Below are 96,169 nucleotides of genomic sequence, written 5' to 3'. Positions count from 1 at the left end.
ATAGATAGTCTAGATGGAAGCTCATAACGGTAAATGTATTAGTAGGTACATTTTACACCATAAACTCAGGAGAGCCAGCCATACTTCGTTCAATCCCGCAGATTCAGCAAAAAACCCGGTGGTTGAGCGCAGCCGAAACCCGCTTTCTTGGGTCGGAGTGCGATCGCGAACTGTAAGTTTGTAAGTAGGTCATCGCAAAATAACCATAGTATCTTATCAGGGAGGGTTGAGTTAAGATCCACGATCAAAGCGAGTAGATGAGTCCTCTCACCTGCCCGAACCATGTAAGGTTTATTTGCACCTATTTAGTGACGACGGAAGTCTTCAAAACTCTTAAAGGTCGATCGCAAACACTTTGACCATGAGTGATGAACCAGATTTTATATTACTCGCTCGTCTCTCGCTCCAAGATTTTAACATCTACTAATTTCAACTGCCAATTTTAATTACTTTTAGGATGAATATGTTTCCTAAACCCCTCAATGATTTAGCTACAAAATTTATCGGCAAAGTTCGATTACAAACTGTGCTTGTAGTTCCTTTTTTAGTGCAAATGGTCGGCACCGTAGGAGTTGTAGGTTGGCTATCGTTCCAAAACGGTCAGCGGGCAGTCAACGATGTTGCGGCTCAGTTGCGGGGAGAAATTAGCGATCGCATCAAAGACCGCATGGAACATTATATGTCAATTCCCCACATTGTAAATTACCTGAACCTTCAATCGATAAAATTGGGACAGTTGAACTTAGAAGACAAGCAAAGACTCGAACATCATTTCCTAGAACAAATTCAATATTTTGATTCTATCAGCATCATTTACACAGGCCAAGAAAATGGAGAACATTCGGGAGCAATCCGCACTAAAGATGGGATTTTGATATCGGCGGCTGACAGCTCTACTGGCAATAAATTAGCTCGATATACTGGGGACTCTCAGGGAAACCGCGTTCAATTAGTGCAAATTTCACCCAATATTTACGACCCGCGAACTCGCCCTTGGTACATAGCTGCGGCTGCGGGCAAAAAACCTATTTGGACTCCAATTTATACAGATTTTTTGACTAGGGAACTGGCAATTACTGCTGCTTTGCCTATCTACGACGACGCTGGCAAATTGTTAGGAGTAGCGGGCAGCGATTTGCTGTTTTCCCGCATCAAAGAATTTCTCGTTAGCCTCAAAATTGGCAAATCAGGACAAACTTTTGTCATGGAGCGATCGGGGATGTTGATTGCTACTTCAACGGCGAGTCAAGAATTCGTAGTGGAAGGTAAAGAAACAAGACGCATTAAAGCTTCAGAAAGCGAGAATCCGGTAATTCGCCAAACTGCACAGCATTTAGATAAATCCTACGATAGCTTAGCTAAAATCAATAATTCTCAACAACTTACTTTTGATGTTGATGGCCAGCGAAATTTTATTCAGGTAGCTCCTTTTAAAGACGATCGAGGGTTGGATTGGCTGATTGTAGTAGTTGTACCAGAGTCTGACTTTATGGAGCAAATTAACCTCAACACGCGCACGACTTTTTTACTGTCGCTTGCAGCATTGATGGGGGCGACAATTCTGGGGATTCTTACTGCTAAATGGGTAGTTCAGCCGATTTTAAGATTGAATGCGGCGGCGAAAGCTTTGGCGCGGAATGAATGGGATACAAAGCTCACTCTGAATCGCGAAGATGAACTCGGAGAGCTTGCCACTGCTTTTAACAGTATGGCCGAGCAATTGCAGCATTCATTTACTTCTCTGTCGGAAAGCGAAAACCGAGTAAAACAATTTTTTAATGCAGTACCGCTAGGGATTTTTATTGCAGAGCCAAACGGTAAACCTCACTACATTAATCCTACTGGAGAGCAACTTTTATCTCAAGGAATTGTACCAGCAGATTCCGAAACTTTACGTCAATGCTACCGAGTTTATTTAGCTGGTACTCAGGAAATTTACCCGGCGGAACGCGACCCAATTTTAAATGCTTTGCAGGGAAAAAGTGTAACTGTTGATGACATTGAAATCGCCTCGGCTGACAAAACTATTCCCCTGCAAGTTTGGGGAACTCCTATTTATGACGCTCAAGGAAATATTATTTACGGGATGTGCGCTTTTCAAGATATTACAGAACGCAAACTAGCGGAGAAAGTATTAAAGGAATACAACGACAATTTAGCAGTGCAAGTTGCAGAACGTACCGCCGATCTTGCCAAGGCAAAAGAAAAGTTTTCTAAAGCTTTTCGTTTAAGTCCTAATGCGATTACCCTGACTAGAATCAGCGATGGTCGCCACATAGAAGCCAATGAGAGCTTTTGTCGGATGATGGGGTACAGTCACGAAGAAATTATTGGAAAAACAGCGGTAGAACTCAATTTTTGGGCGAGTTTGGGAGAGCGCGATCGCATGATTCAAATGTTAAAAAATAAGACGGCTCTTCACAATTATGAGCTGAGGTTTCGCAATAAAAATGGTACAGAAAGAACGGCACTGCTGTCTATAGAAACCATCGATATTGAGGGAGAAGCTTGTTTTTTGTCGATTTCTAGCGATATTACCGAGCGGCAAAAAGCAGAAACTGCCCTCCGGCAAGCAGAAGAAAAGTACCGCAACATTTATGAAAATGCTTTGAATGGAATTTTTCAAACTGCTATTAACGGAAAATACATCAGCGCTAATCCCGCTTTAGCTAATATCTACGGTTACGACTCGCCTGCAGAATTAATAGCTGCCCAGCCGAATTTCAATAACCAGCTTTACGTGAAACCCAACCGCCGCGATGAATTTGCAGCCCTGATGAACGAGTACGGGATACTATCAAACTTTGAATCAGAAATTTACCGCAAAGATGGCAGCGTAATCTGGATTTCGGAAAATTGTCGAGCTGTCTGCGATGAAGCAGGAAATCTACTTTACTACGAAGGTTTTATTAAAGACATTACTGATAACAAACAAGCGGAAATCAAAATGCAGCAGGCGAAAGAAGCGGCCGAAGCAGCAAACAAAGCGAAGAGTACCTTTCTCGCCAATATGAGCCACGAATTGCGATCGCCCCTGAACGCGGTCATTGGCTTTGCTCAAGTCATGATCCGCAGTAAAACTCTGTCTCCTGAAAATCAAGAAGATGTTGCAATTATCCTGCGGAGTGGCGAACATTTACTGGCTTTAATTAACCAAGTTTTAGACTTGTCAAAAATCGAAGCAGGACGCACGACGATTAATGAAAAAAGCTTCGATCTGTACCAACTAATCGACGATTTAGAAGATATGTTTGCTCTCAAAGCTGAGCAAAAAGGTTTGCAATTAATTTTCGACAGAGACGCCGAAGTTCCCCATTATATTTGTACTGATGAAGTTAAATTGCGGCAAGTTTTAATTAATTTGCTCAATAATGCAATTAAATTTACTTCAGAAGGGGGAGTGTCGGTGCAAGTCAAAGCAGGAAGGCGGAATATACATAAAAACAGCACTGACAAATTGCCCGGCCACTACTGGCTGCATTTTGAAGTTCAAGATACTGGTGCAGGCATTGCTGCTGAGGAAATTCATCAGTTGTTTGAAGCATTCGTGCAGACAAAAACAGGTAAAGATTCTCAGGAAGGAACGGGTTTAGGTTTAGCTATTAGCCGCCAGTTCGTGCAATTAATGGGAGGTGAAATTACGGTTGGCAGCGAGATGGGAAAGGGTGCAGTATTTCAGTTTGACATCCAAGTTCATCTGGTTGAAGCTAGTGATATTGAAAGCAAAAAAACTCAACGTCGAGTTGTTGCCCTCGAACCGAATCAGCCGAGTTATCGCTTGCTAATTGTGGACGACAAACCTTTGAACCGCCAACTGTTAGTAAAACTTCTCAGTCCACTTGGATTTGAGTTGAGAGAAGCGAATAACGGTAAAGAAGCGGTTGATATTTTTATGGAGTGGGAACCGCATCTGATTTGGATGGATATGAGAATGCCTGTTATGGACGGCTATGAGGCAACGAAACAGATTAAAACTACAACTGGCGGGCAAGCAACGGCGATTGTGGCCCTAACTGCTAGCGTTTTGGAGGAAGAACGGGCGGTGATTCTTTCCGCGGGTTGCGATGATTTTATGCGGAAACCGTTCCGAGAGGAGGATATCTTTGTGGCAATGGGAAAACATTTAGGAGTACGCTATATTTATGAAGATCCAGCCGCAGTAAGTGCCACAGGTGTAGAGGAGTCAAGTCAAGAGGTGCTGACCCCGGAGGCTTTCGCCTCTCTTTCTCCAGACTGGATGGCCCAATTCAAGCAAAGTATTTTGAGTGTGGACATGGAGGCGATCGCCAGTTCGATCGTACAAATCGGCACTGTCAATCCCTCTCTTGCTAGCAAGCTTCAAGATTGCATTAATAATTTTGAATATGACAGAATTTTGAACATAATCGAACTCAGCGAGAAACAGTAAATACCAGATGACTTCAACTTCACTTAAAACCAATCGAGCTAATATTTTAGTAGTGGACGATACGCCAGAAAACCTGCGGCTGCTGGCAGGAATTTTGAGCGAAAAAGGCTATCAAGTTCGCCCCGTACCCAATGGCAAGCTAGCATTGTCTGCAGCTCAAAAAATACCTCCGGATCTAGTGCTGCTGGATATTATGATGCCGGAAATGGATGGCTATCAAGTTTGCCAGCAACTCAAAGCTTCTGAAATTACCAAAGACATTCCTGTTATTTTTATTAGTGCGATTAATGACGTGCTGGATAAAGTTAAAGCTTTTGCAGTTGGCGGAGTTGACTTTATTACTAAACCGTTTCAGGTTGAAGAAGTTTTAGCCCGGATAGAAACTCATTTAAAAATTTGTTCACTGCAACAAACTTTGCAAGAAAAAAATCAAGATTTAGCAACGGCGCTGCACCAACTGCAAGCCACCCAAGAGCATTTGATTCAATCAGAAAAAATGGCAGCCCTGGGACAACTGATTGCCGGCATTGCTCACGAAATCAATACCCCCCTGGGAATTATCGGTTCCTCTATTAATAATATAGCTAATTTTTCTGACGAGTTTTTAGAAAAATTTCCTGAAAGTTATCAACAACTTTCTGACGAAAGCAAAGCTTATTTTTTAGCTTTACTATACAGAGCAACCCATCAAGAAGTTTTATTCACAAGCAGAGAGAAACGCAAATTTAAGCAGCAGTTGGCGGCGTATTTGATGGCAGAAGCTGTTGAAAACTCTGAGGAAATTGCGGATACTTTAGTTGACATGGAAATCTACGAAAAAATAGAAGAGTTTTTGCCGCTTTTTAAATCACCGGATTGGGAAGTAGTGTTAAATAGTGCTTACCAGTTTGCAAGCTTTAAAAAAAGTATTAGCCTGATCCAAAGAGCGACAGCGAAGTCGGGAAAAGTAGTATTTGCCTTAAAAACCTACGCTCATTTTAATAGCACACCAGAAAAAGTCCAGGCGAACTTGCATGATGGCATTGAAACGGTATTAACCCTTTATCAAAATCAACTGAAACACGGTATAGAAGTAGTTAAAAACTATGGAGATTTACCCCAAATTATGTGCTATCCCGATGACTTAAATCAAGTTTGGACTAATCTCGTTCATAATGCCCTGCAAGCAATGGATTATAAAGGTATTTTGACAATTGAAACTCGGCAGCAAGAGGCAAATATTTTCCTCAAGTTTACTGATAACGGCAAAGGTATTCCCTCAGAAGTTATTCCCAAAATTTTTCAGCCGTTCTTTACGACTAAATCTGCCGGCGAAGGTAGCGGTTTGGGATTGGATATTGTGAGAAAAATTGTGGCAAAACACGGAGGCACAATTACTGTAGATTCTGTACCGGGGCAGACAACTTTTACAGTCTCGCTGCCAATTTATTAAACAAAACTTACCTGCAGGGGGCTGATTCCCGCTGACCGAAAGCATCCAAGATGCAAGCCCCCGGATTCATCCATCCAGAAATAAAAAATCTGTATCTGATAAACAAGCGCCCGAATTTATCCGTGGGGTCAATGCTTCAATTCTTTAATCTCAAATCTCAAATCTCAAATCTCAAATCGATTGACACTCGTCGCTGTCTCGCTGACAAATAAAAGATTTATTACAAGAAACCGGGTTTATCTTCGGAAGTCATATTAAAATAAGATAGGGGCCAGATATCCTGCATCCTTGCCCGAAATCAATAATGTAAAAGCAATGTAAAAGCAAGTCATGTCGGTAAACCTACTAAAATTTAAGCAGAGAGGAAAAGATGAATAAGCCTATAATTCTTTGCGTTGATGATGAACCGGATATCTTGAATACTCTCAAAATTCAGCTAAAGAAGGAATTTAAAAATGATTACTTTTATGAATTAGCTGAAAGCGGTGATGAAGCTTTAGATTTACTGGAGGACTTTCAAGAAAAAACTCAGGTAATTGTCGTTGTTTCTGATTGGCTGATGCCGGGAATTAAAGGTGACGAACTTTTAATTAAAGTTCACCAAAAATATCCTAAAATTATTAAAGTGATGTTGACTGGACAAGCGGATGCAGCGGCTGTTCAACGGGCAGTAGAAGAAGCAGATTTATACTGTTGTTTGTACAAACCCTGGCAAAGCAAAGACTTAATAGAGACTATAAAATCTGGGCTGGCTAAGTTATGAAAAAACCTGTGATTGTTTGTATTGATGATGAACCTGATGTTTTGAATAGTTTAAAGATTGAACTGAAAAAGGCGATCGGCGATCGGTGTATAATTGAAACCGCTGAAGGTGGGGCTGATGCTTTAGAGTTGCTGGCCGATTTGCAGGCAGATGAATACGAAATTGCTTTGGTGCTTTCCGATTATATCATGCCCGATATTAAAGGGGATGAACTGCTCAGAAGAATTCACGAAAGCTCGCCGGAGACGCTGACTATTATGCTAACGGGGCAAGCAGATTTGGAAGCCCTAAGTAATGCTATTAAGTATGCTAAACTGTACCGTTATATCCCTAAACCTTGGCAAGATGAAGACTTAAAATTAACGGTAGTAGAAGCTGTTCACAGTTATTTACAAGATCAAAAATTAACTGATGAAATTCATAAGCGCCAAGAAGTAAACGAGGAGTTAAAGCTAGTAAATGAGGCGCTGTCTGCGAGTGAAAGCCGCCTGAGTCAATTTTTAGAAGCTTTGCCAGTGGGGGTATCTGTTTATCATCCTGATGGTTCGATCGCCTATTTCAACCAGGCAGCGCGGGATTTGCTGGGTGCAGACACTATCCCGGAAAGCACTGCGGAACAATTAGCTGCCACTTATCAACTTTATGTTGCCAATACAGATGAGCTGTACCCGCCGGATAATCTGCCAATTTTGCGGGCACTGAAAGGAGAATCTGTCAAGGTTGACGATGTAGAAATCTGTCAAGATGGCAAAAGAATTGCGATCGAGATCAATACGACGCCGATTTTTGACGCTAGCGGAAATATTGTTTATGCGATCGCAGCTTTTCAAGATATTAGCGATCGCAAACAAGCCGAAAAAATACTAGCAGAATACCACCATACCTTAGAAGCCCAAATTGACGAACGTACAGAACAACTGCAACAAGCCGCCTTAGCTGCTGAAGCAGCAAACAAAGCTAAAAGCACGTTTATTGCCAATATGAGCCACGAGTTACGCACCCCTCTCAATTCTATACTCGGCTTTGCACAAATCATGGAACCCAGCCCGGATCTGACTGTCGAAAACCGAGAAAATATGAGAATTATTCGCCGTAGTGGCGAACACTTGCTAACCTTGATCAATGAAGTCTTAGACTTGTCAAAAATCGAAGCGGGGCGGATGACACTCAACCCGAAAAACTTCGACCTCTACCGCTTGCTTGACGATTTGCAAGATATGTTTCAACTGCGGGTACATAATGAAGAATTGCAGTTGCATTTCCAGCGTGATGCTGACGTTCCTCAGTACGTGCGAACCGATGATATTAAACTGCGGCAAGTGCTGATTAATCTTCTGAGTAATGCGATTAAGTTTACCCAAATTGGCGAAATCATCTTAAGAGTTAGAAAGTTAGAAAAATCGGGATTTCTGGATTTATTGGAGAGTCCCACAGCTTGCTTTGATACCACAAGAAGTATTCGGGATTTTTCGCGAACTAGCAGTGATTTTGCCAAGGTTGAATGCAGCGATGAGGCTGAGGATTCAAAAGTGCCGGTTTTTTTCCTTTTATTTGAAATAGAAGATACAGGAGTTGGCATTGCTCCCGAAGAATTGGGCAATATTTTTAAGGCGTTTGTGCAAACAGCTTCCGGTCAAAAAAATCAGAAAGGCACGGGTTTAGGATTGAAGATCAGCCGTCAATTTGTCCGCCTGATGGGAGGAGAAATTGTCGTAGAAAGTCAACTGGAACTCGGTACCACTTTTAAATTTGAAATTCCCGTCGGTGCAGTTGATGCTGCTGAGCTTCCCGATCCGCAACTTAACCGCGAAGTTAGTGGGTTGGAACCCAATCAACCCTGCTACCGGATTTTAATTGTGGACGATCGCGAAGACAACCGCCAACTTTTAGTCAAAATGCTTTCTCCTTTGGGTTTCGGGGTGGAACAAGCCACCAACGGCCAGGAAGCAATAGAAATGTGGGAAAAGTGGCATCCGCACTTAATTTTGATGGATGTGCGAATGCCAGTGATGGACGGCTACGAAGCTACTAAACAAATTAAGGCTAGAATCAAGCAGAGAGAGCAAGAGGGGGAAATGAATATTTCCCATCCCGACTCCCCGATTCCAAAGATTATTGCTTTGACAGCTAGTACAATTGAAGGGAGGCAAGCGTTTGCTTTATTGGTCGGCTGCGACGATTTTATTAGCAAACCTTTCCGCAAAACAGATATATTTGATGCCATCAACAAACATTTGGGCGTGAAGTATCTCTACTCTAACTCAAGGGACTTTATCTCAATAGGCGATCGCAATAATTTATCTGACTCGCTCCCTAATGCTGCGCTTGCTTATTTACCTACACTTCCCGCAGAATGGATAGACAAAATGAAGCAGGTAATCCGCAGTGCTGATTTTGACTTAATTGTCAGGACAATCGACGAAATAAGGGAGCCTCATCCTGAATTGGCGGAAATCCTCCAGGGTCATCTCGATAATTTTGATTACCAGAAAATTCTCAATTTAATTGCCGAGGCGGAGGAATCAGATCATGCAGATGAAGGCGGAACAAACTGAAAACTATCAAGCAGATATTTTAGTAGTTGACGATACGCCAGATAATCTGCGTTTGTTGATTAGAATTTTGCAAAAAAATGGCTATAAAGTTCGACCAGTTACTAATGGTTTTTCGGCTTTAGATGCAATTCAATCCAGCCCACCCGATTTGATTTTACTCGATATTATGATGCCGGATATTGACGGCTACGAACTATGTAAAAAATTAAAAGCACAATCGCAATTTAGGGAAATTCCCATCATTTTTCTGAGCGCGCTAGAAGAAGGAATAAATAAAGCCAAAGCTTTTGAAGTGGGCGGAGCCGATTATATAACTAAACCTTTTCAGGTGAAAGAAGTATTGGCGCGAGTGAGCAATCAACTTACTGTGCGTTCATTGCAAATACAATTGCAAGAAAAAAATCAAAAGTTGACCGCTCAAAATATCCAGTTGCACCAGGAAATCGCTGAACGCCACCAGGTGGAAATGGAAACAAGATTGCTGCTGCAGGCAACTCAAGCTATTAGCAAATCTGAGGATTTTGAGTCTGCTATAGATGTGATTTTAGGTTTAATTTGCAAAACTATTGAATGGAATCTGGGCGAAGCTTGGATTCCTTGCAGTGAGGGCTTTTTAAAATGTGCTACAGGCAGGTACGTCAGTGACTCCAGTTTTGCCCAATTCCGACAAACAAGTTGGCAGTTGATTTTTGCTCCCGGTGTGGGACTCCCAGGTAGGATTTGGCAGTCGCAGCAGTCAGAATGGATTGAGGATGTTTCTACTGCACCGGAACAAGTTTTCTTACGAGGGGAAATTGCGGTGAGTGTGGGATTGAAAGCGGCTTTTGGGGTGCCAATTTTGGCAGACAATCAAGTGTTAGCTATTTTGATTTTTTATCGCGAAAAAGTTCTGAAATGTCAGCCGCGATTGTTGGAGTTAGTGAGCGCGGTTGCTACGCAACTAGGTTCGTTGATTCAGCGGAAACAAGCTGAAGCAGCGCTGAAAGTGCAGCAAGGACAAACAGAGAAATTGCTGCTGAATATTTTACCAAAACCTATTGCAGATCGCTTGCAAAAAGAGCAAAAGTTGATAGCGGAGCATTTTGATGAGGTGAGCGTCTTGTTTGCTGATTTGGTGGGTTTTACAGAGTTTTCTGCTCACAAAAGTCCGACGCAGTTGGTAGAAATTTTGAATGGAATTTTTTCGGAGTTCGATAGGTTGTCTGAATTGCACGGGTTGGAAAAGATTAAGACGATTGGGGATGCTTACATGGTGGTTGGGGGTTTGCCGACGCCGCGGCAGGATCACTCTGAGGCGATCGCACTTTTGGCTTTGGAGATGCAGGCAGCTTTGAGGAGGTTTAATGCCAAAATGGGAGAAAATTTTCAATTGCGACTCGGAATTCACAGCGGTTCGGTGGTGGCTGGAATTATTGGGATTAGTAAATTTAGCTATGATTTGTGGGGGGATACTGTTAATGTTGCTTCACGCATGGAGTCGAACGGATTGCCTGGTAAAATTCAAGTGACGGAGGCGACTTACGAGCGTTTGAAAGAGCAGTTTGTTTTGGAAGAACGGGGGCATATCCCGATTAAAGGTAAAGGAAGAATGCTGACGTACTGGTTAATTGAAGAACAAAAGAAATTTTTTTAATTTTTTGATGTAAATTTCAATTAATATGAAACGTAGACCGCATTTATACTTTCATGAGGGCTAATCCTTTGCAAACAGTTGAAACAAAATCGCCGACAGTATGGAAAAAAGTCCTGGTTATTTTAATATCACTGCTAGCAGTAGCGGTACTGTCGATCGCTACTTTTATCGCTATACCCGGAGAAAAAACAATGTTTGCTGGAACCAGACCTGCCAATATCGGGATTCAGTCAGGAAAACTCGCAGCGTGCCCGAATTCCCCCAACTGCGTCAGCAGCTTCAGTCAAGATGCCCAACACAAAATTGAGCCTTTGGCATACACTTCGTCCCAGAGTGAAGCGATGGTAAAGCTCAAAGGGGTAATCGAGTCTTATGGAAAAACTAAAGTTATCACGGCAACTGATAATTACCTGTATGCGGAGTTCACCAGTGCTTTGATGGGGTTTGTTGATGACGTTGAATTTTTGGTAGATGATGGAGCAAAAGTCATTCATGTGCGATCGGCTTCCCGTCTGGGACAGTCGGATTTAGGAGTTAACCGCAGTCGGATAGAAGCTATCAGAACTCAATTCAATCAACTCTGAACTTAAAATTTCTAGCTTTCCTGAAGCCCCTCTCCTACAGGGCGGTTTCATTATCCGTAGGGGCAAACCCCCCGTGGTTGCCCCGATATTTGAAACACCGATTCCCGGATTCCGTGGAGGGGGTAGGCACGGGGGCGCTACCCCTACAAAACCATGATTTCCCCACGTCCGTGGAGGGGGTAGGCACGGGGGCGCTACCCCTACAAAACCATGATTTCCCTGAGAATAAAACAGCCCTGCCCTCTCCTACAAGATGAGGGGATTTGATTTTTGTCTATTACTATGTAATGTTGATTTGTCACTACCTAGTTAACAATTATTAACAGTAGGCACAGAGCAAAGGAGTCTCCTGCAAGGGGAGTAGGACACCGCAATGCCTTGTCCCTACGGTTGGCTTTGAGTTTTAATACTTGTTATAAGATTGACGATTGTAGAGTTTTACAATCTTTAAAATAGCTGAGCGCGCTAGCACAGAAAAAGAGATGCCGTAGTATTCCTATAGTATTAAACAACCTAAATTATACACTTCTGACTTTAGGGAGAGGGAAGTTAGCGAATTAATTTCTACTATTAATTTAAGTAGAGCAAAGAGGAAAAAACACATGGCACTTCAAAAATTAGCAGACTTTTATCCTAATTATCAGGAAGAAATCTTTGCTGGAGACGACATCAAGGGATTTGATGTTTATGCTGGCGACTCAGATGAAAAAGTAGGCACGGTTTATGACGCTTTGGTTGATGACAGTGGTCGTTTTCGCTATCTGGTAATTGATACCGGTATTTGGATTTTTGGCAAAAAAGTATTGTTGCCAATCGGCTCTGCCCGCTTCGACTACGGAGCCCGTCGCGTCCACGCCACAGGTCTTCGCAACAAAGCTCAAGCAGAACAATTGCCGGCTTACAATGAATTAGAAACAATAGATTACGATCGCGAAGAAGAGGTAAGAGGCGTTTACCGCAATCAAGGAACTGCCGCTGCCAGCACTGCAACTCCTGCTAGCTACGATCGCAGCAGCTACAGCTACGATATCGACCGCCCCCTCTACGAAACCAACGAACAGCAGCACCAAAATCTCAAGCTTTATGAAGAACGCTTGATTGCCAACAAACACCGCGCAAAAACAGGCGAAGTAGCCGTTGGCAAGCGCGTGGAAACTGAAACAGCGCGAGCTTCAGTACCCATTGAAAAAGAACGAGTTGTAATCGATCGAGTAACCCCGGTAGAAGCGGGTCGAGTAGTTTCAGTCGGTGAGGCTGACTTCCAATCTGGGGAAGTTGCACGCATGGAAGTCTACGAAGAAACGGCCGACATTCACAAGGAAGCTTTCGTCCGGGAAGAAGTCAACGTCAGAAAAGAAGTTGTTCGCAGCACGGTTGAAGGCGAAGAAACCTTGCGTCGTGAAGAATTAGAGGTTAAGACTGATGGAACTGCGGTTGTAGATAATAAAAATAAAAAGATCTAAACCAACCGCAACAGCTATTGCATAGGAATTGCGCCTTAATGACATAATTCTGTCAGCGCGCAGGTTTGATTGAATTGGTGGCGCGCAATTCCTATGTGAGTGGCGGGGGGGTACAAAACTTGTCTAGTTTTGGCAACGTTTATGCACTTTCCCCGCCTTTACCAATTTCCCCTTACCAATTCATAATAAAAATCCCTAAGCAGGAAAGTTTAAAAAATGAACGGTCAAGCATCAGCAGAAAAGATCGCAACTGCCAAATCAATAACCCGTCTCAACCGGGTGCCTGAAAAAGTCAGAACTAAGCTAAAAAGTTTTACCGTCAAAGACAACCAAGGTCACTTGGTAGGCAAAGTTAAAGATGTCTATTTTGATGCTAAAGGTCAGTTAAACTTTGTGGTGGCTGGGCTAGGCAGCGAAAATACCCGCATTTTTTTATTAAGTGTTAAGCTGCTCAAAAAAGTCGATTATCACCAGAAAGCGCTGTTTGTAACTATTAATTCGGATCAAGTCGATCTGCTACCAGTAGTTTCGGCAAATGGCGGGCCTCCGTATTTAGAAAATGCCTCTGAACCGGATAGTGAATTTAGCAACCGTGAATTAACAAATCCCTCAACAGTTATGTCAAATCTAACAGATGCCGATCGCACAGATGCAAATTGGGAGACAGATCAGGATGAGGAAAACTTCGATATTGTCGATCAAGAAGTAATTCGCCTGCTAGAAGAACGATTGGTGATCAATCGCAGCAAGCGCAAAGTCGGCGAAGTCATAGTGCGTAAAGAAATTGAAACTCGGATGGTACAAGTACCCATCCAGTGGGAAAAGTTGATTGTCGAACAAGTCGGCGACGATCCGAAGGTGTTGGCAGAAATAGATTTAGGTGAGGGAAACATCACCGGTATAGATTTGACGGAGATTAAGAGCGATCGCCAAGAACCGACAGTTAAGGCTGAATTTACCTCTGTGCAGAAAGCTAGCAAAATCTTAAATTCGATCGCCTCTCAACCCCGTCACGGTTGCGTCAAAGTCCGCCTCGAACTCGTTCTCGAAGACAAGCAACTTGAGGATACTTACCAAAAATGGATGACGGAACACCATTCAGAGAGTTAAAATATTCGTTTTTTTCGGTGTAGATTCTAGCTCTTAGCGAGAAACTTAAATCTAAGAGCGGACTGTGGCGAGTCGTGCTGGGGAGAATGTTCACCGCCATCTACTAAGATCGGGTTCGGTAAATTAACCGTAATTTTGGTAGGGGCGGCTTAACCAATATCTATAATATAAGCGCAAGATGCGTAAACCCGCCGCGACCGGGATCTGGAAATTTTTAGCGATCGGCCTCTAGACAAAATTGTACCGACTTGCGGTAAAATCGTGGTGGTCAAATTTAAAAGTATTTGAAAATGCCCAGCACAATCTCCGACATTAAAGTAAAAACGATCGCAGGCGAAGACAAGCAGCTAGGAGAGTACGCTGGCAAGGTACTCTTGATAGTTAATGTAGCTTCCCAATGTGGCTATACACCTCAATACAAAGGGCTCGAAGAATTGAGTAAGAAGTACAGCGCGGCTGGACTCCGTGTTTTAGGATTTCCCTGTAACGACTTCGGAGGTCAAGAACCCGGAAGTAACCCAGAAATCGTCAATTTCTGTACTACAAAATACGGCGTCACCTTTGAATTATTTGACAAAGTACGCGCTAAAGGCACTCAGCAGCACCCGCTGTACGCTAAGCTTACGAGTGCAGTCGATCCCAAGGGTGAGGTTTCGTGGAATTTTGAGAAATTCTTAGTTAGCAAACAGGGTGAAGTGGTTGCCAGATTCCGCAGCAGTGTTGGTCCCGATTCGCCCGAACTGATCGCTGCTATCGATCGAGAATTGGCAAAATAAGAAGTTCAGCAACTAAGCTGTGTACAGGATTTAACTGATTTAACGGATGGAGGTTTAGGGAAGAGGGAAAAAATTAATTATGCTTTTTTTATAGTAAGTTGAAAGATAATTTTTTTCTGCTCTTCCCCATTGTTTGCAAGCACTCAACCATGAACAAATACCGATGATTGTATTTAATTGGAGAACAGTTTAATTTAATGGAAAATACATCGGGATTAGATTTAGTGGTAGGTTTACTTGCCTTCGCCATTCTGGCAGGTGGTCTTGCCATGCTATTTGTAGGCATGGCATCGTTTCCTAAAGAAAAATAACAATACTAGGACTTACGCACAATTGTTTAGAAACCGGTTTTTTTTACGAAAAAACGCCTTGTAGACCGCACCCAAGGTAAAAAACCCGGTTTCTGGGCCCCGATGAATTCCTCACTACCCACTTAAAACGTTTATTTTCCAGTGCACGATTAGAATAAATCTAAAAACATTCAATTTTAACAGTCGCAATTGACCAAAAAAATGGGATAGAAGCCCCGTCCTAGAAGGACGGCTTTTCTTGATTTCTAATATACTCCTTCAGAACTTCTAAAGGTGCACCTCCTACAGAAACAGCAAAATAGCTAGGACTCCACAATGCCTCTTTATGGGGCTTCTTGTGTCCAGCCTGTCCGTAGCGACGACTGGAAACGCCTTTCAATGCGTTAACTATTTGAGAAATCGACAATTTAGGCGGATATTCAATCAGCGCATGAACATGATCGCCTTCGCCATTGAACTCTAGCACTTGAAAATTCATTCTTTGGGCTACATCTCGAAATGATTTTTCAATCAAATCAAGGCTTTCACTCGTAAATACAGACCGACGATATTTTGTTATGCAGACCAAGTGCATTTTAAGTTCTGTAACAGAATGGCGCTCGCGGCGGTAAAGAGTTGTCATTACTTGCAAACCAATATATAATCAATTCTACAGACCAATATCAATATAACCATGAAGGCGAGATTCCGGTACAGATTTTATCCAACCAGTCAACAGCAACAGAGCTTGGCTCAGTTGTTTGGCTGCGTTCGAGTAGTCTGGAACGATAGTCTAGCCCTCTGCAATCAGTCTGAAAAAAAGCCAAGTTCGGCTGAGCTGCAAAAAATCGTGATAACCCAAGCGAAAAAGACCGAAGAAAGAGCTTGGCTAAGCGAAGTCTCCAATATTCCTCTACAGCAATCTGTAGCGGACTTGGAAACAGCTTTCAAGAACTTCTTCGACTCCTGTAAAGGAAAGCGGAAAGGTCGTAAAGTGGGTTATCCTAAGTTCAAAAAAAGAACAAATAGCCAGTCGGCTCGATTTAGAATTGGAGGCTTTTCTCTAAAAAACGGCGGTATTTATTTAGCCAAGATCGGTATTGTTAACCCAATATGGTCAAGATGCCTCCCATCTGAACCTACCTCTGTCACAGTAATCAAAGATTGTGCGAATCGTTATTTCCTAAGTTGTGTAGTAGAAGTTCAGCCAATTCAGTCTGAGGCGAAAAACCCAAGTATCGGCATCGACTTGGGAATAAAAACCTTTGCAGTGATGAGCAATGGCGAAAAAGCTGAAAGTCCCTGCTATAAAAAAATAGACCGGAAAATCCGTAAACTTCAACGCAAATTAGCTCGCCAACCGAAAGACTCTAAAAGGAGAAACGTAACACGAATCAATATTGCCAAATTGCACAACCGCATTGCCGACACCCGTATAGATTTTATACACAAGCTGTCAACCAAAGTGGTCAACGAAAACCAAGTGATTATTTTGGAAGATTTAAACGTGTCAGGGATGGTGAAAAACCGGAAACTCTCAAGAGCGATCAGTCAGCAAGGATGGAGGGAGTTTAGGACTCTCTGTGATGCCAAATCTGAAAAGTTTGGCAGAGAGTTTCAAGTAATTAGTAGGTGGGAACCTACTAGCCAAGTTTGTGCGGATTGTGGTTTTAAATGGGGCAAGATTGATCTGTCTGTTCGTTCAGTGCTTTGTCCCAGTTGTGGTACTGAACAAGATAGAGATCAAAATGCTTCTAAGAATATAGCTCAAGTCGGGATGGGGAATTGCCACGACTCTAAACGGGCGCAGAGGGATTGTCAGACTAGCAACGGTTAGCAGAACCCTATGAAGCGTCAAGAATCACCGCGCCTTCAGGCCCGTGAGTATTTCAAAATCATGCAAACTACCGAAAACAACGTCAAAATTGTCCTCGCGCCGGGGAATTTGCGCCGCGTTCACCATATCGCTTTAAACGTGCGCGACATGAAAGCTTCCCGCCACTTCTACGGTACAATTCTCGGTCTGCACGAACTAACGGGTGCAGAAATTCCCGCAACTTTAACAGAAATGGTAGCCGCTGGTAAAGTCGCTAATTTTGTCACCCCAGACGGTACTGTTATTGACTTATTTTGGCAGCCCGACTTGGAACCGCCAAACCCCGACCCGGAGAAAGCTTTTACCCGCGCCAACCACTTAGCCTTCGATATCGAGCCGGATTTGTTCGATCGCGCTCTGGAAGTGCTAAAGTCAAATCAAATTGCGATCGATAGCGGCCCCGTCACTCGCGCTACAGGACGCGGCATTTACTTTTACGATCCTGATGGATTTATCATCGAAATCCGTTGTGATCCAGTTTAAACACTCGCTATCGGGTTCTCCGTAGTCCGTCTGCACCCTACATTTACTCTTTGGATTGCGGTAATCCGTAAACATCCTACCTTTAGAGTTGTTTTATGTTCCGTCTTGGCTAATAGGTTGCTTCGGCCAAGTAAACCGAAAAGTTGCTCCCTCACCTTCGGCAGATTCGATGGAAATACTGCCCCCTTGACCTTCGACAATTTTTTTCACCAACGACAAACCAATCCCAGTATTTTCAACTTTATCGCGAGCTTCCAATGTCTGAAAAATTACAAAAACTTTATCGTGATATTGAGGATCAATTCCCGGCCCGTCATCCTCTACAGAAAACTCGTAAAAATCATCTAACTCTTTAACCGAGATTTTTACGTGACCGGATTCAGCTCGGTTGTGCTTAATTGCGTTGCTAATTAAATTAGAAAAAACCTGCTGCAACAGCAATCTTTCTGCCACCAAAGTTGGCATTCCCGGTTCAACTTTCACCTCAAATCCAGACGGTGGCGCCAACGAATCAATAATTTCGGCTAATAAATTCTCAACTTTTACCATTTCTGAAGCTACTTTAATACGTCCGACGCGGGAATATTGCAGCAGTCCTTCAATCAAAGCTTCCATCCTGTGAACTCTGCCGCGCAGCAGGTTCATTTGGTGCAGAGTCTCCTCTGTCATCGACTCGCTGAGGTCTTCTTCTATCCAACTGCTGAGATTTGCGATCGCCCTGAGTGGCGCTTTCAAATCGTGAGAAACTACATAAGCAAATTGGTCTAATTCTTGATTCCGCTTTCTTAAACTATTCGTCGTTTGAGCCAGATTTTGGGCTGTCAACCTCAATTCTTGAGCGCGCAACCGCAGCGATTCCTCCGCTTGTTTGCGATCCCTAATATCTTCTACCACACTCATCAGAAATTGAGTGCCATTTTCTTCTCGCAGCAGCGAAACCGTTAAGTTTGCCCACACCAACTCTCCGTCTTTGCGGATGTAGCGCTTTTCCAGAGAGAAATTTTCAATTTCTCCTGCTAACAATTGGCGCACAAGTTCCAGTTCACTTGCCAAATCTCCAGGCCAAGTAATCTCCTGAAATCTTTTCTCAACCAATTCTTGCCTGCTGTAGCCCAAAATATCGCAAAGTTTTTGATTGACTAACAAAAATTTGCCTTCCACACTCGCTTGAACCATGCCGACTGCCGCCTGCTCAAAAGTAGCGCGAAACCGTTGGGCGCTTTGGGCTAAAGCAATTTCTGAGCGTTTGCGATCGCTAATATCGTTGCTGATTTCCAAAATAGCAACCGGTTGATCTTGATCGTCGTACTGCAACGTCCATCGGCTTGCCACCGTTATTTTTGTCCCGTCTTTCTTAGTTCGCACCAGTTCTCCTTGCCAAGAACCCTTCTCGAAAAATACTTTTTGAATTACCTCAAAAGGTTGGGCCCATTCTGTTTGTAAAAGCTTGTGAATGTTTTTTCCTACTGCTTGCGACTTCCGCCACCCGTAGAGCCACTTCGCCCCCAAATTCCAATAAGAAATCGCCCCATTCAAGTCTAGTACCGCGATCGTATCGTTGGCCAAATCCAGCATTTGTGCTTGCTTGTGCAGAGTTTCTTCAGCTTGTTTCCGTCCTCTGGCATCGCGGCAAATCGCAATAAACAAGTGTTGATTTGCCAGACGCATTTCGCTGATAGCTAACTCCATCGGAAACTTAGTTCCGTCGTGGCGAATTCCAACTGTTTCTTGCTGGTAAGTCTTCAGGGTAGTATCTGGATGTAACACAAAATATTCGACCGAATAATCTCCCACGCTGCTGTACGGCTGCGGTTGAGCGATCAGTCGCCGCAGGTTAGAGCCAATTATTCGATCGGCTTTCTCGCCAAAAATCTTTTCTGCTGCCCTATTAAAAGACTCAATATTTCCCCGTGCGTCCAAAGTAATAATCCCGTCAGCCGCATTGTCTACCACAGCTTGAATGCGACTTTTACTTTCTTCCAAGCCGGCTTCCCGCTTCCTCAATTCCTTCTCTAAACCATCAAATAAATACCAGGAAGCCCCGGCGCCCAAACAGCCGAAAAGCAAACCACCAACTTGCACAAAATTAGTGAAATCTATCAAACCCCGTCTTTGCTGATCTAGAGCTTTCTGGTAGGCTTCGCCGGCATTAGCAAACACATTAATTTTTGCGCGAAGGTTATCCCTCCTCACTTTGCCTTGAGTGAACACCTCAATTATTTCCGGCGACTGCACGCTTGTTGCCGAACTGTCGAGCTTATTCAAAGTGTTTTGCAAGAAATTTATATGCTGTTCGGTACTTTTTTTTATATCTTCAAATCGCTGAGCTTGCACTTTGTTTTCTTGAACCATAACCTTGAGTTCAGCCAGCAGCGGAGGCAAACTCTTCTTGGCTTCTAAGTAGGGTGAGAGAAATGCGCGGCGCTTCGTCAACCCGTAACCTCGAATGCCCGTTTCCGCATCCACCACGAGGGTTAACAAGCGGTTAGTTTCCTGAAGTATTGCCCTATTAGTATCTGCTCGCTCTCTTATCTGTATGGTAATCTGCCGGAGGCGTGCAATTGCTAGCAGCGAAGCAAACAGAAAAATAATGGGGATAGCAACGATGATTGTTCCCCGCTGGCGAATTGGTCGGTCTGTCCATACAAAGTGGAGGCAGCGAGCGAGCAAATACTTCACGAATATTGAAGGAGAAAGTTTGCTGCCAGTATATCGCTTTTTGGCAGTTTAGGCTATGGATAAGTTTGTTTTGTTTGGTTTGACGATCGCCGGGGACTAACCGTGGAAACTAGATTAGACCCCTGCGATAGCTACCTGCTGACACTAACAGCAGATTTTTTGGCACGGTGTTTAAACGGAGGCACGGAGAAGGAAAGAACTTTTTTCGACACCGAGACAGCAGGCGAAGCAGAAAGGATCGTTTCTGCTTTACCTTCGTTTTCGCCTTCGGCTTCTGCTTTTAAACTAGAGTCTGTTTCGCAAGTGTTTGGAACACTTGTAACTACAGTAGTCCACCTGCCTGTAGCCGGATCGCGATAACAAGTAAAAGGGTTTATTTTTAGCGGTTGACTGCAAGGTTTAATCATGTAGATGCACTCCTTTGATTCTGAGAAATTGTGCATTGCTTTCAGCAGCAATGCTATCTCGCCCGTAGAAGCAGTATGAAGGCAAAAAGCAGAATTATGTTTCTGCGTCCAGAGACTTTTGAAACTTCCTGATTTCCTGTTAACTTTTGCCTTCTACTGCTTCGCGACCATAGCATTACTTTTACCAAATTGCCTTTCTGGAAGCAACCCCCCACCGCCTTAATTAGGTTGAGGTGGGACTTGTGAATGCAGCGAGGCGCCCGATCGTGCCTGCAGGACAATCTTGGAATAATATAGGTATTCTAGGCTGAAAAAAAATGCTACTGTGTGATCGACAACAGAGGTCGATCGCGATCGGTGTCACAATTAAAAAGGGAATGGGTAATTGGTAATGGGTAATTAGTAATGGGGGAATAGGTAATGGGGGAATTATTCCATCTTTTGCCCTCCGTTAAATCCCTTAAATCCGGTACACAATTCCTGGCAAAACCCCCACCCGTTAAATCCCTTAAATCCCCTACATTGCTAGTTGCCCAATTTGCTTCTAACTAATCTCAACTTTTGTCTTTAAATGAACAGTAAAAGTAGAGCCAACATCCAACTCACTCTCAACAGTAATATCGCCGCCCATCATCTGGCAAAACAAGCGGCTAATGGCCAATCCTAAACCGGTGCCGCCGTACTTGCGAGTAGTCGAAGCGTCCCCTTGAATAAAAGGTTGAAACAAACCCTGCTGCTGTTCTGCCGACATTCCAATCCCCGTATCAGATACCTGCAAATAAACCCAATCGCTGTCGCCTGCTGGTTCGCGAGTCGCGCTCAACAGCACCGTTCCACCTTCGGTAAACTTCAGGGCATTCGAGAGCAAATTAAACAGAATTTGCCGGACTTTAGTCAAATCTGCATACATCACTCCCAAATTTTCCGAGCAAGAAACTTGCAATTGATTGTGATTTTTTTCGACCAAAGGGTGCAAAGTTGCAACGACTTCTTCTATTAAATTACTGAGGTCAAATTTTTCTAAATAAAGCTCCATCCGACCGGCTTCTATCTTAGAAAGGTCGAGAATATCGTTAATTAAAGTCAGCAAGTGTTTGCCGGCGTTATAAATTTTTTGGGTATCGGGAATGATTTCTTCGAGTCCCGAGTCCCGTGCTTCTTCTTGTAGCATTTCGCTGTAACCGATAATCGCGTTGAGCGGCGTTCGCAGCTCGTGGCTCATATTGGCTAAAAAAGTGCTTTTAGCTCTCGAAGCTGCTTCAGCTTTGTGTAAGGCTTCTTGCAAGGCTATTTCGGCTCTTTTGCGCTCGGCAATTTCGATGCGGAGCAGTTTATTGGCGGCGGTGAGTTGAGCGGTGCGCTGATCGACGGTCATTTCTAGTTGCGCTTTGGCTTTGGAAAGGGCTTCCTGAGCCCGCTGGCGCTCAAATCCTTCGATCGCCAGTGCTACCAAATTTGCCAAAGAATCAGCGAAGGTGCGCTCCTCCAGAGCCCACTGGCGGGGGGCGCCGATATGTTCGAGAGAGAGGATGCCCACGATCTGGCCGCCGAGCCTAATTGCTACATTTAATATGGATGAATTCGGCTTGCTGGCATTTGGCAGCACATCGGAATGTTCGGCTAGGGAAGATGAGTCGGACAAATTTGTTTGTAGAGAGTTTTGAGTCTTTGTCGTCGGTTCTAAACCATTGTCCGATCGCAAATTTTCGCCCGGTGCGTCGCCTTCAACATCTAAAATGGATAAATTTAAATCGCTTGCCGATATGGAGTCCCGGCTCAAATGATTCTCCTGGGTGCGATCGTACACGTCGAGACAAACTAATTTGAGGTTGGGGATTTTAAACTTAGAATGATTAACTCCCTCGTGTTGCTCTGGGGCAGCGGCCTCTGTATCGAGTGGCTCTGTTTGGTTGTGGGCGAGCACTCTCTCCGTAAAATTTAGCTGGGGATCGCTGGGGTAGCGATTTCCAAATCTTCCATGGTTGTAAAGCCAGACGCTGACTTTTTCCACATCCAAAGTCCGGGCAGCAGCCTCGGTAATTTCGCGAATTCCCACATTCAGCGCACCGCTGTTGAGAGTCCTCTGCCTACCTAGCTGCAACAAAGCCAAACTCTGGCGGCGGAGACGCTTTTCGCTCTCTTGGAGGGTTTGTTCTGCTTCCTTGCGCTGGGTGAGGTCGTACAAGGCGCACAATGCCGTCTGCTGCCCGTTAAACACCAGCGACTGAACCGAGATCATCGCCCAGAAAGCGGTGCCGTCTGATTTTTTGCAGTGGATTTCGTAGTTTTGGAGGTATCCCTCTTTAGCAAGTTCCTCAAGTACCTTTGGGCGATCGGCGGGGTTGAAGTAAAAGTCTGGAGTGCTGCAGCCGATCAATTTTTCTAGGGGTATGTTCAGGAGAGAAGCCAATTGAGCGTTCGCATACATAATCAAGCCGTCACAGAGGCGAGAAACTAATATCGGCACGGGAGTTGCCGAGGCGATCGCCCGAAACTGCTCTTCGCTTGAACGCAGCGCCAACTGAGCTTTGCTCAGCAAGTGAGCTTCCATCGTATCTGAATGTTCGGTGGTAGTCTCCAGCAAAAGTTCTAGGTCAACCTTTTCGCGCTTCAAGTTTTCAAGTTCCGCACTCAGCCGCTGAACGTCGAAAAGTAGCTGTTCTGTCGATGGTTCTTCCTGCATAGCAATTGAAAATTGGTAATTTTTAGTCGGTTCTGAAGTTTTTTAGGGTTTTGTGCTAGTTTAACTATGACTTATTCCGATTAACTTCAGCCACCCTCATCCTGGTTCTGGCACTTAGCCGGGGATTCCTGTTTACCTTTTTCGTTATTATTCCAATTCTAAGTGCAAGGAAGGCATCAGCCGCTGCAAGTTTTTCAGGGATTTTATCTGCCAGGGGATCTGTTTAGAACCTTTGATGGCGATTTGAATATTTTTTTGCTGGCGCACTTTGATCACAAATTTTGAGAAAATATTAATTCCAGAACTATTTAAAAATTCTAGCTTTCGCAAGTCTAGAGTCACCGTGTTTGGCGAGGAGTCAGCCACTTCGTTGAGCAGATCGACGATCGGTGCGTATTCTTCCACCTGGCTGAGTCGGAACGATCCGCTACAGGTGACTGTTTGCGTAGCGCGATCGTACTGGATCGTGTAATCTTTGGTCTGAATCTCCATACTTTTGTCAGTTGCCGGTTTTGAGTGGTAAAGGCGCTTTGGCTGCGTGATCGAGGATTGAGCTTCAGGCTAGCAGGATCAAACTTCAGCCGTTTGCCGAATGCCGAAGGCCGTTGCGTGTGTAACTTTTATTACATATACTGCCAACTGTACCATTGCCACAGGGCAGTTATGAGTTATTTTAGGATTTATCAGTTGTGTCAGTTGTGATACCAGTTGGCAAAAAGAGTGCAACTGTTGACTAGCTCTCAACCCTGGTAGTCATCAGTCATTGCCAATCTAACATCTCAAATCTCAAATCTCAAATTGTATGAGTTGTGGGGGTTGACAAGACCAACTTTTGCTGAAGTTCCCAGCTATCAATTCGATTTATTTTCTCAAATTGGTATTGACAAAATCGCCAAAATGTGAGAGATATTGCACATCTGACACTGAAGTGAAGGGGAGAATATTTAATGGCAATTTCAGGAATTACAGAAAAGCTTTTGGCCGCTAAAAAAGCTAAGGGAATTAGTTTTGCAGATTTGGAAAAAGTTTTGGGGCGCGACGAAGTTTGGATTGCGGCGGTTATTTACCGTCAAGCTACCGCATCAGAAGATGAAGCCGAGAAAATTGTCTCGGCTTTGGGACTAGATAGCGAGACGGGTGCGGTTCTCTGTGAACCTCCGTTAAAAGGTTCTTTGGAGGCATCGGTTCCGGTTGATCCGCTGATTTATCGTTTCTATGAAATTATGCAGGTTTACGGGATGCCACTCAAAGCAGTGATTCACGAAAAATTTGGTGACGGGATTATGAGCGCGATCGACTTTACTTTGGATGTCGAGAAAGAAGCAGACCCAAAAGGCGATCGAGTGAAAATAATTATGTCGGGAAAATTTTTGGAATACAAAAAATGGTAAGCCCCTGCGGCTTTATTTTCAAGTGAAAATGAAAAATTCAAATTTGCTCGAATGACTCGTGACTAATGACTAAAGCCTCAAAAGTGTTAACTTAGAAATAGAGATCGCGAAGCTTGACTGGCTTGGGTGTCCGATCGGGAAACCCTTCTAGGGCAAAGCTAAGGTCGCTCCTGCGGCAACTTCCCCAGTCGAAACAAGCAACCGCAACCGTAAATTAAGAGGCAAATATGTCAAAATATGACTCCCATCTCAGATGCTCCTTTTGCGGCAAGTCGCAAGAGTACGTCCGCAAGTTAATAGCTGGGCCCGGCGTATACATTTGCGATGAATGCGTGGAACTGTGCAATGAAATTTTAGAGGAGGAGTTCTTTGACTCCAGTAAAACAATTGGTCAACAGATTCCCCAGTCAGAGGTGCGAGAGTCTCAGGGACAAGGAACGCGGCGTCCGGGTCGATCGAATAAATCGAAAATTGTTTTAGCTCAAATTCCGAAACCGACAGAAATTAAGCAGCATTTAGACAACCACGTCATCGGCCAGCATTCAGCAAAAAAAGTTCTTTCTGTAGCAGTTTATAACCACTACAAGCGCTTGAGCGTTGACCAAGCTAAAGATAGCGAGAAGCCTTCCCCTGACAGCGATGTAGAACTGCAAAAATCCAACATCCTGCTAGTCGGGCCCACAGGTTGTGGCAAAACTTTGTTAGCGCAAAGTTTGGCGCAAATGCTCGAAGTGCCGTTTGCGGTAGCCGATGCGACGACACTGACAGAAGCTGGATATGTCGGCGACGATGTAGAAAATATCTTGCTGCGGCTGTTGCAAATGTCCGATTTTGATGTCGAAGCGGCGCAGCGGGGCATTATTTATATTGATGAAATTGACAAGATTGCTCGCAAAAGCGAAAACACTTCGATCACGAGGGATGTATCGGGAGAAGGAGTGCAGCAAGCGCTGCTAAAAATGTTGGAAGGAACAGTGGTTAATGTTCCCCCGCAAGGCGGCCGCAAACATCCTTACCAAGATTTTATTCAAGTTGACACTAGCAAAATTCTATTTATTTGTGGCGGTGCTTTTGTCGGTTTGGAAAAAATAGTTGAACAGCGTTTGGGTAAAAAATCCTTGGGCTTTATTCAGCCAACAGAAAGCGACAGCAACTCAACTTTGCCGGCTAAAGACAAGCGGGCGGCTGATATTTTGCAGCAGGTTCAGCCGGACGATTTAGTCAAGTTTGGTTTGATTCCTGAGTTTGTGGGGCGGATACCGGTGGTGACGGTGATTTCGCCGCTGGATGAAGCAGCTTTGATGCAGATATTGACCGAGCCCCGGAATGCGCTGGTGAAGCAGTATCAAAAGCTGTTGAAGATGGACAGCGTGGAGTTGGAATTCCAGCCGGAAGCGCTGCGGGCGATCGCCCAGGAGGCCTATCGACGCAAAACTGGCGCGAGAGCTCTCCGCAGCATTTTAGAAGAGTTAATGCTGGATGTGATGTACGAGTTGCCTTCTCGCAAGGATGTGGCTAACTGTATGATTACTCCTGAAATGGTCGAGAAGCGATCGACTGCTGAATTGCTGTGGCATCCCGCATGGCACAAACAGCACGAAACTGCATAATTTATAATCTGTAGGGTGCTTGTGGCGCACCCTACAAGCTTGGCAAATTTACTTTATGACAGTTAAAAAAATGTCAGTCAATGTAGCTAAAGCCAGTAAAAAATCGAGATTGCCAGTATCCAGTTTGCTGCCGAGGATTGCAATTTACAGCGCGGTTGTGGCTGGCATCATGGCGTCATGGTACAATTTCCCACTCAATACGATCGTCCCGCCCCCGTCCCCGTCAAGGGGTAAGAATTTTTTTGAAGCCATACAATATATTTCAAGCATCAATAGAGCGCAGCAAGCTTACTATGCAGAATACGGTCAATTTAGCGATTCCATTGGAAAATTGAGTATTGGAATTAAAGAACAGACCAATAACTATTATTACACTCTCGTCTCATCAATGGGCCCGGTTCAAACTAGGCACAATCACCGCAAACCAGCACAATTTGAAAGCGCGATCGCGATTGCCCAACCTAATGATATGAGGAGCATGGAGAAATCCTACACTGGCGCAGTATTTGCTTTTAAAGAAAAGGGTAGCAATATTATAACAACTATTGCTGCAATTTGCGAGAGCGATCGAATTAATGCAAGTTATGCAGAAACTTGGAATCCGCCAACTTTTGACGGCAAAGAAATTCACTGCCAGCCCGGAACAACTATCTTAAGGTAAGACCTTGAAACTATTTTGCGCCACTCTTTCACCCTCTAAGTAAAATTCAAACTTCCAATTTCCCGGCTTGTCATCCTTTTGAAAAGTGTACCAACACCAAGTATTTAATCCATCCCCCGTCGTTCTTAAATAAGATTGACTTTGGGCTGCCAATAGTCCTTGAGGGTTGACAACCTTACAATAACTTCTATATTCTCCTTCTGGCAAGTTAGCAGCACTTACAGCAAAATAGACTTTTTTGTTTTTCTTCAAAGACCAAACATTCCTAAGTTTCGTTGATTCTAATTCGTCAGTTAACATTACTTGAGTCTTAGGGTTAAAATTTTCTAAGTTGATTACTCGTGGGATATCTACTGCTGTTTGAGGTTCGGGAGATTTACAAAAAAGCGGAATAAAAATAGCCGAAATTGCTGTTAATACTCCGACTGATATCAATACCGGTTTTAAGTTGTTACGCTGCTGAACTACTTGGAGGGGAATCAAAGCATTTAAGGCCGCATCTGCGGAAGGATAACGGTGTTTAAAATTAGGTTCCACCATTTTTTGCAACCAGTCAAGAAATTCTGGAGTTAGCTGCGGCAACCGAGGTTTAAAATTAATCCGCCCCGTATCGTCCATCAAGCTGCCAATTTCAGTAGAATGGATGCCGATTAGCAAGCAAATTAGCGTTGCGCCGAGACTATATAAATCCGATGCAACAGTTAGCTGCCGATTGAACATTTGTTCTGGTGGCATAAAGCCCAAAGTGCCTTTAACAACGCTGCTGGCGGCCACTTCTCCCCCGCCGATTCTAGCAAATCCAAAATCGACAAGGCTGACATTCAGGCGATCGTCCACCAAGATATTTTCCGGTTTTAAATCTCTGTGAATAACTGGAGGAACGCGGTTTTGCAAGTATTTGAGTATTTCTAAAACAGAGATAGCAATTTGCTTGGTTCGCTGCGGTGTTAGCTGGCACAAAATAGCGAGAGAATCGGAATTTTTGTATTCCTGAACCATGCAGAAACCCGATGCAGTTTGGAAGGAATCTAAATAGCGGGGAATATTGGGATGATCCAGTTCTCGCAAAATCTTAATTTCTTGTTCGCACGCTTGATATTGAGCCCAATTAGCGCCTGTTTGGGCAAATTGAAATTGTTTAACAGCGACGGAACGTTGCGTATTAATTTCGGTAGCGAGATAGGTAACTCTCCCGCCGGCGCGATTGTGTCCGAGTTGGCGAGTTACTTGATAACCGTAGTTAGAAAAGTCAGGAAAAGCGTCCATAAATTTGTCAGGTTTGTAGTAATGACTTCAGTATTTAAAATTTTTGAAAATCCAAACAAAAGTTATTAGTAGGAACGGTTGATTATGGTTTAATCAAATATGGCTTGGATTTGCGGTAGGCAGCAATCATTCTGTTTCTTTTAAGAACAATCAAGTAAAGTAATGGAATAGCGGTGACGAGGAGAGGGGCAGTCGCACTTGCTGCTAAAACTAAAACTTTTAAGGGTTCGATCGATTCCATCTCATTTGCCACGCTTAAGTAGCGTTGAAATACGGCTCCTAAACTGATGTAAAATCCAGCGGTGAGAAATGCGATTGCTACAGCATCTTTCTTAAAAAAGCCTCTTTTAATCTGTTCGTAACTCCTGGCTTTAGCTAAGGTATAAACTACCTTAAAACAACCCAAATTAGTAACAAAGAGCACAAATGTCACTACTATACTCGTCGGTAAATAAAAGACACTCAAAAGTCCACAAGCTAGAAATGCCAGGATTGTCAAACTCCTACTCTTCTCAACACAACCTGAAGCACCAACTATAGCTGCAATCACCAAACAAAAAAGTAAAGCGATTTCTTGACCCGTACTATTACCAAAACTACTACCAATAACTGATAAAAAAGTAGTCGATGCCAGAAATATTGTTGTAATCCCTAAAGTGGCTCCTAAGACAGATTGAAACCCATTTGCAGTTTTATTTACTTTTGTATAGAGCGTCTTTTCTTTTTCTGTATAGAGCATCTTTTCTGCTGCTGCAAAACCCGAAAGTAGCACAGCTATTAACGTGAAAAACATCCCTCGATCCATCGGGTTGCTTAGCAGCCAACCGAGGCAGATAAACACAAACATAAAACTCCCTCTATCTTTAAACAAATATGGCATTTGCTTTGGTTCGGGAAGAGGAGCAGTTTTAACTTGAATCTCAATTTCATGGGTATTTGGATCGGAATTAACGTGGAGTATCATCTGGCGATGATAAGTTTTACTTGCTAGCAATTTGCTCGTATCTACCGTTATTTTGCACCTAACCTCATTGCCCTCAAATTTCTGCGGTTCAAAGGAGATGTAAGGGTGGTCGTAAGGAGTATGTGGCGGATCGTTCGGGTGCGGTGCAACTTCCCATCGACCGGCTAAAATTGTATCCGGAATAGGGTTGCTAACGGTAACGATTTGTGTTACTTTTTCTCCATATTCTGTGGCGATGAATTGAATGCGATCGCGCTCAATTCTCACTTTCGGCAAGCTGCTGACATCCAAAGATTTTAGCGCAGTTAAAGCATCTGCCGCCGATGGATATCTGTCTTGCAATCTCGGCGCTACCATCCTCTCCAACCAATTCATCCAACCCTGCTGCAATGGTGGCACTAAATGCCGGAAATGAATGCCATAATTGGCATCAACTAAATTACCGACATCCGCAGATTTCGTACCACTTAACAAGCAAATTAGCGTTATCCCCAAGCCGTAAAGATCGGAGGCTTTTGTTAATTTCCTGTTAAACATTTGCTCCGGCGGCATGAATCCCATCGTACCTTTGACAACGCTGCTAGCCGCGATATTTCCACCTCCTAGCCGAGCAAAACCGAAGTCTACTAAATAAACATTGAGTTCGTCATCTATTAACAAGTTTTCTGGTTTAATGTCGCGGTGAATTATCGGCGGTTTCTGAGATTGCAGGTTAACTAAAATCTCTAAAGTTGCGATCGCAACTTCTTTTATATCCGGCGGCGAAAAACTCCGCGCTACAGCAGATTCGGCATTTTTGTATTCCTGCACCATGCAGAAACCGCTGTCAGTTTGAAAAGAATCCAAATAGCGGGGAATGCCCGGAAAATCCAGATTTTGCAAAACTTTAATTTCTTGTTCGTAAGCTTCGTATTCTGCCCAGCTAGCACCTAATTGAGCGAATTGAAATTGCTTAATTACAACTATTTTTTGAGTATTCGTATTTTTAGCTAAGTATGTAACTCTGCCGCCGAGACTGTTGTGTCCGAGTTCTTTTTCAATCTGATAGCCGTGAGTGGAAAAATCGGGGAAGGCGTTCATATAGTTTGTAGAAATGTTATTGTGGGAGGGGCTTCTAGCCAGTCATTAACAGGCAAGATGGCTGTTACACAAAGAGTTATTTTTTTTGGAGGGGTTATATCCTGTCAGCAACAGGTAAGATGCCTGTTCCACAAAGAGTTATTTTTTTTTGGAGGGGTTATATCCTGTCAGCAACAGGCAAGATGCCTGTTCCACAAAGAGTTATTTTTTTTTGATGGATCGACATTACCAACATAACTTTTTTCCAAAAATGCGGCAAGTGCGGTATGATGTGATTTCGCGATCGGTTCTAGCGGGGAGCAGCCGTTAGAGGAAACGGGGAAAGTTCGGTGCAAGTCCGGCGCTGTCCCGCAACTGTAATGAAACCGTTGTGGTTTCTCAAGTCAGAATGCCCGCCGATATCTAACTCACTTTTGAACGCATCTGCGAGGTACGGATGATGGATGGAATTAACACGGCTGTACGCACAAAGCACAGTCTATTTGTTTGCACTGCTTGCGCTAGTGTTTGGAAAAACGGCAAGCGCGAAGGTAAAAGCGGCGGCCAACAATTTATGGAAAATTTGTCGCAACTCGCTAAAAATTGGGAGTTTTCTGATAAGTTTGAGATTCAAGAGGTTGAGTGCATGAGTGCTTGCAGTCACTCTTGTGCGGTGTCTTTTGCTGCTGTTGGAAAGTACACTTATCTGTTTGGTGATTTACCAGCAAATGAGTCGGCAAGCGTCGAGGCTGTACTCGAATGCGCGGGTCAATACTATGCTAAACCGGACGGTTTGTTGCCTTGGTCTGAGCGTCCTCAAGCTCTGAAAAAAGGTGTTTTAGCAAAGATTCCACCACTGGCAAATTAGAGCCTTTCTCGTTACCATGCTCTGCCCATTGGTGATAACTAAGACCACCAATCCGCCAGGGACTTAAGTCCCTGGCTAATAGCGAAAGTCCTCTAAAGAGGACTGAGAATAAAAAATTTAAACTCATTAGTCCTCTTGAGAGGACTTTCGCTTTGAGGCAGGGGTTTAAACCCCTGCCGGACTGTCGGTTTAACGAGTTTTCTGTCCGCAATTGCATGACCCAAAATTGAAAGATATTCAATCACACTACAACAACAAAATTATCAATGCACAAAATTCCTGTTACTGTCATCACTGGTTTTCTTGGTAGCGGCAAAACTACCTTAATTCGCCACTTATTGCAAAATAATCAAGGTCGCCGCATTGCTGTTCTGGTTAACGAATTTGGCGAAATCGGAATTGACGGAGAACTGCTGCGCGATTGCCAAGTTTGCGATGAAGAAGAAAATGTCAGCAGCAATATTGTTGAACTAACAAATGGTTGTCTTTGCTGCACTGTTCAAGAGGAATTCTTGCCGACTATGCAGGAATTGTTGAAGCGCAGAGAACAAATTGATTGTATCTTAATTGAGACTTCTGGACTCGCACTTCCTAAACCTTTGATTCAAGCTTTTCGCTGGCCAGAAATTCGCACGGGTGCTACTGTAGACGGTGTTGTTGCTGTGGTCGATTGCGAAGCTATTGCTAGCGGTACTTTTGTCGGCGATATCGATGCTTTGACGGCACAGCGACAAGCTGATTCTAGTTTAGATCACGAAACTCCGATCGAGGAATTGTTTGAAGACCAGTTAGCCTGTGCCGATATGGTACTTTTAACGAAGGTCGATCGCGTAGATGCGGAAACTCACCAGAAAGTCCAAAGCTGGTTGCAGCAAGAGTTGCGTCCGAGTGTAAAAATTGTGCCTTGCAAAGGTGGCGAAATTAACCCCGATGTGCTAATGGGATTTAATGCGGCGGTTGAGGATGATTTGGAGTCTCGTCCGAGTCACCACGATACTGAGGAGGAACACGAGCACGATGATGATATTAACTCGACTTTCTTTATTGCCGATCGCGAATTTGAACCTGAAGCTTTGGTGAAAAAACTGCAATCCTTGATGCAGCAGGAGGAAATCTATCGGATTAAAGGGTTTGTGGCGGTTCCCAAGAAACCGATGAGGATGGTGTTGCAAGGTGTCGGATCGCGCATAGAATATTTCTACGATCGTCCTTGGCAACCTTCCGAACTCCGCCAAACCAAATTAGTGCTGATTGGTCGAGAGTTAGAGCGCGATCGAATTGCAGCTATGATTAACAACTAATTGTCATCTGAGAGGGGCGGGTCGATCGATATTTTGAATTGCAGCAAATATTATTGGTAAAACTCGCCCCGACAAGCTCTCACGAACAATTTATTAACATTATTTAATATTGGGGTCACTGCCACCAAGTCTGGTGTAAAATAGCGATAATGGTTATCATTGTACAATAATCGAGGTCAAGTATGGTGACTGCTGGGGCGATCGAATCAGTTCCTGTTACCGTTCTCACGGGTTATCTGGGTGCAGGCAAAACCACGCTGCTCAACCGAATTTTAACACAGGAACACGGCAAAAAAGTTGCAGTCATCGTCAACGAATTCGGCGAAGTAGGCATCGACAATCAACTGATAATTGATGCCGATGAAGAAATTTTTGAGATGAACAACGGCTGCATTTGCTGTACAGTGCGAGGTGATTTAATTCGGATTATCGGTAACTTAATGAAGCGGCGAGACAAATTCGATCACATAGTCATCGAAACCACAGGTTTAGCCGACCCCGCACCCGTAATTCAAACATTTTTTGTAGACGAAGATATGCGGGATCAATTACTGCTAGATGCAGTTGTCACTGTAGTAGATGCCAAGCACATCTGGCAGCACTGGGACGCAGACGAAGCTCAAGAACAAATTGCATTTGCTGATGTAGTTTTGCTCAACAAAACTGATTTGGTGACTGAGGAAGAATTGGCAGAATTAGAAAACCGAATTCGCGCCATGAATGCAATGGCAAAAATTTACCGCACCCGCAACGCTGAATTAACAATGGATGCTTTGTTGGGCGTCAAAGCATTTGATTTAAACCGGGCATTAGAAATAGAACCCGACTTTTTGGGCGAACACACTCACGAACACGACGAAACAGTAACTTCGGTAGCAATAGTCGAATCCGGCGCCATTGACGGCAACAAATTTAGCGATTGGATTGAGGAATTGTTGCGAACTCAAGGCCCGAATATCTTTCGGACAAAAGGCATTTTAAATGTCGCCGGAGACAACAAGCGATTTGTTTTTCAAGGAGTGCATATGCTGTTCGATGGCCGACCGGATAGACCTTGGAAAGCTACCGAAACTCCGAAAAATGAGCTTGTATTCATAGGTCGGAATTTAAACGAAAATCAATTGCGAGAGGATTTTCGTAAATGTCTGGTTTAATTGACCTATTGAAGCATTTTGAATAAGCCTTTTAGGAACAGGCAAGATGCCTGTTCCACAAGAATAAAATTTATTTCTTGTGGAATGGAACAGGCAAGATGCCTGTTCCACAAGAATAAAATTTATTTCTTGTGGAATGGAACAGGCATCTTGCCTGTTCCACAAGAATAAAATTTATCTCTTGTGGCACGGGCATCTTGCCCGTGGAATGGAACAGGCAAGATGCCTGTTCCACAAGAATAAAATTTATCTCTTGTGGAATGGAACAGGCAAGATGCCTGTTCCACAAGAATAAAATTTATCTCTTGTGGAATGGAACAGGCAAGATGCCTGTTCCACAAGAATAAAATTCATCTTTTGTGGCACGGGCATCTTGCCCGTTCTTAAGAAGAGTGCAACATCTCAGATTAAATAAATATGGGTAACAAAAAGACAAATAAAAGTGAACTAACCCTGCAATTTCACGCTAAAGAAATGCTGTCTGACTACGTAACTGCTGTTACTTGGTCGCCGGATGGCACAACTTTAGCAGTCTGTTCCGCTGCGGGCGAAGTGATGCTGGCGGCAGTAGGGGCAGTGAATGAATTGTCCTTGCAAACGCTACAAACTGCCACGGGTAAATCAGCCGATTGCTTGTCTTTTTCCCGCGACAGTCAATTCCTAGCTGCTGGCGGACAAGATGGAAAAGTGCGAATTTGGCGCGTTAATTCTGGGGAATTAATTGCTGATTTGGACAACCAGCGCGTCTGGGTTGATAAGTTAGCTTGGAGTCCCAACTGCAACCAGTTAGCTTTCAGTATGGGGCGCTACGTTCAAGTATGGAATGCTGAGGATAATGTTGTTGAAGTAACGCTGAATTTTGAGTCATCATCTATCCTCGATTTAGCATGGCATCCGATGGTTCAATATCTGGCAGTTAGCGGCTATCAAGGTGTCAAAGTTTGGCATGGCGAAGACTGGGACGAAGACCCGGAAGTTTTATCAGTACCCTCTGCAACCGGTGCAATTGCTTGGTCGCCACAAGGAGAATATTTAGCTTGTGGCAATATGGACAATACTCTCATTGTTAATGAATGGGGAAATTTTGAACCGTGGGTAATGCAGGGTTTTCCGGGGAAAGTTCGGCAGTTAGCTTGGTCGGATAAAACTAATTCTTTGGGTGCACCTTTGTTAGCTGCTTCGAGTTCTCAAGGTATTTCTGTCTGGGAAAGAGACGCTGATGAAAGAGTCGGTTGGGATTCTTGGGCGTTAGAGGTGCATGAAAATGTGGTAAATGCGATCGCCTTTCAACCTAGCACATTTTTATTAGCTTCCGCAGCGGCAGACGGTCAAGTTTGTTTGTGGTATGAAGCAGAACAATTGCTGCAAATTCTCAAAGGTGCAGAGGGCGGTTTTTCCTGTCTCGCATGGCATCCCGAAGGCCAGTTTCTCGCGGCCGGCGGCTGTGGAGGCGAATTGCTAGTTTGGTCAAAGTCTATGCGCGGCAAAGGCTTCGGGGGGCCCTAAGTTCGCACAGCGGGCGCACCAGTTTGACCAAAACATAAAAATTGAAAACTTGGTCTTGACAAAATGCTAGATTACAATACCATTTTAGTGGCTGAACTATCCTCCAAGGCGATCGACAATTATGACCCAACAGCAATTTCTCGAACAACTCAACACGATTCTAGACCAAAACCACCTGCTGAAACACCCGTTCTACCAAATGTGGAACGAAGGTAAACTCGACCTCGCAATGCTGCAAGAGTACGCCAAAGAATACTATCTGCAAGTCCACAACTTCCCCACCTACGTCAGCGCTACGCACGCCGCCTGTGACGACATCAAAATTCGTCAAATGCTCCTCGAAAACTTGATAGAAGAAGAGAGAGGCGCTGCTAATCACCCTGAACTGTGGCTGCGCTTTGCCGAAGGTTTGGGTTTAGACAGAAATGCCGTTATCGATCACGAACACTTAGAAAAAACTAGCGAATCTGTTCGTATTCTCAAAGACTTAGCGCGCAGCGAATCGCCCGTCACAGGTTTAGCAGCCCTTTACGCTTACGAAGCGCAAATTCCCGAAGTTTCTACAACCAAAATAGCTGGTTTGAAGGAATTTTACGGCATCGATTCCGAAGCAGCTTTGTCTTTCTTTAAAGTTCACGAAAAAGCCGACGAGTTCCACTCGGAAGCCACCCGCGAAGCGCTGTTAGAACTTTGCCAAACTGAAGAAGCAAAACAGGAAGCGCTGTTAGCCACCGAGAAAGCAACTTTTGCTATCAACTTACTGCTTGACGGCGTTTACGAAGCTTATTGTCAAGCTAAGTAAGTAAGCCAGTCCAGGACGCAGCACCTTTATATGTAGCCCTTGTAGGGACACGGCACCGTGCCCATTGGTGTCAACTTAAACTGAAATTCTGCCAGTCAGCCCGTCAGTCCGCCAGGGAATGAATTCCCTGTCTAATAGCTAAAGTCCTCGCTATGAGGACTAATGAGTTGAAAATTCTTTTCTTCAGTCCTCTTAAGAAGACTTTCGCTTTGAGGCAGGGGTTTCAACCCCTGCCGGACTGCCGGACTATGGGTTGTACCTTAAGTTGACACTCCGTGGGTAATGCTGTGTCCCTACAGGAAACTTTTTGCGTAAGCAAGCGTAAAAAAACCACAACAAATAGAGTGTCTGCATCCAGGAGTGTTATCCTCTCTTTCTTGTCAAAATGCCTTGAGTGGGACTGAACAGCAAAGCAACTAAAAATAACCCAAAAACAACTAATACAATTGCCGCACCCGATGGCATATTCAAATAATAGCTGAGATACATACCACTCACGCTAGCTGTAATCCCAAGAATGGCTCCTAATCCCATCATTAAATGTAGCTCTTTTACCAACAAATACGCCGTTATTCCCGGCCCGATTAATAGCGAAATTACTAACAGCGCTCCCACAGTTTGCAAACTCGCAACAATGGTCAGCGTAATCGCCGAAATCATCCCGAAATAAATCCAGTTTACAGGCAAACCCGACGCTTGCGCTCCCAGGGGGTCAAAAGTATAAAATAGCAGTTCTTTATAAAACATTTTAACCGTCGCCAAAATAATCAAAGTAATGACAAAAGTCTGCTGCACGTCAGCAGGGGCAACTGACAAGATATTCCCAAACAAAAACCCGTCTAGGTCTAATTTGGTAGTCCGCAACAGGCTAATCAAGGTGACGCTAATTGCTAAAAATGTAGATAAAATTAATGCCATGACTGCATCAATCTTTAGGCGTGATTGCGATTGAATCCACGCCATAATCACGGCGCTGATAATTCCCGATATAAAGGCGCCGATCGAAATATTGAAACCTAAAGAAAAAGCTACGGGCAATCCTGCTAATACTGAATGGGCAATCATGTCAACCATCATTCCCATTTGCTGTACAATTAAATAGGAGCCGACAACGGCGCAGAGAATTCCTAGCAAAATGCCGACGCCGATCGCATTTCGCATAAACTCGAATTTTAGCGGCTCAATTAGTAGGTTTAACATTGAATTAAGTAGATAGGCACGAAAATTTATCGTTGAGAGAAGGCAGAAGGCAGGAGGCAGAAGGCAGAAGGGAAGAGGGTTTTAGCTCGCTTTACTTTTTGTTACATACTTCTGTTTATTTGCACCTTCCTACTTAGGTTAATAATAGGATTTTTTCAACCGCAATCAACTGCACAGGCGGGACGCCCGTGCCACTATCAACTGCACAGGCGGGACGCCCGTGCCACTATCAATTGCACAGGCGGGATGCCCGTGCCACTATCAATTGCACAGGCGGGACGCCCGTGCCACTATCAATTGCACAGGCGGGATGCCCGTGCCACTATCAATTTTAAAGATCAATCTTTTTTGGCTTACGCTGAAACTAAACTTAAATCGTATCCATAGGCTTTTTGAATATTGGCGGCGGTGAGGACTTCCCGGCAGGAACCAGCCGCAATTAACTGCTTGTTGAGTAATAATAAATTGTCGTACTGTTTTAAAGTTTCGCCTAAATCGTGGCTGATTACTAGCAATGTTTTATTTTCTGCTTTTAGTTCGGCAAAAATATCGAAAATAATTTCTTCGGTTGCTTTGTCGATCGCGTTAAAAGGTTCGTCGAAGAAGAATAAATCGGCTTGTTGGGCGATCGACCTTGCTAAGAAAATCCGCTGCTGCTGTCCGCCAGACAGTTCGCCAATTTGCCGATCGCGCAAATCCCACATTCCCACCCGCAGCAAAGCAGCTTTCACCAATTCTTGCGACTGCTTCGAGGGACTGCGAAACCAACCAGTCTGGACGGTTCGCGCCATCATCACCGCATTCCACACCGTAATCGGATAATCCCAGTCAATTTGCGATCGCTGCGGCACATAAGCCACCCGCGATAACTGCTGCTTCAACAACCGCCCCTGATATTTCACCAAACCCCGACAGGCCGGGATCAATCCCAGCATCGCTTTCACCATCGTGCTTTTCCCCGCGCCGTTGGGGCCGAACACACCCGTTAATTGTCCGGGATCTAACTGGAAATTCACGCTGTTGAGGGCCGAGATTCCTCGATAATTAACAGCTAAGTCTTGCACTTCTAACATAATTCAAACTTTTGAGAACGATTCTTGTTCGTAGCTACTACAATAGGATAACTCGAAAAAGCAATAATGATTATCGTTCCAAAGGTGAAAATGTTAAAGAACTGGGCTGGAAAAAGCGGCAGATTGTGCGGTGCGGCTGTTTTGGCAATTGGCTGCGGGCTGGTTGGGTGCACTGGAGGACAGAACGCCAGCAATGGAGTGCCAGAGAGTCCGGCCGCGACTCAAACTCAAGCCAGTCCCGCCGCCAACTTGCCCAAAGTCGTGGCTACGACTGGCGTTATCTGCAACCTAACTAAAGAAATCGCTCAAAGTTCGATCGACACTACCTGTCTAATCAAGCCGGGAGACGACCCCCACGCCTATCAAACCAAGCCGGAAGACCGCAAAGCGATTGAAACAGCAAATCTGATTTTATACGGCGGCTACAACCACGAACCCACCATCATTAAGTTAATTCAATCCAGTAGTAATTCCGCACCCAAAATCGCCGTACACGAACTCGCAGTTCCCAAACCGCTGATGGGCAAAGACGAGCACGAACACGGCGAAGAGAAAGCGGAAAACGAACCCCATGCAGAAGGCGAAAAAGTCCCTGACCCTCACGTTTGGCATAACCCTCAAAATGGCATCCGTATGGTAGAAACAATTCGGGATGAATTGATCAAAGTTTCCCCCGCCAATGCTCAACTTTTTACAAAAAATGCAGCCAGCTTAACAGATGAGTTGCAAAAAATAGATACTTGGATTAAAGCTCAGATTGCGACTATTCCCGCCGAAAAACGGAAGTTAGTAACAACTCATGATGCTCTGAGTTACTATGCCGATGCTTACGGTTTGGAGATGGCTGGAGCTTTGCAGGGTGTGACGACAGAGGAACAGCCCACCGCCGCCAGAATTGCCGAATTGTCCTCAGAAATTAAGACTGCAGGAGTGCCGACAATTTTTGCGGAAACTACAACTAATCCGAAGTTGATGGAAACTGTGGCGAGGGAGGCAAATGTCAAAATTTGGGACAAGGAACTTTACAGCGACGAGTTGGGCGGCCCCGGCACGGGTGCTGATACATATCACGGAATGCTGAAAACTAATACTTGCGCGATTATTTCTGGCCTCGGTGGCAATTGTACTTCTTTTGCAGGAGAAACTGCACCAAATCCCAAACCATAGAATTTTCTCAAGTTCGCCTACTAGCAAGCACCTTACATTTGCTGGGTACGCAGCAAAAAGCAGCGCTCGCAATCGCAGGGGTTTTCGATTGCAAACGCTGCGTTTGCTGAGATGACCGAAAGCATCAAGGATACAAGCCCCCGGATTCATTCCGAAAGCAGACTCAGGACCCAGAAATAAAAAACCTGTATCCGATAAAGGAGCCCCCGAATTTATCCGTGGGGTCAATGCTTCAATCTAAAATCTAAAATCTAAAATCTAAAATCGATTGATTTTAAGGTGAATTTGGCTCCTCGGTACTGGGGGGTTTTTGACCAATTCCCAATTGCTTCTTAGAGGATTTTAGGTCTTTCCAAAGCATCTTAATATCTTTATAGGCTTTCTCGGCACTAATTTTCCCCCCTGTTTCCAGTGAGCAAATATAAGTTATTTTTTGAGCAAACTCCTGCAAGTTGGCATTAAACGCCAAGTTTTCTGGCGTGAAATCACCGTAGTAGCGATTGCGAGGATGTAAAAAATCTTCCCGCTCTTTCATTGCCCCCTCCTAATTAAACTTTTGGTATTCAACTTTTGGTTCGGTCTCTGCTGTTAATAGCACTATTTGTACTCAGTATCGCGGCGCTAACTTGCTTCTATTGTATTGCGTAAGTAGCAATTGTGCTTTTTCGCTCTGTATTTAGTCTATTAATGCAGTCTTAACCTTAAGTTAGCTTTATTTTAACTTTTCTTTAACCTAAAAGCAAAAAAAATGGGAAATGCGCTGTTCGCATCTCCCTTAAGATATATTTGGCAGTTGGTGATTAACCTTTTCTGAAGCCGAATATTTATTTGTGGCACTCGCAGCCGGCGTGGCCGCAGCCTTGGCCGTTGGGGTGCCCGTCAGCGCAAGCACTGGAACAGTATGTTTTGCCGTCTTTTTCAATGGCTTCGGTGGGGCTGACAACGCACGAACATGAAGGACAGGCACATTTTGTTTGGGTGGCGGTAGTCATTTGAGTTTCTCCTGGTGGGGTTGTTTGTCTCTACTAATATCTGAACACATATTCAGATATTAGTCAAGGGAATGTAAAAGTTTTGTTACAAAAGGTTTGCCGATCGCACTAAAATGAAAATGAGAATTAAAATTAGCCGGGAAAAGATGTCACCCAACTCTGGTGTTAATGGAGCGATAAGTCAGCCTCACCAACAAAACGATACACCAATGTGCGATCGACCGCACTTAGTTGACAGTGTACGGGCCGGGGACATCCAAACACAGGTTCTCAACACAGCAAAAGCTCAGCGCATGGCTGAGTTTTTCAGTCTTTTGGGAGATGCGAATCGGCTGCGGCTGCTGTCGGTTTTGGCCAAACAAGAACTGTGCGTGTGTGACTTGGCTGCGGCGTTGAGTATGAGCGAGTCAGCAGTATCGCACCAGTTGCGGGCATTGCGGGCGATGCGGTTGGTAAGTTACCGCAAGGTTGGGAGACAAGTTTTTTATAGTTTACTTGATCGCCACGTTTTTGAACTTTACCAAGCCGTCGCCGAACACTTAGACGAAGCAGATTAAGCTTTTGGGCATTGGGCATTGGGCATTGGGCATTGGGCATTGGGCATTGGGCATTGGTAATCAATTTAAAATTCTGTAGGGGCGGCTTTTACCAATAATTTCAGCCTAAGACCAATAATCTCGTAAATCCGCCCTCACCAAACTCAATATCAATCTTCGACGGTGTGGCCGGTAGCAACAACCGCCTGTTTAATTGACTCTTCCGAAGCTTTAGCTTCTACTGTAACAGTCTTAGCTGCGACATCCACATTGACAGTAGCATCGGATTCAACAGTTTTGATGGCTTTGGTAATTGTATCACCGCAGCCGGAGCAGACGATCGAGGGAACGTTAAGTAGTATTGCCATAATTAAGCAAATTTTCGTAGATGACAGTATTATTTTTTATTTTAATCTAAATTCGTGAAACACGCGCTTTCCCCGATTCCGGCAGGGGCTTAAACCCCTGCCTCAAAGCTCAATTCGGTTAAAACCGACTGTAGAGTTTGACGTTAAAAGTTATAGATGATTTCCCACTAATATCACTTCAAACTTAATACCTGTGAATGCACATTAATATCGGGTATGCAGCGGCCAACGGCGGCGGCTACAGGGCGCAAACTAACAACTAAATCAACCATATCTGCCAAAGAAAGAGCTTGCCGCGCGTCAGAAACGGATTTTTCCGGTTGCGGGTGACACTCAATAATTAATCCGTCTGCACCGCAAGCAACCGCTGCTTTGGCTAGTGGTGCGACTAATTCTCGCTTGCCGACGGCGTGAGAAGGGTCTACTATTACTGGCAAATGAGTTAACTGTTTGAGCGCTACAACTGCACCTAAATCTAATACATTCCGGGTGTAATTGTCGAAGCTGCGGATGCCTCTTTCGCAGAGAACTACATGAGGATTTCCGTGACTGAGAATGTATTCGGCGGCCATCACAAATTCTTCGATTGTGGCTGATAAGCCGCGTTTTAGGAGGACTGGTTTTCCGGCTTGACCGATCGCCTTTAGTAACTCGAAGTTTTGCATATTCCGACTGCCTAGTTGCAGCATATCAGCATAGGTGACAACAGGATCGATTTGGGCGATCGACATTACCTCTGTCACGACGGGTAAACCGTAACGCCGGCTGACATCGGCTAAAATTTCTAGTCCCTCAATTCCCATGCCTTGGAAAGCATAGGGAGATGTGCGAGGTTTGTAGACTCCGCCTCGCAAAGCTTGCACGGAGGCGGCGGATAGTTGGCGGGCGACTGTTTCCATTTGTGCAGAACTTTCGACGGTACAGGGGCCGCCGATGATTAGTAATTCTTGGCCACCGACTGAGACTGTTTCTGAGAGTTTGACAATTGTTTGGTGTTCGGGATGAGATTTGGTTACGAGTTTGGCTTCTAACATGAGGGAATTTTCCTGGAAAATTAAGTGGGTGGTTGACAACAAAAAACCCGGAACTTTTAAGAGTTCCGGGTTGGTGCGAAAAGACAGCGCGACAATTTACCCAGAACTTTGGTTGGGCCAAAAATAAAAGCTGTAGTACCAGTTACTGAATAATGTCATTGCCGTTTTCGCTTGTACTCGATTGGTTGTTGGGAAAAGAAGTAGAAAAAACAAAACCGCAGGTGTTAGTCTGCGGTTCGCCCGGATGTTCACAGTGAATTACCAATTCACTCCGGGCGAACTTGGCTGTACCAAAAATAAAAATAGCTGTTGGCTGTGAACTTGGCTGTGAACATAGCTGAAGTGCTGCGATTTGTGGGTTAAACACAATACTATTTGACAAGCTAGCACAGACTGGTAGGAATGTCAAGCATTTTTTTGCAAAATGTATGGAAACGGCAATGCCGTTTAACTCGGCGCGGTTGTCGTTTTTTGGTATTACTCGTTACTAGGCTCTGCCTGGTAACGCAGAGCCGGAGGCTCTGCCTCGATTTTCAAGAGCGAGGCAGAGCCTCTAGATAGGGGTTCCCAGGCTCAGCCTGGGAACCCGTTAATGTAGGGAAACGGCAATGGCCATTGGTGTCATCCACTTAAGCCGACTATCTGCCAGTCCGCGACTCCGCGACTCCGCCAGGGAATGAATTCCCTGTCTAATAGCAAAAGTCCTCTGAAGAGGACTCAGGAGAAGATTTTTCAACTCATTAGTCCTCATAGCGAGGACTTTAACTTTGAGGCAGGGAATGAATTCCCTGCCGGACTGCCGGAGTATGGGTTTTACCTTAAGTTGAAACCAATGGGCGTTGCGGTTTCCCTACAATGATGTTAATCCCAGCCGAAGTCTCGATCGCACAATTCGGCTAGTCTTTGGTTGTGCGATCGAAAATATGCTCTTAATTGCTCGTATACTGTGTCGCTGATGGGCGGATATTCGTTGGAGTTGAGCTTTCCGTAGGTTTGTAGTTGGTGGGGGGGTAAGTCTAAAAATTCGAGGACGGTGTTGAGGATTTTGGCTGGGTTGCTATACAAGTCTTCGCTTTTGATGATTGAGATTTGTGATTTGGGAAAAAGTTTCATCCAGGCTGGGAGTTGATCGGCGTAAATGCCACGGCTTAGATAGCTGTGGTGTTGGTGTTCGTAACTATAGTATTTGGGGTTGGCTAGGAGTTTTTCCATTTCGCCTTTTAGTCTTTCGGGTTCGGCGGCGATCGCGTCTTCTAATGAGAGTGTTTCGTATTTTATTCTGATATAATGATAGTAGTGGGAAATAGCGCGATCGACTGGGTTTCTCAGCAGGGCGATGATTTTAACTTTGGGACATAAATCATAAATTCGCTGGGGAACGTGGGGGTGAAATATGTAGTAAGGACTGGCTTCTCCGGTGATTTTTTTGGGGCTGTTTTTGGGTAGGGGAAATTGGGCATAGTACCAGTCTGGGCCTTTGTCGAACTTTAAGTCAAAATAATGTACTTCTTTTTCGGTGGCATGGGCGATTTGGGGATGTTGGGTGAGATAGGCGTAAAGCGATGTTGTGCCGCCTTTTTGGGCGCCGATGATGATGAAGTCGGGGGGTTTGGGAGTTTGTTTCATGGGTTGTATGTTTTATATTTTGCAGTTGTACTGACAGTGTGGGATTTGGCATTTGTACCGATTGTCCGCCGGGGGTTAAAAACCCCGTCTCATAGCGCAAGTCCTTTGAAAAGGACTGAAGATGTATTTATATATCTAATATCTTAATATTTGATTAGTCCTCTTTAGAGGACTTTAGCTATGAGACGGGGGTTTTTAACCCCCGGCGGGTTGGGGGGCATGACGGGAATTCGATCGCACTTGGGGGCATTACAAAAATTCGATCGCACTTGGGGGCATGACGAAAATTCGATCGCACTTGGGGGCATGACGAAAATTCGATCGCACTTGGGGGCATGACGGCAATTCGATCGCACTTGGGGGCATGACGGCAATTCGATCGCACTTGGGGGCATGACGGCAATTCGAGCGCACTTGGGGGCATGACGAAAATTCGAGCGCACTTGGGGGCATGACGACAATTCGATCGCACTTGGGGGCATGACAGAAATTCGATCGCCCAATTTAGATTTGATCGCACTTAGGGGCTTAACCACAATTCGATCGCTCTCTCTACATTCTAGATTCCGGTGGTTGAAACTGAGCCTAGACAAACAATGCCTGCCGGGGTGGGCTAGGTAATACCTCGGATACGATCGCAATCGCTGTTTTGGGGCGATCAAATTCACTCTCGCTCTGGCCACTGACATTTCAATTTAACTCGATTAGAGTGGAGTTAGGAAGATCTAATTCATGCGGCGCAAATTTTTCGCTGAAAAATATATTAGCGACGGCGATTTTGGTTGCGGGTTTGTGGGTTTTATTTTTCAGCCAAAGTACAGATTAAAATTTGTGCAAGAGGCTGATATGCAAGTTGCAAAAAATGGGAACAATAAAGATGGGATTGTACTGTCGAGCAGTAACTACCAGCAATACCATCTCTGAAATTATTCAGGAAGGCGTCAATGTTTAAGAGCAAATTATCCAAAGTTATCGTATCCCTGCTGCGGCGGATTGCTGGTGTTACCAGATCCGGGGCGAAGCGGCTGATGAGAGCAATGCTGCAAACCCTGATGGCTATGGGCCGGAGGGCGAGACTGCCGGTGGCGGGGTTTGTGCTGCCGACGGTGACGATGGTGTTGCTGGTAGTGATTTTGTTGACTGTGGCGATTACGCTACGATCGTTCGATCGGGCTAATACGGCGCGTAACGTGCGCGTGAACCAGCAGGTGCTGGCTGCCGCCACTCCCGCGCTCGATCGGGCAAAAGCGAAAATAAATTTCCTGTTGTACGAAGACCCGCAAAGACCGACGGCGACTCCATCCGATGAAAATTTATACAGCAGGCTGGCCAACGCTACACCTGGTCCGGATCTTTACACATTTGGGGACGAGCGACGGCTGATACTTAGAGCCGATCTTAGTGTTCCTGCAAATGGCGCAAATCCGTCAGACAATCCTCGAAATTCAATTATTATTGACCCCGCAACAAATTTAGAAAATGAAGCTATAAATACTGCTTGGAGATATCCAGTCGATACCGATAACGATGGAATATTTGACACTTTTACTCTCTACGGAATATTCTCCCGCACCCCCGCACGCAGTAATGTCGCCCCAACTGTAGGCGACTTCACAAGACCGAGAAGACCGATCGAAGCAAGAACCCCACCAATGTCGGGGAATGCAACCCCTGCCTGTGCCAGGGGTGGAGGTACAGTTGCTAGTTTGGTCGGCAACCTCGGTTGGTACAAAACCGACGACGGTCTACTGAAAAAGAGCTTTTTTGTTTATACGGTTAATGTACCAATTACAGCCGCAGAAGCTGGTACTCTAGGTGCAGAGTATCAAGCCTTTAAAGGCACCACCAGCATTTCGGCCCTTGAATACCAGCAAGACCAAAGCCGCATTCCCCTCGCCAACAACGCGGCAGTTTATGAAGACGATCTAGATATCTCGCCGGGACCTCCGCTGAATCTAAACGGGGGTATACTTACAAATAGCAATTTGTTGGTATCAGGGGTCAATAATCCAAATAGTATACAACTGTATCAAATCAGCAGCCCAGCTTCCTGTTTTTACAACCAGGAGAATAGCAAAATTACGGTGGGAGGAAATGTAGTTAGCGGGTGGTCGGGCAGCACCATACCCACTAATCCAGTGGGCGTACATCTTTTTCGGACAGTTGCTAATCTTCCTGGACCCGGCGGGAGAACAGCAGCAATGCAAGCTGCGGCCCAAACCATTAACCCCGCAAATCAATCCGCTACGGGCAATAACAGCTTGCAGGTACTTTATAACAATGCTGCCTATACAGCTCGCCTCGCTATGCTTGTAGCAGCAGCAAGGGGACCAAACCCTCCCGATGAAGATGTTGAGCCGGTAGCCGCAAACGACCCATTTTCGGTGCGAAATAAACCGGACACCCAAACCCGCAAACAAGCGCTGGAAGAACATTTTAAACAGACACTTCGGAAGGTTCCTTTTGCTGAAGTAGGACCGCCTCCCGCACCTACAAACGACCCAACTCAAGGTTTCAGCCTTCCTTGGGCGCCACCTCTGCCGCCACAAACACCGGGGGCATTGCCTCTTCTAGGAGCAGGTACTGACGATCTGCGACCTCCCAACGTATGGAGCATTCCGGCGGACGCTAACACCAACATTCAACTTACACCAACCCAGCTACCAGCAACAGACCCTTCAACACAGCCAGACCAAGAAGCACTCTTGGGCGATCGGGTATTGGTGGGTAATAACCTACCAGCCCTCAGAGATGCTGCTAACAATGGCAGATTGGTCAACACGCCCGCAAACGTGGGTGTAACCTGGACGGGCAGCACTCAGCAGCGTACCCGATCGCCCAGGGTGACAAAACTGGGTGACGTGGGAGCGACCGACCGCAGCGGTTTCTGGGAAGGTGAAGCTGCCCGAGTACCCGTCAATCCCCTGGATGGCAATGGTGGTCTGCGCGTCATCACCGGTGCAGGGGTTTACGAGCGCATCAATTCTTTTCTGCCACCCCCCAGTTGGCAAGATCCTGTGACTGGTGTGACCAGAGGCGGAGTAGCAAGCCCTGCTGATACTTACAACGACCCAACAACTCCTGCTGCTGAGGCTTACCCTGTTGTCTGGCCCGATACAATGCCGATGTCGCCTCTGGGGCCAGGGTCTCAGGTGTATAACAACAATCCTGCATCTGGCGCGGTGGGTTGGATTCAATGGCCCGGAGCACCCCTGCCGGCGACACCTTTTCCGCCAGGAGGGCTAACGCCAACGGGACTGGCGGTAGCAGCAGGTTCTGCGATCGATGGGACTACTCCCCAGTATGCCAAGGGGGATTTGCGGATGCGGGCGACAGTAGTTTATCACTATGCAAACGGGGCAGCGCCAGGGGGAGCGGGAACTTTCAATGAAACGCCGCTGGCCTGCATCAGCAGCTATTACGACCCCAGCACGGCTTCTACAGCCAGAAATCGAGTTGGACTTCCTGATGTAAGTGGTGACACCGCATTAGGGGTTCGCGGAACTCAAGTTGGCTCTAACAACGGAGTAGTCTATGGCATCAATGGAATACTAGCCGGTAGAGCGATCGGTCCTTTGACTCCCGTAAACGGTTTGTTCCCCGGAAATAGTCCTTTAGTACAGCAAGCTAACTTAGTCTTCCCCGACGGTCGGTTTGTCAACCCGCTTTTGAGAGACGCTCTCGAACGCGGCCCCGCCCCCGGCGCTCGCTCTTTGGCACAAACAGCGGCTATTGACTCAACTAATTGCGCTCTACAAATTCTAGGGGGTGCCGCTCCCGCTCCCGGACTTATTCCCAATATTGGCAATAATGCGGCTATAAAAGAAGTAGCATTTTTGAATGCTAGAGAAATTAAGGCGATAGACCGCGATGACTGGCAGACCCCCAACGTTAACGAAGCCTTTACGCTCAGCAGTCCGCTAACAGATGTTAGCCCAACATCACGAGCAGCGCAGCTAACGGGAAACTACAACCTGCCTTTAGAAGAACGGGAACCCTTAGAAATTCGCGCCACTCAAATAGACCTCAATGTATTGCGGAGCACCCAAATTGGAGCGGGAGAGTATTTACTGCCGAACACCGGGATTATCTATGCCAGCCGGGATGATGCGCTGCCCGATCGCAGCGCCCGCATACCCGGTACAGGAGGCGCGAGCATAGATGAAGCAAGGAGCGCATCGGTCAGTCCTACGGACTCCCTACTCGACCCCACCCGCAAGCCTAACGGGATTCTGCTCGTTAACGGTGCACAGCTAGCTCGAACCCCCGGCATAGGAAATAATCCTAGTGTCGCCGCCGTGGTACAGGAAAAAGGACTAACTTTGGCATCTAATTTGCCAGTCTATATTCAAGGAAATTTCAACCTTCACACTCAAGAAGAGTTTACTCAGGCTCTTAATTGGACTACTTTCTACGATCGCCAAAACCTCAATCCAAACTTTGCCTGTCGCCAAAACGACCCCAGAGTGACCGGATGTGCGATCGGCGACGCTTGGCGTCCCGCAAACGTACTGTCAGATGCAGTCACCCTACTCTCGGCAAATTACCGTTTTGGCTTCCGCAACGAGGGTGATTTTGACCTGAGAAACAATGCCGGTGCTGCTGCTGTATTGCCCCGCAAACAGCAAGGATTTTACACCAATAACTTTGTTACCAACGGACTATCGAGTGGCGCATTCTCTGCTACTGGTGGCCCTTTAGGAGCGGGGGCAACACTAACAGATGCCAGCTACGCGAATACCAACGCTCTTAGAAGTTCTTACTTCAACAACTTCGTCACCCCCGTGCAGCGGCGCGGGCAGTTCCCGGAGTATGTAATGGAAGTGTGTACAAAACTGCCGGTTTCTGCCTGTGGAGATGGCGACTGGTACGTCGATCCAGCACGGGCGACGGTCGCACCCTTATTCGGTAAGGCAAATGTTAATGATAACATAACAGCCGCAGCCACTCCTTATCCAGCAGGAACAACGGCTATTCCTCCAGCGCCAGAATTGCAGCGCTTCCCCCGCCGCGTTGCCTTTCAAAGAACCTATACTCCTCCTCTTCCTTCTCCTACAGTTCCTACAGCTTTCGCTCTGGCAAACCTTCCTAATCCAGTGCCTTTAGGAATTAGTGCCGTAAACCAGAACCAGGTTATTGCTGTTACTGCTCCTGGTCAAGCCAGGACAACATCAACTAATTCTTTGTGGTTTGCAACGACGGTAGCCGCTGGCGGTAATCCCGTAACCTACGGTTCAGGCGATTTCCCGTATGTATTCAACCGCAACCTGATGGACAGCACGGGTGCAGTGCTACCAGTTTTAACAGCAGCAGGCGCGCCAGCTTCGGGTTCGCAGCCACTGCTGATGCCAGTCTTGCAAACTCAAACTGTGGGACTAGCAGGGGCTCGAAGTGCTCCTTTACCAACAGGTGGACTGGCCGTGCAAGCGACTGGGTGGATACCGCAGGCTTTGCCCGTGCCCGCAGGCACAACATTCAACCTGATTGTAGGCTCGAACGACACTCCTTCCCGAGCATTAGGCAACAACGTTGGTGACTTTAACGGCGGCCTGCAAAACTTGGCCCGGTTTTTGGAGAACTGGAGTACCATTAACAGCAACATTCAAGGTAGTTTTATTCAGTTCAACCGCAGTGCCTACAGCACCGCACCCTACCTCCCGATTCTCGATCCGGCTGCTCCGCAACAGACAAATCCAAACACTCAGTTGCTGAGCCTATTTGCGCCACCGACACTTGCACCCCTACCCATAGCTGGACCAGCTCCAGCCATCAATTATTCCCCTACCCCTCCTCAGCCTGGCTATAGAACTGCCAACGGCAGCATCCCCGGTGCCAATGGTATGGGTCGGATTCCCTTCTTTACTGCTCCTGTCAGGAACTGGGGTTATGACGTGGGCCTGGTATCTCAGTCGCCTGACTTGTTTACCCAAAGGTTCACTACTCCTCCGGCACAGTCTACCCCGGATGAGTTTTTCCGGGAAGTTCCCCGAAATGACCCGTGGGTACAAACTTTGATGTGTGCGACCGTTCCCCAGAACCCGCAGGATACCGCAGGCTTACCTGCTATACCTGCTACCAATCCCAATCGCCCAGCAGTTTGTCCTCCAAACCTGTAACTTTCGGCCGAGCAATTACCGGAGACTTCTATATGACAGACCAACAACGACAACAAAATGTATCCAAGTCGCGAGATGGCGGCTACACGATTATCGAGTCGTTGGTAGCGATGATTGTGGTTTCGGTGCTGATGATTGCGATCGCCCCCGTGATGGCATTCTCAGTAGCAACTCGCGTACAAGCGCGCCGGACGGAACTCGCCACCCAGGCGGCGAGAGCTTACATAGACGCTCTCAGAACGGGGGCGATCAAACCTCCAACTGATCCACAACCTACGATCGGTTTTCCTGCGCGAGATACGTCTGTTCCTCCTGCTTTTCATCCTGCTCCTACAGCCTCCAATGCTTTGTACTGCGTTAACTTGGATGAAACGGCAGGTTGTGCTGGCAGCAAAGAGTTTTTTGTTCAAGGTGCTTGGCGAAATCCAGCTAATGCGACAAACGATCCGACCCCAACAGGCTACGAACTTACTGTGCGGGTTTACCGCGCGGATGGGTTTACCGGAGGTCAGATGAAAACTGAACAGCAATCAGTTGCTAATTCCGGTCTTGGCAATCCTCAAGCGCCTGTGGTGGTAATGAAAACGGAAATTCCCCCTACTACAAACGGAGGTACTTCTGCATATCGATCGTTGTGCGCTCGTACCCCCGGTGGCTGTCAGTAATAATCAAAGTCCCGGTTGTTAGATTTAAAATCGCTCCCCCCATTTGACAAAGGAAAAAGTCAAAATGAAAACTTTACTCAGGTTGCTTCTCAAAAGTCAGAACCAAACAAACCGATCCGATGTAGCTCACACAGACAAGGGTATGACTCTTGTTGAGCTATTAGTGGGAGCGATTATGGCATTTTTAATCATTACACCGATGCTCGGTTTTGTAGTCGATATGCTGAATACCGACAGGAGGGAACAAGTAAAGTCAAACACCGAGCAAGACATTCAGGCAGCGGTGGATTTCATCGCCCAAGATTTGAGTCAAGCGATGTATATTTACGACAATAGGGCGCTCAATGGACCTGCTGGCCCTAACGAACAGATTGTTGGACCCCAGCTTCCTCCAAATGCAAATGGAACACCAATTCTGGTATTTTGGAAGCGCCAGCAGCTTAGAAATTCTCTTCCTATTAATCCCACTGTTGCTGCTAGTGTCAAACCCAGAAATTGCGAGGCTCAGAATCCCCGTCAATGCAACGACACCTACGTGCAATCTTTAGTTGCTTACTATCAAATTAGAGATGCCGACCCTACTTGGTGTCAACCGGCTGGAGGCAATTGTCCTACCCGTATTGTCCGCTATGAAATTAGGGATGGAATTGATCGAGTGATAGACCTATCAGTTCCAGGTGGTATAACCCCTTATGGTACTGCCAACACCACAACCGCTCAGCAAACTGATCCTGCTTTTAATACTTCCACTGACACTACCCCAACGACCAGTTTTAGCCTAAACAATCCAACAGTTAATGTGACAAATCCCACGGGATTGGCAAATCCACAGTCAGGGGCACAAAACCCTCAAGTGCTGGTTAATTATATAGACGACAGTACACAGAATGTTCCGGTTCCGACAGGAGTAGAGTGCCAAACTCTTCTGGGTTTTGTCCCGCCAGCAGTAACACCGGCAGGAACACCAGCATTCAATCCCGAACATTTACTAATAAGAGACAGGTCAGGCAACTCAGCTAATAGCTTCTACGCTTGTGTTGATACATCTAATAACATAGCCAGAGTAACTATCAGAGGAAACAGCCTGCGTCGCCTTCAACCCAACGATACTGCTTACAACCCCGACAAATCGGCATTTTTCCCAACAGCAACCGTTCAAGTACAAGGTCTCGGTGCAGTAGCACAATAACTTATGTTGGAAACAGATTTCCGACTCACCGCACTAGCCGCTCAAACAGGAGAATAAAATGAAAACCCCAATATTATTAAAAGCTTTGCAGATTTCTGCAACAAAAGCAAACCCTAATTACAAAAATACTGCATCCAGAAAAGGCGATGGAGGATTCACCCTTCTAGAAGTGTTGGTGATAGCGTTGCTCATAGGTATATTCAGCTCGATCGCCGCTCCAAGCTGGGTGGCATTCATCAACAGACAAAGAGTTCGCACTGTGAACGATCGAGTTTTCCAGTCATTACGACTGGCACAAAGCGAAGCAAAGCGAACTAAGAGCACTGTCACAGTTACATTCAATTATGATCCTAATGCTACTCCGCCTGTTGACCCGCCAACGGTCACGTTTAACCCGCCACTAGCTACGGGTGGTAGTGAGCAAAAGTTAGATGGTGGAGGCGAAATTCCACCCGGCACTATTGCGCTTACCTTTAGTCAACTTAATCCTACACTGGCTCAGAGATCGCTCACTTTTGATTACCAAGGCAATCCAGATAGAACTTCATTTATAGTCGCAGTTTCTCCTTTAAACGGCGGTGGTAAGCAGTGTGCGAGGGTAGAAACTCTCATAGGAGGGATGAGAACTGCTGAAGGAAATGATTGCCCAACGCTACCCTAATTTTCAATAAATTTAATCTTAATCTCTAACAGCAATTCCGCATAAGTTCTGAATTGCTAAAATCTATTAACTTAAATTATTTTATAGTTCAAATCCTATTAAAACAGTCAAAAAATGCAGCTAGAACTACAACAAATAATCATCCAGCCAGAAAATCAACTATTACTCAAAGACATAACCTGGCAGATGTTTGAAACCCTACTAATATCATTTCCGGTAACACTCCTTATGATGTTGAATGTTGACTGTTGACAGTGAACAGTGAACCGTCAACCGTCAACAGTGAACTCGAATTTACTATTCCAATGCTAACGAATTTGATATCATAACTGCTTAACTAACCAAGCGATCGCCCCTTCAACATCAGCAACCTGCTCAACATCGGGAATCAGCGGCCGCTGCACCATCACCACCGGAATTCCCAGTTCCCTAGCCGCCACAATTTTCGCATAAGTAGCACCGCCCCCGCTGTTTTTACTAACAATTGTATCAATCTGAAATTCTAATAGTAATTGGCGCTCGTCTTCCAAAGAAAAAGGCCCCCTTGCTAACAACAACTTACCATTAGGAATAGGAGAGTTGAGTGCCGGAGGATCGATCGCCCGCATCAAAAACCAAATAGCATCCAAACCAGCAAAAGCAGCCAATTCCTGCCTACCAATGGTGAGAAACACCCGCTGAGACTGCCCTAATAAAGCCTGTGCAGCCTCCGAGTGGCTGGCAACATCAATCCAGCGATCGCCCTCCACCCTCTCCCAAGCAGGACGCACCAGCATCAAATACGGCACATTACATTCAGCAGCAGCAACAGCAGCATTAGCAGAAATCCGAGCCGCAAACGGATGAGTAGCATCGATTAAGAAGTCGATCGGGCGATCCTCTCCGTTGGCGTAGCCGCCGTAGGGGCGGGCTCCGCTAACGAGCAAAAACTCGGCCAGCCCAGCCGCCCCACCAAACCCCCCAATTCGCACCGTACCCGTTTTTGGGGTAAAAGGCTGTTGAGTGCGTCCTGCTAGCGAAGATATCACCTCGATTTCAGCAATTTGAGACGCTCTTACCGCCAGTTCCGCAGCATCCCCCGTCCCCCCCAAAATTAGCAACCGTTTTTTCATAAAATTAGTCCTAACATATCGAACTAATACCTAAAATTTTGGTTAATAATGTCTTTAAGGATTGTCAATTAAATAATTTCCCTTTTTTCTTGTGTGATGGGCGTCCCGCCCGTCTATCGGCAACGGGCGGGACGCCCATTCCACAACAAACAGGAAAAGTGGATTTTATTTAATTCTCATTCCTAAGTAAAGTTTCAACTGCCAACAAAGATGATTCGCTCACTGTTCACATTTTTTACAGTATTAATTGTAACCGGGTTAGTTTGGTTGGGAAATATCGCGCCCGCTGCCGCACAAGTACAAGCAACAGATATCACCGATCCTCAACAGGAATTGGGAGAACTCGTTCAAAAAGCTTTTGAAGCTACAAATGAAGGCAAATTTCCCGCCGCAGAAACTTTTTGGACTCAAATTATTGACAAATTTCCCTCACAAGCCGCCGCATGGAGTAACCGAGGCAATTCTAGAGTCAGCCAAAACAAACTACAAGCCGCTATTACCGACTACGAAAGAGCGATCGAACTAGCACCCGACGCCCCCGATCCCTACCTCAACCGCGGCACCGCCTTAGAAGGTTTAGGACGCTGGGAAGAGGCGATCGCCGACTACAATCACGTACTAGAATTAGACTCCCAAGATCCAGCCGCCTACAACAACAGAGGCAACGCCGAAGCAGGTTTAGGAAAATGGGAACAAGCAATTGCCGACTACAGCAAAGCCTTTGAACTAGCCCCCGAATACGCCTTTGCCCGCGCCAACCACGCCCTCGCACTTTATCAAAACGGGCAAACCAAAGAAGCTATTCGCAACATGAAAAATATCGTCCGCAGATACCCCCAATTTGCCGACATGAGAGCCGCCCTCAGCGCCTGTCTTTGGGAAACAGGAAATCGCGGCGAAGCTGAGAGTAATTGGGTAGCAGCCATCGGCCTCGACTCCCGCTACAAAGACCTCGATTGGGTTGCCAATACCCGCCGCTGGCCACCACTTGCAGTCAGTGCATTAGACAAATTCTTGCACTTAAAATAATCTCACAACACCAATGAAAAATTGCGAGCATCCCCATAAGTGTGGCGTATAATTCCTAAAAGGGATGCTCCAAAAAATTGCCAAATTTCATCCTAAGCTAGCAGTAAATAAACTTTAGAAGAACAATTTAACTTCTTCTTCCTAGTTTCTTCTTTTCTCAACATTCATCCGTTAAATACCTTCCCTCCGTTCATTTTTTTCCTCAAAACTCGTATTCCACATCTCCAGAAACAATCCTATCTGTCACCAACATTCTGTACAGTTCCAGTTCTTCAACAGTAACTTTTCCGTCAGCCAAAATCGCTCTCTTGATGTCTTCCATTTCATGCTTAGATATCTTGCCGTCAGCAACAGCCCGCTCGATTTGGGCTTGGAGCTTTTCTAGTTGCCGCGTTTCTTCCAGCGTAGGTTGTTTATCACTCGATCGCGAAACTAACATAGTGGCACTCTCCTAGAGATTGACCTCTACTCTGTACTAAGCCGCAGCAGCAGATATTGTCAACTCAAAGATGCAAAAATTGACAAATAAATGTAACAAAACTACATTTACTTGTCAATAGGATAAGCCACAAAATTATTTAACAAAATTACATTTGTTTGTCAATAATACGGTGTCAAATCCGCGCTTCATCGTCAAGCGCAAAGTCGAATCAAGCTGCCCACAAATAATTCGCGCAATTTTCATTTTTTTGACCCCGATTCATACCAATTTAATGTGAAGTTGCACATATCTCGATCCCCCTAAATCCCCCTTAATAAGGGGGACTTTGAGCGGAATCTTGTCCCCCCCTTATTAAGGGGGGCTAGGGGGGATCAGATTCTATGCAGCCTCATAAAAAATTGGTATCAACAGTCAACAGTCAACAGTCAACAGTCAACAGCCCACAGTCAACAGTCAACAGTCAACAGTCAACAGTCAACAGTCAACAGTCAACAGTCAACAGTCAACAGTCAACAGCCAACACTCAACTGAACTAATTCTCGAATCCGCGCAGCCGTCAACTCCTCAACATTCCTGAAAACCGCTGCTGCACCCGCATTTTCCAGCCCTGCAGCATAAGCCTCGCAGCGCACAGCATCATCCAAAACGTGAGGCGGCAAAATTCCAGCCCCCAGCCAAACCCGATTTGGTTGCACTTCCCGCGCCTTCACAACCGTGTAAATATCGGCAACAGTATCTCCCGCATAAATCACGGGCAAATTTTTTTCTAAACCGTGCAGAATTTCCAACTGTTCAATTGCCGCGAAAAGTCCAGCCGGATCGGGTTTTCCCGGTGCATCTTCCATCGCCACCAACACCGGGGAATTTAAACTCAGTTTCCCTGACAAAACATAAGCAGCTTCATCCCGCATCGCCCCGCTAAAAAAGCCCCAAGCAATACCCCCAACCGTTAAATTTTCCAGGTAAGCCGAACTTAACAACAGCGGTTCGTCGCAAATGTAACCAGTCCAATTTTTCTCATCGGGCCCGCGATAGCGACTTTGGAAAAAAGCCACTAATTCGTCATAGTTGAGAGCGAGTTCGTTTCTCGATCGCCCAATCCCCTCAAAATAACGGCAAACTAACTCGAAAGACGCCTGCCAGTCATTATTCCACACTCCCTCAGACTTCAGAGAGTCAATATCGAGAGAATTCGGGCGAAAAGCACCCGCCGTGAAATGTTCAACCGCATCGGCGATCGCCCGCCGATAGGAACCGGACACATCCCGCACCACACCGTCAATGTCAAAAACTAAAATAACTCTGTTCACAACTTAACCATCCTTGTACCTAGGGCGCGTGAGAACCCAAATTTTATCGGTTTCCAGCCCCTGAGTAGCGCTAAAAGCAGCCGCGCCACAAAACTTTTCATGGCCGATGACCAATTATCGAACAAGTGTGCTACGCTTAGCGATTGTAGAAATTTTTAACAAGTTCGATCGGAACCCTGGAGGTTTGCTTGTCCAAGTTCATCTTAAAAGTTCTCTGGCTAGAAGAGAATGTTGCCCTCGCCGTTGACCAAGTTGTAGGTAAAGGAACTAGCCCGCTGACATCCTACTTTTTCTGGCCCCGCAAAGATGCGTGGGAAGACCTCAAAAACGAACTCGAAGCCAAACACTGGATTGCTGATAACGATCGCGTCGAAATCCTCAACCAAGCCACAGAAGTAATCAACTACTGGCAAGAGGAAGGCAGACGGCGCCCGATGACTGAAGCTCAGTCAAAGTTCCCCCTAGTAACTTTTACCGGCAGCAACTAAGCCCAGCTTTAATTTGCTACCCATATAAATTGCCTGTTATGGCTGACAAGGGGAAGGAGAGAGGGGAGAAGGCGAGAGGATTTGACGCTTTTTCCACCTCGCCATGAAACATAGAATTTGAATTCGCTACAGCTTATTTTGATAGTGACTCCGATTTTCAGACGTACTCGGGTTTTGGGCTTGGTCGATTTGAGATTTGAGATTTGAGATTTATCCAAAATAAAGCTCTCAAATCTGATTTAATACAATCTAAAAAGACTAAGCAACGAAACCAAATAAATCTAAAATCGGCTTTTTTATACTCTTAAATTGTACAGTCAGCTCTCAATAACCTTCCCTCTGACTAATAACTAATAACTAATGACTAATGACTAATGACTAATGACTAATGACTAATGACTAATGACTAATGACTAATGACTAATGACTAATGACTACTGACTACTGACTAATAACTAATAACTAATGACTTCTTCGCGGAATCTATGGGCGCCGAAAGTACAATCAACCAGACCGAACAGCTACCGCTGGTAGTAAATCCCGACATTCTCCAGCAAGCAATCCTCTACAAAATTAATACTCGCATAAACGCTCGCGGAGAATTAATTTTCCCCTGTGTACCGGGAATGCTCAGCCACTATCTCAAGTCAATAGAAAAGCTATTTAGCACTCTTGACAGACCCCTGCCCGAAGACCGCAGAGACGAACTCAGCAAGCTTTTAGCTACCAAGTTAGAACAAGGCTACCGCACCTCCACAGCATCGATGTTGATTCTGCAATACGAATCAGTGCAGCCACCACAAACCGGTTTAGCTTGCAAAGTGATTGTTACTACCTCAACAGTTGGAGAACAGTACAAAAGCTGGGTAGACACCAGAGAACCTCCTCTTTTCGGTTCTCATCCCGATGCAAAATTGATGGCAACGGCTGCTAAATTGGGTACACCCGATCGAGTGCGGATTTTGGACGTGGGGGCTGGTACCGGTCGCAATACCTTGCCACTGGCGAGATTGGGCTATTCTGTGGATGCGATCGAACTAGCTCCAGCTTTTGCAGAACAATTGAAAGCTGCAGTAACAGCCGAAAACCTTCCCGTCACAGTGACTGAAGGCGATGTGCTCGACCCCTTAATGCGGATGAAACCGGCCCGCTACCAGTTGGCAGTTGCAGCCGAAGTCATCTCACATTTTCGAGACAGCGATCAAGTACGGCTTTTCTTGGCTAAAATGTGCGATTCCCTGTCTCCCGGAGGCCTGTTGCTGTTCAGCACGTTTTTAACCGTAGGCGACTACCAGCCAGATGCCCTCGTGCGACAAGTTGCCCAACTCTCTTGGTCTACTTTATTTACGCCCCAAGAACTCGCCACCGCAATGGAAGGGTTGCCCTTAGTCCAAATATCCGACGAATTGGTGTTTGAGTACGAACGCCACCACCTGCCGGAAGCAGCCTGGCCGCCGACGCCCTGGTTTCCCAGTTGGGCCACCGGCCGAGATGTCTTCCCGATGGCAAACGCCCGCCCGCCAATGGAATTGCGCTGGATTTTGTGCCGCCGAAGTTAAAAAAAAATCGGTCATTTCTAGACGGACACAGCAATCAAAAGCTTTTATCAGCGGTCAAATTTTCCTCATATATTTTTCTTTCAACAGCTTAAACCAGGCTCGCTGTTAATATTGTGCTGCCGGCACAGAAAAATTTACAAAAATATATATTAAAATGTAAAGAGAGCGAAGTTCGATCGCCGCCTGGGTGACAAACCCAGTGTCTGATTAGATCCCACGCTTGCCAACCTTTTATTTATTGCGAAAAATTGGGTGGCTAATGGCGATCGGGATTGAATAAAAGTCGATCGTCATCTTGATGGGTGCAACTAGAGTTAAGATGAATTCAACAAACCTATTCCTCTCGATAGATGACTTTTTAGGGAATAGGATTAGCCAATAGATTAGCTCGCTAGTCAGCGATGCTGCTGAGAAACAAATATGCTTTTAACACGTCCACTACAAGCGTTTGGAGCAATCTTCGGCCACAAACCTTCCACAAATAGATCATCGATCGACCAAAAAACCAATAAAAATTATTGGGAGGGGAATATTGAGTCCGCTGTAAACGAACACATTGACTGGTACATCCAAGTGGAAATGCTAATGAGTAACGCTAAATCTTCCTGCACCAATGAAGAGATTACTGCTTGGCTGCGGGGATTGCTGACAATTGCTTGGGCAGACGGCAACTTTGACGAAGACGAGCAAAAAATGATTGCAAATCTAACTCAGGATGAACTACACCCGGTATCTTTTGAGGAGGATTTTGAACCTATTGCCCCAGAGGAATTAGCCGCTGTGTTAGGGAAAGACACCGCCAAAGGCGAGGATTTTTTGAGGACAGCAGTCATGGTAGCTTTGGCAGACGGTACCTACTCGCTCAGCGAAGACGAGGTAATCTCTAAGTTTTGCACAGCTTTGGGGCACAATGTAGAGGCGATCGAAGCTCTGCGACACACCATCGAAGACAGCAAATGCGATGAGCCGCAGGGGCCCAGCAGCCAAATAGTTTTTGATGCGAATGTCGCCCCCGTCGCCGGAACACCCCTTTCATCTCGCCTACCTAAACCTCACCAGAAAAATGTCCTGCAACCGGTAAAAGACTGGCTTGACGGCTGGGAAATTCACGACCCAAAATTGGCACACTTTGTCTGTAAAATTATTCCGCCCCAGTGTCCGTTTGAGCGAGATGTCGTGTTATTTGGTCGCAAAATCGTCCACATTCCGGCGATGTGCCAGATTAACCCGCTTTACGAACAGTTAGTCGGGATGCGCTTTCGAGCTCTCTGCTATTTGGCAGATGAATGTAAGGAAGATGTATCGTCCTATTGTTAGTAGTGAGTAGTTAGTTGTCAGTTGTCATTCTTGTGAAATCTTGGATTAATGACTGTAACTATTAACCAATGACTACTAATTAGTCCTGAACGCAAAAACCAGGTTTTTCTACGAAACAACATCATTATACCAATCCGCCCCAGTAGAAAAACCCGGTTTATGCAGTTTTTGTGCGTGAGTCCTGCTAATATCAAATCTGCTTTGATAATACTAATTCAACAAAAGTTTTGGTACTAAGCTGTTCTGCATTTAAATGGTATGTCAAAAAATGGTATGTCAAAAAATTTTAAAGTCTTGTGGGGTGTAGGGGTTGGGCGTCCCGCCCGCCCTCAATCTACAATTTAAATGCGCGACAGCTTATTCTCAATCTTATACAAATTATTAAAACTCGCCCATTTAGGAGCCGGACACGGCATTGCCGTTTCCCTACAAATGCTCGCGTACAATCTCTCACTCTGCACTATTTTTCAGAATTGGTAAAATTATATTTTTCCCGCAACTGTAAATCGCGACGAAACTTGGCTGTCATCCGCCCACCCGGACTAAAGGCAAAGACGAATATTGTGCTGGGATCTGGTATCATAATAAGTAATGACTATTGACACTGACTATTGACTACTGACTAAATTATGCAATTTATCGATCGAGCAGATATTCAAGTCGCAGCCGGCAAAGGCGGCGACGGTATGGTAGCTTTTCGCAGAGAAAAGTATGTACCGGCGGGCGGCCCCTCTGGCGGGACAGGCGGCAAAGGCGGTTCCGTGTATATGGTGGCGGTGGAAAGCCTGCAAACGCTGCTAGATTTTCAGTACAACCGGATTTTTAAAGCCGATGACGGGAAGCGGGGCGCGCCGAAAAATATGACCGGTGCCGGTGGGGACGATCGCACGATCGAAGTTCCCTGCGGTACAGTAGTTTACGACGCGGAAACTCAGGCAATCTTAGCAGATTTAGTGACGCCCGGACAGACTTTTTGCGTTGCTAAAGGCGGCAAAGGCGGTTTGGGGAATAAGTGTTTTCTGACCAATTCTAACCGCGCTCCCGATTATGCAATGCCGGGAAAAGAAGGAGAACACAAATTTTTGCGTTTGGAATTGAAGCTATTAGCTGAAGTGGGAATTCTGGGGATGCCGAATGCTGGCAAATCCACCTTAATTTCAGCTTTATCTGCGGCCCGCCCCAAGATAGCAGATTATCCGTTTACAACTTTAGTCCCGAATTTGGGCGTAGTCAGAAAACCGACCGGAGACGGTACTGTTTTTGCAGACATTCCGGGATTGATTGAGGGAGCGCACGAAGGTGCTGGTTTGGGTTACGAGTTTTTGCGGCACATTGAGCGGACTCGGTTGTTGCTGCATTTGATCGATATTACTGATGAAGATCCGATCGCCAATTATGTCACAATTCAGGAAGAATTGAAGGCTTACAGGCGTGGTTTAGCCGATCGACCGCAAATTTTGGCTTTTAATAAGGTAGATGCGATCGACCTTGAAAGCGAAGAAATCGGTAATTTAATCAGCCGACTTAAAGAAATTAGCGGCGCTCCTGTTTTGTTGATTTCTGCCGTTAGTAGACTTGGATTGGATGAATTGATGCAGCAAGTTTGGCAAAAACTCGACGAGATGAACGAGAAAGAGGCTGCCGAACAGTTAGCAGTCGCGAGTGTTTAATCGCTTTCCGGTTCCTGCAATTTCCGTGAATGGGTAGGTGTTTTTTTGAGGGGGTCAATCGATTTTAGATTTTAGATTTTAGATTTTATATTGAAGCATTGACCCCAAGGATCAATTCGGGGGCTGGTTTATCGGATACAGGTTTTTTATTTCTGGACAGATGAATCCGGGGGCTTGTATCCTGGATGCTTGATTGTCAAATCTTTCGGGTGTATGGCTTGTGCGGCAAGGGTTTGATCCTCAATGGTATCATAAAATATCTTGGACATCTATCTACGAAGTCAGTGTTTACTAAGTAAATCTTTGATTTCTTCAATAGTAAATGGAGGATATTTCCTATGAATCATTGCATGACAGTTAGGACATAGTGGAAGTAAATCTTGAATAGGATTAACTTCATATTCTTGATTAATTTCAGATAAAGGAATTATATGGTGAACATGAATAAAACCTTTACCTATTTCTCCAAAAACTTTTTCAAAGTTAAACTTGCAAACATAACAATTTAGCCCATAATATTCTATACATTTTTTGCGAGCTGGATTATTTCGTTCATAAGCATTAACTTGTATTTGACGAATAGAACCTTCTTTAAAAGTTTGAGTTTCCTCTACTTCTCCAACTTCATCAGGAAATATTAGCGTATCATCTAAGACACTAAAAGAATCGAAAAGCTGTTCAAAATCAAGCTGGGGTATGGTTAAAATTTTGCGAACTAAAACATAGAGTTCTTCTTCAGAATATTCTTTAAATCCTTCATAAATTTCTTTCTCAAAACGCCATAACTCTCTCTGCCACCAGCCTCTACGCCTATTTTCATGATAAGGATCAAAGGCATCTCTAAAATTTTTGATGGTATTAGCGGAAATTCCAAGTAGAGAGCCTATTTTTTCATGGGTATCAGTCATATTACCAAATCCCAATTTCTGATAAGCATCTCTATCAAATCTTGAAAGATAATAAGCTACTATATAAGCATAGGGGGAATTACAATCACCCAATGAGTCTATAAGACTATTCCAGTTATAAGGTTTTTTCACAATTAAAATTATTCATTTGTTTTGTAAGACCACTTCTCTAAATCATTGCTACAATCGGCATCGTTAAGTTGATTTCATACAATCACCTACTGTTTATGTGGTTGGTGGGTGGGGTACTGGATATTCCCCAATACTGATAAGTTGCTCGCGTTCGAGGATGCGTTCTAGGAGGTTAAATTGCAGAATTTTAGCGGTTACGCGCCCTTCTGGTGTCCGTGGGACGATTGCTCCTCCTTCTAGCCGAAAATGGTCTGACCATTCCTGGACACGGGGATTAAAAAAGGGAGTTAGCTGTCCTGTCTCAGGGTCGATAGAACCTAGGTCAGTTCCTTTGAAACGGTTGCAGGAAGGACAGGATAACGCTAGGTTTTCCACGACGGTGGCCCCATCATGTTTTTCAGCAATGATGTGTTCCATTTCAAAGGCAAAGAGTGAAGCCGTTTGGGGAAATCGACAATACTCGCATTGCTCTCCGGCGCGTTGGGTGACGACGCGACGCACAGTGGCTGGTACATAACTCATGCTTCTGTCTGTAAGCGTTTGTAGGCGTGAGCTTTGGCTAAACGCACCCAATGTTCTAACAGCAAATAGCGATCGAGTTCGACTTCCTCTCTGGCCGAAATAGTGCCGGATTTATTGCGATCGAGCAGTTGGCTCATGCGGGCTTGCAACGCAGGTGTGGGGCGGATTGCGAGGATTTCTTCTGGGCTGGGTTGACTCGCTAGCAGTTCGACGATTTGGCGATCGTCTTGGTAGGGGATGGTTTCTGCGGGGGCTAGTTCCCGAAGTGCGCGATCCAGGGCTTCCGGGAGACGATCGCCCAATTGTTGCAGTTTTTCGCCGAGGATATCGGGAACTTCTAGGATAATTTGCATTAGTGCTGATCTGAGGATGGGAATTCCCTTGATTGTAACAAACGGAAAAAATGCCGTTAACTTAAATCCCGATCGGGGATTGAAACTGCATAGCCCGATATTTGCACAGTTGTTCACAATGGAGATAACTGGCGAATTTGCCCATTGTAATCGACTCTCACCCTCCCATCTTGAGAAACCGTAACAACAGTTTCTACAGTATAGACAGACGAACCAGGCTTGTTACCCTTAAAAGTAAAAGTCCAAGTTCCATCCCCATTGTCTACAAAAGGCGATTCCTTAGAAGTACCGTGCATAGAAGCTTCAGCTCGATAGTTGCCTAAACCCCCATTAGCAATTTCTGCTGCTTGACGGGCTAAGTTTTTTGCCCGATTGAGTTCGATATTATTGTTGATCACTCTCACGCCGTCCGTCTCATATTCAGGAGCAGGATTAGCATTACTCAAGGTAGGGAAGACTGCAACAGCTAAAGTTGAAAGCGCTACTAGACAAGCAAGGCGGATGTTTAGTTTCATAATACAAACTGATTTATAGTTTGATAAAGTCTACAACACTTGCCCGAAAAAACCCGGTTGAATTTTCAATTTTTAATTTTCACTTTTGAATCTGCTGGCGTTTCCCCACCGTACAAATAGCGGTAACTCATCCGAGAAATCTCCCGAATCAATGTTTGAGCTGGCTTCTCCGTTTCCGGTGAATGCTTCACCATCACCGCCACCAAATAACGCTTACCATTCGGCAAATCCACCATACCCGCATCCGCAAGAATTGTATCAATGTTGCCGGTTTTGTGAGCAATAACTGAACCTTCGCCTAAACCTTTCGGCAGCAAAGAATCATTTTTAGTTTGCCGCATGATTTGCAAAATGCGATCGCGCGATTTCACCGATACCAAATTACCCCGATCGATCTGGGCTATAATATTAATTAAATCCTGCGGACTGGTAGTATTAGTTCCCTCCAAATCAGGCAAATTATTGCGGAGAACCGTCGCCCTCAAACCCCAATTGGCAAAATGCTGATTCAACACCTCAGCACCTCCCAACAACTCAATCATCATATTTGTCGCCGTATTGTCACTGACAACAATCATCTTTTGGGCAACTTCCAAAGCCGAATACTTCTTGCCAGGAGCCTGGTCTTGCATATCCCCAGAACCGCCGACAATGTGTTCGGACTTCAGCGTCAGCATCTGATCTAACTGCACTTTGCCCTCATCTACTGCTTGGAAAAAAGCTACTAAAATTGGCACTTTAATCGTGCTAGCTGAAGCAAAAGCAGTATCGCCATTAAAATTTAGGTAGCTTCCAGTATCTAAATCGACTAGAAATATTCCCGCTGTCAAACTAGGATTTTCTGTTGCTAAAACCTGAACTTGGGTTTTCAAAGCTCCTAATTCTTGATTCAGTTGCAGCACTTCTCCTGTCACCGCTGCTGCAGATGCGCTGTCGCCTGCATCTGGGTTTTTCTGCCCTGCGGTGGTTTGTTCTTCTGGCGCTACAGTGGAGGCTCGACTCACAGCATTTACCACTGACAGCAGCGTACCGCAAATCACCGCTATGCCAACTCCCAAAATCAGCAAGCGAGTAGCGTACACCAACGGCGGCACGCTCCGAGGTGCAGAGCGTTTACTCGGTCTCTGACTCGCTTGTGGGCGCGGTTTAGGCACGGGGGGTTTTTTGGCATCTGCGGGGATTACCGTGTCTGAAATGCGAACAGGGGGCGAACTGGGACGACTTCCACGGGTGGTAGGGGGAGTGGCAGTTGGACTCTGGGTGTTGGGATTGCTGGCGATCGAACTAACCTTTTCCCGTTCCAGATTCGGATCGGGAAACTCGAACATATCGACAGCAGCGAGGCCTTTTTTGCGCGGTTGGCGAGTCTTCGACTGCGGAGTTTTGCTGGTTCTGGGTTTTCTGGGGTTAATTGCCGATCGAGGATCTGATAAAAAGTCTTGTGTAGTAAATTCTTCCGAAGATGTGGGAGAATTGGCTCCACTTCTGTTGCCGCGGCTTTGTTGTGGTGGCAGAGTCGCAGGTTCGGGCGATCGAATTTCTGGATTGCCGTTTTGCGGTTGCGGAGGACGGCGGCGGCCCGAGTTGCCAGACTGACTTGCTTTGCCGGACTTAGGCTGCTTTGAGCCGGAGTTGGGAGAGGATATCGACGAGGATATCACCGATAATATCGATCCTTTGGGAAACCGCTCTGCCACGTCTTACTCCTTCATCACTAATGTAAAGTTCAAGTTTAAGATTTTTCAGCTTGTCAGCCAATCAATTTTAGATTTTAGATTTTAGATTTTAGATTTATCCCAGACGCTGCATGGTATCAGCCACCTGGTTTATTGCTCGCAAATTATCGCAAAGCTTTGGTTTTTAGTCAAGAAACCCTGTTATGAAAGTGACAAGTGGGTGAAGAAAAGTTCTCTGTGAAAAAAATCCTCAATCTCACATCCCCAATTATCAGCATTTCTCCTAGCTATCCGTTGGATTTTCCGGTAACGCCCTATCCAGAGTATCAGAATTTGCCTCTCGTGGGTAAGTTTTGATTGCCCATTCTGTTTGGCGGAGGACGCCCCGCAGCATGGCGACTTCATCCACTGTCGGATAGGCTCTGTTGTACAAACGCCGAAATTTTTCCATCCGGCTTGCTGCTGTGTGCTGCTGCAAATATCCTATTTTGAGTAACAGCCTTTCTAGTTGCTGGTAATATCCCTCTAAATTTTCCAAGGGAGCACTGGCGAGGGGAATTGAGGGATTTTCTGTCTGGCGGGTGGCAAGTTTTTCTTGGTAACAAGTTGATAAATTATCTGTGGCATCGGGTATTGAAGAGGCAGAGCCTCTGGATATGCGTTCCCCGGCTGAGCCTGGGAACGAGGCTTCTTCTTCTTCCTGCTTTTCTCTTCCTTCTTCCCTCTTGTTTGTTCCTTGTTCCTTGTTCCCTCTTCCCTCTTCCCTCTTCCCTCTTCCTTCTTCCCTCTTCCTTCTTCCTTCTTCCCGGTATAGTTCGTAACAGCAGATAGCGACGGCTTGGGCGAGATTTAGGGAAGTGTAGGCATCGCTGGTGGGAATGCGGATCAGGCGTTGAGCGCGGTTTAATTCGGCATTGGTCAAGCCGCAGTCTTCTCGCCCGAAAATGAGGGCGCTGGGGGCTTCTAGGAGCCAAGGCAAGGCCTCTGCGGGTTCTTCTAGTTGTGTTGGCAACGATCGACTATCATCCCCTGTAGTTGCGATCGCTCTGACACACCCAACCAAAGCAGCGGGCAAACTCTCGACTACTTTAGCCGTTTCCAATATGTCGGCGGCGCGAACTGCCATCAGTCGGGCCTCTTCCCCTAAATAATCGCATTGGGGATTTACCAAAACTAATTGGTGCAAACCCATATTTTTCATGACGCGGGCAACAGATCCCACATTCAAGGGCCCTGCAGGTTCGACTAAGACTATTCGGATGTTGACGCCGGCCATTTCGAGCATTTTTATTTGGGGAGGTGTTTGGCAGAAAGTAGGTTTTTCCTTAGCAACAGGCAAGATGCCTGTTCCACAATCAAATTCAACTCTTGTGGAACAGGCATCTTGCCTGTTCATAATCGCAAGATGCCTGTTCCACAATCAAATTCAACTCTTGTGGAACAGGCATCTTGCCTGTTCATAAAAATGGTACAAGATGGGAATTAGTTAATCTATTGTCAAAATTAGCATGGCTAAGCAACGATCGAAATCTGATTTACCGACAAAAATGTGCCCAGTGTGCGATCGACCTTTTACTTGGCGCAAAAAATGGGCCGACTGCTGGGATGAGGTCAAATACTGCTCCGAACGTTGTCGTCGCCGCCGTTTGGCGGCTCAAGATTAAGAAGTTAGGGCAAGTTGCTCGAACAAAGCTAAGATTGCAAAGGAAAAATTTTAGGTTATTAGGTTATAAATTATGGCATCGCAACAAGTGCAACCAAAGCTAGTTATTCACGGCGGTGCCGGCAGTTCTCTACACAGTAAAGGCGGAATTGAGGCGGTGCGGAAATCGCTTTACGATGTTTTGGAGGAAGTTTATCCGCTGCTGAAAGACGGTGCAAGTGCCGTAGATGCAGTGGTGCGGGGATGCCAATTGTTGGAAGATGACCCGCGATTCAATGCCGGTACTGGTTCTGTGGTGCAGTCGGACGGTCAAATTCGGATGAGTGCTTCGCTGATGGATGGTTTGATGCAGCGTTTCAGCGGGGCGATTAATGTTTCTCGCGTTCAACATCCGATCGAACTTGCTCAATTTTTGCAGCATTCGGACGATCGAGTTCTCTCTGATTTTGGTTCGGCGGAATTGCTGCGAGAACTTCAATTGCCGATTTACGATCCGATGACGGATTTGCGTTTGCACGAGTGGATGCAGGAACGCCAAGGCAATTTTAGTAAAGCAATGGCTGACGTGGTTGCCGAACCGGCCGGTGTGGGTACGATCGGAGTCGTAGCTTTGGATGTGCATGGACGCTTGGCTGCTGGGACTTCGACTGGTGGCAAGGGTTTTGAGCGGATTGGGCGGGTTAGCGACTCGGCGATGCCGGCGGGAAATTACGCGGCGGGGAGTGCGGCGGTAAGCTGTACGGGGATTGGCGAGCACATTATGGACGAGTGTTTGGCCGCGCGAATTGTGATTCGGGTAACGGATGGTTTGAGTCTGAAAGCTGCTTTTGAGCGTTCTTTTGCTGAAGCTGACGAACGTCAACGGGATTTTGGTGCAATTGGAATTGATGCTAGCGGGGCGATCGCTTTCGGCAAAACTAGCGAGGTAATTTTGGGTGCTTTTCACAACGGTATGCAAATGGGCGATACTTTGGAAATGAGCAAGGGAACGCTGATTTTTATTGCTTAAAATGCCGATATAAATTGTCAGTCTGCGGTTCAGATACCCGACTTTTTGAAGAATTCGGGTATCTCGATCGGCGTTAGTTTGATATCAAATCCGACAGTCATCAGTCATCAGTCATTAGTCATTAGTCATCAGTCAACAGTCAACAGTCATCAGTCAACAGTCAACAGTCAACAAGCACGGACGCTGCAACCGGAATCGATCTTCTTAAATCCGCAGTTGCCAAAGTTTAACAGTACCATTCTCCCCACCACTGACGAGAGTTTCGCCCAAAAGCCCGATCGCCACCGCAGACACAGGGCTAGAATGTCCATCTAAAGTGTGCAGCAATTCGCCGCGAAGATTCCAAAGTCTAACAGTACCGTCAAAACACCCCACTGCAAAGTATTTCCCATCCGGGCTAATTGCAGCGGCGGAAGTGATGCGAATTCCTGTTTGCAGCGAATGCAATAATTCGCCTGTTTGCAAATTCCACAGTTTGATAGTTTGGCCGCCATGACTGACAAGAATGTGGCTATCGGGAGAAATTGATACATAATTTTCGCTGCCAAATGTTCGTCTCACTTCGCCTCCCGGCAATTCCCACAAAGTGACTGTGGCGCGACAGAAACCGCTGGCTGCATTGAGGCCACTGGCTACTAGCATTTTGCCGTTGGGACTCAGGGCGATCGCACTTATGTCATCCCCTTGATAGCCTTCTAAAACTTGCAGCAGTTGGCCGCTGTTGAGGTGCTGAAGCTTGATTGTGCCGCGGGTGGTGCCGATCGCCAAAATTTGCCAGTCGGGGCTGACGGCGACAGATTCGTGGCGGTGCACGTCTGCCAAACGCTTCAGCAGTTCGCCGTTTTGCAGGTTCCACAGTTTGACTGTGCCCGCGCGCGATCGTGTCAGCAGCGTTTTGCTGGCGGGACTGAAAGCAACTAGCAACACGGCTGTTGAATGTCCGAAAATCGTCTGCTGCAGTTCACCGCTGTGCAAACTCCAAATTTTCACTGTACTGTCCTCAGAACCCGTTGCGAGAAATTGTCCGTCGGGACTGATAGCTGCAGATAAAATCCTGTCTGAATGGTGAAGAGTGGCTTTTAAGATGGCGCCGGTTGAGGTTTTTGGCTGCGTTTTATATCCGGCTATTTCCAGCCAGTCGATTGCATCTCTCCAATTTTTGAGGGCATTTCGGGGCCGATTTGTCAATAATTCTATGTATCGGTACAAAGTTTTTGACAAGTCAACTTCGACACCTTTGATTTGTTTGTTGAGAAAAACCGCAATTTCCGCTGGGCTGTAGCCGCACAGCAAGCCGCAGAGGTGCCGCTTTTCTACGGGTGTCAGCCCTCTTCTGGTGTGGGGGGCGAATTCTTGTTTGGCATTTGCCAAGTCGCTGTAAAGCTTTTGGATGTCCCAGCCTTTGCTTGCCCGTGCAAATGGTTCTTCGGGTCGATCGAGGGTAGAGGGTATCATTTGCGGCAGTCGCGATCGAGTTCCTAGTCAAAATCCTAACCAAAATCCTAACATTGGCTGTGCGCGATCGAACTGTTGTCACCGCTAATCTATTTTTAACACAGCAAACAGGGGAAAGAGTTTGAGGTTGAAAATGTGCCTCAATCCTTGCCTTTACAGTTTGTCAAATAACTTTACACCCACGGGAGAAACAGCAAATGTCTATTATTGCGATCGTCTTCTTTTTTGGCGGTCTGGGCTTTATTTTAATTTTGGTTGGTTATATCTGGGGATTATCTCAAGCTATTGAACAAGAAACTCTGTGGGGATTGGTTTACTTTTTTGTTCCCTTTGCTTCCTGGGTATTTCATATTAAAAATTGGAGTAATAAAAAAGTTAGATCACCATTTTTAATTCAACTTGCTGGATTCCTCATGTATTTCTTGTTAGGCATTATTATTGCATTATTGCCTGTAATAGGTATTCTAGAAACCGATGGTTCTGTGCCGAATGTAGATCTGGGATCAAACGAGCAATCGCCATCTTCTTTTTCTTCTGATTTCAATACTTATCCCTCACGCTATCAAGAGCCATCTGCTGCTGCCGAGCCATTTCCTACTTCTGCTGCACCTGTAACTAATCCTAATTCTACTCGTGTTGCTGCTCAAAATTATGACTTCAAACAATCGATGAAACTCGGCTATATCTACTACGGGCAGGGAGACTATCAAACCGCTTTAATCAATTTTAACAGAGCTTTACAGATACGTCCGGGCGACGCTTATGCTGTCAAGGCTGTTTACAACACCAAAAGTGCGATCGTCCAAAGCAGTGTTAAATAATAATCCGTGCCTGAGAAATTGCAGACAGCGGAGAGATAAGTAATTTACCTTGTTTGTGAAAATCCAAAATAAACTGATGAAAATTGTCACGCGAACACCAACTAAACTAACAATTCAAACTTCCAGCGCCTGGGATGGCTTGCTATTAATTTCTCCTTTTATTGTTATGGGATTTTTGCAGATTATTTTAGCGTCAAATTGGATAGGTGGAGGTATATTTCTGTTGTTTTCGCTGTCTTTGTTGGACGGGGCGATAGATGAAACATATATTTTTGATAAAACCCTTAGCAAAATGACCATTAAACGACGGGGTGTGTGGCTTCATCATGTTACCGAATGCTCAACTCGCGAGATTTCTGCGGTGGAATTAGAAGAAATAGAAGATAGCGATGGAAATCGTAGTTATTATGTTAATTTGTGGATGTTCGGGGGCGATATTATCTGTTTAAGAAGCTACTCACTAACAGAACAACACAAAATGGCTGACTTGATTCGCAGCTATATCTCGATTAGCGATAATCGTACGCTTAGCAATGTCTTTGCCATACAAATCCGTGAACCCTAGCCCTCCCGTAGGGAATCGCCCAAATCCATAAGTAAGCTGTTGTGCATTTAAATTTTGTATTGAGGGCGGGCTTTCGGCTCCAACCCCTACTCCCCACAAGAGTGAAAGTTTATTTGACCATGCAATTTAAATGCGGATTAGCTTAACGATAATTAAGTAGGCGCAAATAAACCTGACAATGTAACAAAATGTAAACCTGTACTCACCTGGGTGATTACTTTCCTGTGGCTCGCGAAGCTAACGTTTCATTCCCATAACATAATTAATATATTTTTAAGATTCATCTACTTTAAATCACGGAAAACTATCTTAAACTCAGCCGCAGGTAAACTCCCGACCTTTGTTGTCGGTCAGACATTTTAGTGCTAACCTATTAGCAAAATAAAAGGGGTCATGGCACAGGACGACTTCAAATAATATATAAGTTAACAATTCGGCTCATCCGGGTCAGGAAGTCGATGTGTAGCCTCATTTTAGGAATCAAAAGGTGAGATAAATGAAAATAATCAAGCAAACAGCAAGTGAATTAATAATTCAGACTAAAAGCATATTTGATTTTTGGCTCCCTAGTTGTTTATTCATGGCATTTGGACTGATCTCGGTGACTTTTGACTATCATGCAGCAACCCTGAGCTGCCAGAGATTGCAGGCAAAACAAGGCAATTGCCAGATTGTGCGATCAAATTTACTGGGGTCGAACATCCAAGACATTGAGCTTGCTTCTTTGCGGGGTGCTAAAGTTGAAAGATGCGGCTATAAAACCAGAGTTGTACTTTTGACTTCTGTTGGCAATGTTCCTTTCACTGCTAACTCCACTAATTGGGGAACCCAAGACGCTGTTGCTTCTGACATCAATTTTTTTGTGAAAAATGCAAAAAATCGATTGCTGCGCTTAAGCCAAGATGATCGCTGGTTGGGATGGACAGGAGGCATATTTTTCCTCACAGGAATCGCAGTGATCGTCTTGAGAAATAATGAAACCTACAGCTTCGATGAAACTTTAAACACCTTGACTGTTAAACAGCGGGGTTTGTTGGCACATAAAGTAATTGAATACTCTCTATGCGAGATTTATGGCGTGGAAGTCGATCGAACAAAAGATCGGGATCATGACATTTGGTACGAAGTTAGACTGTTAGTTTGTGGAGGCTCTCGCATCTCCCTACCCCGCACGATGAACCCATACCAGCAAGAAAAAATCGCCAAAGCGATTAACAACTATCTGCACCAGCAAAATAACCAAAAATAGCCGATCGCGCTCAACCCGATTTCTCAAGGTTGCGGACTTACGCAGAAACCGGGTTTTTCACCAAAATCTCTTCTAGAGTGCGATCGCTTCCGCTATAAAAACCCGGTTTCTTTGGTAAGCTGTTGCGGCATTTAAATTGTATGTCAAAAAGAATTAAAGTTTTGTGGGGAGTAGGGGTTGGGCGTCCCGCCCGCCCTGAATATACAATTTAAATGCGCGACAGCTTATCCAGTGCCAAACTGGCAATGGGGGGAAACTGCTCATCTAAAAAGTGAACAATTGTTCACTTTTTAGGTTCTTTCAACTTCCAACCTGGTTTGACAACTTGCCGGGAACGGGCAATTACTAAACAATCATTCGGCACATCTTCTGTCACCACAGAACCCGCCGCTACAGTAACATCTTCCCCCAAAGTTATCGGTGCAACCAGCACACTGTTAGAACCTGTTTTACTTCTATCGCCTATTTGAGTTTTGTGCTTGTTTTTTCCGTCATAATTCGCCGTAATTGTCCCAGCACCGATGTTGACTTTTTCTCCCAAAGTCGCGTCGCCTAAATAAGACAAGTGAGCTACATTAGTTCGATCGCCTATTTGAGTATTTTTCAATTCTACAAAATTGCCGACGCGGCAGTTCGCCCCAATTTCTGCGTGTCCCCGCAAGTGTGCGTAAGGGCCAATGCGGGAATTTTCAGCAACCATACTGTCAGAAACCACCGAATAAAGGACAGTCACATTTTCTGAAATCTGACTGTTTTCGATCAAAGTGCCGGGGCCGATGCGACTCCCAGAGGCGATCGAAGTATTTCCCCGCAAGTGAGTTTGCGGTTCAATTACCACATCCGGCTGCAACTCTACGGTATCGTCGATGGTGATGCTGTTGGGATCTAGCAGCGTCACTCCCGCCGTCATCCACTTGTCCTTTATCCGCGTTTGCAAAATATCGCAAGCTGTTGCTAAATGTTTGCGATCGTTAATTCCCAATATTTCTTGATAATCTTCCACATCCACCGCCATCACCGGATTGAGGAAATTTACCGTATCAGTTAGGTAATATTCTTTTTGGTCATTGTCTGCCTTCAATTCTGGCAAAATTTTCTCTAAATCCGGCCAGTGAAAACAGTAAACACCTGCATTAATGCGGTGATTTTGCTTTTGAGCTTGTGTGCAGTCGCGGTCTTCGACAATTTGCTGGACTAAGTTTTGACTGTCAGTAAATACTCGCCCGTACCCTTGAGGATTCGGCAAATTAGCTGTCAATAAAGTAGCAGAGTTTTGGTGCTGCTTGTGAATTACCATCAATTGTTTGAGAGTTTCGGCCCTCAGCAAAGGTACATCCCCATTTAAGACCAGCAAGTCTCCTTGAAATCCCTCTAAGTGAGGCAGCAATTGTTGGATGGCATGACCGGTTCCCAATTGTTCGGTTTGTTCTACAAATTCTAGGGGAGGAGATTGAGGATTTTTCCCTGATAATTCTTGACCTCGAATCAGGGATTCTTTAACGAGTTCGCCTCGATAACCGACGATGACAAGTCGCCTGGTAATTTGAATTTCTTGACAACTTTGCAGGACTCGCTCAACTAGCGATCGACCGCCCAATTCGTGTAGAACTTTAGGCAAGTCAGATTTCATGCGCGTGCCGCGTCCAGCCGCTAAAATTGCTATTGCTACCATTGTGCGATCGAGTTATTTGCTATAAAAACTTGAATATTGACTAACTGATGATATCACTCGCTGTCCGCCGATGGCACTGCGATCACACAAATTTTTCATCTAAAATTTCCCATCTCGCATTCGCGCGATCGAGGATTTTTCCAGGCGGATGCTGGTTTTAGGCGCGATGCTGGCAATATCTGGACTGGCGCGCCCGGTATCAAAAACGTAGTTGCAGCAGCAGTATTTGGCGGCTGAGCAAGACGACGTGCATTCCTCACTACAAACCTGAGTTCGTTTGGGAGTAAGGAGTGCGAGTCTTTTCCCAAGGGCTGGGAGGGAGAGCGAGAGTTATAATTTGCATCTTAGGGCTGGGATTTGCCACGATACATTATACTATTTGTTGAATTTCAGTTAGGGTGTTTTCAACTTTAAAAAACTATTTCTGACTTTTTCCTTATTTCTGCCTTCTACCTTCTGCATTATCAGGTGTCCAGCTATGACAGAGCTTAATTTTCAGGAACTTGCCAAGCAGGGAAATCCGCAGGCTATCGCATCTTGGCTAAACAGCCAGTTGCAATCTGAAGGCATCACAGCCTCGGCAAATATCGACGGCGATTGTTTGGATGTAATTCTTGAGGCCGAGCAAGTACCCATAGAAAATACATTAGTTGATTTGGTTCGCACCGAGCTGACAAATTTGCAGCCGGATTTGATTCGCAAAGTGAAGGTTGAGGGCCGAGAAAGCGGTCAGATTGCTGCTGCTTGGAGTCAAGAGTTTAGTTTGGAGAACAGCACTTTTGAACAACAGAGCTTTGCAGGAGAAGCTGTACCAAATACTGATGTTGTTAATAGGGACGATCGCACAGAGATGGAGAACAATTTTGAGGAGGAAAAACCGCCGGAACTTGCTGCATTTGAGAACCGGCTGCGATCGACTTTCATTGTAGTGGGGCTAGTAACGGGTATGTTGGCGATCGCGGTGGTGGCGTTTGTCGGTAAAATTTTGAACCAGCCAGCAGCAACTGCGGGGAATAATACCGATGAAACAGCAAATTTAGCAACTGCACCGGATGCTGCACCAGATACTTTTCGAGAAGCCGTTAACAGTGCACTCAAAGCAGCAGAATTAGGGCGATCGGCAAAAACCAAGGCCGATTGGACTACAGTTATCGATCGTTGGCAAGAAGCCGTATCATTAATGAGAAGAGTACCAGTCTCTAGCCCCAACTATCAACTAGCTCAATCAAAAGTAATCGAGTATCAGAAATATCTGCTTTACGCTCAAGAAGCAGCCGTAACTCCCCCTCTGCCAACTCCTACTCCCGCACCCGTCGAAAAAGCAACTCCTAAAAAATCAAATTCTGAAAAAAGATCTTCGGAGAAAGCAAATTCTAAAAAATCTCGTACCGACAAAGCAGAACCAGATAAAAAAGCTCCTTCCAGATAAATCTTAAAACACAGATGTAAAAAATTATGACTGACAACAGTTTAATTGTTTCTCCTGAATGGTTAGCCACCAATACCGACAATCCGCAAGTTGTAATCATTGACTGTCGTTTTTCCCTGGCCGACCCTGAATTGGGACAAAAACAATATCAAGAAAGTCACATTCCCGGAGCTTTCTATTTAGATTTAAACCGCGACCTCGCGAGTTCAGTGGGCAAACACGGCGGTAGACATCCGCTGCCAAATATTGAAGAATTAGCTGATAAATTGAGCGCGATCGGCATTAATTCAGCAGAAACTTTAGTCGTCGCCTATGACGATTCGCGACTGGCCTTTGCAGCTCGTTTGTGGTGGCTGCTGCGATATATGGGACACAGCAAAGTCGCTTTGTTAGACGGCGGTTTCAGCGCATGGAAAGCGGCGGGCTATCCGGTAACAAATATTTTACCCGACCCCCGCGAGGGTAAATTTGTTGCTCAATTGCAGCAGGATTTGGCGGTAGATATTGAGGCGGTAAAAGAGCGTAAAGACTTGCCGGGAAAGGTTTTGGTTGATTCGCGAGAAAGCGAGAGATATGAAGGTTTGCGGGAGCCGATCGACCCCATTGCAGGTCACATTCCGGGTGCGGTTAACTATCCTTGGCAAGGGGTGACGGATGAAACTGGAAAAGTGCGATCGACCTCGGAACAAAAACACCGATGGACGGAATTAGAAAAAGCGGAAGAAATCATCGTTTATTGCGGTTCTGGGGTGACGGCTTGCGTTAATTTACTGTCTTTAGAAATCGCCGGAATTCCCGATGCTAAACTTTATGTCGGTAGCTGGAGTGACTGGTGTTCTTATCAGTTGTAGGGTGCAGGAGCGAGATGATTGTTGACTGTTGACTGTTGACTGTTCACGGCGTCAACCGTCAACCGTCAACCGTCAACATCATGCCGGTGTAACCGGAAATGATATCAAAGCGAAATTCCTCGCTATGAGGACTAATGAGTTCTTCAGTCCTCTTTGAGAGGACTTTAGCTATGAGACAGGGAATTCATTCCCTGGTGGACTGTTGGGTGAGCGGGAGGACTGGCGGACTAAAAACTTAAGTTGACACTAATAGGTAGCGGGGAATCACTTCGACTGACATCTTGCACCATTCTCAAGAACAGGCTTTTCGGCCTGTTCCACAAAGAGTAGATTTTCTTGTGGAACAGGCCGAAAAGCCTGTTCAGAAGGCGAATTAAATCATACCCTAAAAATCAAAATAAATATAAGGCAAACCGCCTTCGGGAGCCAACACCCAAACGGCATACAAACAAAGCGGCACTAACACCAATTTCATCGGCCAATTTAACTCCAATTTCAAACCCCGACTCAACGCATAATTCCCCAGCATCGCCGCAGCCAAAGCCGCCAACATCCAAGTTAAATGCACTCTTTCCAAACCCAAAGCTTCGCCATAAACTTTCTCAGCAAACTGCACGTCAGCAGTGTGTCCCCACAAATGCGAAATCGCCCATCCAGAATCCTTTAAATCGGGAAGGCGGAAAAATATCCAACTACCAAAAACCATCGCCTGAGTCAACAGCCAACCGATCGCAATACCGATCGGATTTTCCCACAAAAACTCGATCCGCAACCGCTTAAACAGCACATCAGTCAGCCTGTGAACCGCCAAAGCTAAACCGTGTAAACCCCCCCACACAATAAATCCCCAAGCTGCCCCGTGCCAAATTCCCGCAATTAACATGACAATCGCCAAATTCAGACAAGTGCGCCACAAACCGACTCGCGAACCGCCCAAAGGAAAATACAAATAATTGCGTAGCCAATCGCCTAAAGTCATGTGCCAGCGTCGCCAAAAATCAGCTATGCTGGCACTAAAATAAGGAAAATCAAAATTTGGTGGCAAATACCAACCCAGCAGCAAAGCAGTACCGCGCGCCATGTCAACATAGCCACTAAAATCGAGATAAAGTTGCAGCCCGTAAGCAAAAATCGCCAGCCACAAATCCTCGCTACCCGCCCGCTGCAAGTTGGTAAAACTTAAATCGACATAAATTCCTAAGTTATCTGCGAAAAGACCTTTTTTTACTGCACCAAAGGCGATCGTCCAAAGTCCCTCAGAAATGCGATCGGGCGTCGGAAATTGCTGGGTTTTCAGTTGATAGATCAAGTTGTGATACCGAGTAATCGGGCCGGAAATCAGTTTTGGAAAAAACAACTTGTAAGCAGCAAAGTGCAGCAGCGAAGTAGCAGCAGGCGCGCCTCGGTACACGTCAATCAAATAAGCAATGCACTCAAAGCAAAAGAAACTCAATCCTAGGGGTGCGATGACGTGACTTTTCACCCAGTCAGCCCCGTCGATAGCAAAAGGCCAATTGAACAAAGTGCCGATCGAACTCAATAAAAAAGGCACATACTTAAAGCCCAGAAGCAGCAACACATTCAGGCAGATACCTATCCACAGCAGCAACAAACGGCGGCGGTTCCAAGATTCATTAGCAATCCGCCAATCCAGAGGTTCCCCAATCGCCATCGCCAAGCAGTAATTAAACAAAGCACCGACTAACAGCAGAGGAATGTACCAAATTTGCAGCGAAGCGTAAAAAATTAAACTACCCGCCAACATGATGAACAGCCGCCACCACCGCAGCGGAACCAACCAGTAAGCCGCGAACAAAACTAACAGAAACAGCGCATATTGAAGGGAGATGAAAGTCATACCATTTTAGATTTTAGATTTTAGATTTTAGATTTTAGATTTTAGATTTTAGAATTCGGAATGGCTTATTTTGTATGGGTTTGGATTACTGGCATACTGTTGCATTATTTTTATTAGACCTCTTGCAAAAATCCTTTTCCTCAATTGATGGGACGGGCAAGATGCCCATCCCACAAGAAAAAATAACTCTTGTGGGATGGGCATCTTGCCCGTCCTAATTATTTTTGCAAGAGGTCTATTAATCGAGACTTTGCTAAGAATGAGATTTATCATGGATTTTAGCCGATCGCCGACACGAAAATAGGCCCTCGGTAAGTCCCTACTATATAGTCGGCAACTGAGAACTGCTACATTTTACAGCACAAAGGTTAAATTCTGTTGCAAATTAAATAAATCTTGCCTGCTCTAAATTAACTCTCTTACGAACCATATAAAAATCTGGACAAAAAATATAATTAGGTTTGCAGCATCGGACTTCAGTCCTCAAAAGCTACAATGCCTGATATCGTTTCCCTTCGCATCGGAATAATATTTTTTATCGTGAAGTCCTAGCATCCCGCACAGCAAAAAAGTGATGTAACCCAAAATGTTTTGAATTCATCACGATAGCAGGTATTTGACAAGTAGTTCGATCGCATTTCAACCCTTCCCAAACCTCAAAATCCGTCAGATCCGGTATCATAATGTCGATAAAACTTGCTTGCGGTTGCTCAAAGAGCCGCCGATCGCAAATTTGCAGCACCCTGGGTGTTTATATCGCAGTACAAGGAATTTCTGCCAACAAATTTTTCAGCAAATACCGAAAAACTATCTTCATCCTCCCCAATCAAAACTTTGGCTGCTGAATCCGCCGCTGGCGATCGCCCGGAACCCCGCAAGCTACGAGAATTTGCGCTTGCTAGCGATTTTTTATCTCCCTTAGCAGCGGACATTTCCAAAGGGTTTTCTTCCTCTCCCGGATACAGAATCGGCAGTGTGACAAAAAAAGTCGAACCCACTCCGGGTGAACTTGTGATTTCAATACTTCCCCCCAGAAATTCCGCCAGTTTTTTGCACAAAGACAATCCCAAGCCGGTGCCTTTGACGCCCTTCTGCAAGGGATTTTCTATTTGGACAAATTCTTCAAAAATCCGCCTTTGGTCGCGTGGAGAAATGCCAATGCCCGTATCTGCCACTAAAAAAGTAACTGTTCCCTCCTCTCCTATTTCCGCAGCAACTCTAACTTCACCTGCTTCGGTAAATTTGAGGGCATTAGAAATCAGATTTCGCAAAATCTGAGAAACTTTTCCCTCGTCAGTTGTGAGGATTGGAAGTTCGAGAGGATATTCAAAAATTAGAGAAACGGCAGAGTTTTGGGGAAGCAGGGGGCGCATCATTCCTCGCAGGGCGCTGAACAAATCTTCGACTTCAAAATCAGCCAAGCGAACAGTTAGTTTTCCGGCTTCGACTTTGGCTAAATCTAACGAGTCGTTGACAAGTTCTGCGAGAGACTCGGCGGATTTGTAAATGTAATTTACTTGCTTGTCCTGTTCGTCTGAAAGTTCTCCGTCGAGGCGATTTAACAATATTTCCGAAAGGCTCATAATTGCCGTTAGCGGAGTGCGAAACTCGTGGCTCATATTGGAGAGAAAGCTGGTTTTGAGTTCGCTGGCGCGCCGGAGAGATTCTGCCTTATCGTTCAATTCGGCGTAAAGTGCCAGAACTCCGCGATTGGTATCTTCTAGTTGTTGATTTAATTGTACGAGTTCTTCTTGACGCTGGCGGAGTTCGTCTAAAGTGCGTAGTAATTCTTGATTTTGCTGCTGAATTTCGGCATAGGGATCTTCGGGAATTTGGCGCGCTAGTTTGTCAACTAATTGATTTAGTTCGATCGCACTCAGCGCCGGCATATTTTTGGAAAACTGTTTAATTAATTGTACAGCCGTTCCGCGATCGGGCGCCGAGTCGATTTTCACTTCGTCCATCAACCGTTTCGCTGCTGCTAAACCGAGTCCCGCGCCGGTTTGCGATCGAAAATTGGGGCTTAACACAGCCGGTAAATCAGCAATTCCCGGCCCGGTGTCAGAAATCCGAGTCCGAAAAATTTGGGGCGATTCCCCTTCCACAATGAATTCTACTTTGCCACCGCCTGCATATTTGAAAGCATTGCGGGCAATTTCGGAAACTGCTGTGGCAATGCGGGTTTGTACTTGGGAATCGAATCCCAGCCCTTTAGCAATTTGGCGAGCTCTTTGGCGTACTTGTACGATGTCTTGTTCAAAGCGGACTTCCGTCGTCAGGATTGGATAACTCACGCTGCTTCTCTCACCTTGGCTACTATAACTGTCATGTCATCGCGAGTGCGTTTGAAGTCCCGGTAGAGCACGGCTGCGATTAAAGCAGGATGTCTGGAGGCTAAACCCGGGTAGCGGTTTAAATTCCACTGCGCCGCCAAACCGTCGGAGTGCATGATGAGTAGGGACTGCTGCGACCAAGGATAGACAAATTCTGCTACTTTTCGCATCATATGTCCAACTGTGCCGTTGTAGGAAACCATGCTACGGCTTTGGTTATCTGTGACAACTACACCGCTGATGTTGCCAATTCCGGCAAAACAAACTGTTTGTTGGGTACGATCGATTTGGGCGATCGCCGCAGCCGCTCCTCTGGTATTTTTTAAAGCAGCGTGCGCCTTCTCTAAAATTGCTTTCGGCCCGAGTTTGGCGTTTTCCTCAAATACCCGCACTGCTTCGCCAGATGCTTCTTCCGCCAAATCCCCGTAGCCGAGCCCGTCTGCAACTAAGATCAGGTTTTTGTCAAGGTGATTTTCTGTCGCCCACGAATCGCCGCAAATTTGCTCTCCTGCTTTTGGCAAGTGAATAACCCCTAATTCTAAGTAATTGCTTTTTTGGGATGCTTCCCGGCTATTTTGGGTCGGTTCCAGCCGCGCTAATAAAGCTGTCCCCAGTTTTGGTACAGAATGAATATCAAAAAAAGTAGAGAGGCGTTGAATTGCCCCCAGTCCAGTTCCAGGGCTTCCCGCTGTAGAAAAACCGTCCCGCAGACACAACGCGACATTTGCCATTCCCTGCCCCCGATCCAGCGCTAATATTTCAATGCTATATCCTGCCGTTGTTTTTAATGTTCGCAGCAAAAGTTCTCCTTCGCGGGCGTGCTTGACCAGGTTTTTTGCTGCTTCGGTGGTAACAATTGCCACTTTACCGCGATCGGTCTCGTTAAATTCGACTTCGGCCGCCAGGGCGACTGCGATTCGCCGCGCTTCTCCGACTTGACTTTCTTCTGTTACGGGCAAGGCTACGGCATCTATCATTTTTTATCAGTTCTCATAATGAAATCCTCCATACGCCAACCCTCTCCGGGTATGGTGTGGGATGCCAAGAATCACTTCTTGGCTTTGCTGGTTGCTATTTATACCAATTAAAAAAATAATACAACTATACGCAACCTCCAAACCCCGATCGTCCTCACTCATTATACCTCTTGCAAAATAATTTTATGCTATAATCAAAGGTTTGGCTTAAGTGGAGCAGATTGCAGGTTATATCAGCACTTGAAAATTATGAGTTAGGCGGCAATCTGTGTAGAGCGGACATTGCGACGAAGGTTGAAGATTTAATGAGGCTAATCGTATGGCGGATATGCTCGTCAAGTTATATGCCCTCCCAGACCTCGCGCCAGCTTTGGCTGGTCTGAAAACAAAAGGCGTGGAGATACGTCGAGCGCATCCGGGTGAAAAGCATCAGATAGCCGAGTGGGTACGCGAACATATCCATCCCAATTGGGGTAATGGTTGCGAAATCGCGCTTGAGCAGCGACCGCCCACTCTATACGTCGCTGTTGAGAAAGACCCGGCCCACATCCCAACCGCCGACCCATATAATTCGCCGTCCGAAATTCTGCTCGGATTTGCTTGTTACGATGTCGTTGCCAGAGGGGTGTTCGGTCCGATAGGCGTGCGTGAAGAGCGTCGAGATTGTGGCATCGGTACGGCTCTTCTACTGACTTGCCTTCATGCGATGGCGGCGGAACGGTATGCTTATGCGGTGATCGGCTGGGCAGGTCCGATTGAGTGGTACGCGAGGACGGTTGGAGCTACGATTATTGAGGGCTCTGAGCCGGGAATCTTTCGCGGTTCTCTCAAGTAAGCCGCCTAACAACGGCATGCACCCGACGCCCCTTCACGATGCCTCTCATGTACGTTGCGTAGGGGCGCGGGTGATGCCGGGCGTTAGCTCTCAGGTCTAAAACTCAAAGCCTTTAATTGTAACATAGATTTTTTTTGCAAGAGGTCTATTCCCAATGCTTTAATCTAAAATCTCAACTCTCAAATCGTATTACTTACTCAGCGCCAGCGGACGATCGCAATTTTAGTCCCCTTACCCACTTTGGAAACAATCTCAAATTCGTGCATCAACCGCTTGGAACCACTGAGTCCCAAACCCAAACCGTGATTAGAAGTATAACCGTCAGTCATTGCCAATTCGATGTCTGGAATTCCCGGGCCCTTGTCTTCAAATATAAGCCTCAGCCCTTTGCGCGTGCCTAATTGCAGTGTTTCGAGAGTTACAGTTCCCCCTTTGCCGTACTCTACAGTATTACGGGCGAGTTCGCTGGCTGCGGTAACGATTTTAGTTTGGTCTAGTAAACCGAATCCCATTGCTACAGCCCAAGTTCGCACTTGCTGTCGGACGTGGACTATATCGGATGACGATCGGATTTCTAGTGTCTCACGTTTTGACATGGCGGCTACTGTACCAAAATAGAACTTCTCCCCAAAATATAGGACTTACGATCATCAACTTAGTTTCTCCTAATAGGACTTACGCACTTACTAAGATTTTCTCTCAAAAGAGAACATAGTGCAGGAATCTCAAACCCTTGATTTAACCCCCTTGAGTGCGTAAGCCCTGTCCTAAGAAATCTTCAGTTGGTCAACAAGGTATTTACAAACAAACTAGGTTTCTTGACTGCCTCTGCCTCAGTCAGGGGACAATTAATCGACTGCTTACGCTTGCTCGTCAACAGACAAACCCAAGGATTTTCTTAACAAAATCATGCCCTTTTCAACGCTTAAAGCTGTGCGAACTCCTGTCAGGGAAAGCCCCAACTCAACGAGCGTAATAGCAACCGCTGGCTGCATCCCGACCACAACTGTCTCCGCATCTAAAATTCGCGACATACTAGCGATATTGTTGATAATGCGACCGATAAAAGAATCAACAATTTCGAGAGAAGAAATTTCTATTAACACACCTTTGACACCTGTTTTGACGATGCGGTTCGTCAGGTCATCTTGCAGCGTCATTGCTAAGCGATCGTGCATATCTACTTGAATTGTTACTAGCAAAAATTCTCCCATTTGAAGAATCGGTATTCGTTCCACAAATTCACCTACTTCTTAAGTTTTACTTCTGTTTTTCTGTCAGACTGCAATATGTTTATCTTTCCTCTTTAAGATTTTTTATAGTTAAACCTTGGCGCTGCAAGGCAACTTTAAAAGCATCTGCTAAAGTCGCTTTTGTGAGAATATCCTGCAAGTCAACTCCCAAGTGAACTATGGTTTGAGCTATTTGCGGGCGAATGCCACTGATGATGCACTCAGTACCCATTAAACGGGCGGCGGCTACAGTTTTTAATAAATGTTGAGCAACTAAAGTGTCAACAGTCGGCACGCCTGTAATGTCTAAAATCGCAAATTCTGAGCCGGTTTCCATGATTTCTTGTAACAGAGTTTCCATTACTATTTGAGTGCGGGCACTGTCGAGAGTCCCGATCATTGGTAAAGCGAGAATGCCTTGCCAAAGTTTGACTACGGGTGTTGACAATTCGAGCATTTCTTGCTGCTGGCGTTCGATGACTTCTTCGCGAGCTTTGAGAAAAATTTCTGTCACCCAAAGGCCAAGCTGATCTAATAAACTGGTGGAAAGCCAAAGTTGTTCGACAAGTGCGTCGCGGTTTTCTGTGAGTTCATGACAAAGCCGATCGAACAATGGCTTTTTGAAGCATAAAATGAAACTCGCTATCTCTGAGGGAGTAAAGCCTCTCTGAACGCGCGATCGCGAAACTTCTGCTAGCAACATCCGCATATTTTCCCATTCGGGTGTCTGGATGTCGCTAAAGTTACCGTGCCCGACTGCAATGTGGAGTAATTGCAGGAACTCTTGACACTCGGAGCGCAATTCTTTGGCTCTCATCAAGTCGTCCCGCCGCAGCCCGGTATTTTGCAGTTCTTTGAGCCAGTCGGCTAGTAACTCTGCTTTGTGTCTTTGTAGGATTTCCGCGATCGTGTTATTGCTTGTGAGTTCCATTAAAATTATCTCCTGCTTAGCAATTGGAATGAAGTTGTACGAGCGATTCCCTACGGGATAGCTTCGCACGCGCGGATCAAGCGTGTTTTTTGATGGGGCAACTTCTGAGTTTAGCTCACTGTTTGCTGTTTGCGATCGAGGGTTAAGTACCTAATTGTAAAATGCGTTTGACGATCGCACTGGTAGAACTCGGAACTTCTATTTCGATCAAGGAAATCTTGCCACCTCCGGCGATAACAGCCGGTGCTTCCGGCAGAGTTTCGACTTGATAGTCGCCTCCTTTAACGTATATATCAGGCTTCAGGATATTTATCAGTTTAGTTGCTGTAATTTCGGAAAAAATCACTACGGCGTCTACTGGTTTGAGAGCGGCTAACACTTCGGCTCGCTGATTTTCCGGTACGATCGGGCGGGGTGGCAATCCCGGCTGCTGCGGTTTGATAGCTTGCACGCTGGCGTCGCTATTCAATCCCACCACGAGCGATCGCCCCAAATTTTTTGCCGCCTGCAAATAGCGGACGTGACCGCAGTGCAGGATATCGAAGCACCCGTTAGTAAACACGATCGGACGCCACTTGTCCGGATCGGATGCGATCGATCTTTCAAGTTCTCTCAACGTATAAACATCAGAAATCATTGCAGTCATTACCACCCAATTTGAACAGCGCTCAAAATTATCCTACCAAAAAATGTGATAGTTTGCACTTTCGTTCTTAAAAAATCAATCAGTCAATCTCCCACTAATTAATAGTTAACTATACGTAACTATTAATTAGTAACTGGTAATTTTTAAAGCCTACTGACTCAGTAAAAACTACCAACAACAAAGCAGATTTGGCAGACATAATTTCCAAGTAAAAAAACAGCTACCGTCTATCGGTAACTGCCATATCCTGCTGTTGGTAATTGGATGTTAAAAAGGTTGGTAAACAATTATTTATTCCCGCCCTCTCTTATATCAATTACTATAAGACAAGGGATTTAGTTCCACCGCATCGGGCAGGCAATCGGGGAGTGAGAGCCCTAGGGGGTGAAACCCAACGAAACGCGCTCCTCCTGTGTCTCTTATTTCTGACACCGCCACGCGAGCGAAAGCTAGTTAAAAGCTAGAACCCAAGCGTGCAGAACTTATCTTTACGCTGGATTCGTCAGACTATAGAAGAAGCCAGCAGTTGCTTGCTGCCGTTTCTGGGCGCAATCTGGACGAAGCTTTACAGCCAACCCAGAAGCGCACAGCCTCCTGTGTCCAACTCTCTATAGCTGTGCAGAAACTCGACCTTTTGGGTCGCAACCGCAGCCTGTGAAAACGCAGAGGAAAGTCGAGTTCAGTACCCGAAGCAGCTATTTTGGTGGAAAATAGCTAAACTCGTTCAACAAAATCCACTCAACTACCCCCTTGAATCTAACGGTGTAGAATTATCTAACACGAATTATGAAAGCAAGTAATAGCCGTCAATTTTCTTCAGTAGCTGCTCGAACTCTAAAAGTAGTCGGGATTATCTTGATTCTCTCTGCTTTGCTTGACTGCATTGTTCTGTCGCTGCCGGGAGAAAGTTCAGACCTTCTCAATCGAGGCTGGCAGTTGACTGCTGCAACTCAGATAGTTGACAAGGGCATTATTCCTTTGATAGGTATCGCCCTCCTGATGACTGGCTTTTGGGTGGACAGCAGCAGTGGAGTCTCTATTGAGCGACGCAATGTTTGGCTGGACTTGCGATTCTGGGCGCTGTTGATTTCCAGCTTGTTAGGTCTAGTTTACCTATCTCTGGTTCCCGTTCACCTCAACAATACTCGTTTGGAACTCAAGGATGCTCTGGCTCAAGTCGATCAAGAAGCCGGACAAGCGGAAGGTCAACTTGAGGCACAACTTAAAAGCCCTCAATTTAAAGCTCAGGTAGAACAGCTCAAAAGCCAGCGTCGCAGCCAGATAGGAGCGCTGCTGGAAGACGACGGGAAGCTGCAAGAAGCACTCAAGAGTCCAGAGGTTCCCAAGGAATTGAAAGCTGTGCTTGAGCAGTCGAAAAATGACCCGAAAGCCCTCGACAAGTTCCTGGAACAGCAAGCTCAATCACTTCCCACTCAAGCTCGCAACGAGATTCGCACCCGCAAGCAACAAAAAGAGAAAGAGTTAAGAACTCGATCGAGAAATTCGAGTTTGCAGACGGGAATCAGCAGTTTGCTGTTAGCGATCGGCTACATTACTGTTGGTTGGACGGGATTGAGAAGCATGGGAATTCTGCGGTTCGGCCGCCGCAAAAATTGACCAGCGCTGGCAGGGATCGCGCTGGTCGAGACATCCCTGAGAAATAGTTTGTTTACCCAATAGTTTGCCCTTACTGAAAGCTGGGAATGTTCTCAATTTATATTCTGACTTACAACGAAGAGATTGATATCGCCGCTTGCATTGAATCGGCACTGCTTTGTGACGATATCATTGTAGTTGACTCTTTCAGCACCGATCGCACCCTTGAGATTGTTCAGAACTATGCCGTGCAAACAGTGCAGCACCGCTTTGAAACTCACGGACGCCAGCGGACTTGGATGCTCCAAGAAGTCCCATGCAAGTACGAATGGGTGTACATCCTCGAAGCTGACGAGCGGATGACGCCTGCACTGTTTGCTGAATGCTTAAAGGCGATCGAAACTCAAGAATATATCGGCTATTACGTAGCTGAAAAAGTAATATTTATGGAGCGCTGGATTCGCCGCAGCACTCAATATCCCCGCTATCAAATGCGTCTCTTTCGCAAAGACCGAGTGTGGTTTACTGACTACGGTCACACTGAACGGGAAGTCTGCAACGGGCCTACTCACTTTTTGAAGGAAACTTACCCTCACTATACTTGCAGCAAAGGTCTTTCCCGCTGGATTGAAAAGCACAACCGCTACTCGACTGACGAGGCGGCTGAAACTCTGCGTCAATTAGAAGCGGGTCAAGTAAATTGGTGGGATTTATTGTTTGGCGCGTCGGAGGTGGAAAGGCGCCGCGCTTTGAAAGATTTTTCTTTGCGCTTGCCTTTGCGGCCTGTGGTGCGCTTTTTCTATATGTATATTTTACTTGGCGGATTTCTTGACGGCCAAGCGGGATTGGCTTGGTGCACGCTGCAAGCTTTTTATGAATATCTAATTTTGCTGAAAGTTTGGGAAATGAAGCATCTACCACTGCCAACTTTAGATGTAGCGGCAGAACAATCTATTTCGGAAGTAGTAACAGTTGAGCCGTCAAAAGTTTCTTATAATCTTGGCGCTTCCGATACTCGAAATTAAAAATTGGTAAGAGGTACGCTCGCCTAGCGGTAGTATTTGGAACTTATACCCTCGCGGTTCCCCCGCCGATCGGACTCGATGGGTAGCCTAAGTATTTAGAAGAGTTATTATATCCTTTCCCTGTGCATCGAAATTATTCATCTCTCTCTTCTCTTCCTCTGTGATCTCTGCGTACTCTGCGGTTAAATCATTCCGATGCAACCGGAATTAATATGAAACTCCTTAAATCCGAAGAAAGCGAATCCGTTGCAGAACTTCCTTTTTTCGCAACAACAAAACAGAAAAAACCCGGTTTGTCCAAGAAACCGGGTTTCTAAATACCCTCAAAGTTTTAGGTTTAATAAAGCTTTGATTCTTAACTCAAAACTCTCACGACTCACAACTTAAAACTCTTGAGATTTTGCTGTTGTTTTTGCCCGATCAAGCTTTAAAATCAACACCCCCAAAGGTGGCAAACACAAGTCGATCGAATAAGCACTGTTGTGGAACCACCACTCCTCAGTCCACTTGCCCCCCAAATTCCCCATATTGCTGCCGCCGTATTCCCGCGCGTCGCTGTTAAACAACTCCGTATAGAAACCTGGTTCCGGCACTCCTACGCGATAGTGAGAGTGCGGCTGCGGCGTAAAATTGCACACCGTCACCACAAACTCGTCGCCATCCTTCTCTCGGCGCACAAATGCCACGACGCTGTGTCGATTGTCGCTGCAATCAATCCACTCAAACCCATCCTCAGCAAAATCTTGACTGTAAAGTGCCGTTTCGCTGCGGTACAAATTGTTCAAATCTTTAAAAAACAGCTTCAACTTTTGGTGCGGCTCGAATTGCAGCAACTGCCACTGCAAATCCCCCCAAACGTTCCACTCGTGCCACTGGCCGAACTCCATCCCCATAAAGATCGTTTTCTTTCCGGGATGAGTAAACATAAAAGTAAACAAACACCGCACGTTTGCAAACTTTTGCCATTCGTCTCCTGGCATTTTCCCGATGATGTGGGCTTTGCCGTGCACTACTTCATCATGGGACAAAGCCAGCATGAAATTCTCGCTGTGGTTGTACCACATACTGAAAGTGATGTTGTTCTGGTGGAACTGGCGGAACCACGGGTCCATGTGGTAATAGTCGAGCATATCGTGCATCCAACCCATGTTCCACTTCAGGTTGAAGCCCAAACCCCCTACATAGGTCGGCCAAGATACCATCGGCCAAGAGGTAGATTCTTCGGCGATCGACAGCGCCCCTGGGAAATAGCTAAAAATGACGTGATTGGCCTGACGCAGAAAATCTGCAGCCTCGATATTTTCCCGGCCCCCGTACTGGTTGGTCAGCCATTCTCCAGGTTCGCGACAGTAATCCAAATAAAGCATCGAGGCTACGGCATCTACGCGAATCCCGTCGATGTGGTACTTGTCAAACCAGAATAGAGCGTTTGATACTAGGAAATTCCGCACTTCGTTGCGGCCGTAGTTAAATACTAGGGTTCCCCACTCTTTATGTTCGCCCTTGCGGGAGTCGGCGTGTTCGTACAAGTGAGTTCCATCAAAGAAAGCCAAGCCGTGGCCGTCTTTGGGGAAATGTCCCGGTACCCAGTCCACCAGTACGCCAATGCCGTTGGCGTGGCACTGGTCAACAAAATACATGAAATCTTCAGGTTTGCCGTAGCGGGAAGTTGGGGCGAAATAGCCGGTTACTTGATAGCCCCAAGAACCGTCGAAAGGATGTTCGGCGATGGGCAGCATTTCGATGTGAGTGAATCCCAAATCTTTGACGTAGGGTATCAGCCGATCGGCTAATTCCCGGTAAGTCAGAAAACGCGCCCCGGGATTGAGTTCCGAAACCTGCACGGGGGGTTCTATTTCCCCATTTGGTAGCACGGCGGGTTCGTCAGTAGCGGCGTGCAGCCAAGAACCGATGTGGCATTCGTAAACCGAAATCGGCTGCGTCAGTGGGTCTGTGTGCCGCCGCTTTTCGATCCAAGCGCTATCGTGCCAAGTGTAGGTGTCTAAGTCGGTGACAATTGATGCTGTTTTCGGCCGCACTTCTTGTTGGAAACCGTAAGGATCGGACTTTTCGTAGGGATGTCCGTCTTGATTTTTCACTTCGTATTTGTAGGAAGTTCCCACGGATAGTCCCGGAATAAATAATTCCCAGATGCCGTTTTGCGATTTCCGCATTTGATGTTTGCGGCCGTCCCAATAGTTGAAATCTCCTAAAACAGAGACATTGCGAGCATTCGGAGCCCAAACGGCAAAATATACTCCTGTGATGCCGCCTACTTCGGTGAGGTGCGCCCCGAGTTTTTCATAAATCCGGTGATGATTGCCTTCTGAGAATAGGTGCTGGTCGAATTCTGTGAGTTTGGGCGATCGAAAGGCGTAGGGATCGTAGATGAAGCGCTCGTGTTCCCCTTCTTTGACCCGCAATTGATAGTTTGCTAGTTCTGGGGTGTCGATCGTACATTCAAAAAAGTGAGGGTGATGCTCTGATTTCATCGGGTATTGGGCCCTGGCCTCCGGCAAAACTACCGATACCGCATCCGCATTCGGCAGATAAGCTCTGACGACCCAGACTTTTTTGCCATTTTCTTCGATCGCGTGAGGGCCTAGCACTTCAAATGGATCGTGGTGCTGATTCCAAACAATGCGGTCAATCTGTTCAAAGGGGACGGTCGCGGGCATAAAACTACTTACCTCAATCTTTTAACTAAATGGCTTTCAAAACCTAGAGCGGCGCTGCACTTTACATTTCGATACATTTTTGATCGCTGATCCTACCACTGATTAGCATGATCTTGCCTGCAGCAGCTCCAGCGCGCGCCCTTGCACACACAGCAGGCTGTTGCCTTGCCGGCGGCAGAGCTGGGGTTTTACTGCTAACATCTAAGTATAGAAATATTAAAACAAATTGAAAAATTTATATTTTTCCCAAATTTCCTTGACTTATTATTTAATATGTGATATCTGAGCTTTTCAAAAGTTTTCAAAAGTTTTCAAACTATTGTCGATTTGCCGCAGCAGGACGGTCAAGCCTGTAAGTGCTGGGCAGCAGTTAATAGTTTACCTGGAATTTTCAGGCAGGGAGCATCGCCCGATCGGTAGACTTTCACATCCTGGAGGCTGGGTTGGCCCACAAAGCCCGTGAATTTGGGCAATACGCTCAAACACCGAAGGATGCTTAACTCGGTATTGAGGAATCAAAGCTAAAGGACTCAGCATGGCGACAACAGCAAGCAATATCTGCCCTGCTCAAGGCATCGCCTACGATCGACGGTGCAATAGGTTGAAAGCAGCACTCAGGCGCCACTGGAGCGAGTTTTGCCGAGGCAGGGTTAATACCGAACTGGCGCGGCGCCAATTAATCACTAAACTGGCTCAAAAAAACACACCGATCAATTTGCTTGCCGACACCGGCGCGAAACTCGTAGTCAACAAGTCGATTAGTAATGGCGATGCTTTCCTCCCGCCAGTTTTCGAGCCTCCAAGTCTTTGCTGGCTGTTCTCTCGTCTGCGGGTAACAGCGGCGGGGATGGCAAGGGAGACTCGATCAAGTGCAAAATTTGCGTCGAGTCTCCCTTGCCTCCGGTTGATATTCAGTTGAGGCAGCAGCACTGGCAATGTCCTGAAACTTCCTGTCACAGGCTTGAGTTTCAAAACGTGCAGGCCGGGAGTAAAATTTTTTACTTGAAAGGGAATGATCTTGTAACGCAGCGAATCAGCCGACTTTGCTGCTGTAAGGGGACGTACTGAACTTTAGTAGTAAAAGCATCAGACAATAACTAACACCCAACTTGAGACCTAGACCGATGAGATGAAAAAATGCGAGGAGCGAACCATTTTTCACCCCGAGGCTAGGCTCGTTGGGCACAAACTCCGGGATAGCCCTAGTTAGGGAGTCTTTTTAGGAGCAGGGGCAGGGCTAGTAGTTGGACTAGCCTTTGGAGATGGAGAAGAAGCAGCAGGAGGAGTAGTAGTAGTAGTGCCAGGGCCGCCCGGAGAGGGGCTTGGGCTAGCGCCCTCGTTGGCCTCTGGACCTCCGCAGGCGCCGAGGGCGACTGCCAAGCCCACTACCAAAGTCAAACGAATTAATCCCTTGTTCATAAAAACTCCTTAACATTGAAAACCCATCGCAAGGAAGGGAATAGTGTACTTGAGAAACAATGCTGGCACGAATAGCTCAACGATTCGCTCGTTGATTACAATACTGCATTTATTAATAAATTTCACATAGATTATCGCTAACCAGCAAAGATTTCTTTTTTTTGGCAAATCCTGAAGTCAAAGAGACCAGTGGTAGGATGGGTTGGTTGGCTTGTGAGGTATCCTTGGTAAGGATAACCGATCGAACGCAGATAGCCACCACTGGCGATCTGGGAGACAAAAAACTCTTAACCTCAATCAAGCTTAAGCTACCCCACTTTACGTATTGGTGAACTTTATGACCGCTGCTATCAGATCCCCGGATTCTCCCCGCTCCCGATCGACCCGCAAGCCCGCTTCTGGCCCAGCCAAAAGCAAAGTTACTTCTATTGCCAAAGCTAGGCGGGCGAAGACAGGGCCGGTATTGCCCAACTACTCGCCAGCAAACGACGAACAGGCTCAGGCTCGATCGTCCGCATCAGTGCTGAAAGTCTTGCCCAATCGCCAGCAGCAGCCAGTGTGGTTGCGATCGCTCCTGCAGGCACAGCGCGCCTCCTCAGTGCTAGCGCTTATGCTTTTGGGCGGTGCTCTGAGTCTCTACGGCTTGACAGTTTACGGCGAGCAGCGCTGGAGTCAGGAGTATCAAAAACTGGAAACTCTGCGTCTCCGGGAACAGCAATTGAGTGCTTCTAGCGAAGTCTTGAAACACCAACTTGCTAAAGAAGCCCAAAATTCCGAAACCGGTTTGGTTCCACAGAATCCTGGGGACACGATTTTCTTGCAGCCGGCCCCTGAAACTCGATCGCCCGTTGCGGCACCAAATTCTGAGCCCGCTCTCAAGAGTCGAGCCGGTGTGGAAACACCGCTGGGCTATTAAACCTGTGTCAAAGCCGAGAGCGCCCGAGGGCCTGAGTGTCCGAGGGCTTGAGAATTGGAGGATCTAATTTCTTTTTTGACTTTTTTGCAAGTCGCGATCGATTTTCTGCTTCCCACCGTAAGTTACAGATTAAAAATAATTAAGACCACTTCAAAAAACAGAATCCAATTGTAGGTCTGCTCCAAACCCTAATAGGGACTGCTCATTCCCAAGTGTTGAATTTTATCTTCGAGAATCTAAATTCTAAATTCTAAAACGCTCTAACTTGCTATTGAATTTTTAATGCCATGAGCTACGACCCCCGTTTTGACCGCTACAGATCGCCGAATTTCAAACGCACAAAACAGGCGGGCGATCACACTGGGTGGGAAAAACCAGCCAAACCTAGATCTTCCGGCAGTTTCGGCCGATCGCCACAACAGACGGCTGCATCTTGGGGGCGACCGGTGGAGCGTTTAAAGCGCAGCAAGTTCCGTTTGTGGGCGGTGTGGGCGGTGTTGATGCTGGGGGGGCTGGGGCTGGCTGTGAATTTGTTTTATTTGCAGGTGACGCGAGCTCCGGCGCTGCGTAAACAGGCCGAGCAGCAGCAAACTCTCAAAACGAAGCCGTTTGTACCGAGACGCCCGATAATTGACCGCGCAGGGAATGTTTTGGCGATCGACAGACAGGTGTACACGCTCTACGCTCACCCGAAGTTGTTTAACCACTCGAAGGCGGAAATTGCTGCTAAATTGGCTCCGATGCTGGCGATCGAACTGAGTCCGGGTACTACGTCGGAGACTGAACTGATACGCAGGTTTAATCTTGCTGAAAGCGGTATTACAATTGCGGAGTCTCTGCCTCAAGAGGTTGCCGATCGCGTCGCTCAGATGCAAATTAAAGAGAGTCTGGTCGATGGCTTGGAGTTGCTGCGGCAGCAGCAGCGTTTTTACCCGCAGCAGGAGTTGGCGGCGGATATCCTCGGTTATGTGGACGGGGAACGGAAGGGACAAGCCGGGGTGGAATACAGCCAGCAGAATTTGTTGGAACGATCAATGCCGTCGATTCAGTTTAGCAGGTCGAGCAATGGGGATTGGGTTCCCGATCGGCTGACGGCAGGATTTGTGCAGCTTGATGACTTGAAATTGCAATTGACGATCGACAGTCGCTTGCAGCGGGCGGCCCGAGTTGCCCTAAAGGAAAAAATGAAGCAACACAATGCGAAGCGGGGCACAGTTATTGTGATGGATGCCCGTAACGGCGAATTGCTGTCAGTTGTAGCGGAACCTTCTTATGACCCGAATCAATATTTTAATTTCGATTTGTCGCGCTATAAAAATTGGGCTGTAACTGATGTTTATGAGCCTGGTTCGACTTTTAAAGCGATTAATGTGGCGATCGCTCTGGAAGCAGGTGCGGTGAAACCTAATACTGTGTTTAAGGACGAAGGTCGGATTTACATGGATGGTTGGACTATCCAAAATTCCGATTACAAATTCGTAGGCGCGCGCGGCCCTTCCACTGTTACTGAGATTTTGAAACATTCTAGCAATGTGGGAATGGTACACGTAATGAGAAGTATGAAAGCTTCTCTTTACTATCAAGCTTTAGAAAAACTCGGACTCGGACAAACTGCAGGAACTGATTTGCCTTTTGAAGTAACCAGTCAGCTTAAAAATCGAGAGCAATTTATTAATTCTCCGGTGGAAGTTGCTACTACGGCTTTTGGGCAAGGTTTTTCGATTACTCCGATGCAGTTGGTGCAGCTTAACGGCGCTTTGGCTAATGGTGGCAAGTTAGTGACTCCTCACGTTGTGCGGGGACTTTTTGATAGGGACGGTGAAGCTTATTGGAAGCTTCCCAGGCCGGTTCCTAAGCAGGTTTTTTCGCCGGAAACTACTAAGCAGGTGTTAGAAATGATGGAAACTGTGGTTGATGGTGGTACGGGGAAAGCTGCACAAATTCCTGGGTATCGGATTGCTGGAAAAACGGGTACGGCTCAAAAAGCTAATGCTGGTGGGGGTTATTCTGACAAGGCGATTATTACTAGCTTTGTGGGGATCATGCCTGTGGAGGCTCCTCGGTATGTGGTTTTGGCGGTGATTGATGAGCCGAAGGAGGGTTCTTCGGGGGGTACGGTGGCGGCGCCGATTGTGGAGTCAGTGATGGAGGCGCTGATTTCTATTGAGAAGATTGCGCCGAGTAAGAAGTAGTTGATTATATAGCCTTTCTCAGTAACATGAGGTACTCATAGGGCATAGGGAATAAGCTGTTACGCATTTAAACGACTAACGAAGCAGGTAAGGTGCGCGAGCTAGAACACTTACGCTTGCAAGGGAAACGCTTATGTACGCTCCACACCCTACAATCATCCTTTAAATGTCGAACAGCTTAGGGCATAGGGCATAGGACTCGCCCCATACCTCACAACGCTTGAGAACCGCTATATCTGAGATGTTGCGTCAGGAATTGACATCGAATTTGACGATCGACAACAAGGCTATTGAGGAAACGGCAATGCCGTTTCCCTACCCCCAAAATAATTCATCGCCCTGTTAGTAACAATATCTTTTATTTTCGTTGGGTTTTGATTGTCTTTTGGAGGTGCGTTTATGTCCTAGGAGAGTGGAGATGATGATGCAGCGTTGGCTGTTTCTTAAGTTGGGATGATATAGTGTTAGGGTTCCTTTGGCTCTTATACTCGTTAGCGTGCAGTCGTGGTCGCTTCGAGATACGGGGCAACCTCTGTGGTTGAACATGACTCGCCGGATTGTGCCGTTTTCTTTTTGCTCGTTGTTTTCATTTACTGGAAGTAGTGTCGTTTCATATCCTCCTTTGTCGTTTATAACTGTATCTATTTGAATTTGCGGTTCTAGGTTTTTCCATTGACTGGTTGCTACTTGGGCGGGGGGAATGTCGGCTTGGTGAACGGCTATTTGTACATTTTCTCCTACTTGTTTGAAGCTGGCTTGCCATGAAATTTTGTCTCGTTTGGCGTTGCTGCGGGCAAGTTCCATTGCCCAATAAGCTCGATCGAGTGATAGCTTTAAACGGTGGTTGTTGATAAACATTAGCCAAGAGGGGGCGACGATCGCACTAAATATTCCTATGATTAAAATAATTATCAATAGCTCAATCATGGTAAAACCTGGGGCAGGTGTAGTGGCTCTGCCTTTGAGCGTTTTATTTATTGACACGTAGATGCACTCCCTGATATTTAGCTGGCCCAAAAAACAGCTAGGAGGAGCTATTTTTTATTGAATATATTTTAACTTTGGGTTTGGCGAGTGTGTAGATCGGTATTTACTGAAAATTTATGCGACTTAAAAAAAAACTGCGGCTAAGGAAATGGCAGTCAGGAAACGGTAGTGCGGTTTCCCTACAGCAATTTTGTCGATCGCTCGATCGCACGGATCGGATGTAACGATCGCCCGATTTGTAGGGAAACGGCACTGCCGTGCCCTGATTTCGGGTAATATCGTTTTCCCTAACGCACCCTACATCAGTGACTATTTGGTTTTTGATGCGGGCGATCGATCCTCCTGTACTAAATACTCCTGTAACTAACGGCTTAGTGGTGCAGAAAACTATTTTTGTTAATAAGAAAATGACATAACTTTAGAAAATTCAATCCGCCGCTCTAACT

The 96,169-nt window shown here is 45.8% G+C and carries 80 protein-coding genes and 1 riboswitch; of the genes, 44 read left to right on the top strand and 36 right to left on the bottom strand.

The window, feature by feature from the left end; all coding sequences use genetic code 11:
* Positions 1-463 precede the first annotated feature (463 nt).
* The 9 genes from QUA83_RS09625 (at position 464) to QUA83_RS09585 (ending at position 14,724) form a co-directional block, all read left to right on the top strand.
* A complete protein-coding gene (locus tag QUA83_RS09625) occupies positions 464-4,408 on the top strand; it encodes a PAS domain S-box protein (RefSeq protein WP_333292788.1) in 3,945 nt (1,314 codons plus the stop codon).
* Positions 4,409-4,415: 7 nt separating this feature from the next.
* Complete coding sequence (locus QUA83_RS09620) at positions 4,416-5,840, top strand: response regulator (protein ID WP_333292787.1); 1,425 nt, start codon at positions 4,416-4,418, stop codon at positions 5,838-5,840.
* Positions 5,841-6,210: 370 nt separating this feature from the next.
* Positions 6,211-6,603: a response regulator gene (locus tag QUA83_RS09615; protein ID WP_333292785.1), complete on the top strand. Its 393-nt coding sequence runs from the start codon at positions 6,211-6,213 to the stop codon at positions 6,601-6,603.
* Complete coding sequence (locus QUA83_RS09610; protein ID WP_333292784.1) at positions 6,600-9,158, top strand: response regulator; 2,559 nt, start codon at positions 6,600-6,602, stop codon at positions 9,156-9,158. The genes QUA83_RS09615 and QUA83_RS09610 overlap by 4 nt, the downstream gene beginning before the upstream one ends.
* Positions 9,133-10,791 carry an adenylate/guanylate cyclase domain-containing protein gene (locus tag QUA83_RS09605; RefSeq protein ID WP_333292783.1) on the top strand — a complete coding sequence of 553 codons (1,659 nt, stop codon included), beginning with the start codon at positions 9,133-9,135 and terminating at the stop codon, positions 10,789-10,791. Before QUA83_RS09610 ends, QUA83_RS09605 begins: the two co-directional genes overlap by 26 nt.
* 53 nt (positions 10,792-10,844) lie before the next feature.
* On the top strand, positions 10,845-11,375 hold the full coding sequence (locus tag QUA83_RS09600) for a DUF1499 domain-containing protein (RefSeq protein WP_333292781.1): 531 nt from the start codon (positions 10,845-10,847) through the stop codon (positions 11,373-11,375).
* 602 nt (positions 11,376-11,977) lie between these two features.
* Positions 11,978-12,838, top strand: a complete 861-nt coding sequence (locus tag QUA83_RS09595; RefSeq protein WP_333292779.1) for a DUF2382 domain-containing protein — start codon at positions 11,978-11,980, stop codon at positions 12,836-12,838.
* Between the two features lie 216 nt (positions 12,839-13,054).
* Positions 13,055-13,948, top strand: coding sequence for a DUF2382 domain-containing protein (locus tag QUA83_RS09590; RefSeq protein ID WP_333292777.1), 894 nt, complete (start codon positions 13,055-13,057; stop codon positions 13,946-13,948).
* A gap of 290 nt (positions 13,949-14,238) precedes the next feature.
* Positions 14,239-14,724 (top strand): glutathione peroxidase, encoded by a 486-nt coding sequence (locus QUA83_RS09585; RefSeq protein ID WP_333292775.1) that lies wholly within the window; start codon positions 14,239-14,241, stop codon positions 14,722-14,724.
* A gap of 531 nt (positions 14,725-15,255) precedes the next feature.
* Here the strand turns inward: QUA83_RS09585 and tnpA are convergent.
* Entirely contained in the window at positions 15,256-15,657 is a 402-nt protein-coding gene (gene tnpA, locus QUA83_RS09580; protein WP_333292773.1) for an IS200/IS605 family transposase, read from the bottom strand.
* A gap of 51 nt (positions 15,658-15,708) precedes the next feature.
* Here tnpA and QUA83_RS09575 point away from each other — a divergent pair, with 51 nt between their 5' ends.
* Positions 15,709-16,851 (top strand): transposase, encoded by a 1,143-nt coding sequence (locus QUA83_RS09575; RefSeq protein ID WP_333292771.1) that lies wholly within the window; start codon positions 15,709-15,711, stop codon positions 16,849-16,851.
* Positions 16,852-16,911: 60 nt separating this feature from the next.
* On the top strand, positions 16,912-17,373 hold the full coding sequence (locus QUA83_RS09570) for a VOC family protein (protein WP_333292792.1): 462 nt from the start codon (positions 16,912-16,914) through the stop codon (positions 17,371-17,373).
* 93 nt (positions 17,374-17,466) lie between these two features.
* Here QUA83_RS09570 and QUA83_RS09565 read toward each other — a convergent pair whose 3' ends face one another.
* On the bottom strand, positions 17,467-20,052 hold the full coding sequence (locus tag QUA83_RS09565; RefSeq protein ID WP_333292769.1) for a PAS domain S-box protein: 2,586 nt from the start codon (positions 20,050-20,052) through the stop codon (positions 17,467-17,469).
* A 102-nt stretch (positions 20,053-20,154) separates the two neighbouring features.
* Here QUA83_RS09565 and QUA83_RS09560 point away from each other — a divergent pair, with 102 nt between their 5' ends.
* Positions 20,155-20,412: a hypothetical protein gene (locus QUA83_RS09560; RefSeq protein ID WP_333292767.1), complete on the top strand. Its 258-nt coding sequence runs from the start codon at positions 20,155-20,157 to the stop codon at positions 20,410-20,412.
* Between the two features lie 591 nt (positions 20,413-21,003).
* On the opposite strand, the gene QUA83_RS09555 is transcribed toward QUA83_RS09560, so the two are convergent.
* Together QUA83_RS09555 and QUA83_RS09550 are read right to left on the bottom strand one after the other, a co-directional pair.
* Entirely contained in the window at positions 21,004-23,142 is a 2,139-nt protein-coding gene (locus QUA83_RS09555; protein ID WP_333292765.1) for an ATP-binding protein, read from the bottom strand.
* A gap of 147 nt (positions 23,143-23,289) precedes the next feature.
* Positions 23,290-23,634, bottom strand: a complete 345-nt coding sequence (locus QUA83_RS09550) for a slr1659 superfamily regulator (RefSeq protein WP_333292763.1) — start codon at positions 23,632-23,634, stop codon at positions 23,290-23,292.
* A 455-nt stretch (positions 23,635-24,089) separates the two neighbouring features.
* On the opposite strand from QUA83_RS09550, the gene cynS reads away from it, so the two are divergent.
* From cynS to QUA83_RS09535, 3 genes are all read left to right on the top strand, one after another.
* A complete protein-coding gene (gene cynS / locus QUA83_RS09545; RefSeq protein WP_333221371.1) occupies positions 24,090-24,533 on the top strand; it encodes a cyanase in 444 nt (147 codons plus the stop codon).
* A gap of 227 nt (positions 24,534-24,760) precedes the next feature.
* Positions 24,761-26,143 carry an ATP-dependent protease ATP-binding subunit ClpX gene (clpX, locus tag QUA83_RS09540; RefSeq protein ID WP_333292762.1) on the top strand — a complete coding sequence of 461 codons (1,383 nt, stop codon included), beginning with the start codon at positions 24,761-24,763 and terminating at the stop codon, positions 26,141-26,143.
* Between the two features lie 55 nt (positions 26,144-26,198).
* Entirely contained in the window at positions 26,199-26,804 is a 606-nt protein-coding gene (locus QUA83_RS09535; protein WP_333209921.1) for a type IV pilin-like G/H family protein, read from the top strand.
* Here QUA83_RS09535 and QUA83_RS09530 read toward each other — a convergent pair.
* Positions 26,796-28,070 (bottom strand): serine/threonine-protein kinase, encoded by a 1,275-nt coding sequence (locus QUA83_RS09530; protein ID WP_333292760.1) that lies wholly within the window; start codon positions 28,068-28,070, stop codon positions 26,796-26,798. The two genes, QUA83_RS09535 and QUA83_RS09530, sit on opposite strands and share 9 nt — an antisense overlap.
* An 82-nt stretch (positions 28,071-28,152) precedes the next feature.
* Complete coding sequence (locus QUA83_RS09525) at positions 28,153-30,114, bottom strand: serine/threonine-protein kinase (protein WP_333292759.1); 1,962 nt, start codon at positions 30,112-30,114, stop codon at positions 28,153-28,155.
* A 267-nt stretch (positions 30,115-30,381) separates the two neighbouring features.
* Positions 30,382-30,528, top strand: a riboswitch (cobalamin riboswitch).
* 22 nt (positions 30,529-30,550) lie between these two features.
* Between QUA83_RS09525 and QUA83_RS09520 the strand changes: the two genes are divergently transcribed.
* The 5 genes from QUA83_RS09520 (at position 30,551) to QUA83_RS09500 (ending at position 35,724) form a co-directional block, all read left to right on the top strand.
* Positions 30,551-30,961 carry a DUF1636 domain-containing protein gene (locus tag QUA83_RS09520; RefSeq protein WP_333292758.1) on the top strand — a complete coding sequence of 137 codons (411 nt, stop codon included), beginning with the start codon at positions 30,551-30,553 and terminating at the stop codon, positions 30,959-30,961.
* A gap of 266 nt (positions 30,962-31,227) precedes the next feature.
* Positions 31,228-32,262 (top strand): cobalamin biosynthesis protein CobW, encoded by a 1,035-nt coding sequence (gene cobW / locus QUA83_RS09515; RefSeq protein ID WP_333292757.1) that lies wholly within the window; start codon positions 31,228-31,230, stop codon positions 32,260-32,262.
* Positions 32,263-32,444: 182 nt separating this feature from the next.
* On the top strand, positions 32,445-33,416 hold the full coding sequence (locus QUA83_RS09510) for a GTP-binding protein (protein ID WP_333292755.1): 972 nt from the start codon (positions 32,445-32,447) through the stop codon (positions 33,414-33,416).
* Between the two features lie 417 nt (positions 33,417-33,833).
* Complete coding sequence (locus tag QUA83_RS09505; RefSeq protein WP_333292754.1) at positions 33,834-34,922, top strand: WD40 repeat domain-containing protein; 1,089 nt, start codon at positions 33,834-33,836, stop codon at positions 34,920-34,922.
* A 121-nt stretch (positions 34,923-35,043) separates the two neighbouring features.
* Positions 35,044-35,724: a CADD family putative folate metabolism protein gene (locus QUA83_RS09500; protein ID WP_333204863.1), complete on the top strand. Its 681-nt coding sequence runs from the start codon at positions 35,044-35,046 to the stop codon at positions 35,722-35,724.
* A 363-nt stretch (positions 35,725-36,087) separates the two neighbouring features.
* On the opposite strand, the gene QUA83_RS09495 is transcribed toward QUA83_RS09500, so the two are convergent.
* Entirely contained in the window at positions 36,088-36,924 is an 837-nt protein-coding gene (locus QUA83_RS09495; protein ID WP_333292753.1) for a metal ABC transporter permease, read from the bottom strand.
* A gap of 353 nt (positions 36,925-37,277) precedes the next feature.
* A complete protein-coding gene (locus tag QUA83_RS09490; RefSeq protein ID WP_333292752.1) occupies positions 37,278-37,997 on the bottom strand; it encodes a metal ABC transporter ATP-binding protein in 720 nt (239 codons plus the stop codon).
* A gap of 66 nt (positions 37,998-38,063) precedes the next feature.
* On the opposite strand from QUA83_RS09490, the gene QUA83_RS09485 reads away from it, so the two are divergent.
* Entirely contained in the window at positions 38,064-39,164 is a 1,101-nt protein-coding gene (locus tag QUA83_RS09485; protein WP_333292750.1) for a metal ABC transporter solute-binding protein, Zn/Mn family, read from the top strand.
* 274 nt (positions 39,165-39,438) lie between these two features.
* Here QUA83_RS09485 and QUA83_RS09480 read toward each other — a convergent pair whose 3' ends face one another.
* Together QUA83_RS09480 and QUA83_RS09475 are read right to left on the bottom strand one after the other, a co-directional pair.
* Positions 39,439-39,699: a DUF7219 family protein gene (locus tag QUA83_RS09480; RefSeq protein ID WP_333037090.1), complete on the bottom strand. Its 261-nt coding sequence runs from the start codon at positions 39,697-39,699 to the stop codon at positions 39,439-39,441.
* 289 nt (positions 39,700-39,988) lie between these two features.
* Positions 39,989-40,156, bottom strand: coding sequence for a metallothionein (locus tag QUA83_RS09475; protein WP_333292748.1), 168 nt, complete (start codon positions 40,154-40,156; stop codon positions 39,989-39,991).
* 146 nt (positions 40,157-40,302) lie between these two features.
* On the opposite strand from QUA83_RS09475, the gene QUA83_RS09470 reads away from it, so the two are divergent.
* Positions 40,303-40,713, top strand: a complete 411-nt coding sequence (locus QUA83_RS09470; protein ID WP_333292746.1) for a metalloregulator ArsR/SmtB family transcription factor — start codon at positions 40,303-40,305, stop codon at positions 40,711-40,713.
* 149 nt (positions 40,714-40,862) lie between these two features.
* Here the strand turns inward: QUA83_RS09470 and QUA83_RS09465 are convergent, their stop codons facing one another.
* From QUA83_RS09465 to QUA83_RS09445, 5 genes are all read right to left on the bottom strand, one after another.
* Positions 40,863-41,060, bottom strand: coding sequence for a heavy-metal-associated domain-containing protein (locus QUA83_RS09465; RefSeq protein ID WP_333292744.1), 198 nt, complete (start codon positions 41,058-41,060; stop codon positions 40,863-40,865).
* Between the two features lie 173 nt (positions 41,061-41,233).
* Positions 41,234-42,094, bottom strand: a complete 861-nt coding sequence (gene aroF / locus QUA83_RS09460) for a 3-deoxy-7-phosphoheptulonate synthase (protein ID WP_333292743.1) — start codon at positions 42,092-42,094, stop codon at positions 41,234-41,236.
* Positions 42,095-42,236: 142 nt separating this feature from the next.
* Positions 42,237-42,461 carry a hypothetical protein gene (locus tag QUA83_RS09455; RefSeq protein WP_333292742.1) on the bottom strand — a complete coding sequence of 75 codons (225 nt, stop codon included), beginning with the start codon at positions 42,459-42,461 and terminating at the stop codon, positions 42,237-42,239.
* A gap of 494 nt (positions 42,462-42,955) precedes the next feature.
* Positions 42,956-43,720 carry a sulfotransferase domain-containing protein gene (locus tag QUA83_RS09450; RefSeq protein WP_333292740.1) on the bottom strand — a complete coding sequence of 255 codons (765 nt, stop codon included), beginning with the start codon at positions 43,718-43,720 and terminating at the stop codon, positions 42,956-42,958.
* Positions 43,721-43,884: 164 nt separating this feature from the next.
* Positions 43,885-44,409, bottom strand: a complete 525-nt coding sequence (locus tag QUA83_RS09445; RefSeq protein ID WP_333292739.1) for a hypothetical protein — start codon at positions 44,407-44,409, stop codon at positions 43,885-43,887.
* 255 nt (positions 44,410-44,664) lie between these two features.
* Here QUA83_RS09445 and hpsA point away from each other — a divergent pair, with 255 nt between their 5' ends.
* The 4 genes from hpsA to QUA83_RS09425 all read left to right on the top strand — a co-directional run bounded on the left by hpsA (position 44,665) and on the right by QUA83_RS09425 (position 52,351).
* Complete coding sequence (gene hpsA / locus QUA83_RS09440; RefSeq protein ID WP_333292738.1) at positions 44,665-49,836, top strand: hormogonium polysaccharide biosynthesis protein HpsA; 5,172 nt, start codon at positions 44,665-44,667, stop codon at positions 49,834-49,836.
* A gap of 32 nt (positions 49,837-49,868) precedes the next feature.
* Positions 49,869-50,501 (top strand): hormogonium polysaccharide secretion pseudopilin HpsB, encoded by a 633-nt coding sequence (gene hpsB, locus QUA83_RS09435; protein WP_333292737.1) that lies wholly within the window; start codon positions 49,869-49,871, stop codon positions 50,499-50,501.
* 64 nt (positions 50,502-50,565) lie between these two features.
* Positions 50,566-51,690, top strand: a complete 1,125-nt coding sequence (gene hpsC / locus QUA83_RS09430) for a hormogonium polysaccharide secretion pseudopilin HpsC (protein WP_333292736.1) — start codon at positions 50,566-50,568, stop codon at positions 51,688-51,690.
* A gap of 58 nt (positions 51,691-51,748) precedes the next feature.
* Positions 51,749-52,351 carry a prepilin-type N-terminal cleavage/methylation domain-containing protein gene (locus QUA83_RS09425; protein ID WP_333292735.1) on the top strand — a complete coding sequence of 201 codons (603 nt, stop codon included), beginning with the start codon at positions 51,749-51,751 and terminating at the stop codon, positions 52,349-52,351.
* Between the two features lie 323 nt (positions 52,352-52,674).
* Here QUA83_RS09425 and QUA83_RS09420 read toward each other — a convergent pair whose 3' ends face one another.
* The gene (locus tag QUA83_RS09420; RefSeq protein ID WP_333292733.1) at positions 52,675-53,463 is read right to left on the bottom strand and encodes a cobalt-precorrin-6A reductase; all 789 of its coding nucleotides are present in this window, start codon (positions 53,461-53,463) and stop codon (positions 52,675-52,677) included.
* A gap of 210 nt (positions 53,464-53,673) precedes the next feature.
* Between QUA83_RS09420 and QUA83_RS09415 the strand changes: the two genes are divergently transcribed.
* Positions 53,674-54,492 carry a tetratricopeptide repeat protein gene (locus QUA83_RS09415; RefSeq protein WP_333292731.1) on the top strand — a complete coding sequence of 273 codons (819 nt, stop codon included), beginning with the start codon at positions 53,674-53,676 and terminating at the stop codon, positions 54,490-54,492.
* A gap of 202 nt (positions 54,493-54,694) precedes the next feature.
* Here the strand turns inward: QUA83_RS09415 and QUA83_RS09410 are convergent, their stop codons facing one another.
* Both QUA83_RS09410 and QUA83_RS09405 read right to left on the bottom strand, forming a co-directional pair.
* Positions 54,695-54,931, bottom strand: a complete 237-nt coding sequence (locus QUA83_RS09410) for a hypothetical protein (protein WP_333292729.1) — start codon at positions 54,929-54,931, stop codon at positions 54,695-54,697.
* A 512-nt stretch (positions 54,932-55,443) separates the two neighbouring features.
* A complete protein-coding gene (locus QUA83_RS09405) occupies positions 55,444-56,244 on the bottom strand; it encodes a TIGR01548 family HAD-type hydrolase (RefSeq protein WP_333292727.1) in 801 nt (266 codons plus the stop codon).
* Between the two features lie 176 nt (positions 56,245-56,420).
* On the opposite strand from QUA83_RS09405, the gene QUA83_RS09400 reads away from it, so the two are divergent.
* From QUA83_RS09400 to obgE, 4 genes are all read left to right on the top strand, one after another.
* Positions 56,421-56,732 carry a 30S ribosomal protein PSRP-3 gene (locus QUA83_RS09400; protein WP_333056906.1) on the top strand — a complete coding sequence of 104 codons (312 nt, stop codon included), beginning with the start codon at positions 56,421-56,423 and terminating at the stop codon, positions 56,730-56,732.
* A 485-nt stretch (positions 56,733-57,217) separates the two neighbouring features.
* A complete protein-coding gene (locus QUA83_RS09395) occupies positions 57,218-58,291 on the top strand; it encodes a class I SAM-dependent methyltransferase (RefSeq protein ID WP_333292725.1) in 1,074 nt (357 codons plus the stop codon).
* A 420-nt stretch (positions 58,292-58,711) separates the two neighbouring features.
* Complete coding sequence (locus QUA83_RS09390; protein WP_333292723.1) at positions 58,712-59,608, top strand: Mo-dependent nitrogenase C-terminal domain-containing protein; 897 nt, start codon at positions 58,712-58,714, stop codon at positions 59,606-59,608.
* 629 nt (positions 59,609-60,237) lie between these two features.
* The gene (gene obgE, locus QUA83_RS09385) at positions 60,238-61,278 is read left to right on the top strand and encodes a GTPase ObgE (protein WP_333292721.1); all 1,041 of its coding nucleotides are present in this window, start codon (positions 60,238-60,240) and stop codon (positions 61,276-61,278) included.
* Positions 61,279-61,559: 281 nt separating this feature from the next.
* Here the strand turns inward: obgE and QUA83_RS09380 are convergent, their stop codons facing one another.
* The 6 genes from QUA83_RS09380 to QUA83_RS09355 all read right to left on the bottom strand — a co-directional run bounded on the left by QUA83_RS09380 (position 61,560) and on the right by QUA83_RS09355 (position 66,669).
* Entirely contained in the window at positions 61,560-62,318 is a 759-nt protein-coding gene (locus QUA83_RS09380) for an HNH endonuclease (protein WP_333292719.1), read from the bottom strand.
* 93 nt (positions 62,319-62,411) lie between these two features.
* The gene (locus QUA83_RS09375) at positions 62,412-62,840 is read right to left on the bottom strand and encodes an HNH endonuclease signature motif containing protein (protein WP_333292718.1); all 429 of its coding nucleotides are present in this window, start codon (positions 62,838-62,840) and stop codon (positions 62,412-62,414) included.
* The gene (locus QUA83_RS09370; protein WP_333292717.1) at positions 62,837-63,310 is read right to left on the bottom strand and encodes a hypothetical protein; all 474 of its coding nucleotides are present in this window, start codon (positions 63,308-63,310) and stop codon (positions 62,837-62,839) included. The genes QUA83_RS09375 and QUA83_RS09370 overlap by 4 nt, the downstream gene beginning before the upstream one ends.
* Positions 63,307-63,708 carry a hypothetical protein gene (locus tag QUA83_RS09365; protein ID WP_333292715.1) on the bottom strand — a complete coding sequence of 134 codons (402 nt, stop codon included), beginning with the start codon at positions 63,706-63,708 and terminating at the stop codon, positions 63,307-63,309. Before QUA83_RS09365 ends, QUA83_RS09370 begins: the two co-directional genes overlap by 4 nt.
* A 65-nt stretch (positions 63,709-63,773) precedes the next feature.
* On the bottom strand, positions 63,774-65,405 hold the full coding sequence (locus QUA83_RS09360; protein WP_333292714.1) for a serine hydrolase: 1,632 nt from the start codon (positions 65,403-65,405) through the stop codon (positions 63,774-63,776).
* Between the two features lie 262 nt (positions 65,406-65,667).
* A complete protein-coding gene (locus QUA83_RS09355) occupies positions 65,668-66,669 on the bottom strand; it encodes an RNA methyltransferase (RefSeq protein WP_333292789.1) in 1,002 nt (333 codons plus the stop codon).
* Between the two features lie 223 nt (positions 66,670-66,892).
* On the opposite strand from QUA83_RS09355, the gene QUA83_RS09350 reads away from it, so the two are divergent.
* Entirely contained in the window at positions 66,893-67,048 is a 156-nt protein-coding gene (locus QUA83_RS09350) for a DUF2256 domain-containing protein (protein WP_006631540.1), read from the top strand.
* A gap of 72 nt (positions 67,049-67,120) precedes the next feature.
* On the top strand, positions 67,121-68,056 hold the full coding sequence (locus tag QUA83_RS09345) for an isoaspartyl peptidase/L-asparaginase (RefSeq protein ID WP_333292712.1): 936 nt from the start codon (positions 67,121-67,123) through the stop codon (positions 68,054-68,056).
* A 204-nt stretch (positions 68,057-68,260) separates the two neighbouring features.
* On the opposite strand, the gene QUA83_RS09340 is transcribed toward QUA83_RS09345, so the two are convergent.
* Positions 68,261-69,511 (bottom strand): WD40 repeat domain-containing protein, encoded by a 1,251-nt coding sequence (locus tag QUA83_RS09340; RefSeq protein ID WP_333292711.1) that lies wholly within the window; start codon positions 69,509-69,511, stop codon positions 68,261-68,263.
* A 197-nt stretch (positions 69,512-69,708) separates the two neighbouring features.
* On the opposite strand from QUA83_RS09340, the gene QUA83_RS09335 reads away from it, so the two are divergent.
* From QUA83_RS09335 to QUA83_RS09325, 3 genes are all read left to right on the top strand, one after another.
* Positions 69,709-70,332 (top strand): hypothetical protein, encoded by a 624-nt coding sequence (locus QUA83_RS09335; RefSeq protein ID WP_333292709.1) that lies wholly within the window; start codon positions 69,709-69,711, stop codon positions 70,330-70,332.
* Positions 70,333-70,408: 76 nt separating this feature from the next.
* Positions 70,409-70,897, top strand: a complete 489-nt coding sequence (locus QUA83_RS09330) for a hypothetical protein (RefSeq protein ID WP_333292707.1) — start codon at positions 70,409-70,411, stop codon at positions 70,895-70,897.
* Between the two features lie 496 nt (positions 70,898-71,393).
* Positions 71,394-72,146, top strand: a complete 753-nt coding sequence (locus tag QUA83_RS09325) for a hypothetical protein (RefSeq protein ID WP_333292705.1) — start codon at positions 71,394-71,396, stop codon at positions 72,144-72,146.
* A gap of 283 nt (positions 72,147-72,429) precedes the next feature.
* Here QUA83_RS09325 and glmU read toward each other — a convergent pair whose 3' ends face one another.
* The gene (glmU, locus tag QUA83_RS09320) at positions 72,430-73,818 is read right to left on the bottom strand and encodes a bifunctional UDP-N-acetylglucosamine diphosphorylase/glucosamine-1-phosphate N-acetyltransferase GlmU (protein WP_333292703.1); all 1,389 of its coding nucleotides are present in this window, start codon (positions 73,816-73,818) and stop codon (positions 72,430-72,432) included.
* A gap of 478 nt (positions 73,819-74,296) precedes the next feature.
* On the opposite strand from glmU, the gene QUA83_RS09315 reads away from it, so the two are divergent.
* Positions 74,297-75,247: a hypothetical protein gene (locus QUA83_RS09315; RefSeq protein ID WP_333292701.1), complete on the top strand. Its 951-nt coding sequence runs from the start codon at positions 74,297-74,299 to the stop codon at positions 75,245-75,247.
* Between the two features lie 26 nt (positions 75,248-75,273).
* Positions 75,274-76,098 (top strand): sulfurtransferase, encoded by an 825-nt coding sequence (locus QUA83_RS09310; RefSeq protein ID WP_333292699.1) that lies wholly within the window; start codon positions 75,274-75,276, stop codon positions 76,096-76,098.
* 385 nt (positions 76,099-76,483) lie between these two features.
* On the opposite strand, the gene QUA83_RS09305 is transcribed toward QUA83_RS09310, so the two are convergent.
* The 3 genes from QUA83_RS09305 to QUA83_RS09295 form a co-directional block, all read right to left on the bottom strand.
* Positions 76,484-77,956, bottom strand: a complete 1,473-nt coding sequence (locus QUA83_RS09305) for an MBOAT family protein (RefSeq protein WP_333292698.1) — start codon at positions 77,954-77,956, stop codon at positions 76,484-76,486.
* A gap of 710 nt (positions 77,957-78,666) precedes the next feature.
* A complete protein-coding gene (locus QUA83_RS09300) occupies positions 78,667-80,250 on the bottom strand; it encodes an ATP-binding protein (RefSeq protein ID WP_333292696.1) in 1,584 nt (527 codons plus the stop codon).
* A complete protein-coding gene (locus tag QUA83_RS09295) occupies positions 80,247-81,266 on the bottom strand; it encodes an ATP-binding SpoIIE family protein phosphatase (protein WP_333292694.1) in 1,020 nt (339 codons plus the stop codon). Before QUA83_RS09295 ends, QUA83_RS09300 begins: the two co-directional genes overlap by 4 nt.
* Before the next feature lie 319 nt (positions 81,267-81,585).
* Between QUA83_RS09295 and QUA83_RS09290 the strand changes: the two genes are divergently transcribed.
* The gene (locus QUA83_RS09290; protein ID WP_333292692.1) at positions 81,586-82,101 is read left to right on the top strand and encodes a hypothetical protein; all 516 of its coding nucleotides are present in this window, start codon (positions 81,586-81,588) and stop codon (positions 82,099-82,101) included.
* A 197-nt stretch (positions 82,102-82,298) separates the two neighbouring features.
* On the opposite strand, the gene QUA83_RS09285 is transcribed toward QUA83_RS09290, so the two are convergent.
* The 4 genes from QUA83_RS09285 to rfaE2 all read right to left on the bottom strand — a co-directional run bounded on the left by QUA83_RS09285 (position 82,299) and on the right by rfaE2 (position 84,901).
* Positions 82,299-82,697, bottom strand: coding sequence for an anti-sigma regulatory factor (locus tag QUA83_RS09285; protein ID WP_333108114.1), 399 nt, complete (start codon positions 82,695-82,697; stop codon positions 82,299-82,301).
* Positions 82,698-82,961: 264 nt separating this feature from the next.
* The gene (locus QUA83_RS09280) at positions 82,962-83,339 is read right to left on the bottom strand and encodes an STAS domain-containing protein (RefSeq protein ID WP_333157322.1); all 378 of its coding nucleotides are present in this window, start codon (positions 83,337-83,339) and stop codon (positions 82,962-82,964) included.
* Between the two features lie 55 nt (positions 83,340-83,394).
* Entirely contained in the window at positions 83,395-84,264 is an 870-nt protein-coding gene (locus tag QUA83_RS09275; protein WP_333292691.1) for an STAS domain-containing protein, read from the bottom strand.
* A 142-nt stretch (positions 84,265-84,406) separates the two neighbouring features.
* On the bottom strand, positions 84,407-84,901 hold the full coding sequence (rfaE2, locus tag QUA83_RS09270; RefSeq protein WP_333314212.1) for a D-glycero-beta-D-manno-heptose 1-phosphate adenylyltransferase: 495 nt from the start codon (positions 84,899-84,901) through the stop codon (positions 84,407-84,409).
* A 795-nt stretch (positions 84,902-85,696) separates the two neighbouring features.
* On the opposite strand from rfaE2, the gene hpsJ-B reads away from it, so the two are divergent.
* Entirely contained in the window at positions 85,697-86,527 is an 831-nt protein-coding gene (hpsJ-B, locus tag QUA83_RS09265) for a hormogonium polysaccharide biosynthesis protein HpsJ (protein ID WP_333292689.1), read from the top strand.
* 86 nt (positions 86,528-86,613) lie between these two features.
* A complete protein-coding gene (locus QUA83_RS09260) occupies positions 86,614-87,531 on the top strand; it encodes a glycosyltransferase family 2 protein (protein WP_333292687.1) in 918 nt (305 codons plus the stop codon).
* 383 nt (positions 87,532-87,914) lie between these two features.
* Here QUA83_RS09260 and glgB read toward each other — a convergent pair whose 3' ends face one another.
* Positions 87,915-90,209 (bottom strand): 1,4-alpha-glucan branching enzyme, encoded by a 2,295-nt coding sequence (glgB, locus tag QUA83_RS09255; RefSeq protein WP_333292686.1) that lies wholly within the window; start codon positions 90,207-90,209, stop codon positions 87,915-87,917.
* Between the two features lie 535 nt (positions 90,210-90,744).
* On the opposite strand from glgB, the gene QUA83_RS09250 reads away from it, so the two are divergent.
* Entirely contained in the window at positions 90,745-91,128 is a 384-nt protein-coding gene (locus tag QUA83_RS09250; RefSeq protein ID WP_333292684.1) for a hypothetical protein, read from the top strand.
* Positions 91,129-91,415: 287 nt separating this feature from the next.
* Here QUA83_RS09250 and QUA83_RS09245 read toward each other — a convergent pair whose 3' ends face one another.
* On the bottom strand, positions 91,416-91,628 hold the full coding sequence (locus QUA83_RS09245; RefSeq protein ID WP_333292683.1) for a serine protease: 213 nt from the start codon (positions 91,626-91,628) through the stop codon (positions 91,416-91,418).
* A 337-nt stretch (positions 91,629-91,965) separates the two neighbouring features.
* On the opposite strand from QUA83_RS09245, the gene QUA83_RS09240 reads away from it, so the two are divergent.
* Both QUA83_RS09240 and QUA83_RS09235 read left to right on the top strand, forming a co-directional pair.
* The gene (locus QUA83_RS09240; RefSeq protein WP_333292681.1) at positions 91,966-92,544 is read left to right on the top strand and encodes a hypothetical protein; all 579 of its coding nucleotides are present in this window, start codon (positions 91,966-91,968) and stop codon (positions 92,542-92,544) included.
* Positions 92,545-92,831: 287 nt separating this feature from the next.
* Positions 92,832-94,736 carry a penicillin-binding protein 2 gene (locus tag QUA83_RS09235; protein WP_333292680.1) on the top strand — a complete coding sequence of 635 codons (1,905 nt, stop codon included), beginning with the start codon at positions 92,832-92,834 and terminating at the stop codon, positions 94,734-94,736.
* A 342-nt stretch (positions 94,737-95,078) separates the two neighbouring features.
* On the opposite strand, the gene QUA83_RS09230 is transcribed toward QUA83_RS09235, so the two are convergent.
* Positions 95,079-95,663, bottom strand: coding sequence for a transcriptional regulator (locus QUA83_RS09230; protein ID WP_333292678.1), 585 nt, complete (start codon positions 95,661-95,663; stop codon positions 95,079-95,081).
* Between the last annotated feature and the right edge of the window lie 506 nt (positions 95,664-96,169).

This window comes from Microcoleus sp. K1-B1 (assembly GCF_036704705.1).
Lineage (GTDB): Bacteria > Cyanobacteriota > Cyanobacteriia > Cyanobacteriales > Microcoleaceae > Microcoleus.
This window is presented reverse-complemented; position numbering and strand designations above follow the sequence as displayed.

Excerpts from the sequence above, each read along its gene's own strand:
- hpsB (WP_333292737.1), top strand. The coding sequence starts at position 49,869 with ATGACAGACCAACAACGACAACAAAATGTATCCAAGTCGCGAGATGGC.
- QUA83_RS09595 (WP_333292779.1), top strand. The coding sequence starts at position 11,978 with ATGGCACTTCAAAAATTAGCAGACTTTTATCCTAATTATCAGGAAGAA.
- QUA83_RS09285 (WP_333108114.1), bottom strand. The coding sequence starts at position 82,697 with ATGTCAAAACGTGAGACACTAGAAATCCGATCGTCATCCGATATAGTC.
- QUA83_RS09625 (WP_333292788.1), top strand. The coding sequence starts at position 464 with ATGTTTCCTAAACCCCTCAATGATTTAGCTACAAAATTTATCGGCAAA.
- clpX (WP_333292762.1), top strand. The coding sequence starts at position 24,761 with ATGTCAAAATATGACTCCCATCTCAGATGCTCCTTTTGCGGCAAGTCG.
- QUA83_RS09555 (WP_333292765.1), bottom strand. The coding sequence starts at position 23,142 with ATGCAGGAAGAACCATCGACAGAACAGCTACTTTTCGACGTTCAGCGG.
- QUA83_RS09365 (WP_333292715.1), bottom strand. The coding sequence starts at position 63,708 with ATGAAACTAAACATCCGCCTTGCTTGTCTAGTAGCGCTTTCAACTTTA.
- tnpA (WP_333292773.1), bottom strand. The coding sequence starts at position 15,657 with ATGACAACTCTTTACCGCCGCGAGCGCCATTCTGTTACAGAACTTAAA.
- QUA83_RS09615 (WP_333292785.1), top strand. The coding sequence starts at position 6,211 with ATGAATAAGCCTATAATTCTTTGCGTTGATGATGAACCGGATATCTTG.
- QUA83_RS09570 (WP_333292792.1), top strand. The coding sequence starts at position 16,912 with ATGCAAACTACCGAAAACAACGTCAAAATTGTCCTCGCGCCGGGGAAT.
- hpsJ-B (WP_333292689.1), top strand. The coding sequence starts at position 85,697 with ATGAAAGCAAGTAATAGCCGTCAATTTTCTTCAGTAGCTGCTCGAACT.
- hpsC (WP_333292736.1), top strand. The coding sequence starts at position 50,566 with ATGAAAACTTTACTCAGGTTGCTTCTCAAAAGTCAGAACCAAACAAAC.
- QUA83_RS09245 (WP_333292683.1), bottom strand. The coding sequence starts at position 91,628 with ATGAACAAGGGATTAATTCGTTTGACTTTGGTAGTGGGCTTGGCAGTC.
- QUA83_RS09250 (WP_333292684.1), top strand. The coding sequence starts at position 90,745 with ATGGCGACAACAGCAAGCAATATCTGCCCTGCTCAAGGCATCGCCTAC.
- QUA83_RS09390 (WP_333292723.1), top strand. The coding sequence starts at position 58,712 with ATGCTTTTAACACGTCCACTACAAGCGTTTGGAGCAATCTTCGGCCAC.
- QUA83_RS09335 (WP_333292709.1), top strand. The coding sequence starts at position 69,709 with ATGTCTATTATTGCGATCGTCTTCTTTTTTGGCGGTCTGGGCTTTATT.
- cynS (WP_333221371.1), top strand. The coding sequence starts at position 24,090 with ATGGCAATTTCAGGAATTACAGAAAAGCTTTTGGCCGCTAAAAAAGCT.
- QUA83_RS09275 (WP_333292691.1), bottom strand. The coding sequence starts at position 84,264 with ATGGAACTCACAAGCAATAACACGATCGCGGAAATCCTACAAAGACAC.
- QUA83_RS09310 (WP_333292699.1), top strand. The coding sequence starts at position 75,274 with ATGACTGACAACAGTTTAATTGTTTCTCCTGAATGGTTAGCCACCAAT.
- QUA83_RS09610 (WP_333292784.1), top strand. The coding sequence starts at position 6,600 with ATGAAAAAACCTGTGATTGTTTGTATTGATGATGAACCTGATGTTTTG.
- QUA83_RS09485 (WP_333292750.1), top strand. The coding sequence starts at position 38,064 with ATGATTATCGTTCCAAAGGTGAAAATGTTAAAGAACTGGGCTGGAAAA.
- QUA83_RS09480 (WP_333037090.1), bottom strand. The coding sequence starts at position 39,699 with ATGAAAGAGCGGGAAGATTTTTTACATCCTCGCAATCGCTACTACGGT.
- QUA83_RS09450 (WP_333292740.1), bottom strand. The coding sequence starts at position 43,720 with ATGAAACAAACTCCCAAACCCCCCGACTTCATCATCATCGGCGCCCAA.
- glmU (WP_333292703.1), bottom strand. The coding sequence starts at position 73,818 with ATGGTAGCAATAGCAATTTTAGCGGCTGGACGCGGCACGCGCATGAAA.
- QUA83_RS09550 (WP_333292763.1), bottom strand. The coding sequence starts at position 23,634 with ATGGAGATTCAGACCAAAGATTACACGATCCAGTACGATCGCGCTACG.
- QUA83_RS09495 (WP_333292753.1), bottom strand. The coding sequence starts at position 36,924 with ATGTTAAACCTACTAATTGAGCCGCTAAAATTCGAGTTTATGCGAAAT.
- QUA83_RS09530 (WP_333292760.1), bottom strand. The coding sequence starts at position 28,070 with ATGGACGCTTTTCCTGACTTTTCTAACTACGGTTATCAAGTAACTCGC.
- QUA83_RS09235 (WP_333292680.1), top strand. The coding sequence starts at position 92,832 with ATGAGCTACGACCCCCGTTTTGACCGCTACAGATCGCCGAATTTCAAA.
- QUA83_RS09395 (WP_333292725.1), top strand. The coding sequence starts at position 57,218 with ATGGGCGCCGAAAGTACAATCAACCAGACCGAACAGCTACCGCTGGTA.
- QUA83_RS09490 (WP_333292752.1), bottom strand. The coding sequence starts at position 37,997 with ATGTTAGAAGTGCAAGACTTAGCTGTTAATTATCGAGGAATCTCGGCC.
- QUA83_RS09230 (WP_333292678.1), bottom strand. The coding sequence starts at position 95,663 with ATGATTGAGCTATTGATAATTATTTTAATCATAGGAATATTTAGTGCG.
- QUA83_RS09295 (WP_333292694.1), bottom strand. The coding sequence starts at position 81,266 with ATGATAGATGCCGTAGCCTTGCCCGTAACAGAAGAAAGTCAAGTCGGA.
- QUA83_RS09410 (WP_333292729.1), bottom strand. The coding sequence starts at position 54,931 with ATGTTAGTTTCGCGATCGAGTGATAAACAACCTACGCTGGAAGAAACG.
- QUA83_RS09620 (WP_333292787.1), top strand. The coding sequence starts at position 4,416 with ATGACTTCAACTTCACTTAAAACCAATCGAGCTAATATTTTAGTAGTG.
- hpsA (WP_333292738.1), top strand. The coding sequence starts at position 44,665 with ATGTTTAAGAGCAAATTATCCAAAGTTATCGTATCCCTGCTGCGGCGG.
- QUA83_RS09500 (WP_333204863.1), top strand. The coding sequence starts at position 35,044 with ATGACCCAACAGCAATTTCTCGAACAACTCAACACGATTCTAGACCAA.
- QUA83_RS09590 (WP_333292777.1), top strand. The coding sequence starts at position 13,055 with ATGAACGGTCAAGCATCAGCAGAAAAGATCGCAACTGCCAAATCAATA.
- QUA83_RS09290 (WP_333292692.1), top strand. The coding sequence starts at position 81,586 with ATGGCGGATATGCTCGTCAAGTTATATGCCCTCCCAGACCTCGCGCCA.
- QUA83_RS09340 (WP_333292711.1), bottom strand. The coding sequence starts at position 69,511 with ATGATACCCTCTACCCTCGATCGACCCGAAGAACCATTTGCACGGGCA.
- cobW (WP_333292757.1), top strand. The coding sequence starts at position 31,228 with ATGCACAAAATTCCTGTTACTGTCATCACTGGTTTTCTTGGTAGCGGC.
- aroF (WP_333292743.1), bottom strand. The coding sequence starts at position 42,094 with ATGTTAGAAGCCAAACTCGTAACCAAATCTCATCCCGAACACCAAACA.
- QUA83_RS09600 (WP_333292781.1), top strand. The coding sequence starts at position 10,845 with ATGAGGGCTAATCCTTTGCAAACAGTTGAAACAAAATCGCCGACAGTA.
- QUA83_RS09505 (WP_333292754.1), top strand. The coding sequence starts at position 33,834 with ATGGGTAACAAAAAGACAAATAAAAGTGAACTAACCCTGCAATTTCAC.
- QUA83_RS09325 (WP_333292705.1), top strand. The coding sequence starts at position 71,394 with ATGAAAATAATCAAGCAAACAGCAAGTGAATTAATAATTCAGACTAAA.
- obgE (WP_333292721.1), top strand. The coding sequence starts at position 60,238 with ATGCAATTTATCGATCGAGCAGATATTCAAGTCGCAGCCGGCAAAGGC.
- QUA83_RS09425 (WP_333292735.1), top strand. The coding sequence starts at position 51,749 with ATGAAAACCCCAATATTATTAAAAGCTTTGCAGATTTCTGCAACAAAA.
- QUA83_RS09470 (WP_333292746.1), top strand. The coding sequence starts at position 40,303 with ATGTCACCCAACTCTGGTGTTAATGGAGCGATAAGTCAGCCTCACCAA.
- QUA83_RS09305 (WP_333292698.1), bottom strand. The coding sequence starts at position 77,956 with ATGACTTTCATCTCCCTTCAATATGCGCTGTTTCTGTTAGTTTTGTTC.
- QUA83_RS09260 (WP_333292687.1), top strand. The coding sequence starts at position 86,614 with ATGTTCTCAATTTATATTCTGACTTACAACGAAGAGATTGATATCGCC.
- QUA83_RS09420 (WP_333292733.1), bottom strand. The coding sequence starts at position 53,463 with ATGAAAAAACGGTTGCTAATTTTGGGGGGGACGGGGGATGCTGCGGAA.
- QUA83_RS09465 (WP_333292744.1), bottom strand. The coding sequence starts at position 41,060 with ATGGCAATACTACTTAACGTTCCCTCGATCGTCTGCTCCGGCTGCGGT.
- rfaE2 (WP_333314212.1), bottom strand. The coding sequence starts at position 84,901 with ATGATTTCTGATGTTTATACGTTGAGAGAACTTGAAAGATCGATCGCA.
- QUA83_RS09510 (WP_333292755.1), top strand. The coding sequence starts at position 32,445 with ATGGTGACTGCTGGGGCGATCGAATCAGTTCCTGTTACCGTTCTCACG.
- QUA83_RS09315 (WP_333292701.1), top strand. The coding sequence starts at position 74,297 with ATGACAGAGCTTAATTTTCAGGAACTTGCCAAGCAGGGAAATCCGCAG.
- QUA83_RS09575 (WP_333292771.1), top strand. The coding sequence starts at position 15,709 with ATGAAGGCGAGATTCCGGTACAGATTTTATCCAACCAGTCAACAGCAA.
- QUA83_RS09605 (WP_333292783.1), top strand. The coding sequence starts at position 9,133 with ATGCAGATGAAGGCGGAACAAACTGAAAACTATCAAGCAGATATTTTA.
- QUA83_RS09415 (WP_333292731.1), top strand. The coding sequence starts at position 53,674 with ATGATTCGCTCACTGTTCACATTTTTTACAGTATTAATTGTAACCGGG.
- QUA83_RS09525 (WP_333292759.1), bottom strand. The coding sequence starts at position 30,114 with ATGAACGCCTTCCCCGATTTTTCCACTCACGGCTATCAGATTGAAAAA.
- QUA83_RS09445 (WP_333292739.1), bottom strand. The coding sequence starts at position 44,409 with ATGTCAGTGGCCAGAGCGAGAGTGAATTTGATCGCCCCAAAACAGCGA.
- QUA83_RS09355 (WP_333292789.1), bottom strand. The coding sequence starts at position 66,669 with ATGCTCGAAATGGCCGGCGTCAACATCCGAATAGTCTTAGTCGAACCT.
- glgB (WP_333292686.1), bottom strand. The coding sequence starts at position 90,209 with ATGCCCGCGACCGTCCCCTTTGAACAGATTGACCGCATTGTTTGGAAT.
- QUA83_RS09240 (WP_333292681.1), top strand. The coding sequence starts at position 91,966 with ATGACCGCTGCTATCAGATCCCCGGATTCTCCCCGCTCCCGATCGACC.
- QUA83_RS09475 (WP_333292748.1), bottom strand. The coding sequence starts at position 40,156 with ATGACTACCGCCACCCAAACAAAATGTGCCTGTCCTTCATGTTCGTGC.
- QUA83_RS09350 (WP_006631540.1), top strand. The coding sequence starts at position 66,893 with ATGGCTAAGCAACGATCGAAATCTGATTTACCGACAAAAATGTGCCCA.
- QUA83_RS09345 (WP_333292712.1), top strand. The coding sequence starts at position 67,121 with ATGGCATCGCAACAAGTGCAACCAAAGCTAGTTATTCACGGCGGTGCC.
- QUA83_RS09375 (WP_333292718.1), bottom strand. The coding sequence starts at position 62,840 with ATGAGTTATGTACCAGCCACTGTGCGTCGCGTCGTCACCCAACGCGCC.
- QUA83_RS09520 (WP_333292758.1), top strand. The coding sequence starts at position 30,551 with ATGATGGATGGAATTAACACGGCTGTACGCACAAAGCACAGTCTATTT.
- QUA83_RS09535 (WP_333209921.1), top strand. The coding sequence starts at position 26,199 with ATGACAGTTAAAAAAATGTCAGTCAATGTAGCTAAAGCCAGTAAAAAA.
- QUA83_RS09585 (WP_333292775.1), top strand. The coding sequence starts at position 14,239 with ATGCCCAGCACAATCTCCGACATTAAAGTAAAAACGATCGCAGGCGAA.
- QUA83_RS09330 (WP_333292707.1), top strand. The coding sequence starts at position 70,409 with ATGAAAATTGTCACGCGAACACCAACTAAACTAACAATTCAAACTTCC.